Origin of the sequence: Arcobacter sp. (assembly GCF_050300555.1) — a bacterium.
Classification (GTDB): Bacteria; Campylobacterota; Campylobacteria; order Campylobacterales; family Arcobacteraceae; genus Arcobacter.
In genome coordinates this window covers 1-115,343 of sequence record NZ_JBNKXY010000009.1, presented here as the reverse complement: position 1 = coordinate 115,343, position 115,343 = coordinate 1, and the positions used below count along the sequence as shown (strand labels likewise).

Annotated in this window: 119 protein-coding genes, 11 tRNA genes and 1 pseudogene (1 of these 131 running past the window's edge); 55 read left to right on the top strand and 76 right to left on the bottom strand. The window is 28.4% G+C overall.

The window, feature by feature from the left end:
* The 4 genes from ACQY5W_RS08550 to ACQY5W_RS08535 all read right to left on the bottom strand — a co-directional run.
* A protein-coding gene (locus ACQY5W_RS08550) for a hypothetical protein (protein WP_428024538.1) crosses the window boundary here: on the bottom strand, nucleotides 1-769 show its 5' portion. The gene continues 86 nt to the left of window position 1, outside the view; 769 of the gene's 855 nt are visible here — the first part of the coding sequence; the start codon lies at nucleotides 767-769; its stop codon lies beyond the left edge, outside the window.
* Nucleotides 762-1,493, bottom strand: coding sequence for a tRNA (5-methylaminomethyl-2-thiouridine)(34)-methyltransferase MnmD (locus tag ACQY5W_RS08545; RefSeq protein ID WP_428024537.1), 732 nt, complete (start codon nucleotides 1,491-1,493; stop codon nucleotides 762-764). The genes ACQY5W_RS08550 and ACQY5W_RS08545 overlap by 8 nt, the downstream gene beginning before the upstream one ends.
* A 43-nt stretch (nucleotides 1,494-1,536) precedes the next feature.
* Entirely contained in the window at nucleotides 1,537-2,052 is a 516-nt protein-coding gene (luxS, locus tag ACQY5W_RS08540) for an S-ribosylhomocysteine lyase (protein WP_428024536.1), read from the bottom strand.
* Nucleotides 2,053-2,124: 72 nt separating this feature from the next.
* Entirely contained in the window at nucleotides 2,125-2,475 is a 351-nt protein-coding gene (locus tag ACQY5W_RS08535) for a hypothetical protein (RefSeq protein ID WP_428024535.1), read from the bottom strand.
* Nucleotides 2,476-2,629: 154 nt separating this feature from the next.
* Between ACQY5W_RS08535 and ACQY5W_RS08530 the strand changes: the two genes are divergently transcribed.
* From ACQY5W_RS08530 to ACQY5W_RS08505, 6 genes are all read left to right on the top strand, one after another.
* The gene (locus tag ACQY5W_RS08530) at nucleotides 2,630-3,736 is read left to right on the top strand and encodes an MlaE family ABC transporter permease (RefSeq protein WP_428024534.1); all 1,107 of its coding nucleotides are present in this window, start codon (nucleotides 2,630-2,632) and stop codon (nucleotides 3,734-3,736) included.
* Nucleotides 3,736-4,470 (top strand): ABC transporter ATP-binding protein, encoded by a 735-nt coding sequence (locus ACQY5W_RS08525; protein WP_428024533.1) that lies wholly within the window; start codon nucleotides 3,736-3,738, stop codon nucleotides 4,468-4,470. The genes ACQY5W_RS08530 and ACQY5W_RS08525 overlap by 1 nt, the downstream gene beginning before the upstream one ends.
* Complete coding sequence (locus ACQY5W_RS08520) at nucleotides 4,471-5,409, top strand: MlaD family protein (RefSeq protein WP_428024532.1); 939 nt, start codon at nucleotides 4,471-4,473, stop codon at nucleotides 5,407-5,409.
* Nucleotides 5,396-5,992, top strand: a complete 597-nt coding sequence (locus ACQY5W_RS08515) for an ABC-type transport auxiliary lipoprotein family protein (protein WP_428024531.1) — start codon at nucleotides 5,396-5,398, stop codon at nucleotides 5,990-5,992. Before ACQY5W_RS08520 ends, ACQY5W_RS08515 begins: the two co-directional genes overlap by 14 nt.
* Before the next feature lie 32 nt (nucleotides 5,993-6,024).
* Nucleotides 6,025-6,714, top strand: coding sequence for a DNA/RNA nuclease SfsA (sfsA, locus tag ACQY5W_RS08510; RefSeq protein WP_428024530.1), 690 nt, complete (start codon nucleotides 6,025-6,027; stop codon nucleotides 6,712-6,714).
* A gap of 281 nt (nucleotides 6,715-6,995) precedes the next feature.
* Nucleotides 6,996-7,757 carry a hypothetical protein gene (locus tag ACQY5W_RS08505; RefSeq protein WP_428024529.1) on the top strand — a complete coding sequence of 254 codons (762 nt, stop codon included), beginning with the start codon at nucleotides 6,996-6,998 and terminating at the stop codon, nucleotides 7,755-7,757.
* Between the two features lie 129 nt (nucleotides 7,758-7,886).
* Here ACQY5W_RS08505 and ACQY5W_RS08500 read toward each other — a convergent pair whose 3' ends face one another.
* The 19 genes from ACQY5W_RS08500 to rpsT form a co-directional block, all read right to left on the bottom strand.
* Complete coding sequence (locus tag ACQY5W_RS08500; protein ID WP_428024528.1) at nucleotides 7,887-8,843, bottom strand: thiamine pyrophosphate-dependent enzyme; 957 nt, start codon at nucleotides 8,841-8,843, stop codon at nucleotides 7,887-7,889.
* Nucleotides 8,844-8,852: 9 nt separating this feature from the next.
* On the bottom strand, nucleotides 8,853-10,082 hold the full coding sequence (locus tag ACQY5W_RS08495; protein WP_428024527.1) for a 2-oxoacid:ferredoxin oxidoreductase subunit alpha: 1,230 nt from the start codon (nucleotides 10,080-10,082) through the stop codon (nucleotides 8,853-8,855).
* Nucleotides 10,082-10,495, bottom strand: coding sequence for a 4Fe-4S binding protein (locus ACQY5W_RS08490; RefSeq protein ID WP_428024526.1), 414 nt, complete (start codon nucleotides 10,493-10,495; stop codon nucleotides 10,082-10,084). The genes ACQY5W_RS08495 and ACQY5W_RS08490 overlap by 1 nt, the downstream gene beginning before the upstream one ends.
* 10 nt (nucleotides 10,496-10,505) lie before the next feature.
* Nucleotides 10,506-11,069 (bottom strand): pyruvate flavodoxin oxidoreductase subunit gamma, encoded by a 564-nt coding sequence (locus ACQY5W_RS08485; protein WP_428024525.1) that lies wholly within the window; start codon nucleotides 11,067-11,069, stop codon nucleotides 10,506-10,508.
* 534 nt (nucleotides 11,070-11,603) lie between these two features.
* Nucleotides 11,604-12,254: an HAD family hydrolase gene (locus ACQY5W_RS08480; RefSeq protein ID WP_428024524.1), complete on the bottom strand. Its 651-nt coding sequence runs from the start codon at nucleotides 12,252-12,254 to the stop codon at nucleotides 11,604-11,606.
* Between the two features lie 12 nt (nucleotides 12,255-12,266).
* On the bottom strand, nucleotides 12,267-13,781 hold the full coding sequence (locus ACQY5W_RS08475; RefSeq protein ID WP_428024523.1) for a peptide-binding protein: 1,515 nt from the start codon (nucleotides 13,779-13,781) through the stop codon (nucleotides 12,267-12,269).
* A gap of 101 nt (nucleotides 13,782-13,882) precedes the next feature.
* On the bottom strand, nucleotides 13,883-14,272 hold the full coding sequence (gene rpsI, locus ACQY5W_RS08470) for a 30S ribosomal protein S9 (RefSeq protein ID WP_428024522.1): 390 nt from the start codon (nucleotides 14,270-14,272) through the stop codon (nucleotides 13,883-13,885).
* Between the two features lie 5 nt (nucleotides 14,273-14,277).
* Nucleotides 14,278-14,697 carry a 50S ribosomal protein L13 gene (rplM, locus tag ACQY5W_RS08465; protein WP_428024521.1) on the bottom strand — a complete coding sequence of 140 codons (420 nt, stop codon included), beginning with the start codon at nucleotides 14,695-14,697 and terminating at the stop codon, nucleotides 14,278-14,280.
* Nucleotides 14,698-14,773: 76 nt separating this feature from the next.
* Nucleotides 14,774-16,150 (bottom strand): sensor histidine kinase, encoded by a 1,377-nt coding sequence (locus ACQY5W_RS08460; RefSeq protein ID WP_428024520.1) that lies wholly within the window; start codon nucleotides 16,148-16,150, stop codon nucleotides 14,774-14,776.
* A complete protein-coding gene (locus ACQY5W_RS08455; RefSeq protein WP_428024519.1) occupies nucleotides 16,144-16,818 on the bottom strand; it encodes a response regulator transcription factor in 675 nt (224 codons plus the stop codon). Before ACQY5W_RS08455 ends, ACQY5W_RS08460 begins: the two co-directional genes overlap by 7 nt.
* Entirely contained in the window at nucleotides 16,811-17,206 is a 396-nt protein-coding gene (locus ACQY5W_RS08450) for a phosphate-starvation-inducible PsiE family protein (protein WP_428024518.1), read from the bottom strand. Before ACQY5W_RS08450 ends, ACQY5W_RS08455 begins: the two co-directional genes overlap by 8 nt.
* A 23-nt stretch (nucleotides 17,207-17,229) precedes the next feature.
* Complete coding sequence (locus tag ACQY5W_RS08445; protein WP_428024517.1) at nucleotides 17,230-17,898, bottom strand: phosphate signaling complex PhoU family protein; 669 nt, start codon at nucleotides 17,896-17,898, stop codon at nucleotides 17,230-17,232.
* Nucleotides 17,898-18,650, bottom strand: a complete 753-nt coding sequence (gene pstB / locus ACQY5W_RS08440) for a phosphate ABC transporter ATP-binding protein PstB (RefSeq protein ID WP_428024552.1) — start codon at nucleotides 18,648-18,650, stop codon at nucleotides 17,898-17,900. Before pstB ends, ACQY5W_RS08445 begins: the two co-directional genes overlap by 1 nt.
* A gap of 38 nt (nucleotides 18,651-18,688) precedes the next feature.
* Nucleotides 18,689-19,879: a phosphate ABC transporter permease PstA gene (gene pstA / locus ACQY5W_RS08435; protein WP_428024516.1), complete on the bottom strand. Its 1,191-nt coding sequence runs from the start codon at nucleotides 19,877-19,879 to the stop codon at nucleotides 18,689-18,691.
* On the bottom strand, nucleotides 19,876-20,805 hold the full coding sequence (gene pstC, locus ACQY5W_RS08430; RefSeq protein ID WP_428024515.1) for a phosphate ABC transporter permease subunit PstC: 930 nt from the start codon (nucleotides 20,803-20,805) through the stop codon (nucleotides 19,876-19,878). The genes pstA and pstC overlap by 4 nt, the downstream gene beginning before the upstream one ends.
* A 64-nt stretch (nucleotides 20,806-20,869) precedes the next feature.
* Nucleotides 20,870-22,600, bottom strand: coding sequence for a GGDEF domain-containing protein (locus tag ACQY5W_RS08425; RefSeq protein WP_428024514.1), 1,731 nt, complete (start codon nucleotides 22,598-22,600; stop codon nucleotides 20,870-20,872).
* A gap of 101 nt (nucleotides 22,601-22,701) precedes the next feature.
* A complete protein-coding gene (locus tag ACQY5W_RS08420) occupies nucleotides 22,702-23,757 on the bottom strand; it encodes a substrate-binding domain-containing protein (RefSeq protein ID WP_428024513.1) in 1,056 nt (351 codons plus the stop codon).
* A 98-nt stretch (nucleotides 23,758-23,855) separates the two neighbouring features.
* Nucleotides 23,856-24,923: a peptide chain release factor 1 gene (gene prfA / locus ACQY5W_RS08415; protein ID WP_428024512.1), complete on the bottom strand. Its 1,068-nt coding sequence runs from the start codon at nucleotides 24,921-24,923 to the stop codon at nucleotides 23,856-23,858.
* Between the two features lie 68 nt (nucleotides 24,924-24,991).
* A complete protein-coding gene (gene rpsT / locus ACQY5W_RS08410; RefSeq protein WP_428024511.1) occupies nucleotides 24,992-25,252 on the bottom strand; it encodes a 30S ribosomal protein S20 in 261 nt (86 codons plus the stop codon).
* A 91-nt stretch (nucleotides 25,253-25,343) separates the two neighbouring features.
* Between rpsT and glmM the strand changes: the two genes are divergently transcribed.
* From glmM to ACQY5W_RS08370, 8 genes are all read left to right on the top strand, one after another.
* Nucleotides 25,344-26,678 carry a phosphoglucosamine mutase gene (gene glmM / locus ACQY5W_RS08405; RefSeq protein WP_428024510.1) on the top strand — a complete coding sequence of 445 codons (1,335 nt, stop codon included), beginning with the start codon at nucleotides 25,344-25,346 and terminating at the stop codon, nucleotides 26,676-26,678.
* Nucleotides 26,675-27,136, top strand: a complete 462-nt coding sequence (lspA, locus tag ACQY5W_RS08400; RefSeq protein WP_428024509.1) for a signal peptidase II — start codon at nucleotides 26,675-26,677, stop codon at nucleotides 27,134-27,136. The genes glmM and lspA overlap by 4 nt, the downstream gene beginning before the upstream one ends.
* A 78-nt stretch (nucleotides 27,137-27,214) precedes the next feature.
* On the top strand, nucleotides 27,215-28,483 hold the full coding sequence (leuC, locus tag ACQY5W_RS08395) for a 3-isopropylmalate dehydratase large subunit (RefSeq protein ID WP_428024508.1): 1,269 nt from the start codon (nucleotides 27,215-27,217) through the stop codon (nucleotides 28,481-28,483).
* The gene (gene mobA / locus ACQY5W_RS08390) at nucleotides 28,484-29,059 is read left to right on the top strand and encodes a molybdenum cofactor guanylyltransferase MobA (RefSeq protein ID WP_428024507.1); all 576 of its coding nucleotides are present in this window, start codon (nucleotides 28,484-28,486) and stop codon (nucleotides 29,057-29,059) included. It abuts the gene before it with no gap.
* A gap of 97 nt (nucleotides 29,060-29,156) precedes the next feature.
* Nucleotides 29,157-30,614, top strand: a complete 1,458-nt coding sequence (locus tag ACQY5W_RS08385) for an NAD(P)/FAD-dependent oxidoreductase (protein WP_428024506.1) — start codon at nucleotides 29,157-29,159, stop codon at nucleotides 30,612-30,614.
* A gap of 41 nt (nucleotides 30,615-30,655) precedes the next feature.
* Nucleotides 30,656-30,880 (top strand): hypothetical protein, encoded by a 225-nt coding sequence (locus ACQY5W_RS08380; RefSeq protein ID WP_428024505.1) that lies wholly within the window; start codon nucleotides 30,656-30,658, stop codon nucleotides 30,878-30,880.
* A 113-nt stretch (nucleotides 30,881-30,993) separates the two neighbouring features.
* Nucleotides 30,994-32,451 (top strand): NAD(P)/FAD-dependent oxidoreductase, encoded by a 1,458-nt coding sequence (locus ACQY5W_RS08375; protein WP_428024504.1) that lies wholly within the window; start codon nucleotides 30,994-30,996, stop codon nucleotides 32,449-32,451.
* 18 nt (nucleotides 32,452-32,469) lie between these two features.
* Nucleotides 32,470-33,654 carry a rhodanese-like domain-containing protein gene (locus tag ACQY5W_RS08370; RefSeq protein ID WP_428024503.1) on the top strand — a complete coding sequence of 395 codons (1,185 nt, stop codon included), beginning with the start codon at nucleotides 32,470-32,472 and terminating at the stop codon, nucleotides 33,652-33,654.
* Between the two features lie 61 nt (nucleotides 33,655-33,715).
* Here ACQY5W_RS08370 and rplT read toward each other — a convergent pair whose 3' ends face one another.
* The 4 genes from rplT to thrS form a co-directional block, all read right to left on the bottom strand.
* Nucleotides 33,716-34,075, bottom strand: a complete 360-nt coding sequence (rplT, locus tag ACQY5W_RS08365) for a 50S ribosomal protein L20 (protein ID WP_428024502.1) — start codon at nucleotides 34,073-34,075, stop codon at nucleotides 33,716-33,718.
* 102 nt (nucleotides 34,076-34,177) lie between these two features.
* Nucleotides 34,178-34,375, bottom strand: a complete 198-nt coding sequence (gene rpmI, locus ACQY5W_RS08360; RefSeq protein ID WP_428024501.1) for a 50S ribosomal protein L35 — start codon at nucleotides 34,373-34,375, stop codon at nucleotides 34,178-34,180.
* Nucleotides 34,376-34,518: 143 nt separating this feature from the next.
* Complete coding sequence (gene infC / locus ACQY5W_RS08355) at nucleotides 34,519-35,013, bottom strand: translation initiation factor IF-3 (protein WP_428024551.1); 495 nt, start codon at nucleotides 35,011-35,013, stop codon at nucleotides 34,519-34,521.
* A gap of 29 nt (nucleotides 35,014-35,042) precedes the next feature.
* A complete protein-coding gene (gene thrS / locus ACQY5W_RS08350; protein WP_428024550.1) occupies nucleotides 35,043-36,830 on the bottom strand; it encodes a threonine--tRNA ligase in 1,788 nt (595 codons plus the stop codon).
* A gap of 129 nt (nucleotides 36,831-36,959) precedes the next feature.
* Between thrS and ACQY5W_RS08345 the strand changes: the two genes are divergently transcribed.
* Complete coding sequence (locus ACQY5W_RS08345) at nucleotides 36,960-37,475, top strand: hypothetical protein (RefSeq protein WP_428024500.1); 516 nt, start codon at nucleotides 36,960-36,962, stop codon at nucleotides 37,473-37,475.
* 23 nt (nucleotides 37,476-37,498) lie between these two features.
* Here the strand turns inward: ACQY5W_RS08345 and ACQY5W_RS08340 are convergent, their stop codons facing one another.
* Both ACQY5W_RS08340 and ACQY5W_RS08335 read right to left on the bottom strand, forming a co-directional pair.
* Complete coding sequence (locus ACQY5W_RS08340; protein WP_428024499.1) at nucleotides 37,499-39,013, bottom strand: DUF3373 family protein; 1,515 nt, start codon at nucleotides 39,011-39,013, stop codon at nucleotides 37,499-37,501.
* Between the two features lie 162 nt (nucleotides 39,014-39,175).
* Nucleotides 39,176-39,499 carry a cytochrome C gene (locus ACQY5W_RS08335; protein WP_428024498.1) on the bottom strand — a complete coding sequence of 108 codons (324 nt, stop codon included), beginning with the start codon at nucleotides 39,497-39,499 and terminating at the stop codon, nucleotides 39,176-39,178.
* Between the two features lie 123 nt (nucleotides 39,500-39,622).
* On the opposite strand from ACQY5W_RS08335, the gene ACQY5W_RS08330 reads away from it, so the two are divergent.
* The 22 genes from ACQY5W_RS08330 to ACQY5W_RS08225 all read left to right on the top strand — a co-directional run bounded on the left by ACQY5W_RS08330 (nucleotide 39,623) and on the right by ACQY5W_RS08225 (nucleotide 54,886).
* The gene (locus tag ACQY5W_RS08330) at nucleotides 39,623-40,951 is read left to right on the top strand and encodes an NFACT RNA binding domain-containing protein (protein WP_428024497.1); all 1,329 of its coding nucleotides are present in this window, start codon (nucleotides 39,623-39,625) and stop codon (nucleotides 40,949-40,951) included.
* Between the two features lie 9 nt (nucleotides 40,952-40,960).
* Nucleotides 40,961-41,545, top strand: a complete 585-nt coding sequence (gene traT / locus ACQY5W_RS08325) for a complement resistance protein TraT (RefSeq protein ID WP_428024496.1) — start codon at nucleotides 40,961-40,963, stop codon at nucleotides 41,543-41,545.
* A 62-nt stretch (nucleotides 41,546-41,607) separates the two neighbouring features.
* Nucleotides 41,608-42,366, top strand: coding sequence for a phosphatidate cytidylyltransferase (locus ACQY5W_RS08320; protein ID WP_428024495.1), 759 nt, complete (start codon nucleotides 41,608-41,610; stop codon nucleotides 42,364-42,366).
* The gene (gene dxr / locus ACQY5W_RS08315; protein ID WP_428024494.1) at nucleotides 42,363-43,430 is read left to right on the top strand and encodes a 1-deoxy-D-xylulose-5-phosphate reductoisomerase; all 1,068 of its coding nucleotides are present in this window, start codon (nucleotides 42,363-42,365) and stop codon (nucleotides 43,428-43,430) included. The genes ACQY5W_RS08320 and dxr overlap by 4 nt, the downstream gene beginning before the upstream one ends.
* Nucleotides 43,420-43,698, top strand: coding sequence for a hypothetical protein (locus tag ACQY5W_RS08310; protein ID WP_428024493.1), 279 nt, complete (start codon nucleotides 43,420-43,422; stop codon nucleotides 43,696-43,698). The genes dxr and ACQY5W_RS08310 overlap by 11 nt, the downstream gene beginning before the upstream one ends.
* Complete coding sequence (locus ACQY5W_RS08305; RefSeq protein WP_428024492.1) at nucleotides 43,695-44,126, top strand: DUF1566 domain-containing protein; 432 nt, start codon at nucleotides 43,695-43,697, stop codon at nucleotides 44,124-44,126. Before ACQY5W_RS08310 ends, ACQY5W_RS08305 begins: the two co-directional genes overlap by 4 nt.
* Nucleotides 44,127-44,128: 2 nt before the next feature.
* Complete coding sequence (locus ACQY5W_RS08300; protein ID WP_428024491.1) at nucleotides 44,129-44,683, top strand: RBBP9/YdeN family alpha/beta hydrolase; 555 nt, start codon at nucleotides 44,129-44,131, stop codon at nucleotides 44,681-44,683.
* On the top strand, nucleotides 44,680-45,669 hold the full coding sequence (tsaD, locus tag ACQY5W_RS08295; protein ID WP_428024490.1) for a tRNA (adenosine(37)-N6)-threonylcarbamoyltransferase complex transferase subunit TsaD: 990 nt from the start codon (nucleotides 44,680-44,682) through the stop codon (nucleotides 45,667-45,669). The genes ACQY5W_RS08300 and tsaD overlap by 4 nt, the downstream gene beginning before the upstream one ends.
* Nucleotides 45,670-45,996, top strand: coding sequence for a translation initiation factor SUI1 (locus ACQY5W_RS08290; RefSeq protein ID WP_428024489.1), 327 nt, complete (start codon nucleotides 45,670-45,672; stop codon nucleotides 45,994-45,996).
* Nucleotides 45,997-46,006: 10 nt separating this feature from the next.
* The gene (locus ACQY5W_RS08285; RefSeq protein WP_428024488.1) at nucleotides 46,007-47,392 is read left to right on the top strand and encodes an NAD(P)H-hydrate dehydratase; all 1,386 of its coding nucleotides are present in this window, start codon (nucleotides 46,007-46,009) and stop codon (nucleotides 47,390-47,392) included.
* On the top strand, nucleotides 47,389-47,700 hold the full coding sequence (cutA, locus tag ACQY5W_RS08280; RefSeq protein WP_428024487.1) for a divalent-cation tolerance protein CutA: 312 nt from the start codon (nucleotides 47,389-47,391) through the stop codon (nucleotides 47,698-47,700). Before ACQY5W_RS08285 ends, cutA begins: the two co-directional genes overlap by 4 nt.
* Nucleotides 47,697-48,476 (top strand): thiazole synthase, encoded by a 780-nt coding sequence (locus ACQY5W_RS08275; protein ID WP_428024486.1) that lies wholly within the window; start codon nucleotides 47,697-47,699, stop codon nucleotides 48,474-48,476. Before cutA ends, ACQY5W_RS08275 begins: the two co-directional genes overlap by 4 nt.
* Nucleotides 48,477-48,596: 120 nt before the next feature.
* Nucleotides 48,597-48,674: transfer RNA gene (locus ACQY5W_RS08270), tRNA-Pro, on the top strand.
* Between the two features lie 10 nt (nucleotides 48,675-48,684).
* Nucleotides 48,685-48,761 (top strand) — tRNA-His (locus ACQY5W_RS08265).
* A 15-nt stretch (nucleotides 48,762-48,776) separates the two neighbouring features.
* Nucleotides 48,777-48,853 (top strand) — tRNA-Arg (locus ACQY5W_RS08260).
* 30 nt (nucleotides 48,854-48,883) lie between these two features.
* A tRNA-Leu gene (locus tag ACQY5W_RS08255) sits at nucleotides 48,884-48,968 on the top strand.
* A gap of 102 nt (nucleotides 48,969-49,070) precedes the next feature.
* Nucleotides 49,071-49,147: transfer RNA gene (locus ACQY5W_RS08250), tRNA-Met, on the top strand.
* 368 nt (nucleotides 49,148-49,515) lie between these two features.
* The gene (gene proV / locus ACQY5W_RS08245; RefSeq protein ID WP_428024485.1) at nucleotides 49,516-50,640 is read left to right on the top strand and encodes a glycine betaine/L-proline ABC transporter ATP-binding protein ProV; all 1,125 of its coding nucleotides are present in this window, start codon (nucleotides 49,516-49,518) and stop codon (nucleotides 50,638-50,640) included.
* Nucleotides 50,633-51,658, top strand: a complete 1,026-nt coding sequence (gene proW / locus ACQY5W_RS08240; RefSeq protein WP_428024484.1) for a glycine betaine/L-proline ABC transporter permease ProW — start codon at nucleotides 50,633-50,635, stop codon at nucleotides 51,656-51,658. The genes proV and proW overlap by 8 nt, the downstream gene beginning before the upstream one ends.
* Nucleotides 51,655-52,623: a glycine betaine/L-proline ABC transporter substrate-binding protein ProX gene (gene proX / locus ACQY5W_RS08235; RefSeq protein WP_428024483.1), complete on the top strand. Its 969-nt coding sequence runs from the start codon at nucleotides 51,655-51,657 to the stop codon at nucleotides 52,621-52,623. Before proW ends, proX begins: the two co-directional genes overlap by 4 nt.
* Before the next feature lie 126 nt (nucleotides 52,624-52,749).
* A tRNA-Ser gene (locus ACQY5W_RS08230) sits at nucleotides 52,750-52,837 on the top strand.
* A 156-nt stretch (nucleotides 52,838-52,993) separates the two neighbouring features.
* Nucleotides 52,994-54,886 (top strand): flagellin, encoded by a 1,893-nt coding sequence (locus ACQY5W_RS08225; RefSeq protein WP_428024482.1) that lies wholly within the window; start codon nucleotides 52,994-52,996, stop codon nucleotides 54,884-54,886.
* Between the two features lie 91 nt (nucleotides 54,887-54,977).
* On the opposite strand, the gene ACQY5W_RS08220 is transcribed toward ACQY5W_RS08225, so the two are convergent.
* From ACQY5W_RS08220 to ACQY5W_RS08145, 16 genes are all read right to left on the bottom strand, one after another.
* Nucleotides 54,978-55,337 carry a hypothetical protein gene (locus ACQY5W_RS08220; RefSeq protein ID WP_428024481.1) on the bottom strand — a complete coding sequence of 120 codons (360 nt, stop codon included), beginning with the start codon at nucleotides 55,335-55,337 and terminating at the stop codon, nucleotides 54,978-54,980.
* Nucleotides 55,338-55,394: 57 nt separating this feature from the next.
* On the bottom strand, nucleotides 55,395-56,117 hold the full coding sequence (locus ACQY5W_RS08215) for an MBL fold metallo-hydrolase (protein ID WP_428024480.1): 723 nt from the start codon (nucleotides 56,115-56,117) through the stop codon (nucleotides 55,395-55,397).
* 18 nt (nucleotides 56,118-56,135) lie between these two features.
* Nucleotides 56,136-56,810, bottom strand: a complete 675-nt coding sequence (locus ACQY5W_RS08210; RefSeq protein WP_428024479.1) for an endonuclease/exonuclease/phosphatase family protein — start codon at nucleotides 56,808-56,810, stop codon at nucleotides 56,136-56,138.
* Complete coding sequence (locus ACQY5W_RS08205; RefSeq protein ID WP_428024478.1) at nucleotides 56,794-57,324, bottom strand: hypothetical protein; 531 nt, start codon at nucleotides 57,322-57,324, stop codon at nucleotides 56,794-56,796. Before ACQY5W_RS08205 ends, ACQY5W_RS08210 begins: the two co-directional genes overlap by 17 nt.
* Nucleotides 57,321-57,959, bottom strand: coding sequence for an acetyltransferase (locus ACQY5W_RS08200; RefSeq protein ID WP_428024477.1), 639 nt, complete (start codon nucleotides 57,957-57,959; stop codon nucleotides 57,321-57,323). Before ACQY5W_RS08200 ends, ACQY5W_RS08205 begins: the two co-directional genes overlap by 4 nt.
* Entirely contained in the window at nucleotides 57,959-59,104 is a 1,146-nt protein-coding gene (locus tag ACQY5W_RS08195) for an alpha-D-ribose 1-methylphosphonate 5-triphosphate diphosphatase (protein ID WP_428024476.1), read from the bottom strand. The genes ACQY5W_RS08200 and ACQY5W_RS08195 overlap by 1 nt, the downstream gene beginning before the upstream one ends.
* Nucleotides 59,088-59,792, bottom strand: coding sequence for a phosphonate C-P lyase system protein PhnL (gene phnL / locus ACQY5W_RS08190; RefSeq protein ID WP_428024475.1), 705 nt, complete (start codon nucleotides 59,790-59,792; stop codon nucleotides 59,088-59,090). The genes ACQY5W_RS08195 and phnL overlap by 17 nt, the downstream gene beginning before the upstream one ends.
* Nucleotides 59,793-59,800: 8 nt before the next feature.
* Entirely contained in the window at nucleotides 59,801-60,637 is an 837-nt protein-coding gene (locus ACQY5W_RS08185) for an ATP-binding cassette domain-containing protein (RefSeq protein ID WP_428024474.1), read from the bottom strand.
* The gene (locus ACQY5W_RS08180) at nucleotides 60,637-61,464 is read right to left on the bottom strand and encodes an alpha-D-ribose 1-methylphosphonate 5-phosphate C-P-lyase PhnJ (RefSeq protein WP_428024473.1); all 828 of its coding nucleotides are present in this window, start codon (nucleotides 61,462-61,464) and stop codon (nucleotides 60,637-60,639) included. Before ACQY5W_RS08180 ends, ACQY5W_RS08185 begins: the two co-directional genes overlap by 1 nt.
* Nucleotides 61,461-62,510, bottom strand: a complete 1,050-nt coding sequence (locus ACQY5W_RS08175; protein ID WP_428024472.1) for a carbon-phosphorus lyase complex subunit PhnI — start codon at nucleotides 62,508-62,510, stop codon at nucleotides 61,461-61,463. The genes ACQY5W_RS08180 and ACQY5W_RS08175 overlap by 4 nt, the downstream gene beginning before the upstream one ends.
* Nucleotides 62,510-63,046, bottom strand: coding sequence for a phosphonate C-P lyase system protein PhnH (locus ACQY5W_RS08170; protein ID WP_428024471.1), 537 nt, complete (start codon nucleotides 63,044-63,046; stop codon nucleotides 62,510-62,512). Before ACQY5W_RS08170 ends, ACQY5W_RS08175 begins: the two co-directional genes overlap by 1 nt.
* A 3-nt stretch (nucleotides 63,047-63,049) precedes the next feature.
* On the bottom strand, nucleotides 63,050-63,475 hold the full coding sequence (locus ACQY5W_RS08165) for a phosphonate C-P lyase system protein PhnG (RefSeq protein WP_428024470.1): 426 nt from the start codon (nucleotides 63,473-63,475) through the stop codon (nucleotides 63,050-63,052).
* A gap of 2 nt (nucleotides 63,476-63,477) precedes the next feature.
* Nucleotides 63,478-64,335, bottom strand: a complete 858-nt coding sequence (gene phnE, locus ACQY5W_RS08160) for a phosphonate ABC transporter, permease protein PhnE (RefSeq protein ID WP_428024469.1) — start codon at nucleotides 64,333-64,335, stop codon at nucleotides 63,478-63,480.
* A gap of 100 nt (nucleotides 64,336-64,435) precedes the next feature.
* Nucleotides 64,436-65,311, bottom strand: a complete 876-nt coding sequence (gene phnD, locus ACQY5W_RS08155; protein ID WP_428024468.1) for a phosphonate ABC transporter substrate-binding protein — start codon at nucleotides 65,309-65,311, stop codon at nucleotides 64,436-64,438.
* 155 nt (nucleotides 65,312-65,466) lie between these two features.
* Complete coding sequence (gene phnC, locus ACQY5W_RS08150; RefSeq protein ID WP_428024467.1) at nucleotides 65,467-66,225, bottom strand: phosphonate ABC transporter ATP-binding protein; 759 nt, start codon at nucleotides 66,223-66,225, stop codon at nucleotides 65,467-65,469.
* A complete protein-coding gene (locus tag ACQY5W_RS08145; RefSeq protein ID WP_428024466.1) occupies nucleotides 66,218-66,943 on the bottom strand; it encodes a GntR family transcriptional regulator in 726 nt (241 codons plus the stop codon). Before ACQY5W_RS08145 ends, phnC begins: the two co-directional genes overlap by 8 nt.
* A gap of 183 nt (nucleotides 66,944-67,126) precedes the next feature.
* Between ACQY5W_RS08145 and galU the strand changes: the two genes are divergently transcribed.
* Genes galU through ACQY5W_RS08130 form a run of 3 tightly spaced genes read left to right on the top strand, consistent with a single transcriptional unit; the run spans nucleotide 67,127 to nucleotide 71,931 of the window.
* Nucleotides 67,127-67,972, top strand: a complete 846-nt coding sequence (gene galU, locus ACQY5W_RS08140) for a UTP--glucose-1-phosphate uridylyltransferase GalU (RefSeq protein ID WP_428024465.1) — start codon at nucleotides 67,127-67,129, stop codon at nucleotides 67,970-67,972.
* Nucleotides 67,962-69,158: a glucose-6-phosphate isomerase gene (locus ACQY5W_RS08135; protein ID WP_428024464.1), complete on the top strand. Its 1,197-nt coding sequence runs from the start codon at nucleotides 67,962-67,964 to the stop codon at nucleotides 69,156-69,158. The genes galU and ACQY5W_RS08135 overlap by 11 nt, the downstream gene beginning before the upstream one ends.
* Before the next feature lies 1 nt (nucleotide 69,159).
* The gene (locus ACQY5W_RS08130) at nucleotides 69,160-71,931 is read left to right on the top strand and encodes a DEAD/DEAH box helicase (RefSeq protein ID WP_428024463.1); all 2,772 of its coding nucleotides are present in this window, start codon (nucleotides 69,160-69,162) and stop codon (nucleotides 71,929-71,931) included.
* Between the two features lie 5 nt (nucleotides 71,932-71,936).
* Here the strand turns inward: ACQY5W_RS08130 and ACQY5W_RS08125 are convergent, their stop codons facing one another.
* The 7 genes from ACQY5W_RS08125 to ACQY5W_RS08095 all read right to left on the bottom strand — a co-directional run bounded on the left by ACQY5W_RS08125 (nucleotide 71,937) and on the right by ACQY5W_RS08095 (nucleotide 78,742).
* Entirely contained in the window at nucleotides 71,937-73,052 is a 1,116-nt protein-coding gene (locus ACQY5W_RS08125; RefSeq protein ID WP_428024462.1) for a cytochrome-c peroxidase, read from the bottom strand.
* Complete coding sequence (locus ACQY5W_RS08120) at nucleotides 73,027-73,953, bottom strand: sterol desaturase family protein (protein ID WP_428024461.1); 927 nt, start codon at nucleotides 73,951-73,953, stop codon at nucleotides 73,027-73,029. The genes ACQY5W_RS08125 and ACQY5W_RS08120 overlap by 26 nt, the downstream gene beginning before the upstream one ends.
* Before the next feature lies 1 nt (nucleotide 73,954).
* Nucleotides 73,955-74,842, bottom strand: a complete 888-nt coding sequence (locus tag ACQY5W_RS08115; protein ID WP_428024460.1) for an imelysin family protein — start codon at nucleotides 74,840-74,842, stop codon at nucleotides 73,955-73,957.
* Nucleotides 74,842-76,029, bottom strand: a complete 1,188-nt coding sequence (locus tag ACQY5W_RS08110) for a di-heme oxidoredictase family protein (RefSeq protein WP_428024459.1) — start codon at nucleotides 76,027-76,029, stop codon at nucleotides 74,842-74,844. Before ACQY5W_RS08110 ends, ACQY5W_RS08115 begins: the two co-directional genes overlap by 1 nt.
* Before the next feature lie 79 nt (nucleotides 76,030-76,108).
* The gene (locus ACQY5W_RS08105) at nucleotides 76,109-77,458 is read right to left on the bottom strand and encodes an imelysin family protein (protein ID WP_428024458.1); all 1,350 of its coding nucleotides are present in this window, start codon (nucleotides 77,456-77,458) and stop codon (nucleotides 76,109-76,111) included.
* 12 nt (nucleotides 77,459-77,470) lie between these two features.
* Nucleotides 77,471-78,556: an Opr family porin gene (locus ACQY5W_RS08100; RefSeq protein ID WP_428024457.1), complete on the bottom strand. Its 1,086-nt coding sequence runs from the start codon at nucleotides 78,554-78,556 to the stop codon at nucleotides 77,471-77,473.
* A 21-nt stretch (nucleotides 78,557-78,577) separates the two neighbouring features.
* Nucleotides 78,578-78,742 carry a hypothetical protein gene (locus ACQY5W_RS08095; protein WP_428024456.1) on the bottom strand — a complete coding sequence of 55 codons (165 nt, stop codon included), beginning with the start codon at nucleotides 78,740-78,742 and terminating at the stop codon, nucleotides 78,578-78,580.
* Nucleotides 78,743-78,914: 172 nt separating this feature from the next.
* Here ACQY5W_RS08095 and ACQY5W_RS08090 point away from each other — a divergent pair, with 172 nt between their 5' ends.
* From ACQY5W_RS08090 to ACQY5W_RS08065, 6 genes are all read left to right on the top strand, one after another.
* Nucleotides 78,915-80,246: a cryptochrome/photolyase family protein gene (locus tag ACQY5W_RS08090; RefSeq protein WP_428024455.1), complete on the top strand. Its 1,332-nt coding sequence runs from the start codon at nucleotides 78,915-78,917 to the stop codon at nucleotides 80,244-80,246.
* Nucleotides 80,233-81,651, top strand: coding sequence for a phytoene desaturase family protein (locus tag ACQY5W_RS08085; protein ID WP_428024454.1), 1,419 nt, complete (start codon nucleotides 80,233-80,235; stop codon nucleotides 81,649-81,651). The genes ACQY5W_RS08090 and ACQY5W_RS08085 overlap by 14 nt, the downstream gene beginning before the upstream one ends.
* Entirely contained in the window at nucleotides 81,638-82,627 is a 990-nt protein-coding gene (locus ACQY5W_RS08080; protein ID WP_428024453.1) for a sensor histidine kinase, read from the top strand. Before ACQY5W_RS08085 ends, ACQY5W_RS08080 begins: the two co-directional genes overlap by 14 nt.
* Nucleotides 82,624-83,334 (top strand): LytR/AlgR family response regulator transcription factor, encoded by a 711-nt coding sequence (locus tag ACQY5W_RS08075; protein ID WP_428024452.1) that lies wholly within the window; start codon nucleotides 82,624-82,626, stop codon nucleotides 83,332-83,334. The genes ACQY5W_RS08080 and ACQY5W_RS08075 overlap by 4 nt, the downstream gene beginning before the upstream one ends.
* Nucleotides 83,335-83,400: 66 nt before the next feature.
* Complete coding sequence (locus ACQY5W_RS08070; RefSeq protein WP_428024451.1) at nucleotides 83,401-83,856, top strand: SRPBCC family protein; 456 nt, start codon at nucleotides 83,401-83,403, stop codon at nucleotides 83,854-83,856.
* 219 nt (nucleotides 83,857-84,075) lie between these two features.
* Nucleotides 84,076-86,604 carry a methyl-accepting chemotaxis protein gene (locus ACQY5W_RS08065; RefSeq protein ID WP_428024450.1) on the top strand — a complete coding sequence of 843 codons (2,529 nt, stop codon included), beginning with the start codon at nucleotides 84,076-84,078 and terminating at the stop codon, nucleotides 86,602-86,604.
* 24 nt (nucleotides 86,605-86,628) lie between these two features.
* Here the strand turns inward: ACQY5W_RS08065 and ACQY5W_RS08060 are convergent, their stop codons facing one another.
* The 3 genes from ACQY5W_RS08060 to ACQY5W_RS08050 are packed head-to-tail and all read right to left on the bottom strand — an operon-like array spanning nucleotide 86,629 to nucleotide 90,715.
* A complete protein-coding gene (locus tag ACQY5W_RS08060) occupies nucleotides 86,629-86,985 on the bottom strand; it encodes a sirohydrochlorin chelatase (RefSeq protein WP_428024449.1) in 357 nt (118 codons plus the stop codon).
* 31 nt (nucleotides 86,986-87,016) lie between these two features.
* Nucleotides 87,017-88,123, bottom strand: coding sequence for a response regulator (locus tag ACQY5W_RS08055; RefSeq protein ID WP_428024448.1), 1,107 nt, complete (start codon nucleotides 88,121-88,123; stop codon nucleotides 87,017-87,019).
* Complete coding sequence (locus ACQY5W_RS08050) at nucleotides 88,124-90,715, bottom strand: PAS domain-containing protein (protein ID WP_428024447.1); 2,592 nt, start codon at nucleotides 90,713-90,715, stop codon at nucleotides 88,124-88,126.
* Between the two features lie 103 nt (nucleotides 90,716-90,818).
* Between ACQY5W_RS08050 and ACQY5W_RS08045 the strand changes: the two genes are divergently transcribed.
* Nucleotides 90,819-90,895, top strand: a tRNA-Arg gene (locus ACQY5W_RS08045).
* Nucleotides 90,896-91,263: 368 nt separating this feature from the next.
* Nucleotides 91,264-92,400 (top strand): Fic family protein, encoded by a 1,137-nt coding sequence (locus ACQY5W_RS08040; protein ID WP_428024446.1) that lies wholly within the window; start codon nucleotides 91,264-91,266, stop codon nucleotides 92,398-92,400.
* 116 nt (nucleotides 92,401-92,516) lie between these two features.
* On the opposite strand, the gene ACQY5W_RS08035 is transcribed toward ACQY5W_RS08040, so the two are convergent.
* Together ACQY5W_RS08035 and ACQY5W_RS08030 are read right to left on the bottom strand one after the other, a co-directional pair.
* The gene (locus ACQY5W_RS08035; RefSeq protein WP_428024445.1) at nucleotides 92,517-93,137 is read right to left on the bottom strand and encodes an NYN domain-containing protein; all 621 of its coding nucleotides are present in this window, start codon (nucleotides 93,135-93,137) and stop codon (nucleotides 92,517-92,519) included.
* A 157-nt stretch (nucleotides 93,138-93,294) separates the two neighbouring features.
* Complete coding sequence (locus tag ACQY5W_RS08030; protein WP_428024444.1) at nucleotides 93,295-94,011, bottom strand: hypothetical protein; 717 nt, start codon at nucleotides 94,009-94,011, stop codon at nucleotides 93,295-93,297.
* 592 nt (nucleotides 94,012-94,603) lie between these two features.
* On the opposite strand from ACQY5W_RS08030, the gene ACQY5W_RS08025 reads away from it, so the two are divergent.
* Complete coding sequence (locus tag ACQY5W_RS08025; protein ID WP_428024443.1) at nucleotides 94,604-94,972, top strand: hypothetical protein; 369 nt, start codon at nucleotides 94,604-94,606, stop codon at nucleotides 94,970-94,972.
* A gap of 171 nt (nucleotides 94,973-95,143) precedes the next feature.
* Here the strand turns inward: ACQY5W_RS08025 and ACQY5W_RS08020 are convergent, their stop codons facing one another.
* From ACQY5W_RS08020 to mraY, 13 genes are all read right to left on the bottom strand, one after another.
* Nucleotides 95,144-96,202 carry a tyrosine-type recombinase/integrase gene (locus ACQY5W_RS08020; protein ID WP_428024442.1) on the bottom strand — a complete coding sequence of 353 codons (1,059 nt, stop codon included), beginning with the start codon at nucleotides 96,200-96,202 and terminating at the stop codon, nucleotides 95,144-95,146.
* A 1-nt stretch (nucleotide 96,203) separates the two neighbouring features.
* The gene (locus ACQY5W_RS08015) at nucleotides 96,204-98,021 is read right to left on the bottom strand and encodes a DUF3987 domain-containing protein (protein WP_428024441.1); all 1,818 of its coding nucleotides are present in this window, start codon (nucleotides 98,019-98,021) and stop codon (nucleotides 96,204-96,206) included.
* Between the two features lie 75 nt (nucleotides 98,022-98,096).
* Entirely contained in the window at nucleotides 98,097-98,342 is a 246-nt protein-coding gene (locus ACQY5W_RS08010) for a hypothetical protein (protein WP_428024440.1), read from the bottom strand.
* A 132-nt stretch (nucleotides 98,343-98,474) separates the two neighbouring features.
* Nucleotides 98,475-98,669: a hypothetical protein gene (locus ACQY5W_RS08005; RefSeq protein WP_428024439.1), complete on the bottom strand. Its 195-nt coding sequence runs from the start codon at nucleotides 98,667-98,669 to the stop codon at nucleotides 98,475-98,477.
* Nucleotides 98,669-98,869, bottom strand: a complete 201-nt coding sequence (locus ACQY5W_RS08000) for a helix-turn-helix domain-containing protein (RefSeq protein WP_428024438.1) — start codon at nucleotides 98,867-98,869, stop codon at nucleotides 98,669-98,671. The genes ACQY5W_RS08005 and ACQY5W_RS08000 overlap by 1 nt, the downstream gene beginning before the upstream one ends.
* A gap of 195 nt (nucleotides 98,870-99,064) precedes the next feature.
* The gene (locus ACQY5W_RS07995) at nucleotides 99,065-99,805 is read right to left on the bottom strand and encodes a hypothetical protein (RefSeq protein ID WP_428024437.1); all 741 of its coding nucleotides are present in this window, start codon (nucleotides 99,803-99,805) and stop codon (nucleotides 99,065-99,067) included.
* A gap of 33 nt (nucleotides 99,806-99,838) precedes the next feature.
* Nucleotides 99,839-100,933, bottom strand: coding sequence for a tyrosine-type recombinase/integrase (locus tag ACQY5W_RS07990; RefSeq protein WP_428024436.1), 1,095 nt, complete (start codon nucleotides 100,931-100,933; stop codon nucleotides 99,839-99,841).
* 170 nt (nucleotides 100,934-101,103) lie between these two features.
* Nucleotides 101,104-101,179, bottom strand: a tRNA-Phe gene (locus ACQY5W_RS07985).
* Between the two features lie 5 nt (nucleotides 101,180-101,184).
* Nucleotides 101,185-101,269, bottom strand: a tRNA-Tyr gene (locus ACQY5W_RS07980).
* A 70-nt stretch (nucleotides 101,270-101,339) separates the two neighbouring features.
* Nucleotides 101,340-101,416 (bottom strand) — tRNA-Thr (locus tag ACQY5W_RS07975).
* A gap of 21 nt (nucleotides 101,417-101,437) precedes the next feature.
* A tRNA-Phe gene (locus ACQY5W_RS07970) sits at nucleotides 101,438-101,513 on the bottom strand.
* A gap of 41 nt (nucleotides 101,514-101,554) precedes the next feature.
* Nucleotides 101,555-102,709 (bottom strand): UDP-N-acetylmuramoyl-L-alanine--D-glutamate ligase, encoded by a 1,155-nt coding sequence (murD, locus tag ACQY5W_RS07965; RefSeq protein ID WP_428024435.1) that lies wholly within the window; start codon nucleotides 102,707-102,709, stop codon nucleotides 101,555-101,557.
* Between the two features lie 6 nt (nucleotides 102,710-102,715).
* Nucleotides 102,716-103,777, bottom strand: coding sequence for a phospho-N-acetylmuramoyl-pentapeptide-transferase (mraY, locus tag ACQY5W_RS07960; protein ID WP_428024434.1), 1,062 nt, complete (start codon nucleotides 103,775-103,777; stop codon nucleotides 102,716-102,718).
* A gap of 67 nt (nucleotides 103,778-103,844) precedes the next feature.
* On the opposite strand from mraY, the gene gpmI reads away from it, so the two are divergent.
* From gpmI to ACQY5W_RS07945, 3 genes are read left to right on the top strand one after another with little or no spacing between them, the layout of a single operon-like run.
* The gene (gpmI, locus tag ACQY5W_RS07955) at nucleotides 103,845-105,320 is read left to right on the top strand and encodes a 2,3-bisphosphoglycerate-independent phosphoglycerate mutase (RefSeq protein ID WP_428024433.1); all 1,476 of its coding nucleotides are present in this window, start codon (nucleotides 103,845-103,847) and stop codon (nucleotides 105,318-105,320) included.
* A gap of 10 nt (nucleotides 105,321-105,330) precedes the next feature.
* Nucleotides 105,331-106,029: an ATP-binding cassette domain-containing protein gene (locus ACQY5W_RS07950; protein ID WP_428024432.1), complete on the top strand. Its 699-nt coding sequence runs from the start codon at nucleotides 105,331-105,333 to the stop codon at nucleotides 106,027-106,029.
* The gene (locus ACQY5W_RS07945) at nucleotides 106,029-108,119 is read left to right on the top strand and encodes a transglycosylase domain-containing protein (RefSeq protein WP_428024431.1); all 2,091 of its coding nucleotides are present in this window, start codon (nucleotides 106,029-106,031) and stop codon (nucleotides 108,117-108,119) included. The genes ACQY5W_RS07950 and ACQY5W_RS07945 overlap by 1 nt, the downstream gene beginning before the upstream one ends.
* Nucleotides 108,120-108,182: 63 nt before the next feature.
* Here ACQY5W_RS07945 and glnA read toward each other — a convergent pair whose 3' ends face one another.
* From glnA to ACQY5W_RS07925, 4 genes are all read right to left on the bottom strand, one after another.
* A complete protein-coding gene (gene glnA, locus ACQY5W_RS07940; RefSeq protein WP_428024430.1) occupies nucleotides 108,183-109,610 on the bottom strand; it encodes a type I glutamate--ammonia ligase in 1,428 nt (475 codons plus the stop codon).
* A gap of 123 nt (nucleotides 109,611-109,733) precedes the next feature.
* Nucleotides 109,734-110,516 carry a histidinol-phosphatase HisJ gene (gene hisJ / locus ACQY5W_RS07935; protein ID WP_428024429.1) on the bottom strand — a complete coding sequence of 261 codons (783 nt, stop codon included), beginning with the start codon at nucleotides 110,514-110,516 and terminating at the stop codon, nucleotides 109,734-109,736.
* Nucleotides 110,513-110,965, bottom strand: a complete 453-nt coding sequence (locus ACQY5W_RS07930) for a molybdopterin synthase catalytic subunit (protein WP_428024428.1) — start codon at nucleotides 110,963-110,965, stop codon at nucleotides 110,513-110,515. The genes hisJ and ACQY5W_RS07930 overlap by 4 nt, the downstream gene beginning before the upstream one ends.
* A 27-nt stretch (nucleotides 110,966-110,992) precedes the next feature.
* Nucleotides 110,993-111,214 (bottom strand): MoaD/ThiS family protein, encoded by a 222-nt coding sequence (locus tag ACQY5W_RS07925; RefSeq protein ID WP_428024427.1) that lies wholly within the window; start codon nucleotides 111,212-111,214, stop codon nucleotides 110,993-110,995.
* Nucleotides 111,215-111,283: 69 nt separating this feature from the next.
* Between ACQY5W_RS07925 and ACQY5W_RS07920 the strand changes: the two genes are divergently transcribed.
* Together ACQY5W_RS07920 and ACQY5W_RS07915 are read left to right on the top strand one after the other, a co-directional pair.
* Complete coding sequence (locus tag ACQY5W_RS07920) at nucleotides 111,284-111,940, top strand: MqnA/MqnD/SBP family protein (protein WP_428024426.1); 657 nt, start codon at nucleotides 111,284-111,286, stop codon at nucleotides 111,938-111,940.
* A gap of 9 nt (nucleotides 111,941-111,949) precedes the next feature.
* Nucleotides 111,950-112,717, top strand: a complete 768-nt coding sequence (locus tag ACQY5W_RS07915; protein ID WP_428024425.1) for an undecaprenyl-diphosphate phosphatase — start codon at nucleotides 111,950-111,952, stop codon at nucleotides 112,715-112,717.
* Here the strand turns inward: ACQY5W_RS07915 and ACQY5W_RS07910 are convergent.
* Entirely contained in the window at nucleotides 112,697-113,731 is a 1,035-nt protein-coding gene (locus ACQY5W_RS07910) for a UDP-N-acetylglucosamine--N-acetylmuramyl-(pentapeptide) pyrophosphoryl-undecaprenol N-acetylglucosamine transferase (RefSeq protein ID WP_428024424.1), read from the bottom strand. The genes ACQY5W_RS07915 and ACQY5W_RS07910 overlap by 21 nt on opposite strands.
* A complete protein-coding gene (locus ACQY5W_RS07905; RefSeq protein WP_428024423.1) occupies nucleotides 113,731-114,948 on the bottom strand; it encodes an FtsW/RodA/SpoVE family cell cycle protein in 1,218 nt (405 codons plus the stop codon). Before ACQY5W_RS07905 ends, ACQY5W_RS07910 begins: the two co-directional genes overlap by 1 nt.
* Before the next feature lie 28 nt (nucleotides 114,949-114,976).
* Between ACQY5W_RS07905 and ACQY5W_RS07900 the strand changes: the two are divergent.
* Nucleotides 114,977-115,343, top strand: a pseudogene (locus ACQY5W_RS07900) (peptidoglycan D,D-transpeptidase FtsI family protein); the annotation flags it as partial.

The following is a 115,343-nucleotide window of genomic DNA, read 5'->3' as shown; positions in this document are numbered from 1 at the left end:
GGGTGTCTCTAAATCCTAGTCTAGGTAATTCAACTTGAACAGCATTTATGTTTTCTTCATTAAAAGAGCCATATTTTTTTGTATTGTATGCTCCTTTAAAATATTTATCATCTAAGGCATAAGGAATATTTTTACTTGGAATAGTTTTATACCCTTTTTTTGACATTATTCCAGAAAAACTGCTTTCACCTTTTAGTTGTTCAATAAAAGTTTTTTTAGAAGTTAAAGATAGGTTTTTTATACTTGATGATTTTTGGAATTTTGCTATTTCATTATCTGAAAGTTTTAAAATATCATTACTTAATAAATATCCAAATTCAATATAACTATTTGGATGAGAGTGACCATGTAGGTCAATAAATAAACCTTTTCCAAATTTTTGATTTATTTCTTTTATAAAATTCTCAATAGTAAAATGATAAGTATTATAAATATTTATTGCTGTTTCATTTTCTTGTGTAGCTTCTTTTATTTCTCTATTTACATCTAGTTTTTTTCTGCTTAATTCTAAAATTATTATATAGGGATATTTGCCTGTTTGATTAAAAAATTCCAAGGCAATATCTTGTACCAAAAGGTCTGTATATTTATCTCTACCTTTTTTCCCATATGTTCTATTTGGAATATGCTCAGGTTTTAAATCTCCCCCATGGGGTGCAGAGATAATAATTGGTATGTTACCTTGTAAATATTTAATATAGTTGAAGTTTTTATACTCAAAGTTTGCATTTAAAATAAATGGAATAAAAAGAAATAATAATCTAATCATAAAATGCTTTAGCTTCTTTATTTCTACTTTTTTTTAATTCCATATCTATATATTTTGCTTCTATATCTTTTTTACTTTTTAGTGCAATTGTCTGTTTTCTATTTCCACTTGGATTTATTTCATATATGAAAAAGCCTGCTTCATACATGGATAATCTAACATTTGTAGAGATAGAATAGGTTGTCATAACTGCATCACTTTTACAAAGTTTAAAAATATCTTGAAAATATTCTACACTCCATAACTCTTTATTTACTTCACTAGAAAAGGCATCTTGAAATATAATATCTATATGCTCTAAGGTTTTAATATATTCTCTAGCATCACCTATAAAAACATTGATTTTGATTTTTTCATCTTCATAGGAAAAATTTTTTGCAATAGAGTCAATGATATGTTTTATTTTTTCAAACTCTTTTGGGAAATCAAATTTATCTAAACTCTTTATTAACTCTTCATCTAATTCAGGAGAATAAATCTCTAAGCAGATATCTAAATTATTTTCTAAAATATAATAAATAGTAGAAAAAGTGTTATACCCAATGCCAAAACAAATATCCAAAATCTTTAGATTTTTTGAATCTTTTTTTAATGAAAGTGCTGGAATAACATGTTTGTTTAAAGACTCTTTTATAGCGCCTGTTTTTAAGTCGTGAAAGTGTTGATTGTATTTAGTGGAAAATAGAGTATTTGAGCCATCTATTGTTTGGATTGGTTTATTCATGTGGATTTTAAGAGATATAAAAATATCTCTTAATTTTACTTTCTTAGTTTCCTAAAGATGCTAGTTTATCATCAGATAAATAAAGCTCTTCATTTGACATTACTCCAATTTTGTGAGATAAGATATCTCTTGCTATATCTTTTGCTTCTTCTAGTGAGTGCATATTACAAGTTCCGCATTGGTAAATATTTAATTCTGGGATATCTTCTTGTTTTGCAACATTTAAAACGTCTTTCATAGCAGCTTCCCAAGCATCAGCAACTGTTTCTTCTTTTGGATTTCCAAGTAAACTCATATAAAAACCAGTTCTACAACCCATTGGAGAAACATCAATAATTTCAACAGTAGGAGAGTTTAAATGTTCTCTAATGAAACCAGCAAAAAGGTGCTCTAATGTATGAATACCTTTTTCTCCCATCATTGCTTTATTTGGTGCATAAAATCTTAAATCAAATACAGTAATAATATCACCTGATGGTGACTTCATTGTTTTTGCAACTCTAACAGCAGGTGCTGGCATAATTGTATGGTCAACTTTAAAACTATCTAATAATGGCATATAAAATCCTTCAAATTTGTTATAAAAGGGATTTTAACTTAAAGTTAATAAATTGATGATTATATATAATAATTAGTAAAGATTTTCTCTAACCATTTTTTTAAAAGCTTTCATATGAACTTTTAGCATATTTGGTATGATATCTTCTTTACAAGCATGAACTATATTTGCAAACTCTGGTTTAGAATAAATTGTTGCTCTATCTCGAGCAAGAAGTATTAGTCTATTCATATCATCATCTAATATGATATCTTCTCTATCTGTTATGCCATCATATACATAAAAAAACATTTTTCGCTCTTCGCTTGACATTTGGCAAGAGTCATCGAGCATCTTAAGTGCTAACTTTCCTGCATACTCTATTTCAATAGGTGTAAACTCATATGTATATGCCCAATCATAAGCTTTTTTAAGTATGTCCATTTCTTTTCCTTTTTCTATACAATGCAAGATTTGTACCTTAAAAAGCTTCATATCTTGGATAAAAATTTTCAATGTAACCATAAAATTTCTTTTTTATATTAAAATTTAAATATAATATATGTAGTTAGTATTAATAAAGGAATAATTAGTTGTTATGGAAGATTATAATTTTAAATTAAATAAATTTGATAATAATACTTTTGAACTTTTATTAATAAATAGTTGGAAAAAAGAGACCCTTTTAAAAGATATAAAAGCTTTAGAAAAAACTAATTTATCTAAGAATTCACAATTAATTGTTGATTTTGAAGCTTTAAAAGAGTGTGACTCTTGCTCAATTATATATTTAATCTCTTTTTTTAAAACTTTTCAAAATGTAACCATAAAAAATCTAAACACATATGAAAAAATTTATAAATTTTATGAGAAACATTACCAAGATAATAATTTCAAACTTGAAGAAAAAAGTCATTTTGTTGAGGATATTGGAAAAAAAACCTATGAATTATATTTATCAAGTATAAATTTTATAGAGTTTGTTGGTAAAGTGGTTTATTTTTTTATCTATTCATTAATGAATCCCCGAAAAATGAGATTAAAAGCTATGTTCAAGTATATTGATACATCTGCTGTAAATGCTTTATTTATAGTAGGTATTACCTCTTTTTTAATTGGGGTAGTAATTGCTTATCAAGGTTCAGTCCAACTTGAAAAATTTGGTGCAAATATTTTTATAGTTGAAATGGTTTCTATTACAATGTTTAGAGAGATTTCTCCTTTGGTTACAGCTATTGTAATAGCAGGAAGAAGTGCAAGTTCTTATACAGCTGAAATAGGTGCTATGAAAATAACAGAAGAAATTGATGCTATGCGTACTATGAATTTTGAACCAACGCTATTTTTAACACTTCCTCGTATTTTTGCTCTTGTTATATCCTTGCCTTTATTGGTCTTTTTTTCTGATGTTATTGGTATATTTGGAGGAATGGTTATTTCGTATATTGATTTAAATATCTCTTTTTGGGAGTTTATAAATAGGCTTGGGCAAGAGATTCCTTTAAAACATTTTGTAATAGGGATATCAAAATCAGTATTTTTTGGAATAGCCATAGCTTTAATAGGTTGTTATAGAGGTTTTCAAGTACAAAATAACACCACAAGTATAGGTAAATATACTACTATAAGTGTGGTAAATGCTATTTTTGTTGTAATAGCATTAAATGCTATATTTTCAGTAATCTTTACGGAGATTGGAATATAATGGAAATAATAAGAGTAGATAATTTATCAACAAGATTTGGAGATAATATAGTCCATGATAATATCTCTTTTTCAATAAAAGAAAAAGAGATATTTGGAATAATTGGTGGAAGTGGTGCTGGTAAATCTGTACTTGTAAAACAAATAGTTATGTTAAATAAGATTCAAAAAGGAAGTATTAAAATTTTTGGTAAAGAGGTATCCACTTTATCTTTGCAAGATAGCCAAAATATTAAACAACAGTTTGCTTATCTTTTTCAGTTTGGGGCATTGTATTCATTTTTGAATGTTATAGAAAATATAAGTGTGATGTTAAATGAATATACAGATTTACCAAAAGATTTGATTGAAAAAATAGCATATACAAATTTAGAAATAGTAGGTCTTCCAAAAAGTAGTGCTTTATTATATCCTTCAGAGTTAAGTGGAGGTATGAAAAAAAGAGTTGCATTGGCAAGAGCTATTGCTATGCAACCTAAGATATTATTTTTGGATGAACCAACAAGTGGATTGGATCCTGCAAGTACTGAAAAGATAAATGAATTGATAATTTATTTAAGGGATATATTAAATATGACAATTGTAATAATAACCCATGATTTAGGAACAATAAAAACAGTTTTAGATAGATTTATAATACTTAAAAAAGAAATCATTTTTGATGGAAATATCGAAGATGCTCTTAAATCAGATAATGAATTTACAAAAGAATTATTAAGACGAAAGGAAGACTAAATGGATACCAAAATTAACTTTTTTAAAATAGGACTTTTTATATTGGTTTTCAGTGCACTTATTTTAGGTGTTATTTTTTGGTTGGGTAAATATGGATTTGAAGATAAAAAATTTGATAAATATACAATTTATTTTAAAGAATCAATTTCGGGATTAAATATTGGTTCAACGGTTAAATATAGAGGATATGAAGTAGGAAATGTAGAAGAGATAAAAATCAATCAAAATAATTCAGAAGAGATAGAACTTGATATTTTAATTAAAAAAGGAACACCAATAAAAGATGATATTTACGCTGTATTGGGAAATCTTGGAATTACAGGATTAAAGTATATTGAGTTAAAGGGTGGAAGTCATGCTTCAGAGCTTTTAAAACCTAATGATGCAGGAAAAATGGTTATTCCTTCACATACCTCTATGTTGGCTTCTTTGGAAGATTCAACAGCTGATATTACAAGTGAATTGGTTTTGGTTTTAGGGCAAATAAAAAAAGTGCTTAGTGAAGAAAATATAAAAAACTTTTCTCAAACTATGGTTAATACAAAAAAAAGTATGGAAAATATTGCAGAAGTTTCTGCAAATTTAAAAAAGAATCAAAAACTTATTGATGAATTATTTATAAATATGAACAATTTTGCGAAAACAGGTAGTGCATCTTTTGATTCTATGAATTCATCTGCAATATCTGTAAAAACGTCTGCTGCAAAATTTCAAGAATTATCTCAAAAGCTTTTAGAAAATATTGAAAATGGTTCTTTTAATATAAAAGATTTATCTCAAGAGAGTTTTGATAAGTTAAATGTAGTTTTGGATAGTTTAGAAAATAGTTTAGAAAAAAGTCAAGAATTAATTGATAATTTAAATCAAAGTCCAAGTGATATTTTATTTAAGCAAAAAAATATCAAATATGGACCAGGAGAATTAAATGATAAAAACTAATATAAAGTTACTTCTTTTTTTGTTTGTGGCAATAGTATTTAGTGGATGTGCTTTTAAGCAGACAATCGTCGAAGTAAATCATTATGCTATTGAGTATAAAACAGATAAAAGTTCTTATCAAAATAGCTTAAAATCTATATATGTAGAAGTTCCAACTGTAAATAAAAGTTTTAATACAAATGCAATACTATATAGTCAAAAACCTTATTTATTTGAGCAATATGCAAAAAATAGATGGATAAATTTGCCAAGTAATATGATACATAACTATTTAGTTCAATCATTAGAAAATAGTAATATTTTTAAAGCTGTATTACAAAAAAGCTCAAGTATAGAGTTTGACTATACTTTAAAATCAAATATCACTAATCTTTACCATAGTTTTGAAGGAAAAGACTCTTTTGCTATTTTAAAAGTAAAGTTTGATTTGATATCAAAAAAAGAACTTCTAAAAACATATAGTTATGATAAAAAGATTTTATGTGAGACAAACTCTCCATATGGCTTTGTTATTGCAGTAAACAAAGCTTTTGAAGAGATATCTAAAAATCTGACTTTGGAACTTAGTAAAGAAATCAAATAAAATTTTTTAATAGAAAATTTTGAAGGAAGAGTATGAAATTTGATAAACTTTATACTGCTAGGTTAGTAAAAAGATATAAAAGATTTTTGGCTGATGTAGTTTTAGAAAATGGTGAAGAGGTAACTGCACATGTACCAAATAGTGGTGCAATGACTTCTTGTATAGAACCAAATTGTGAAGTTTGGGTTAGTTTCCATGATAATCCCAAAAGAAAATTAAAATATACATTAGAGCTTACTAAAATGGATGATGTTCTTATTTGTACAAATACAGGTGTTGCAAATAAGATTGCCATAGAAGCAATAGAAAATGGAACAATAAAAGAGCTTCAAGGCTATAGTTCCCTAAAACCAGAACAAAAATATGGAGTAAATTCTAGGATAGATATTTTATTAGAAAGTGAAGATGAAAAATGTTATGTAGAAATAAAAAGTGTAAGCCTAAAATCTGGTAACCATTTGGCATTTCCTGATGCTGTTACTACAAGAGGAAAAAAACATCTAGACGAACTTGTATCAATGGTAAAACAAGGACATAGAGCCGTTATGTTGTATATAATTCAACGTACTGATAAATTGCCATTTAAAATAGCAGATGAAATAGATAAAAAATATAATGATGCTTTGATTGAAGCAAGAAAAAAAGGTGTAGAAGTTTTAGTTTATCAATCAGAGATTTCAAAAGAAGAAATAAAAATCAAAAATAAAGTAGCTTTTAATTAGGCAAAAAAAAAGAGGCTTCGCGGACCTCTTTTTTCCTTTTAGGAGAACAAATGAAGACGTTCGTATTCGTCTTGTAAGAAAATTATAACAAGTGATAATAAATGAATAAACAATCAAAGGTTAATGGAAAGATAACTGGTGTTAAAGTTTTAAAATTTTATATCCTTGAATAATTTTATTTTATAAAAGCCCAAAATTAGCTTCATAAATGATAAATGTTGTATTATTAATTTGATTATTTTAGTGTAAAATAGAAAAGATTTTTTATATAGGATAATTAAATGAATTATAGAAAAAGTGAATATTTAGAACTTCCACATGGGAATACTATAATTTGGAGGTATATGAATCATAGTAAACTACAACGAATGATAAATGATTCTTCAATATATTTTGCAAATGCAAATATATTAACTGATAAATATGAAGTTTCAATACCAGCATCTACTTATAAGAATCAAAAAAAGTTATTAGAAAAATCAGGTTTTAAGGGGAGAGAACTAGAAGAAGAATTATTTCGATTTTATTGGGAGACTAATCCAATGAAAAATTTAGTTTTAATTAATTGTTGGTCAGTTAATCCTTTTGAATCTTATGCGTTGTGGAAAATATATTTAGGTGGAGAAAAAAATGGTATAGCGATAAAAAGTACAGTTTCTAAATTAAGAAAAGCTATAGAAAAAGGGAAGGATAATTATCCAGAAGATTTTTTTATTTCAAAAGTTAAATATAAAAAGCATTTAAATAGTGATGAATTAAGTAGATTCACTGTTATTTCTACAAAAAAACCTTTTTATGATTTTGAAAAAGAATTAAGAATATTTATTTTAAATTATCCTCGTTCTGAAGGAGGTACTAATCCTCCATATGATTTATCTAAAGGAAGAAATGTTAGAGTAGATTTAGATATATTAGTTCATGAAATTTATATTTCTCCTTTTTCAGATACTAAATATAAAGAAGAAATTAGAAAACTTTTTAGTAATAAAAATTTTATTAATGAAAGATTTATTATTAAAGAATCAGAGATTAGAGATATATAACTTATAGAAAAGTATTGATTTTAGTTTGAATTGAGGAAAAGAAATATTTTCAAGCAAGGGAGCCTACATGAAGTAGGTGAGTGCTTGAAAATGTTGTTTTGACGAATAGTCAGGCTAAAAGCGATGCTTTTATACTCTTGCTTCTTCTCTTCTTTGTAGATATTCCCATTTCGCATCTACTCTTTTTTGCCACTCTTCTATGATATGCTCATTTTCAGGTTTAAATAGGTGTTTAAATCTTGGTTGGAATCCTAAATAATCTCTAACAGGCACAATATTTTTTGGTCTGTATGTGATATTTAACTCTGTTCCATCAATGATTTCATATAATGGGAAAACCAATGAATCAACTGCTAAATCAGATGCTTCAATTGTTTGATGTGGTTGAAATTTCCATTCTGTTGTACATGCAGACATAGCATTGATAAATACTGGCCCTTTTGTTGCAAATCCTGTTTGGATTTTTTTAACCATATCTTTCCATTTATTTGGTGCAACTTGTGCAACATATGGAGAACCATGTGCAGCCATGATAGCTAACATATCTTTTTTATTTCTTTTTTCACCATATGAATCACTTCCAGCTGGTGCAGTTGTTGTACTTGAACCAATAGGAGTTGAAGATGATCTTTGACCTCCTGTATTTGCATAAACTTCATTGTCTAAACAAACATACATAAAGTCATGTCCTCTTTCAAAACATCCAGAAATCCATTGGAAACCTATATCATAAGTAGCACCATCTCCACCAAAAGTTACAAATTTTGGTTCAGGAGTAGATGGGTCAATTCTTCCTTTTTTTCTAAGAACTTTGTTCATGGTTTCTGCACCTGCGATTGCAGTTGAAGCATTTTCAAATCCAATATGAATCCAAGAACAATCCCATGAAGTATGTGGATAAATAGCTGTACAAACTTCTAAACATCCAGTAGCAGCGGATACAACTAAGTTGTCATTTGTTGCATTTAATACTTCTCTTACAATAATAGAGTGTGCACAACCTGGACATAAAACGTGAGAACCCTCAAATCTTTCAGCCGCAGTTGAAAACGTTTTTAAGTTTTTGATTTCTTTTTGATTACTCATATTTTTTCCTTAGTGTTCATAGAAACTTAACTCTGGTCCTCTAACACCATGAAGTGTTTGGATTTTTCCAGAAAGTTTTCCATTTTTTGCATCTTCATTTAAAGAAGTGAAGATATCTTTTAATTCATTTACAATAATATCTCTTCCACCTAAACCATATACTAAGTTTCTTAATACAGGTCTTGCAGGAGTGTTAAATAATGCTCCCGCAACTTCATTATATAACGCACCAACAGTTCCACCAGGGGCACTTCTATCCATACAAGCAATTGCTTTTACATTTTGTAATTTTGAAGCTAATTGAGTAAGAGGGAATGGTCTAAATAATCTTGGTGCAATAACACCAGCTTTTATACCAGTTTCTTCTCTTATTGCATCTACTGCAATCATTGCTGTTTCATATGTAGTTCCTAAACATACAATAACTACATCAGCATCTTCTACTTTATATGATTCTACAATATTATATTTTCTACCACTTACTTTTTCAAATTCTTCAAAAATCTCTTCAACAACTGGTAATGAACCCATTAATGCCGCATGTTGTTTAGCTTTATGTTCAAAATGCCAATCATGTTCAGTTTGCACACCGTGTGTTACTGGTTTTGAAAAATCAAGCATTGCATTAACTTGTACATAATCACCTACGAAATCATAAGCAACTTTATCAGACAATGGTCTTACTGTTTGTGCTGTATGTGAAGTTAAAAATCCATCTTGATTTGAGATAACTGGAAGTCTAACATCTTTGTGTTCACCTATTCTAAATGCACATAAAGTTAAATCATATGCTTCTTGAGCATTAAATGAATCTAATTGAATCCATCCTGAATCTCTTGTTAAATACATATCAGAGTGGTCACCATTTACATTTAGTGGAGCTGCAAGTGCTCTATTTACTAAACATAAAACAGCAGGAATTCTCATACCTGAACATTGGTATAAAACTTCAACCATAAGTGCACAACCTTGAGATGAAGTTGCAGTTGCAACTCTACCACCAGCAGCACCAGCACCAACACATCCTGACATAGCAGCATGCTCTGATTCAACCATAATAATTTCACCATCTACATAACCATTTGAATGCATTGCTGCATAGTTTTCAACAGTATTAGTTGATGGAGTAATAGGATAAGCAGCAACTACATCAACTCCTGCTTGTCTTAGTGCATGAGCATTACATGTATTACCATCCCAAACTTCTACTTTGTTTAGTTCCATTTGTTTGCTATTCATTATTTCTCACCTTTTTGTTTTTTCTCAGGCCACTTAGTAAGTGCAATTTCATTTTTTTCTGTTTCATTGAACATTATTAATGATTTAGGATTAGTAGGACACACTTCAACACAGATTCCACAACCTTTGCAGTGGTCATAATCAACACCTTTCATCTCTTTATCTCTTGAAATGATAGCTGTATCTGGGCAATACAGCCAACAGTTTTGACAGTCAATACATAGTTCAGTATTCCACACAGGTTTGATTACTCTCCAATCTCCAACATAAGCATTTTTAGAGTTTGTTTCTGCATATATTCTATCTTCTGGTTGAACTTCAGCAATCATACCTTCAATTGTCTGGTTAAATGCAAATAGTGCCGCCCCAGGTACTAATTCATCCCAACCCATTTCTTTAATTGATTTACTCATAATTTGCTCCTTAATGTACTTCGTTATATGCTCTCTCAATAGCAATCATATTTGCATCGATTACTTTTTGAGGAAGTTTTTTTAGTACAGATTTCATTGCATTTTGGAAATAATCTAATTCAAACATACCACTTATTTTCATAAATGCCCCTAACATTGGCGTATTTGGTATAGGTCTTCCAATAGTTTCTTGAGAGATTTGTAAACAGTCTAATATATATGTTCTATCTTCTCTTCCATGTAAAGCTGGAACAGCTTCTATTAACTCTTCTTTATTTAGATGAGTTGTAATTATGTATTTTGTATCTTCTGTTTCATTAGCTGTGAAGTCATCTGTAAAAACTAATGCTGGGTCTAATATAAATACAAAATTTGGTCTCATAAATTTTTCATGGTTTATGATTTGTTGATCATCAATTCTATTATAAGCAGTCATTGATGCACCTCTTTTTGCAGAACCATAAAATGCAAAAGCTTGCACTTCTTTCCCCGTTTCTGCAACAACTGAACCTAGACCTTTTGCCCCAGTAACCGCCCCTTGTCCTGCTCGGCTGTGCCATCTAATTTCTAGCATTTTTAGCTCCTAATTATAAACTTTACTTATATTTTATGAATGAACTTTTTGTAACATCATAAAAACTTCAAGTATTCTAGCTGTATAAATCTTTGGTGAATTTTAATTCAAAATATATAGTTTATTATTATAAGGTTGAGTAAAGAAAAACTACTTTTTGGCATACTTTTTGTATGTTTTTAAATGGAGCAAATGACCATTAAGTAAAATATAAGCTTCTGTTTATTTTTCTAAGAAATTTTTTTTTACATAAATATATCGATTTTATTTCTAAAAAGCCCTATATTATGTACATATTATGTATAAAAAAGAAAAAAATATAAAAAAATTGCAAATTTTTACTTTTAAACTTAATATTTACTTAAAATTGTGTTTTTTTCTGAAAATAATACTTACAGGGTATAAAAAAATGTGTATTTTGATTTAAATTGGAAAAAATATTTATTTTTTTGGATAAATTTCTCTACTTTTTTAAAATGAGTAGAAATGAATTAAAAAATATTTTAATGAATTTTTTTAATTCATTACTAAGTTTTAAAGCTTGAATTCTTTGATTAAATTAACAGCATCTAAAGAGTTATTTGTGACAAAATTAGTTAATTCTTTTAGGTCTTTTTCTTTTCCATATCCACATAAAACTCCAACAGAGTTTATTCCTGCACTATTAGCAGCTAAAATATCTAAATGGGTATCACCTATCATCCAAATATTTGAGGTTTTATTTATATTCATTTGTTCTAAAGTTTTAAGAATTGGTTCTGGATGAGGTTTAGGATTTTCCACATGTTCTCTTCCTGTAACAACTTCAAAATACTTTAAAATGCCAAAGTGTTCAAGTAAAGGGATAGTATATGCTCCTGTTTTAGTTGTAACAACAGATAAACGTGCAAACTTACTAGCTGTTTCTAGTGCTTCGATAGCATCTCGTAAAAGTAAAGTTTTTTCTGTTGAAATAAGTTTATATCTTTGTTTATAGGCAGATACAAAATCCCAAACAACTTCTTCTTCAACTCCTAATTCTAAGTACATAATATCTAAAGGGTATCCAATAAGAGATTTTATATCTTCCTCATTTCCTTTAAAATCATAATTCATTTGCTTAAATGAGTGATGGAAAGTAGATACTATTGCATCTGTTGAGTCTATTAATGTACCATCTAAATCAAATAATATAATGTTTTCCAATATTTTCCTTTTTTATTCTTCTTTTATCCAATCTTTTTGATTGTGAGTTATACCTATAAAAGTAGGCTCTATATTTTTTATTTTTTTACTTACTACTGAAATGGAGTTTGGTATATATAAAAAAAGATATGGCGTATCATTTGAAATTATATTAAATATTTTTTTATATATCTTGCTTAACTCTTTTTTATCTACAGTAGTTGAACCTTTTACAATAAGTTCATCAACTTCTTTGTTTGAATATCCAACAAGATTAAACCTACCTTTTTTCATTGAATCACTATGCCACAATGGATAAGCGTCTGGCATAAGTGCAAGACCCCAACCTAAAACAACTGCTTCAAAGTTTCTAGGATGAACTACTGTATTTAAAAATGCTTGCCACTCCATAACTCTAATTTTCATTTTAACACCGATTTTTGCCAATTGATATTGGATAATTTGAGCAGCATTGATTCTAGTATCATTTCCTGTATTAGTAATAACTTCAAAACTAAAAGGATGATTTTCATCATAACCTGCAAGTTTCAATAATCGTTTTGCTTCTTTTATATTTTGTTTAATTGGTTTTACATTTTCATCATATGCAAATGTTCTTGGTAAAAAAGGGCCATTACATACTTCTCCATGTCCAAAAAATAGGATATCAATTATCTCTTTTCTATTTATACCTAAAGATAAAGCTTTTCTCACCTTTATATCTTTAAACTTTTTGTTGTTTAGATTAAATCCTAAATAATCATATGCAAAAGCTGGTTTTTCAATTATTTGGTAATTTTTTTTGAATTCTTCATCTATTTGTCTATCAACTTGAAGGGGAGTTAAGCTACCAAGGTCAAGTTTGTTTTGTTTTAAATATAAAAATGAAGTATTAGGATCTGGTAAAAATTTGAAATTTAATTCGTCAATTTTAGGTCTTCCTTCAAAATAGTTATCAAAAGCATATAGTTTTATGTCACTTCCAACTTTAAAGCTATCAATTTTATATGAACCAGTTCCTATTGGATGTTTATTAAAAGTACTTGTCATAAGGTCTTTGTCATCTTTTAAAATATGTTTTGGAATTATTCCAAACATCCAAATTTCTAAAGCTTTAAAATAGGGTTTTTTATAAATTACTTCAACAGTATAATCATCAATTTTAGATACACTTTTTACTTCTTTAAAATTTGATTTTATTGTTGTGAAAACTTTTGGGTCATTTATTTTTTCATAGGTAAAAATAACATCATCAGCTGTAAATTTTCTCCCATCATGCCATAGGACATTTTTTTTCAAGTTTATTAGCAGATGAGTAGGGTTTATAAATTTGTAAGAAGAAGCAAGGTCAATAGCTATTTTTCCATTTTTATCATATTTAAATAATCCATTAAATAACCATCCAGTAATATCACTACTTGCACTATCATTAGCTAAAATAGGATTTAATCTAATAGGTGAACTACTTATGGATAGGTTCAATGTACTTGCATATGTAGTATTTAATAAAATATAAAAAGTGATTAATATTTTGAGGAAATTTTTCATGGGAGTATTGTAATATCTTTTTGTAAAAAAGTGCATAAAAAAAGGAGCGACAATTGTCGCTCCTTTTTGTGATACTTTGAAATAAAGTTGTAAAATACCAATTATCTTTTTGAAAATTGAGTAGATTTTCTTGCTTTTTTCTTTCCGTATTTTTTTCTCTCAACAGATCTTGCATCTCTAGTTAATAAACCATATGGTTTTAAGATAGCTCTAAATTGCTCATCAAAAGCAACTAATGCTCTAGAAATACCATGTTTTGCAGCGTCAGCTTGTGCAGAGTAACCTCCACCTAAAGTTTTTACTACAACATTTACTGAAGTTTCTTGTTTAGATACTTCTAAAGGTCTCATAACTCTTTTTTTGATAGCTTCGTGTCCACCTAACCATGCGTCTAAAGTTTGACCGTTAATAATAAGTTGTCCGTTACCAGCTTCTAACCATACTTTTGCGATAGAAGTTTTTCTTCTTCCAGTTGCGTATACTTTTGCCATTAGTCTTATCCTTTAATTTGCGCAGTGTGTGGGTGTTCGCTACCTGCGTATACTTTTAATTTTTTTAACATTGTTTTACCAAGTTTAGTTTTTGGTAACATACCTCTAGTAGCTAATTTATATAACTTCTCAGGATTTTGTTCAAACATTTCTGACATTTTGTGAGTTTTTGTACTACCAAAGTATCCAGAGTGTGTGTAGTAATTTTTAGTTTCTAGTTTTGTTCCAGAAAATTTTGCTTTTGTTGCATTTATAATAATTACGTTATCTCCACAATCTACATGAGGAGTATAATTAGTCTTATTTTTACCTCTTAAGATTGTAGCAACTTCAGTAATGATTCTACCAAATACTTTATCAGTTGCATCTATAATAACCCAATCTCTATCAATTTCATTGGCTTTAGCCATTTGAGTAAATTTCATCTACATTCTCCGATTTAATTAATGAGGTGGAATAATAGTGTACAAATACTTACATATAGCTTAAATTAAGTATTTTTTAATATTTAATTGTAAATTCAGAACCTTTACCGTAAATAGAGCTTATTTGAAGTTTAAAATCATGCAATGTTAGAATAGAATTAACTATAAATAAACCTAATCCTAAAGAGTTATTCCATCCATTTTGTGAAACCCTATAAAATTTTCTTGTTATTTTTAAAAGATCAGTTTCACTAATTCCAATACCTAAATCTATTATTTTTAGGTGTTCTTTTGTAATTTCAATTGTAACTTTATCTTCTGAATATTTTAGTGCATTTTCTACTAAGTTTGATATTGCCATATTCATTAGTGTTTCATCTGCTTCAATTTTGTGTTCGATACCAGTAATTTCAATAACTCTTGCAGGATATTTATCTTTTAAATCTGTAATTATATTTTTGCATAAGTTGTTTAAATCAATAGATTTCTTTTCAATCTTCTCTTTGCCTTCTTCAAGTTTTAGAGCTAATCTTAATTTATCTATTATTTGAGTCATTTTATTTGCATTTGAATCGATTTTAGCTAAAAATTTTTCTCTCATCTGAACTGGTAAGTCTTTATCGTTTTGCAATGTTTGTGCATATCCTGTGATAATTGCTATAGGATTTTTAAACTCATGGGAGATAGCACTAATTATTTCATCTTTTTGTTTATTTGCAAGTTTTAATTTTGCTGTATGTTTAGCTTTTGTTTTCTCTTTTTTTTGTAGCTTTATGGCTACTTTATTAAGTAGTTTATTTATAGTAAAAAACTCTTGGGTATAAAAAGAAGACATATTTGTTAGGTCTTTTTTCTTAGTCAAGTTAATTAAGAAGTTTAAAATATTGTCAGTTTCATGTCTAATTTTATCTGAAATATAGTATGAAACTACAAAAGCTAAAAGTAAAAAAATAGAAAATATACCTATAAGTTGTAAGGTCAATTTTATAAAATACTTTTTTATGGTTGTTATTTCACTTGACATTCTAAGATAATAATCTTCACCATCAATATTTACCTCTTTTGCAATATATAAGAGATCTTTATCAAGAGTATGAGAGTGTCTAGCAATTTCTCCATATGCTTTATATTTTGCAGCAATTACCTCTTCTCTGTTTAAGTGATTTTCCATAAGATTTTTATCTTCATCACTTTCAGCAATAACAACTCCATCTTTATTTATTATTGTAACTCTTAGATTTGTTGCTTTTTTTATCTCTAGTACTTTTGCATCGATATCTTTTAAATTTGGTAAAGAAATAGCAAGGGTATCGATATTTGATAAAATATTTTTTTCTATTTGTTCAAAGTATATGGATTTAGACCAGAAATATACAACAATAGAAATAAGTAAAAGAATTGATAAGAAGATAAATATAAAACTTCTAAGGAAAAGCTGATGTATTTTTAGCAAAACATATAACCTTCACCACGAACTGATTTAATGTATTTTTTATTACCTTTTGGGTCAATTTTACTTTTTAATCTTTTTACTGCAACATTTACTGTTTTTAGTTTTTTCTCTAAAGAGTCTTCCCATACAGCTTCTAAAAGATACTCTCTACTTAAAAGAATATCTTTATTTTTAAAAAACTCTAAAAATAAATCATGTTCTAATGTTGTAAGGTCGATTTTTTTATCATCTATATAGAAAGTTTTGTTAGAACTTTTATATGTTATGTCTTTTATCTTTTCAATTTCTACATTTTTTTTAGTTCTTTTAATTACAGCTTTAATTCTTGCAATTAATTCTTTTAAATTAAATGGCTTAGTAATATAATCATCTGCGTGCTTATCAAATCCTTCTAAAATATCTTCGTCTTTATCTTTTGCACTTACATATATTACGGGTATTGAGTAACCTTTTGCTTTGATATCATTGATAAAAGTGGTACCTTCAATTCCTGGTAGGTTTCTATCCATTAGGATTAAATCTATCTCTTCTTCATCTAAAACTTCATAAACTTTATCTGAAGCATTTAAAAAACCAATAGTTTCAAATCCCTCTTTTTGTAAGGTGTATTCAAGAAGTTCAAGTATATCAACTTCATCTTCGATTATTAGTAGTGTAATATCATTCACTTCGATTCTCACTTTTATTGTTTATTTTATTTATTCCTGGTGAATATTTTATTGACATTATCCTAAAAATAAAAAATACAAATATAACAATTAGTAAAAATAATATATCAAAATAGTCTATATTTTTGTGTGAAGCTCGAATAATTACATCTCTAATTAGAAATATAATAAAAATATCAATTACAAAACGAAGTCTTAATTTCTCTTTTTTTATAAAATCAGAAATCATTTTTATAACTTCCATGATAACTATAAATTCTAGCATGTAAATAATTGCTTTGTAAAACTCTAGTCCAGAAGTTATAATAGCAATAAATAAAATCATTGCTATTGTAACTTCATAATTGTATTCAAAGTATCTTTTTATTTTAAATATGGCTCTTCTCATAAAAGTAATTATATCATAAAGAGCTATTTTCGCTCTAGTTCTCCACCTTTTTCTGCAAAAAGTAATAGGTGAGCAATAGCCACTGATCTATCAGAGATATTTTCTAGTTTTCTTAGAGAAGTTAATATGTCAAAATACTCTTTTGATAAATCTAAATTTTTAGAGATTAGTTTTAAAATATTTTTTTCAATCATTGCATATAAATCATCAGTTTTACTCTCTTCTACAACAACTCTTTGATATTTTTCTTCTATATGTTTAGAGTTTTCTTCTTTGATAATCAACATAGAAGTTTGAAGCGAAAGAATAGTTGATTTTAATAATGGTATAGCAAATTCCAAAATAGTTTTTGTATTTAAATCATCACTAAATGCAGCTCTAAAAACTTTTATAAAAACTTTTGTATTTTCACCAGCTCTTGATAATTCATTTGTAATTTTTAAGTATGAAACTAATTCTCTTAAATCTTTTGCTTCTGGTTGATATAAAGCAAGTGCTGTAACAATTGCATTATCAATATCATTTGATTTTGCAGTAAGTTTTTTAAGTGATAAATCAGCACCTTTAAGTGATTTGATTTCATCGTCTTTTAAAGCTTTTAATGCAGTATTCAATGACTCAATAACGATATCCCCTATCTCTAATAAATCATGTTGAATTTGTGCTCTTTTTGTATCGTAAACTTTTAACATTATCCAAACCTTCCTGTAATATAATCTTCTGTTTTTTTGTTGCTAGGATTAACAAATATAACATCTGTTTTATCATATTCAATTAATTTTCCTAAATGGAAAAATGCAGTGTAATCTGCAACACGTGCGGCTTGTTGCATATTGTGTGTTACTGTTATAATTGTATAGTCATTTTTAAGTTCTAGCATAAGTGCTTCAATTTTTTCTGTACTTATTGGGTCTAAAGCTGATGTTGGTTCATCCATTAAAATAACTTCTGGTTTTACAGCGATTGTTCTAGCTATACATAATCTTTGTTGTTGCCCTCCAGAAAGTGAAGTTCCAGGGTCAGTTAATTTATCTTTTACTTCGTCCCAAAGACCTGCTTTGATTAGTGAAGTTTGAACTAACTCATCACAATCTTTACCTTTTTTTACTATTCCATGTTTTAGTGGTGCATATGCAACATTATCATAGATAGTTTTTGGAAATGGATTTGGTTGTTGAAATACCATACCAATTTTTTTACGAACACTTACTTCATCTACATCTTTGTCATATATGTTTTTATTATCTATAACTATTTCTCCATCAATTTTTACGATGTTAATTAAATCATTCATTCTATTTATACATCTTAAAAAAGTAGATTTACCACAACCTGATGGACCAATAAGTGCAGTAATTTTATTTTCAAATAAATCAAGACTTATATTATGTAAAGCATGATTATCTCCATACCAAAGATTAAGTTCATCAACTTTTACTTTTATATTATTTTCTATAGTATTATTACTCATAATTTTCCTTATTACCATTTAACTTCAAATTTTTTTCTTAAATATATTGCAACTGCATTTAGTGAGATTAGTACAGTTAAAAGTACCATAATACCAGCAGCAGTTTTTTCTATATACATTCTCTCTGGCATACCAGCCCAAGTAAAAAGTTGTGCTGGCATAACAGTTGCAGCATGTAATATAGAATCAGGTGAATCAGGTATAAATGCAATCATACCTATAATAATTAATGGTGCTGTTTCACCCATTGCTTGTGCAAGACCAATAATTGAACCTGTTAGAACACCTGGAAAAGCAAGTGGTAGAACATGGTCTTTTGTTACTTGAATTTTGTTTAATCCTAAACCATATGCTGCTTGTCTTATTGAATCAGGGACAGCTCTTAATGCTGCTCTTGAACTTACTATAATAATTGGTAAAGTCATTAAAGCCAAAGTTAAACCACCAACAACTGGTGAAGAACGTGGAAGACCAAAAAGGTTGATAAAAATTGATAAACCTAAAAGACCAAATAAAATAGATGGAATTGCAGCTAAGTTATTGATATTTACTTCCACAAATCTTGTAAATTTGTTATCATCAGCAAACTCTTCAAGATAAATTGCAGTCATTGCACCAATAGGGAAAGCAACAAGCATTGTTACAATAAGTGTTAATACTGAACCAACTACAGCTGAATTAAGACCTGCATATTCTGGAATTTTTGAATCTCCATTTTCAAAGAAAATAGTGTTGAATTTTTGTTCTATTTTATTTTTTTCTTTTAGTTCATCTACTAAATGTCTATCTTTTCTTTTTAGTTTATAATAGTGACCTTTTAAATATTGGTCAACTTGATCATCTGCTAAAACCCATTCTAATTTTGTGGTGTTCATTAGTTCAGGATTTGCTCTAACTCTATTAGGAATATCTCTTAACCAAGCTCTTGAAACAATTTTTCTGTACTCATCTGGAATAGCTTTTCTAGAATCATTCATAACTTGTTCATTATAAGTTACTTCCATTTGAATATAAGTAATCTTAAATGCAGGGATTCCTTTTGTTGTTATATCAAATAAAAAGAATGCTAAAAATGCTATAGAGAAGATTAAAGATGTAAGTGTAAATCTTTTAAATCTTTTAGCACTAGCATGTCTTTTTACTAAACTTGGATCATAAAAAGGATTGTTTTTCTTTTTTTCTTTTCTTTTTTTTATAATCATAATGTGTTCACTTTATATTTTTCTTTAAATTTTCTAATTAGACTCAATGAAATCATGTTTAAAATTAACGTAATAACAAAAAGAACTAAACCAAGTGCAAAAGCAGATAGTGTTTCAGGCGAGTTAAATTCAAAATCACCTACTAAAGAGTTAACAATAGTTACTGTTACAGTCGTCATGTCTTCTAAAGGATTCCAAGATAGATTTGGTCTTAAACCTGCTGCCATAACAACAATCATTGTTTCACCTAAAGCTTTAGAAAGACCCAATAAAGATGCAGAAATAATACCAGGAAGTGCTGATGGTAAAACAATATTTTTTATTGTTTCACCATGGGTCATTCCAAGTCCAAATGCAGCTTTTCTTTGAGAATCTGGAACAGCTTTAATAACATCATCGCTTAAAGATGAAATTACAGGAATAATCATGATACCCATAACAACTCCAGAAGCAAGTGCAGAGTTAAAAGTAGCTTCTAAACCAAATATTTCAGCTGCTTCTACAATTAAAGGGGCTACTGTAATAGCGGCAAAGAAACCATAAACAACTGTAGGAATTCCAGCAAGAATTTCTAGTAGAGGTTTTAAATAATCTCTTGTTTTAGGAGTTGCATATTCACTCATGTATATTGCACTTCCTAAACCAACAGGAATAGCTACAGCAAGGGCGATTATAGTAATAACAAAGGTACCTGCAAAAATTGGTAGTGCTCCAAATTTACTTCCTACAATTCCTGGCGACCATTCAATACCAGTTAGAAAATACCAAAAGCTTCTTAACTTAAAAAATTCAATTGATTCGAAAAGTATTGAAAAAAGAATTCCAAAAGTAGTAAGAATAGAGATAGTTGCTGCAATTATAAGAGAAAATTTGATTAATTTCTCGATTAATTCAGTTTTTTTATTTCTTGATTCAAATGTACTCAAAAGTTAACCTTTTATAAATTTGTAATCATTATAGAAAAGTTAAATTACAAAATGATTACAATAGTTAGAATGAGGCACAAATAGGTCTTTCTAGGTTCTTTGAATATTTTTTCATAATATTCAATGTATAGTCAAAATTTGATTTTTTTGAGTTAGATGATATTTCAATAATAGCACAAGAACAAGACAATAATTTAAAAGTTCTTTCTTCTCCAAATCTATCTTTTCCACAAAAAAATCCATTTTGTTTATCAACTGTGTTATAAAGATTTTTTGCAGATTCCCTAAATTCATCTAAAGTCTCTTTAGTTAAGGCATAAACATCCTCAATTGTAGAATTTTTTATACCAATAAAAAAATCATCTCCTCCAATATGAGCAATAAATGTATCATTAGGATATTTTTTTTGAAGAAGTTCAGCGAATAAAAGTATGGCTCTATCTCCTTGTCTAAATCCATAAAAGTCGTTAAATGGTTTAAAATTGTCAAAATCAAAATATAAGATATGAGATATAAATTTTTCCCTATTTTTTAAACTTTTATAAATAAATAGTTCAATTTGTTTGTTGCCTGGTAGTTTTGTAAGAGGGTTTTGATTTTCAGCAATTTCCAAATTTCTTTTATGAGATAATTGTAATAATGATCTTAAATCAATAAAACCAGAATATTTATTTGCTTTTGTTATAAAAATACCTGAAGAGTTTGGGTCATGATTAAAGATTTCTAAGGTTTTATCTATTCCCCAAGAAGCTTCTATTGACATTGCATGTTTAAGGTATTGATTGATTTGTGAACTATAAGATTTATTTTGTGCAAGTGATAGACCATATTGTGAGTAAGATATTTTTTTTATGTCAACTTCATAGATTACACCAACTAAATTTTCATAATCATCAATTACAGGGGCAAAGTGATTATTACTATGTTCTTTAAAATATAAAAATAAAGAGTGAAGAGATGAATTTATATTAAAAGGAACAATATATTGTATATATTCATCAGCTATAGGTAGTATTTCGTTAGTTCTTTTTTCTTGAATAATATATTTTAATATCTCTTTGTAAATAGGTTTTATTTCATCTACATTTACTGTAGGTTTTTGTACAAAATATCCTTGAATAAAATCAGCACCTATATTTTTACAAGTATAAAACTCTTTTAGTGTTTCAACACCTTCTGCTACAACTTTCATACCCATTGTATGAGCCATATTTATAATAGATGAACAAAATAACTTTTTCTTGGAATCAGTATTTATATTACTTATAAAAAATCTATCTATTTTTATAATATTTGCTTGTGAAAAATATAGAAGTTTTAGTCCAGATACACCAATACCAAAATCATCAATAGCAATACAAAAATCACTACTTTTATATGTTTTTATCATTTCAATCAAAGCATCTTGTTCTTTTAAGGTACCTTTTTCACTTAATTCATAGCAAATTATATTTTTATTTAGGCTATATTTGCTTAATATTTTTTTTGTATTACCTTTGGAATAGTTTTTTGTATGGATTATTCTATTATCTAGATTATAAAATAGTTGGAGATTTTCTATATTTATTTCTGAAAACTTTTTGATAGCTTTATCTCTAAGTAATAAATCAGCTTGATATAGATAATCATCTTTAAAAGCTAAATCAAATATACTTTGAATATCATCAATTTTTGATATTTTTTCGGCATTTCTTAATAGTGCCTCAACAGCAAATATCTTACCTGAGTGTGAATGAATAATAGGTTGAAAAGCATAGTCAAGTTTTTCAACAATTGAAAGCCATTTTGATTTCATATTTAAATCCTATTTATAGCTCTTTATCTCTTCGTTCGCATAAAACAGATAAAGAGCTATAAATAGAATTCAAAAAGAGGAAAAGTTTCCTCTTTTAGTTTTTAGTGTTTTTTACTTAAGTCTTCTAAAGTTAATTTAGTTCTTTTTGCAACACTTGCTCTAATAGCAGTTCTATCAGCATTTGGAAGTGGGATTAAACCGATTTCAGATAAAATTCCTTTATCTCCAATCATTTTTTCACTCATAAATAAATCAACATATTTGCTCATAGCTGGAACTTGTTTAGCATGAGAGTTTTTGATGTAGAAGAATAAAGATCTTGCTACTGGGTAAGTATGAGCAGAAATTGTTTCTGGAGTTGGAGCAACACCATTGATTGTAGCACCTTGGATAACATCACCATTTTCTTCTAAGAAAGAGTAACCAAATACACCAAATGCAGTTCTGTTTTTATCTAATTTTTGAACAATTAGGTTGTCATTTTCACCAGCTTCAACATAAACACCATCAGTTCTTAACTCAGAATATTTTTTATATTTTTTGTTTTTAACTTTATCTGCATGATATAAGTCAGTATATACTGCCATCTTTTTAAAAGTATGTTGTAATACTAACTCTTCAAAAGCATCTCTTGTACCAGAAGATTTTGGTGGTCCGTAAACAATAATTTCTCTATTTGGTAAACTAGCATCAATATCTGACCATTTTTTATATGGGTTAGCAATTAAAGATTTACCATCTTTAGAAGGAACTTCTTTAGCAACAGCTAATGCTAATTGCTCTCTTGTAACATTAAATTTTGGGTTAGCTTTTGATTGAGCAAAAGCAATACCATCATAACCGATAACAGCTTCAGTTATATCAGTAACACCATTTTTAGCACAAAGTTCAAATTCTTTTGTTTTCATTCTTCTTGAAGCATTTGTAATATCTGGAGTATTCATATCATCTCCAGCACAGAATAATTTTGCACCACCACCTGAACCAGTTGATTCAACAACAGGAGTTGGGAATTTCGTTGTAGCTCCTAATTCTTCAGCAACTGAAGATGAAAAAGGATAAACAGTAGAAGAACCAACGATTTTGATTTGGTCTCTAGCACTTAGTGTAACAGTTAAAGCAGCAGATGCTAATAAAGCGATTGCAGTTTTTTTCATGTTTTTTTCTCCGATAGATTTTTTTGACGGAGAAATTGTATTTTTATTTGATTACATTTTGGTTACTAAAGAATATTTAAAAAAGTGAAACTAATGGATTATAATCCATTAGCCTCAATAAGTCTTGCTTGATGGTCTGCAATTAATGGGTCAATGATTTCATCAAAAAGTCCATCATTCATAATAGCATCAAGTCTATATAATGTAAGGTTAATTCTATGGTCACTTATTCGACCTTGTGGATAATTATATGTTCTAATTCTTCCACTTCTATCTCCAGTTCCAACTTGTTCTTTTCTGTTGGCACCTTCTGATTCCATTTTTTCTTGCATTTGAATTTCATAAAGTCTTGCTTTAAGAACTTTCATTGCTTTATCTTTATTTTTATGTTGAGATTTTTGGTCTTGGTTAGTTACAACTAATCCAGAAGGAATATGTGTAATTCTAACAGCTGAGTCAGTTGTATTTACAGACTGTCCTCCATTTCCACTTGCTCTCATAACATCAATTTTTAAATCATTTGGATCAATCTCAATTTCAACATCATCAACTTCAGGCATAACTGCAACAGTAATTGCCGATGTGTGAACTCTACCTTGAGATTCGGTTGCTGGAACCCTTTGAACTCTATGTGTTCCACCTTCATATTTTAGTCTTGAATAAACTTGTTCACCTTTGAATAAAGCTACGATTTCTTTATATCCACCTGCTTCATTCTCACTTTGGTTCATTATCTCAACTTTCCACCCTTTTAGTTCCGCATATCTTAAGTATGCTCTAAATAGGTTTCCTACAAATATTCCTGCTTCATCACCACCAGCACCTGCTCTTAGTTCTATAAAAATATTTTTATCATCATTAGGGTCTTTAGGAATCATAAGAACTTTTATCTCTTCTTCAATAGCAGGTTTTCTAACCTCTAGTTCTTTAAGTTCATCTTTTGCCAAGTCACCTAATTCTGGATCATCAAGAAGCATTTTATTTTCTTGAATGTCATTTAATACACTTATATACTCTTTAGCTTTGTTTACGATTGGTTCAATTGTTGACTGCTCTTTTGAAAGATTAGTCATCCTTTTAATATCTGAAGTAATATCAGGAGAAGTTAATAATGTATTAATCTCCTCATATCTATCAATAAATGGTTGTAATTTATCTTGTAACATATTTTGTAGTATTTATAAGCAAATAAAAAAATTGACTACCATAAATTTTGTATGATAGTAAATTTTTATTATAATGCGTTAACTTTTACTTGTAATCTACTAACTTTTCTAGCTGCAGTTCCTTTTTTAAGGATACCTTTTGCAATACAGTGGTGCATGTATTTGTTTGCAGTTTTCATTGCTTCAGTTGCTTTTTCTTTATCATTAGCTTCAACTGCTGATAATACGTCTTTAGTTACGTTTTTAATTCTTGTTTTGTAAAATCTGTTTCTTTCAGTTTTTACTAATGTTTGTTTAGCTCTTTTAGCCGAAGATTTATGGTTTGCCATTTTTAACCTCTTTATAATTTTTTTAAGGCTAGAATACTAGCCAAATAACTTTAAAGTAAGTTTAAATTAAGTTTAATTTTAGGATTTTTTAATGAAACTATTTGGTACAGATGGTGTAAGAGGTCAAGCTGGTTCATTTTTGGACGCTATGACGGTAATGAAACTTGCTATGGCTGCTGGAATTTATTTCAGAAAACATTCATATACAAATAAAATTTTAGTGGGTAAAGATACTAGAAGAAGTGGATATATGATAGAAAATGCTCTTGTTTCTGGACTTACTGCTGTTGGATATGATGTAATTCAAATAGGTCCAATGCCAACTCCAGCAATTGCATTTTTAACAGAATCAATGAGATGTGATGCTGGAATTATGATAAGTGCTTCTCATAATCCTTTTGAAGATAATGGAATAAAATTCTTTGACCAACATGGAAATAAATTAGGTAGTGATTGTGAAAAAGCGATTGAAGAGTTGTTTTTTGATGATGAAGCCAGAGCAAATGCACAAAAAATAGGTAAAAAAATAGGTTCTTCAAAAAGAATTGATGATGTAATTGGAAGATATATTGTATCAATTAAAAGTTCTTTTCCAAAAGATTTAACTTTAAGTGGACTTAGAATTGTACTTGATTGTGCGAATGGGGCTGCTTATAAAGTTGCACCAACAATCTTAGAAGAATTAGGTGCTGAAGTATTTACAATAAATGCAACACCAAATGGATTTAATATCAATGAAAATAGTGGAGCTATGCATCCTGAAAACGTTGCTAAGATAGTTAAAAAAGTAAGAGCAGATATTGGATTGGCACTTGATGGTGATGCAGATAGACTTGTAGTAATAGATGAAAATGGTGATACGGTTGATGGAGACAAACTTTTAGGAGCTTTATGTGTTTATCTAAATGATAAAGGTGTTTTAAAAGGTGAAGCATGTGTTGCAACAGTAATGAGTAACAAAGCATTAGAAGATTATCTAGACTCTTTTGATTTAAAATTAAATCGAACAGATGTTGGAGATAAACATGTATTAGAAAATATGAAATGCAACAATATAAATTTTGGTGGTGAGCAAAGTGGTCATGTTATTTTTTCTGATGTTTCAAAAACAGGAGATGGACTTGCAACGGCATTACAAGTATTAGCATATGTAATTGAAAGTGGGAAAAAAGCAAGTCAAGCATTAAATAAATTTGAACTCTATCCACAGATTTTAAAAAATCTAAAAGTGAGTGAAAAAATTCCTTTAGATAAAATAGAGGGTTTAAATGAACTTCAAGAAGAGATTAAATCAAAGGGAATGAGAGATTTAATAAGATACTCTGGAACAGAAAATAAATTAAGAGTATTAATTGAAGGTAGAGATAAAAAGTTAGTTAATGAGTATATGGATAAATTAATAGAATTTTTAACAAAAGCATTATGAAGAAAAAATTAACTATATCCATAGTACTTTTTTTTATATTAGTATGTATTGACCAATATATAAAATATGGGTTTGTATTTTTAGATTTTGGTTTTGAAAGTGATTGTATATCATTGGTTTTAGCATACAATTATGGTGTTGCATTTTCTATGTTTGAATTTTTAAAAGAGAATTTAAAATTTATACAATTGGGTTTGATACTTGCAATTTGTTTATATATATACTTTAATAAAGAAGTTTTTGAAAAATATTATATACCAATTTCAATACTTCTTGCTGGTGGATTATCTAATATTTTAGATAGATTTACTTATGGTGCAGTTGTTGATTATGTTTATTGGCATTGTGGTTTTGATTTTGCAATATTTAATTTTGCAGATGTGATTATTGATTTTGCTGTTGTTTTAATACTTTATATACAATATAAACAATACAAAGAAGATAAAAAAAGAGTATAAAAGCTTTTTTGAAAGCTAAACAGATTTTGGCTATAATCCCACAAATTAAAAAGAAAAGTTTAAATAAAGAGAGAAAATATGGGTCAAACTATAACAGAAAAAATTTTTAGTGAACATGTTGGAAAAGAAGTTTATGCAGGAGAGATTGTAAGAAGTCCAATTGATATGGTTATTGGAAATGATATTACAACTCCTATTTCAATTAGAGCATTTGAAGAGGGTGGTTTTGAAAAACTAGCAAATCCAGAAGGTTTTGCAATTGTACTTGACCACTTTATTCCTGCTAAAGATATTGCATCTGCAAATCAAGCAAAAATCTCTAGAGATTTTGCAATGAAACATAACCTTAAATACTTTTTTGATGAAAAAGATATGGGGATTGAGCATGCACTTTTACCTGAAAAAGGTTTAGTTTTACCAGGAGATGTTATTATCGGTGCTGATTCACATACATGTACACATGGTGCATTAGGTGCATTTAGTACTGGTATGGGAAGTACAGATATCTCTTTTGGAATGATTACTGGTGGAAACTGGTTTAAAGTACCTGAATCAATCAAAGTAGTATTTAAAGGAAAACCAGGACCATTTGTAACTGGAAAAGATTTAATTTTAGAGATTATTAGAATACTTGGTGTTGATGGAGCTTTATATAAAGCTTTAGAATTCACAGGTGATACAATTAAATATTTAAGTATGGATGATAGATTCTCTTTATGTAATATGGCTATTGAAGCTGGAGCTAAAAATGGTATTGTTGCATATGATGAAGTTACAAAAGAGTTTTTAGATTCAAGGGATAGTCTAAGAGCTGAACCTAAAATTCATTATTCAGATGAGGATGCTAAATATTCTCAAGTAATTGAAATAGATGTTGAAGCATTAAATCCAGTAATTGCATATCCATTTTTACCATCAAATGGACATAGCGTAAATCAAGCTGTGGAAGATAATATTAGAGTTGACCAAGTATTTATTGGAAGCTGTACAAATGGAAGATTATCTGATTTTAAAGTGGCAGCTGAATTACTTGCAGGTAAAAAAGTTGCTAAGCATGTAAGATTAATATTGACTCCAGGAACTCAAAAAATCCTAAGAGAAGCTACAAAACTAGGTTATATTGATACTTTAGTTGATGCAGGTGGAGTTGTTTCAAATCCTACATGTGGAGCATGTTTAGGTGGATATATGGGAATTTTAGGTGATGATGAGGTTTGTATTTCTACTACAAATAGAAACTTTGTTGGAAGAATGGGTTCAAGAAGCTCAAAAATTTATTTAGCTAATAGTGCTGTTGCAGCTGCTAGTGCAATTAGTGGATATATCACAGACCCTAGAAGTCTATAAATGACTAAGCCACAATTTGATATACCTTGTGTAATCCTTTGTGGTGGTAAAAGCTCAAGAATGGGAGAAGACAAAGCTCTTCTTCCCTTTTCTAACTATAATACACTTACCCAATACCAATATGAAAGATTAAAACCATATTTCAAAGAGATATATTTATCATCAAAAACTAACAAATTTGATTTTGAAGCAAATATAATATATGACAAAATAGATAATGTTAGTTCCCCTTTAGTTGCTTTAAAAAGTATATTTGAAGAGCTAAACTTAGAAAAAGCTTTTATTATAACAGTAGATACACCATTTGTAAAAATTGAGACAATTGAGCAGTTAATAATAAATTCAAATATAAGTAATATTACTATTCCTATAACAGAATATGAGCATAATTTGTGTGGTATATATAATAAGAATTGCTTATCTTTTATAAATAAAATGATAGATGAAAATAATCATAAAATAGGCTACTTAATCAAAAATATGAGTTTTAACAAAATTAGATTTTATGATGAAAATGAATTTTTAAATTTAAATAAAATTGAAGATTATAAAAAAGCAATTTCTACTATAAGATAAACTAATATTTATTATAAAACAATTTAAGTTAAAATTAAGTTTAATATTATTTCAACTTTGTTATTCTTCAGTTAAAGAAAATAAAAAAGGTAATCTTATGAATGAAGAATTAAAAAATTCTCTTGAAATTTTAGATAGAGAATTAAAGAAACAAGGACTTTCAAGAAGAGATGCACTTAGACTTGCAGGTTTAAGTTCTGCAGCATTTTTAATGAATCCAAGTGAAGTAGAGGCTGCAACTGTAGCAAATGCAAGTGAAGCAAAAGGAAAAATTGTAATTGTTGGTGGTGGATTATCTGGAATTTCTACAGCAGCAAGATTAACAAACTCTTTATCAAATCCTGATATTACTATAATTGAACCTAATCCAATTTCAGTATCATATCAACCAGGTCAAACATTAGTTGCATCTGGTATTTGGAAGAAAGAAGATATTGTTTACAATACAAAAGATTTTTTACCAAAAGGTGTAAAACTAATCAATGACAAAGTAGTTGATTTTGATCCAGATAATAATAAAGTTATAACAAAAGGTGGAGAGACAATTTCTTATGACTTTTTAGTTATTGCAGCAGGACTTGCTCTTAATTATGGAGCGATTAAAGGATTAGAAGGAGTTGGATATTCATCTGAAGAAAATCTTGAAGTATCAAAGAAAATTGGTCAAAATGGAACTCACTCAATATATTATGCAAATGGAGCTGTAAATACTTGGAAAGGAATGCAAGAGTTAATTTCTGAAGCAAAAAGTGGTAAAAAATTAAAAGCATTATTTACACATCCAAATACATCAATTAAGTGTGGTGGAGCACCTAAAAAAATAATGTATCTTACAAATGCTAGGTTAATAGAGGCAGGAGTAAGAGATAATGTTGATATGTGGTTTTATCCAAATGGTGGAACAATGTTTGGTGTTAAAGAGTATCACGATGCAATTGTTAAACAATTTGAAGCAAGAAATATGAAATGGGAATATAAAAACAATTTAGTTGAAATTGATGTAAATACAAAAAAAGCTACATTTGAAAAGTCTTGGGAAGAAAAAGGTGCTTGGGATGCTGATTTAGAAGAGTATACAATTGTTAAAAAAAGCGAAAAAATTGAAAGAGATTATGATTTTATTCATATTACTCCACCAATGAAAGCTCCAGATGAGATTGGTAATTCTGCTGTAGGTTCGCAAAAAGGTTGGGTACCTGTTAATAAAGAAACTTTACAACATGTAAAATATCCTAATATCTTCTCTTTGGGTGATATTGCAGCTGTTCCTATGGGGAAAACGGGTGGTAGTGCTAGAAAACAATATAAAGTTTTAGTTGATAATTTAATCGCATTAATGGAAGGTAAAGAACTAACTTCTAAATATGCAGGATATACTGTTTGTCCATTAATTACTGATATTGGAAAAGTAATGCTTGCAGAATTTAACTGGACTAAAAAACCAACTCCATCTTTTCCTTTAGACCCTACTCAAGAAAGATATATCTGGTGGTTACTAAAAGTTTATTTACTTAAACCTATGACTATGTATGGGATGCTTGCAGGAAAAGCATAATTTTAAATCTAAGCCTAAGGCTTAGATTTTTAAGGAAAAAAATGAAAAAAGAATTAACAATTTTTTTATTTATATTTATAGTTTTTTCGCTATTCTCACATTTTAATGAATTTGTAACCAATCCAATTGAACATATCTCAAATTTGCCAAAAAGCAGTGTTTATGGACTTGGATATTTACATCCTTTTGTTATTACCTTTATCATTTATATACTACTATGGATACCAAGAATTACAATAATGTTTTTAAAAAATAAATCACAATAATTTATATATTTACTTATTAATATACTCCTAAAATTTGAAAATTTGTTTCTTGATTATTATATATAATTGTTATATACTTAAGAAGAGAGATAGACTTTTAAAAGGAGACTCTTATGTATGACAATCAATTAACTGTATTAGAAGATGAATTAAAAAGAAGTGGACTTTCAAGAAGGGAAGCTTTAAAACTTTTAGGTGTCGGGGGAGCACTTTTTTTAACAAATGATGAATTAAATGCAACAACTAAATTAGAAGCTAGCGATGTAAAGGCTAAAATTGTAATTGTAGGAGGAGGTTTGGCAGGAATTTCTACAGCTGCAAGATTGACTGGTAGATTATCAAATCCTGATATTACAATAATAGAACCAAATCCAAAATCTGTAACTTATCAACCTGGAAATACTTTTATTGGTGCAGGTATTTACACAAAAGAAGATGTTTTATATGAAACAAAAGATTTCCTACCAAAGGGTGTAAACTTTATTGCTCAAAAAGCTGTTGAGTTTGATCCTACAAACAATAATTTAACCCTTTCAAATGGCGAAAAAATCTCTTATGATTATTTAATTGTAACAGCTGGTGTTGTTTTAGATTTTGCAAAGATAAAAGGCTTGGAAGAGATAGGGGATATATATACTGCAAAAGATAGCGAGAAATTAAATAGCATATTTAGAAATAGTGGTGCTAGCTCAATTTATAATGTTGATGGTGCTGTTATTACATGGGAAAATATGCAAAAAACAATTGAAGAAGCAAAAAATGGTAAAAAACAAACTGCAATATTTTCCCATCCAAATACTGCAATAAAATGTGGTGGAGCTCCAAAGAAAATAATGTATTTAATGAATTCAAGATTAAATGAAGTGTCAAAACAAGCAAGAGAAAATGTTGACATGACATTTTATGCAAATAGTTCAAAGATGTTTTCAGTAAAAGAGTATGAAGAAGCAATTATAAAACAATATAAAGCTAGAAATATGAATTATAATCTTAATCATAATCTAATAGAGGTAAATTTAAAAGAAAAAACTGCTATTTTTGATAATTTTTGGGAAGAAAAAGGTGCATATGACCCAGATATAGAAGAATATACAATGATAAAAAAACATAAGTTTGTTGAAGTTGCTTATGATTTTTTACATATTGCACCACCTATGAAAGCTGCACCTGAAATAGGTGATTCTGAAATAGGTTCTGCTAAAGGTTGGGTACCTGTCAATAAAGAGACATTACAGCATGTAAAGTATCCTAATATCTTCTCTTTAGGTGATATTGCAGCTGTACCTCTTGGAAAAACTGGTGGAAGTGTTAGAAAACAATATAAAGTTGTAGTTGATAATTTAATATCACTTATGGAAGGCAAAGAATTAGAGGCAAAATATGGTGGTTATACTGTTTGCCCAATTATTACTGATATTGGGAAAGTTATGTTAGCAGAGTTTGATTATACGATGAAGCCAACACCATCTTTTCCTTTAGATCCAACACAAGAGAGATATATATGGTGGCTTTTAAAATATTATATTTTAAAACCAATGACACAGTACGGAATGTTATCTGGAAAAGCATAATTATTAAAAGGATGTAAAATGAATAAAAAATTATTAATTTCAATTTTTGTAGTTAGTTCTTTATTTTTAGGAACAAGTTTATTCTCTGAAGATAATTTAACAAAACCAACACAAAAAGTGCAAGAACTAATAGAAAAAAATAAATTGGAAATCGTTGACTATAAATATGTGAAAAAAGCAATTGCAAAGGGTACAAAAGATAGTGCAAGTGCAGTTTTAGTTGATGCTAGACCAGATGGAAAATATAAAAAAGGTACTATTCCTTCAAGTATAAATATTCCTGATACAGATTATGATAAATATAAAATACAACTAAATGATACTGCAAAAAATAAAGAGATAATAGTATTTTGTGGCGGATGGGCATGTGGGAAAAGTCCAAAAGTTGCAGGAATGCTAAAAAAAGATGGTTTTACAAATGTTAAATTGTACCAAGCAGGTGAACCTGAGTGGATAAAAAAATCATATAAAGAAGTAGATTTAATAGTTGCAAAAGCGATACAAGAGAATAATTCAGGATTACTTGTTGATGCTAGACCATACAAAATGTATTTAAAAGAGACTATCCCTGGAGCAATTTCAATTCCAGATACAAATATTGATAAACTCCTTGGACGATTTCCTTTTAATAAAAAAGAGAAAATTGTAGTATTTTGTGGTGGCTTTAAATGTGCGAAATCACACAAAGTTGCTAATAAACTTGTAGCTAAAGGTTATAAAAATGTTTCTGTTTTTGCAGGTGGTATGCCTGTATGGATAGAAGCAGGATTAGGTACAACTAAATCAATTGCAAAAAAAGAAGAGACAAAGATAAGTAAAAAAGAGTTTAGTGCAAATGGTGTCAAAATAGGCTCTGATGAAGGTTCTGTTGATGGTGAGTGGTTTTATAAACTATATAAAGATGGTAAAGTACCAGCAAATATTCAAATTGTAGATGTAACAGCACCAGAAGAGTTTGCAAAAGGTCATTTAGTAGGAGCTATTAATATTGAAGCTGAAAAATTAAGTGCAAAAGATTTATATGAAAAATTACCAAAAGATAAATCAATAGTATTTAATTGTACAGCTGGTGGAAGATCACTTGATGCTTGGAATAGATTAAAACAAGCAAAATACGATGTTTCTGAAGTTTTTTATTTTGATGCAAATATTGATTGCAAAGGTAGTGATTGTAAAGTAAAAGTAAATGAACCTATAGAGTAAAATTACATAAAAAAAGGGTTTGAAATTAATCAAACCCCTTTTTTATTTTGCAAATTTAAAATTATTTTGCTAATGCTGCTTTAGCTGCTGTAACAAGTGAAGTAAATGCTGCTGCATCGTTCATTGCCATATCTGCTAATATTTTTCTATCTAATTCAATTCCAGCTAATTTAATACCGTTCATGAATCTTGAATAGTTGATATCATTTAATCTACAAGCTGCATTAATTCTGATAATCCATAGCTTTCTAATATCTCTTTTTTTCTGTCTTCTATCTCTGTATGCGTATACTAAAGATCTTTCTAATTGCTCTTTTGCTTTTCTAAAATGTTTTCTTCTACCACCAAAAAATCCTCTAGCGGCTTTTAAAACTTTTTTATGTCTTCTTCTTCTTACTATACCAGTTTTAACTCTAGGCATTTTATTCCTTTCTTAACCATATATTTTTCTTTAAATATTGGTGTCGGCTATTGCCGAACTTGTCCACATATTGTGGAGGGACATGTAATTAAATTTCTTTAATTACGCTTTACACAACATTCTTTTAACTCTTGTAGCATCAGTGCTATCAATAGTTTGAGGTCCTCTTAATGCCACTTTTCTTTTTCTTGACATTTTTGTTAAGATGTGACTTCTAAATGCTGAACCACATTTGATTGAACCATTCTTTTTCACTTTAAATCTCTTTAAAGCTCCACTTACTGATTTCATTTTAGGCATGGATTTCTCCTTTCTTAAATTTGCATTCTTCTTCGATATTAGAAAAAGTTTGTGATTATATTTAAAAAAAGCTTTGAATAAGTTTAAGTTAATTTGAAGTTTTTAGTAGAAAGAGGAGTTTTCCCTTTCTACTGAAGTGAAATTTAGTCTTTTTTAGGAAGAACCATCATATTTACGAATCTTCCTTCAAGTTTTGGTTCAGCATCTCTATCCCCATACTCTTCTAGCATAGGCCATACTTTTTCAAGAACTTCGATTCCAGCTTCTGGATGAGCCATTTCTCTTCCTTTTAAGAAAACTCTACATTTTACATGGTAGCCTTTTTCTAGAAATTCAATGGCATGTTTAACTTTATAGTTAATATCATTTTCAGCAATTTTAACAGAAAATTTAACTTCTTTTAAAACAATCACTTTTTGATTTTTTTTAGCTTCTTTTTTCTTTTTTTCTTGTTGATATTTGAATTTACTATAATCCATGATTTTTGCAACTGGTGGTTTACCATCTGGTGCAATTAAAACTAAATCAAGACCTTCATCATCAGCCATTTTTAGTGCATCTGCCGTTGAGATGATACCATAATTAGTACCATCATCACCCATACATCTAACTTCTCTAGCTGTGATGTCTTCATTCATTATTACATCGTCTTTTTTGTTGTTACGACTCAAATTTCACTTCCTTTATTAATTTCATTTAACATTTTGATAAATTCATCTTTACTCATATTCGACTGTTCTCTTTTTCTTCTATCTCTTAGTGCCACAGTTTTATTTGCTACTTCTTCATCTCCAATTACTACAATCATTGGAACTCTTTGTTTTTCTGCCATTCTAATTCTTTTATTTAAACTTTCATTCATATTGAAAATTTTAGAATCCATACTATTTTGTAGAAGCTCTTTTTGTAACTCTTTTGCATAGTCATTATGAGTATCTGCAATTGGTACAAAAATAACTTGTGTTGGAGCAATAGCAAATGGAAATTCTCCTCCACAATGTTCTGTTAATATACCAATAAATCGTTCAAAAGAACCTAAAATAGCTCTGTGAATCATAACTGGCTGTTCTTTTTCACCTTTTTCATTGATGAACTCTGCATTAAATCTTGATGGTAAATTCATATCTACTTGAACAGTTCCACATTGCCATTTTCTTCCAATAGCATCTAGGATTTTAATATCAATTTTTGGACCATAAAATGCTCCTCCACCTTCATCAATACCATAAGAGATATTGTTTTCATCAAGTGCATCCATGATACCTTTAGTTGTTTTTTCCCAAAATATATCATCACCAATTGCTTTTTCTGGTTTTGTAGAAACTTCAATTTCATATTTAAAGTCAAATAATTTAAGTAAAGCATCAACGAACTCTAAAACTTCAAAGATTACTTGTTTTATTTGATCTTGTGTACAAAATATATGTGAATCATCTTGAGTAAACTCTCTTACTCTAAATAATCCATGCATTGCACCACTCATTTCATGTCTATGTACAACACCATACTCAAAAAGTTTTTTAGGTAAGTCTTTGTATGAAACTAAATTGTTTTTAAAAATTTGAATATGTCCAACACAGTTCATTGGTTTGATTCCATACTCTTGTTCATCAATTGTAGTAAAATACATATTCTCTTTGTAATTAGCATAGTGACCAGATATTTTCCACATTTCAGCTTTTAAAATTTCAGGTCCTCTAACTGGTTCATAACCTCTTACTCTATGTGCTTTGTATAAGATATGTTCTAATTTTGATCTAAGTCTTGCCCCATTTGGTAGCCACATTGGAAGTCCTGCTCCAACGTCATCACTAAATGTAAATAGTTCAAGTTCGTTCCCGAGTTTTCTATGATCTCTTTTTTTAGCTTCTTCAAGCATTCTTACATAATCATTTAATTCTTGTTTATCAAAAAATGCAATACCATAAATTCTAGTAATCATCTCATTTTTTTCATCACCACCAAGATAAGCACCTGCTACACGTGTTAGTTTAAAACTTCTTATCATTCTAGTATTTGGTAAATGTGGTCCTCTACATAAATCTTCAAAATCACCTTGTTTGTACATTGTTAATGTGTCATCAGTAATTCTTGACAGAACAGCTTGTTTAAGTTCATCACTTTTGAACTTCTCTAAAATCTCTTCTCTTGTAGCTTCATATCTTTCAATAGGTAATTTAGCATTTGCTAAATCTTTCATTTTCTTTTCTATTGCAGGTAAATCTTCATCTGAAATTTTTGATTCTACTTTAAAATCATAATAAAAACCTTCATTTACAACAGGTCCTACAAAAAATTTAGCATCTGGATATAACTCTTTGATTGCTTGTGCCATAAGATGCGCACATGAGTGTCTTAAAATCTCTAAAGATTCCTTAGAGTTATCGGCTTTTATCACCTCTCCTTGAATATTTAAAGCTTCCGAAGTTTGAAGGTCATAAATCTGACCATCCATTAATACACCAATTGGTTCCAATAATTTCCTTTTCTTGAGTTTTTTATAAAAATTTGTACATTTTAACTTAATTACACTTAAAAAACTTTAGAGTTGTACTTATTTAGAAATGTTTAGATAAAATTAGTTATGATTATTAACTTATCTAAAATAAAGACTGAAGCCTTATTACTTTTATGTAGAGATATAATTACATCATATGAAAATAGTGAGAATGAAAATTTTTTTATTAATGAAGATATAAAAAATTATATCAATGATGTTTCTAAAAATATATTAAAAGAGTTAAATAAAGTAACTAAAGATAATGATTTTTATCTTAAAAATAGAACTACATCTTACCGAATATCTGGTATTTTAAAAGCTTATAATTTTATTAGTTTTGAACTTTCAAAAGAGTTTACCGATGGAGCAGAATTTAATCCAGCGATGTTGTATATTTCACTTTTGGCAACTTGGTTTAAAGAACTTTCAAAAGAGTCCAAGTCCAAAGAATATATATATTTTTTAATTTATCCTTACTCAAATGTTTATGATAAATTACTTTTAAATTTAAAAGATGAAAAATTTAAAATATTGAATATAAAAATGATAGAAATAGCAGAAAGAGTGATTTTAAAGTATGATAAATATCTATTAAAATAAAAAGAGGTTTCCCTCTTTTTATTTTAAAATCTATATCTTATATTTGCTGTAATATTTTCAGCTTCAGTTACATATGGACTTACCAATCCTAAATCAGGGTTTCCATCATATCCAAAGAAACTGTTGCTTCCAGCATAATCATAATCAATTTTTGTATATCTTAATGACCAGCTAAGGGCGTTATTTATTTTAGAGTTTCTATAAATTTCCCATGCAGTACCTCTTGCAGCTATTTTTGAACCAACCATAGTATCTTCACCATATGTCATAGGTCTCCAATATTTACTACCTTTGTTCCACTCAATTCCAATTCTTGAGTCTTCTTTATCTAAAGGACATGGAGCATTGATTCCTAACCAAATAGAATTTCCAGTTTTAGATTCAGTAGAGCCTAACATTCCTAAAGAGTTTGGATGAGTTTTAGACATTGCAAAAGATACAAAAGCGTTTGTATTATCAAGATAATCTGAGATTTCATTTCCTATACCATCTACTTTAAACATAATTGTTGCAAGTTCTAAATCACCAGAATCTTTAAATGTATTATTTGAATTATTTCCATCAAATAAATCAGATTGTGTAAATCCAATCATATTCCAAGCTTTTGCATAGTTTGTGTGGATAGAGTATTGTCCATTATCGTATGGAACAAAAATGAATCCTGCCATATCTATATTTGGATTTTTTGTATCATCATTCGCATAATCAAGTCCATCAGCACTAAATCTTGCTTTTGCATTTGTTAAACCTCTTCCTGCACAAAATTTCCACCACATACCTTCAACACCAGTGATTTTATCTAAATCAAATCTAGCTGAAAGCCCATCAAATTCTACATTTACAGTATGAGAAAGTGCAGATTTTCTTTCTTGGTCTGCTCTAACATTTATACCTAAACCATCAGTTGATGGTCTTCTACCAACTGATATTGTCCAAGGAAGTTTTTCATTTCCCATAAAAGAGTCATTTTTATATAACCAATAGGCTTCTTTTACTTTTATAGTATTGTCATTTGCATTTTCATTTGTAACCCAATCAAAATTTGCATATCCTGGATTTGTATTTGCTTGTGAGTGGTTAGCAGAATCTCCATAAGCTTTGTTATATGATAGAGTACCTTTGAATATGGTATTATCATTTGGTGAATAACCCATACCAAGCCAGAGTCTATTTGTCATTAGGGCATCATTTTTTGCTTTAGTTCCATTTGATAATTTATAACTTATATTATCCATTTGTGTTCTAAAATCAATATCCCATTTGATATTGTCATTTGCATCATGGGTTTTTACTTCATTTATTTTTTTATAGTTTGTAGCAACTTTCTTTTCGATTTTTTCAATTCGTTTTTCTGTTACTTCTGAAAGTTTTAGTTCAGATGGTTTTTCATTTGCTTGATTTACTTTTTGTTCTAGTAACGCAATTTGTGCTTTTAAAGCTTCAATTTGTGCTTGCAAGTCATCATGATTTAGTTTAGCACCAAAACTTGATGTACATAAAGCTGCAACTAAAGATAAAGCTATACTACTCTTTTTCATTAACTCCTCCTTATAATTATTGTCTTTACAATTACTTTAAGTTTACTCTTATAAGGGTTAATTGATACTTAATATAATATTATTTTTTCTTATGTGTAAAAGTAGTTAAACTAATATTTTATGGGAGTAGTAAAGAGAATATTTATTCTCTTTACTTAAAAATTAACAAGATGGAACATTTCCTGAATCACTTGCGTACTCATGAGAGAAATCATAAAGATGCTCAATCCATGAATCTTTTATATCATCAAGATTTGCATTTGGGCAAATTTTCCCAATCTCTTCTTTAAATTTTCCAGCTTCATTGATTTTTGACCACTCATCTTGAGTATGTTTTGCAGCAAATTTTGCACCATTGAATCCACAAGGACTTTTTAACTTTTTAATAAAAAGTTTTTGCCCTTTTACAGGGTTTGCAGATACGCTTGTAGAAGCAACTCCAAGCACTAAAGCAGAAGCTAAAGCAATTTTTAGTAATTTATTCATTATATGTCTCCTTAGATTTGCTATAATTATAGCTTACAATATTAAAAAGTTTATTAAAATTGAGTGAATAAATTAGTCTAAATCTAAAAAATAGATATAAAAAAAACTTATAATTGGAAGAAAATGAAGTATTACGCTTTGAAAAATATCATAAACTATCTAAATGAAAATTGCAATACAATAAGAAATGTAAAAAGAGTAGAGAATAATACTATTTTTATGGAGTTTAACGATAGAAATACTATCTACTTTGATATGTCAAAAAGCAATAGTTTAATCTACAAAAAAGATGAAAAAACTTCTACAAAAAAAGATTTTATAGCACCCTTTGATACTATATTACAAAAAAGATTTAATAATTCAAAAATTAAAAATATTACAATGCACAATGATGATAAAATTATAAGATTTTATGTTAATTCCAAATCATCATACAAAGAATTAACTACAATTTTACAGCTTGAATTTACGGGGAAACATACAAATATTATTATTTTAGATGAAAATGAAATAATTTTAGAAGCTTTACGGCATATCGACGAGTTTAGTTCCTCAAGAGTTGTAAAAGTTGGTGAAAAATTAGAAGAGATTCCAAAGCAAACTTTTATTCCAAAGATGGAAGAAATAGAAGACACTGAAGAGTTTTTATATAATAATTACTCGCAAAAAGAACAAAGTCTATTGGTAAGTTTAAAAAAACAAAAAGTTTCTTTGATTGAAAAAAATTGTAATAAGTTATCAAAAATACTTAAAAGCTTACCTAAAAAAGAAGAGTTAGAAGAGGAATCTTTACTTCTTTACGAAAAAGCAAATTTGATATTAGCTAACTTACATAAGATAAAACCTTATCAAAAGATTGTTCATTTGGATGATTATAATGGAAATATTGTAGAAATTGATTTGAGTGAATGTAGTAATCCTTCAACCTTTGCAAATGAACTTTTTAAAAAAGCAAAAAAATTTAAACAAAAAAGTCTGTATATTTCCATAGAAAAAGAGAATTTAGAGAAAAAAATCGAGTTTTTAAATAGAATGATTACAAATGTAAATTTATGTAAATCTATTGATGAAGTTGAATTTTTACTTCCCAAAAAACAAAAAAATCAAACAAAAACAAAAAAACAAGAGCCTTATGAGAGTTTTTTCTTTGAAGGATATAGGATACTTTTAGGAACAGATGAAAGATCAAATATTTATCTTCTTCAAAATTCAAAAGCTAGTGATTTTTGGTTTCATATGCAAAGTACAAACTCAGCCCATGTGATTGTACAAAATACTAAAAAGACATTGCCTATTGATGTGATATATAAAGCAGCTGAACTATGTGTAAAATTTTCAACGGATTTTGGTGGAAAATATTTAGTTGATTTTACCCAAAGAAGAAATGTAAAAGTTCAAAATGGTGCGAATGTTTTATACAATCCATATGATACGATTGATGTGCACATTTAAGGGCTAATTATGAGAATATTCTTTCTGTTTTTAATTATTATCTTTTTTTCTTCATGTAGTTCAAAAAATATTTTAAAAATAGAAACAACAAATCAAATAGAAATAAATAAAAGTAGTGATAAAACTATTTCTATAATGTATAGTAACAATACAGATAAAAAAGTCGAACTTTATGAAAAACTAAAAAAAGAATTAACAGACCATGGATATAAAGTGGTTCCAAATGATTATGATAGAAAATATACAATAGATATAAGTACAATATTTGCCAATGAAATAGGGAAAAAAAGTACAGCACAAGAAATTTTAAGTAATACAAATTTGAATATTACAATAGGTCAAGTCTTTGGAAATGTTGGGGTTAGTGGTACCATTGGTTCAAAGATAGGCTCAATTTTAGGAGATAGCTTAGATACAAAATCTTATCAAATAATTTTGGACGTAACAATTAGTGAACATCAAAATAATATGATAATAAATGAAAATATAACGCAAGTTATTGCAGAAAGAACAATTGATGAAGAGTCTATTGAAAATATAATCAATATGTTAGAAAATAAGATAGTTGAAAAATTAGTCAATTTATTCCCTTAAAGCTTCATTTACAAAATAGAAAGAAAACTTAAGATAAAATAACAAAAAATCAAAGGCTTTCAATGTATGAGTTAATCTCCTCAAGTTCAACAAGAATAAAAACAGCACTTGTTCTATTTGCAGTGTTTATTGTAGTAAGTTATATAGATACGCTGTTTGTAACTTGGCTTTTTCTTGGTGCATTTATGATTGTTGGTATAGATGAAGCTATGAATCTATTTAAAATAAAAGATGCAAGTGTTTTTCAATATGCGGCTATTACTTGGATTGTTGCTTATTTTTATCCAAATCCTGAAATATTAGTTTTAGTAGCTCTTGTAATTTTTGCTTCTAATTTAGCTTATAAAAGAGAAATTGACAAAAAAATATTTTTACCACTTTTATATCCATTAGTTTCTTTTTTAGCTCTTTTAACTTTATATAATGAGTATGGAATCGAAGTACTTTGGTGGATGTTGTTTGTTGTTGCATCGGCTGATGTAGGAGCCTATTATGTGGGGCGGGCATTTGGTAAGACTAAATTTTGTGTAACTAGCCCAAATAAAACTTTAGAAGGTGTTGCTGGAGGAATTGTTTTGGCTGCACTTTTAGGACCAATCTTTGCAGTTGATGGAATAACTTATTTAGGTACACTTGTTATTTCTGTAGTTGTTGCTGTGTCATCTATTTTTGGGGATTTGTTTGAAAGTTACTTAAAAAGAGAAGCTGACGTAAAAGATAGTGGAAATATCTTACCTGGTCATGGGGGAGTACTTGATAGAACAGATGGATTCTTATTCGCTTCAATAGTAATGTTAGTTTTATTAAGAGCAATAATTTGATAATCTTAGGAAGTACAGGTTCTATTGGAGTCAATACTCTAAATATTGCCAGAAAATTTAATCTAAATATTGATGTATTAGTTGCAGGACGAAGCATAGATTTGTTAAATGAACAAATTAAAGAGTTCAATCCCAAAAAAGTAGTAATTGCTTCAAAGGATGATATTCCAAAAGTAAATCATAAAAATGTCTCTTTTGGTGAAGAAGCAATTTTAAAAGCTATTGAAGAATCAGAAGCACAAACAGTAGTAAACTCATTAGTTGGTTTTTTGGGACTTAAACCAACTCTTAAGGCAATAGAGTGTGGTAAAAAAGTAGCCTTAGCCAATAAAGAATCCCTTGTTGTTGCTGGTGCTTTTATTGATCAAAAAAATCTTATGCCAATAGATAGTGAACACTTTGGACTTTGGTATTTACTTCAAGATAAAAAAATAGACTCTATGACAGTAACTGCAAGTGGTGGTTCATTTAGGGACTATCCTTTGGAGAAGTTAAAAAATGTATCTATAAAAGAGGCTTTAAATCATCCAAATTGGTCAATGGGAAATAAAATCACAATAGATAGTGCAACCATGACAAATAAGCTTTTTGAACTTTTAGAGGCTAAATGGTTATTTAATACAACAAAACTAGATGCAATAATAGAGACAAAATCACTTATTCATGCACTTATTAATTTTGCTGATGGAAGTACAACTGCACATATTGCAAATGCAAATATGCAACTTCCTATTTCGTATGCTGTTTTAGGTAGAGTTGATGAAAATATACTTAAACATATAGATTTAGTAGAAGTTGGAAGTTTAGAATTTAAAAAAATAGAAGAACAAAGATATCCAATCTGGGGTATAAAAGATGAAGTTTTAAAAAATCCAAATTTAGGTGTTGTTATAAATGCAGCCAATGAAGTTGCAGTTGCAAAGTTTTTGAATGAAAAAATAGGATTTTTAGATATTTCAAAGATGACCCTAGATGCAGTAAATCATTTTCATAACGTAAATCCAAGTTCCCTTGAAGAGATTTTTGCTTGGGATAAAGAAGTTAGGTCTTATTGTGACTCTTGATTTATTAATTCCATTTGGGATATTACTTATTTTAGTAATATACTTAATTTATACTAGAACAATGTTTGAAAAACAGACAATTAAAGAGTATGAAGAGAAATTTGAAAACTGGAAAGTTCATGCTAAACCTGAAGAGAAAAAAGAGTCAAAAAAAGAGTTAGTTGGACTTGTGTTTAAAAAAGATGGTAAAATAGATATAGAACTTTTTGATGAGTTTAGTAATGACAGAATTCAAAAAGGAAAATTCAACTCAAAGATAAGAGAATGAGATATTTTATATTAATTATATCGCTTTTTGCGATTTTAAATGCCGGCTCTTTTAAAAGAGATAGTCAACTAAATATCGTAACAGATACAAATACTCCTCTTGTTTGGATGGATAGTGAAGCAAATGTTACGCTTTATTTTACCCATCAAGAAGCAGAAAAATATTGTGAAGATTTACTTCATGGGACATATAGTGATTGGCGTTTGCCCGAGATTGAAGAGTTAGAAACAATAGTAGATAAAAATAACTTTCCAAAAAATATTGATAGAGCTTTTAAATATAGTTTAAATGAAGGTTACTGGGCTAGTACTGCTCACTGGAGAACATTTTGGTTTTATGCTGATTATATGCACTTTGTAAGTGGTACACCATATTTTGATAGCAGACATAAGAAAAAATTAGTTAGATGTGTAAGAACAGGAAAATAAAAGTGAATAAAAGAGTTTTAATATTACATGGTTTAGGAGGAAGTGATTTCCCCCATTGGCAAGCACAATTAGCAAGTGATTTGATAAAAGAGAATTATATTGTCTCTTTTCCAGCTTTTCCAAATAGGGATAATCCAGATTTAAATGAGTGGAAAGAATTTTTAAAAGAAGAGATAAAACACTTCAAACCAGAAATTGTAGTTTGTCACTCTTTGGCAAATGTACTTTGGTTTCATACTTGCGATGAACTTGATATTAAGCTTGATAAACTGATGTTAGTGGCACCTGTAAGTAGAAATAGAGTCGTAAAAGAAGCAAAAAGTTTTTACCCATATCCTATTGCAAAAGATTTAAAATCACGGGAAATAATTATGGCTGCATCAACAAATGACCCATACATGGAAATAGAAGAAGCAATAGACCTTCAATCAAAACTTAATATTGGTATGAAAATCATGGAAAATGCAGGACATATAAATGCAGCTTCTGGATTTGGGAAACTTGATTGTGCCTTGGATTGGATAAAAAGAGAAGAAGAGTGTAAGGAAAATCGTTGATCTTAAGTATAGAATCTAGTTGTGATGATAGCTCTATTGCTATTACTGAAATAGCTACGAATAGACTTATTTATCACAAAAAAATATCTCAAGAACTACAGCATAGTGTTTATGGTGGAGTTGTACCTGAACTTGCTGCAAGATTACATGTGGAAGCCTTACCTAAAATACTTGAAGAGTGTAAAGAGTATTTTTCTAGTTTAAAAGCAGTTGCAGTTACAAATGCTCCTGGACTTTCAGTTACACTTATGGAAGGTGTAACTATGGCTAAGGCTTTAGCTTTATCTTTAGATATTCCCCTAATTGCTGTAAATCATTTAAAAGGTCATATTTATTCTCTGTTTATTGAAAAAGATTCTAGCCTTCCTTTAACGGTTTTACTTGTTTCCGGTGGGCATACTCAAATTATAGAGGTGAACTCTTTAACTGATATGAAAATCTTAGCAAGTACTATGGATGATAGTTTTGGTGAGAGTTTTGATAAGGTTGCTAAGATGTTAAATCTTGGTTATCCAGGTGGTCCCGTTATTCAAGAGTTAGCTTTTAAAGGAGATAATCAAAAGTTTGATTTTCCAGTACCACTTAGACAAAGTCCAAAAATAGAGTTTTCGTATTCAGGGCTAAAAAATGCAGTTAGAGTTGAGATAGAAAAACAAGGAACTTTAAGTGATGAAATAAAAGCAGATATTTGTGCCTCTTTTCAAAAAACAGCAGTTGAGCATATTATGCAAAAGTTAAAAAAGCTTTTTAAGATAAAAGCCCCTAAAAACTTTGCAATAGTAGGAGGGGCTAGTGCTAATGTTTGTTTAAGAGGTGAAGTTGAAAAGCTTTGTGAAAAATATGGTACTGCTTTAAGTTTAAGTGAACTTAAATATTGTAGCGACAATGCAGCTATGATAGGAAGAGTAGCAGTAGAACAGTATAAAGTGAATGATTTTATATCTATAGATGAACTTGATGTTCAAACAAGAGTAAAGGTATTTTAAATGATATTCGAAATGGGTGCAAAACTTGATGGTGATAGTTTTGATACAAAAAAAGAAGATAAGAAAAAGAAACCATCAAATAAAATAGAACCAAAAAATTCACACCAATTGGTTTTTACCTATGAAAAAAGAAAAGGTAAGCCAGTTACTTTAGTGGGTAGATTTTATGTAACTGAAGATGAAAAAAAAGAGGTTTTAAAACTTCTAAAGAAAAAGCTTGCCTGTGGTGGAGCTATCAAAGAAGAGTGGATAGAATTACAAGGTGATGTTAAACAAAAAATAATAGAAATCTTATCAAAAGATGGATGGAAATTTAAAAACAAATAAAGAGTATGCCATGAAAAAAGTATTTGACGAAGTTGGAACTTTAGATAGAAGATGTTACGAAGAGTTTGCACTAAGTGAAGATATCCTTATGGAACATGCAGCTTCTTCCATGGCACAGTTTTGTGAAGAAAAATTTGAAGAAAATAGTACGATACTTATTGTTTGTGGTGTAGGCAATAATGGAGCAGATGGAATAGCATTGGCTCGACTTTTATATAAAAAGTTTGATATAAAGCTTTATATCCCTTTTGGAGTAAAATCCCAAATGGCAGAACTTCAATTAAAAAGAGTAAAACTTTTAGGAATAGAAGAGATAAACTTTGTATGTAGTTGTGATGTAGTTGTTGATTGTTTGTTTGGAAGTGGATTAAATAAAGATTTAGATGAGACTTCAATAGAAATTTTGAAAAAAATGAATTATTTGGAAGCTTATAAAATAGCTTGTGATATTCCAAGTGGAATAAACAGTTTAGGACAGATAAAAAGTATAGCCTTTAAAGCTGACATAACTATTACAATGGGAGCTTATAAAAAAGCTTTACTTAGTGATATAGTAAAAAACTATGTTGGTGATATTGTGGTTACTAATTTGGGGGTTCAAAGAGAGATTTATGAACTTAGTAGTAATACCTTTCTTTTAGAAAAATCTGATATGAAACTTCCCTATAGAAAAGATAAAACTTCCCATAAAGGAACTTTTGGCCATGTTGCTGTAATCATGGGAGAAAAATGTGGTGCAGGAAGAATAGCTTGTGATGCTGCTTTTAAATTTGGAGCAGGATTAGTAACTGCTGTTTGTCATAAAGAATTAAATTTACCATATCATATTATGCAAAGTCATTTTATTCCTGATAATTGTACTGCGATTGCTATTGGAATGGGATTAGGTAATTATGAAAATGAAGAGATTAGAAATATTTTAGCACTTAATATCCCAAAAGTGATAGATGCTGATTTGTTTTATGAAGAGATAATACTCGAAGCTTTGCATAAGGAAGTGGTATTGACTCCTCACCCTAAAGAGTTTTGTTCACTTTTAAAACTTTGCAATATCGCTGATATTAGCGTAAATACTTTACAAAATGATAGATTTAAGTATATAGAGATGTTTACAAGTAAATACCCAACTGTCACTTTACTTTTAAAAGGTGCCAATACAATTATTGTAAAAGCTGAAAGAAGATATATAAACAATCATGGTACCCCAAATTTAAGTAAAGGTGGAAGCGGGGATGTTTTATCTGGACTTATTGCTTCACTTTTAGCGCAAGGTTATAATTGTCTTGATGCAACTATAACTGCTTCATTAGCCCATAGTTTTGCTGCAAATAACTTTAGTAAAAATTCTTATTCATTAGCTCCCCAAGATATAATTGATGAGGTAACAAAATTATGAAACTTTGTATCGTACAAACTACATGTAAGGATATGGAAGAGGCTAAAAATATTGCAAAAACTTTACTTAATAAAAAACTTGCTGCATGTATCCAAATAAGTGATATTGAGTCTTTATATACATGGAATAATGAGCTGTGTGAAGATAAAGAAAAGTTACTTTCAATCAAAACTAAAAAGAAAAACTTTAAAAAAATCCAAAGGGAAATAAAAGAAAATCATAGCTATGATTTGCCCGAAATTATATCTATTGATATTGAAAATGTTAGTAAAGAATATAAAAATTTTATAGGAGAAAATACGAAATGAACGATATTTTAAAAATTGGTAATTATGAATTTAACAGTAGATTAATAGTAGGAAGTGGCAAATATAAAGATTTTCAAACTACAAAAGATGCAACACTTGCAAGTGGAAGTGAACTTATTACTGTGGCTATTAGAAGAGTAAATATTACAAATCCAAATGAAGAGAATTTATTAGATTATTTTAAAGATACAAATGTAAAACTTCTACCAAATAGTGCAGGGTGTTTTACAGCAGATGAGGCAATTACAACTTTTAGACTTATGAGAGAAGCTACTGGAATAGATTTGATTAAACTTGAAGTTATAGGTGATGCTCAAAAAACTCTATATCCAGATGTTATAGAGACAATTAAAGCTTGTGAAATTTTGAAAAAAGAGGGTTTTACAATTATGGCTTATACAAATGATGACCCAATTATTGCAAAAAGATTAGAAGAAGCTGGAGCTGATGCAATTATGCCTCTTGCTGCTCCTATTGGAAGTGGTTTAGGGATTCAAAACAGATACAACATAGCTTTTATAAAAGATGCAGTAAAAGTTCCTGTAATCGTTGATGCAGGCGTTGGTTGTGCAAGTGATGCAGCGATTGCTATGGAACTTGGAGCTGAAGCAGTATTGACAAATACAGCTATTGCAGGAGCAAATAATCCAATAGCAATGGCAGAGGCTATGAAGTATGCAGTTATTGCAGGAAGAATGGGATATAAAGCTGGAAGAATCCCTAAAAAACCTTATGCAACAGCTAGTTCTCCAATAGATGGATTGATTCAGTTTTAATACTTAAAACTAAAATTTAGCTAAAATTGGAAAATTTATTAATATTTTCCAATTTTACTCTTGACAAATATCAAAAAACTTAATATAATTCCGTCCACTTTTCGAAAGATTAGTATGTTTCGGGGCGTAGCGCAGTCTGGTTAGCGCACCTGGTTTGGGACCAGGGGGCCGGAGGTTCGAATCCTCTCGCCCCGACCATTTTTAGATGGTAGGTATAGCTCAGTTGGTTAGAGCATCGGGTTGTGGTTCCGAGGGTCGTGGGTTCGAGCCCCATTACTTACCCCATTTTTATTTTTGAGTGCTTCCTTAGCTCAGCTGGATAGAGCAACGCCCTTCTAAGGCGTAGGCCATACGTTCGAATCGTATAGGGAGTACCACTTTTTTGTCTTATTAAGACGCTTTTGTGCGCGGATGTGGTGAAATTGGTATACACGCCAGACTTAGGATCTGGTGCCGCAAGGTGTGAAGGTTCAAGTCCTTTCATCCGCACCATCTACTTTTTATATAAATTCATTATTTATAAGCTTTTATTTTCTTTAAATATCCCTTGGGACTTTAACTTTAATTTACTTGTTTTATATGATATTTACAAATCGCGGAATAGAGCAGCACGGTAGCTCGTCGGGCTCATAACCCGAAGGTCATAGGTTCAAATCCTGTTTCCGCAACCAATAATACAAAATTTAACCCAAGATAAAAAAAATTCAACAACTACAATTAATAATTTTACTAAATAATATAACTCTTAAAAGACTTTAAACTAGATAAAAACTTCAAAGATATAATCAAATTTATACAAATTTTAGAATTTGCTGTGTCTCCCATACTACAATATCTAGCAGATAATTTTATAGCATAATATCTCTCTTGTCTAATTTTGCCTTAACTTACTTTTTGTTAGTTTGTATGGTTGGCGGTGAAAATCCATCAAATATAAACTTAATAAAAGGAGTTAGTTATTAGTTTAGAAAAAAAGAAAAAACTCACGGTAAAAAATATATACAAGGTTTTTGGAGAGAAACCAAAAAAAGCCCTTGAGATGCTCAAAAATGGTTTTTCAAAAGAAGAGATATTTGAAAAAACAAATATGACTATTGGTGTTCAAAATGCAAATTTTGAAATCAATGAAGGTGAAATATTTGTAATCATGGGACTATCTGGTTCTGGAAAATCTACACTTGTACGAATACTTAATAGACTTATAGAGCCAACTTCTGGACAAATATTCATTGATGAAACTGATATAACAAATCTAAATGACAAAGAGTTGATTGATATTAGACGAAATAAAATATCAATGGTATTTCAATCTTTTGCACTAATGCCACATATGAACATTATTGATAATACATCATTTGGGCTAGAGTTAAGTGGAATTAGTAAAGAAGATAGGTACAAAAAAGCACAAGCTGCCTTGGATCAAGTTGGTTTATCCCATCATACTTTATCATATCCTGATGAACTAAGTGGAGGTATGCAACAAAGAGTTGGATTAGCAAGAGCCTTAGCCAATGATCCAGATATTATGTTGATGGATGAGGCTTTTTCTGCCCTTGACCCACTTATTAGAACTGAAATGCAAGATGAACTTTTGACTTTACAAAGTGAACATCAAAGAACTATTGTATTTATATCACATGACTTGGATGAGGCTATTAGAATCGGCGATAGAATTGCAATCATGCAAAATGGTGAAATTTCACAAATAGGAACACCAGAAGAAATTATTAATAATCCTGCAAATGATTATGTGAAATCATTTTTTAAAGGAGTTGATGTAACTTCTGTACTTAAAGCTTCTCATATAGCAAAAAAACACTACCCAACAATCATAAAAAAAGATGGTTTTGGAATTAATTCCGCAATCAAATATATTAATGATTATGATGAAGATTTTGCATATTATCTTACAAAAGACAATAAATACTTAGGAATATTGAGTATTGAGTCTTTGAAAGAACAGAAAAAAATAGATGGAAATCTTGATGATTCTTTATTTAAACAAGAAGTTGTCCATGAAGATGATTCCATAAGTGATATTATAAATATAATAGCTGAATCATCATTTCCAATTGCAGTTACAGCTGAAAATGGAAAATATAAGGGCTCAATTTCTAAAAGAACTCTGTTAAAAACAATCGATGAAGGAGCAATAAATGGCTAGTGATCCATGGGGAAATGCCTCAACAGCTCAAGAAGATAAAGTATCAAGTGTAGATTGGTCAAATGATATTCCACCTGTAGAAGATAACTCTTCTTTTGATATATTTAATCCCTTTGACCATAGTATTATTCCTTTTGATACTTGGGTAAACGATGGTATAAACTGGACAGTTGAAAATTTTAGGGAGTTTTTTCTATCTGCAAAAGCTCCTGTTGATATGATATTAAGGTTTATTGAATCATTTTTACTCTCCCTTTCTCCTTATATAGTAATTGCATTTTTTGTTTTGCTTGCACTTCAAGTATCAACTAAGAAAATGGCAATTGGAACGTTTCTTTCTCTTACTTTTATTGGATTAATTGGTGCTTGGGATGAGAGTATGACAACTTTATCTTTAGTTATTACATCAGTATTATTTTCTGTTTTAATTGGATTGCCACTTGGAATTTGGAGTGCAAAAAGTGATAGAGTAGAAAAAGTTTTAAGACCAATTTTAGATGGGATGCAAACAACACCAGCTTTTGTATATTTGATACCTATTGTAATGTTATTTGGAATAGGAAATGTTCCAGGAGTAATAGTTACTATTATTTTTGCTTTACCTCCACTTATTAGACTTACAAATTTAGGGATTAGACAAGTACCTGCTGATTTGATAGAGGCATCTAGATCATTTGGAGCAAGTTCATCTCAAATGCTTTTTAAAGTTCAATTGCCAGTTGCTATGCCAACTATAATGGCAGGAATAAATCAAACACTTATGCTTTCATTATCTATGGTAGTAATTGCATCAATGATTGCAGTTGGTGGATTAGGTCAGATGGTTTTAAGAGGTATTGGAAGATTAGATATTGGTCTTGCAGCTGTTGGAGGAATTGGAATAGTTATCTTAGCAGTTATTCTAGATAGGATAACCCAAGAGATGGGGAAAAAAAATAAAAAGATAAAAAACAAATGGTATGAACAAGGACCTGTTGGGTTTGTTTATAATTTACTAAAAAAGGAGAAACAAATATGAATAAAATATTAGTTAGTCTAATTACACTATTTTTGGCATCTAATTTATTTGGTGGAAAAGTTACTTTTCTAAAAACAAATGTTGCAGAAGAGGGCTTTCAGATGTATGTTGCTATGGAAGCAGTTAAAAAATTGGGTTATGATGTTGAAGTAACAAATGATGTTAGTTATGAAGTTGCTTTTCAAACAATAGCACAAAATGGAAAAAGTAAAGATGCTTATATTATGGCATCGGCTTGGGTTCCTCTTCATAATGCAAAAATTGAAGGTGCTGGAGGAAGTAAAAAAATAGCAGTTTTAGGTTCGTATATAGAAAACTGTGCACAAGGTTATCTAGTAGATAAAAAAACGGCAGAAAAATATAATATCAAATATATAAATGATTTAAAAGATCCTAAAATAGCCAAATTATTTGATTCAAATGGTGATGGAAAAGCTGATTTAGCAGGTTGTGATGCAGGTTGGGGATGTGAAAAAGTAATTGAGTATCAATTAGATGCTTTTAAACTTAGAGATACAATAACACACAATCAAGGTCAATATGCAGCTATTATTACAGATACAATTGCAAGATATAAAAGTGGGAAACCAATTTTGTATTATACATGGACTCCATATTGGGTTAGTGGAAAATTAGTTCCAGGAAAGGATACTGTATTTTTACAAGTAACACATTCTGCTCATCCTGTAACAAAATCAACAAAACTTTCAAATGGTGCAGATTATGGCTTTAATGTAAACTCTCAAAAGTTTGCAGTAAATGCTTCTTTAGTGAAAAACTATAAAGATATTGTAAAGTTACTTGATATTATTAAATTAAATGTTAATGATGTAAGTGGAGAAAATATGCTTATGTCAAAAGGTCAAAATAAAGAGGCTGATATTAAAAGACATGCTCAAATGTGGGTAAAAAATAATATGAATAAATTAAATAAATGGATTAATGAAGCAAAAAAAGCTAAATAAATTTTATGTAAATAAATTATCCCTATAAACATAACAATAGGGATAATTTAAATTCTTTTTACTTATATATTGATTTTAAAACATTATTAATAGTTTTAAAAGTATACTTACGGCCTATTTACTTATAGACAGGTGTCTGAGAGGTTGAAGGTACTTCGTTGGAAGCGAAGTGTAGCTAAAACTACCGTGGGTTCGAATCCCATCCTGTCTGCCACTATATATCTTTTATACAACTACAATTTTTACATGATTTAAATAAATGTCAATAATAAAAAATATAAAAAAAAGTTATTAAGTTGTTATATTTGTAAGCTAATATTAAGAAAAGTTGAAATAGAATTCAATTAATTTTTTTATATAGGAAAACAAATTGCGAGTCAATACAAATGTTTCAGCACTGGTAGTTCAAGAAAATTCTAATTTGAACAATATTAGAATTACAAACTCTTTAGAGAAGTTAAGTACAGGTTTAAAAATAAACAAAGCAAGTGATGATGCATCGGGGCTATCTATTGCTGAAAAACTTAGAACTCAAGTGACAAGTTTAAATCAAGGTATTGATAATGGAAACTCAGCAATTAGTCTGCTTCAAATAGCAGATAAATCTATGGCAGAACAATCTAAGATATTAGACATAGTAAAATCAAAGCTTGTACAAGCTAATACAGATACTACTTCAGATGATGGAAGAGAAGCTATAAGAAAAGATATTCAAAAATTACTTCAACAGTTAGACAATATAGCACAACAAACAAATTATAACGGTACAAAGCTTTTGGAACCTAGCTTAAAAACAATAAACTCTACTACTTCAAGTGTAAGTTCCTCATCAAGTTCTAGTTCTAAAACCAATACCCTAAGCACTCAAACACTAACAGCAGGTGATAGCTATAATGGCTTAGTAAATGAAGCAACAAGTTATGATATTACTTTTACATCTGCAAATTACTTTGCCTCTATAGTATCATTATCAGGTACGGGTGGAAAATTGATAACTAATACTACGAATAATTATGGGCTTTCTACTACTGATGTTGCAACTCAAAATTTTCTTAGTAGCTTAGGAGGTGATGTTTTTGATTGGGGGGGTGGGGTTTATACAATTTCTAATGGATATGATATAGATTTTGGAAATAATTCATTTGTAATTGCTGAAATTGCTGGTGGTACCGCTACATCTTCATACTCTTATAGTGGTGGAGTATTAACTTCTTTGAGTAATAGTGCTCTTTCAACTGTGGATATTACAATCTCAGGGACATATACAACAGCGTCAAGTACATCAAGTAGTACATCAACTACATCAAGTAGTGTAACAACAGTATCTTCAGGATTAAGTTTTCAAATAGGAGAATCTTCAGGTGATTTGATTAATAATTTTAGTATTCAATCAAATACTTTAGGTCTTGGTGGAGGAAGTGAAGCTATAGACCAAACAACTGGTTCTTCTACAAGAAATAACCTAATGTCAGTTGGTGAATCTATGATATTCTCAATTGGTGGAGATGGAAACAGTGCTACAATAGATGCAACTGATGGAAGTGCAACAAATGTAAACCTAAGTGGTGATGTAAATACAATAAATCTAACAGGAACTTCAGGAACTATTTCAAATCTAGATGAAACTACATATGACTTGTTAAATGCACTCTCTATGGATATAGATGGAGTAAATAATAGTGAAACATTAAATGGTGTTACAGTTACCTTGTCTTCTGGTACAACTATAACAAAAAGTGGTGGTGGATTTACAATAAGTCAAGGAAGTATCTCCTTTAGTGATGACTACTCTATAGCCTCTATGAATATAAAAGAAACTACAGCAAGTGGAACAATATCAGTTCAAAATGCAAATAATCTTTTAGTTACAAACCTATCTGATAGTGCAACTGTAAGTGTAACATCAAATGCAAGTGGTACTTTAGTTGGTGGACAAACTTTAGCTGCACTGAAAAATCTACAAGCAGGACAATTTACACAACAAATGGCACATAGATTTCAAGGTGTAGTAGATAGTGCAATAAGTAGATTAAATACATATAGAAGTGATATAGGTTCAACTCAAAATCAAGTAGAAAGTGCTGTTAGAAATCTAATGACACAAAGTACAAATGTAGCAGCAGCAGAATCAATCATAAGAGATGTAGATTATGCAGAAGAGTCATCAAATTTTAACAAACTAAATGTGATATCCCAAGCAGGTTCTTATGCAATGTCACAGGCATTTGCTACTTCTCAAAATGTATTGAGGTTATTTTCTTAGGAAAAAAGTTATATTTAATTATTTAACTTTAATTAGATAAATATATAAAGCACTAAGAGAAGCCTATTTTATATTGGCTACTTTGCTATATTTATCTAATAAATCTTTTTTCTATCTCTTCTGGAGTAAGTTCTATATTCTCTTCATTTAAGAAACCATAAAAATAAGTATCTTCTTTATCTGATACTTCAATAACCAAAATATTTTCTTCTGCATGATTTTTAATAAATTGTTCTATGGCTTCAAGTGCTGAATTCTTCCAATATTTTTCAATTTCTTCATTATTTCCAGCATCAAAAAATAAACAATCTTCACATAAAGAAAATAGATAATTTCCTGCTCCTTCATATATTTCAAAAGAGTTATTGTCATTATCAAGTTTTTCATTTGTAAATGGACAGTGTAAACTAAACTTTTTATTTTCTTTTGATTTAAGTACAACTTTATTCATTATCTATCCTACATAATTAATTTTTTGAATTATACAATTTGATTCATTGAAATAAAATCAAACATTGTAAAAATCATATTTCAATTTAATGTTATTTGATTTTAAGTAACTCAACGTATGATGAGAAGCATGAATTAGATGTGATTTTTTAGCATTTATTTTATCTAGAAGTTTTATAGCTTCTTCATAGTTTAAATGGTTACCATTATTAAAATTTGGGGCAAGTCCTGCATCTATAAAACACTCATCAATCTTTTTTGATAATAAAAAGTCCATAGATTCATCTGATATACCAGCACAGTCGGTTAAGTAAGCTATGGTTTTATTTTTATCTTCTATTAGATATCCTGTAGTATTTTTTGAGTGTTGCAATGGTATAGGGGTAAAGGTGAGTTCATATATTTTTATAGGATTAAAAGCACTATTTTGAATGTAATTTATAGCTTTTGTATGTTTAAAAAGATCGGCAAAACCTTTTTCATCTTTAGGATGATAACAATCAATTTTATCAGCACTATATCTAAGCCTTAAAAGTCCTAATGTATGGTCGGGATGAAAATGAGTAAGTAATATTGCTTTGATTTTTTTATTATCAAAGATAGATGAAATATTTTCAATACCTGCATCAATTAAAATAATTTCACCATTTTCACAAGTTATATAAGCACTTGTGGCTAGATTGATTTTATTATTTTTTCTATACTCTTCACAAATAAGACATTTACAATTATGTATAGGAATTCCACCACTATCTGCAGTACCTAAAAAATCTAGTTTCATATTACCTCTTTTGTAATTTTACCAAATAAAACTATTTTCTAAACAATAATGATCACTCAAATTTTTAATACTTATTTTTGATTTTACATCCACATCAAAACTACTTTTATAGAAAATATAATCTAATATCAAGTCATCTTCATAGGTTGCTAGTTCATTTACTGTATTATATCCACATCTTTTTATTTTTTTTATCTCTTTTGAGTTACTATTTGAATTCATATCTCCACAGATTATCGTAATATCACTTTTGTATTTTTCAAGTTTGTATCTTATAATATCTATTTGATTCATCCTACCTTGATAGCTTAGATTTGTTAAGTGAGTATTTACAATGGTTACTTTTTTATCATTAAATTCTAGTTGAACAAATTGGGCACCTCTTTCATCTTCTTCATTTTTATTAAAATAGATATCTTCCAAATGAGATAGTTTATACTTTGATAAAATTGTTAGGTTTGAACTTGATTTTTGTCCATCTCTTTTTTTTGTGCGTAGGGGCAATGTAATTTTATGAAATCCTAATATTTTATTAATAGTATCACTACTTGAAAATGATAGATCTTCATAGTCTTCTTGAAAACAAATAAAATCAAGATTTTTTAGATTATCTCCAATCTTATGAATTCTTTTAGGAAAATTGCCACAATTTTTCCATAAATTATAAGTTGCTATATTAAATGATTGATTCATTTTTTATTCTTTCTAATAAAATAATAAAGTTTGAAATTGATATATCAAGAGAAGTTGAGTTATCAAATTGTATGATATTTGTAGCATCAATTTTTTTATAACTTCTAGCGAGTCTTTTTTGTATATTTTGCTCACTCTCCCTTGCTCTATTTTTTAATCTTTTATATAAAATATCTTTTGGAAGAGTTATTTCTATGGTAATTACATTTTCAAAATTATCTTCAAAGTCTTTAATTACAGACCTTGATATAGAGATAATATTTAACCCAGATTTAATTTGGTTTTTTGCAATGGCATATTTATTGTTATGGGCTTCCCATGTGGAGATAAAAAAGCTATCATTTTTTAATTTTTCAAAGGCAATATCATCTATATAATAGTTATGCTCATTTTCATCTGGTTTTCTTGTAATATATCTTTTTATAAAATTTGCTTCTATTTTATTTTCAATATTTCTTAAAAGAGTATCTTTACCTACACCACTAGAACCAACTATTAAAACTATTTGTTTCATTTTTTGTACTTTTCAATAAATAACTCAATACTTTTAAAATCTTCAATTGAGTTTTTGATTTTTTTATGTTTCCAATCCCACCAAGCAATATTTTGTAAATCTTCAATTGTCTTTTTATCAAATCTATATCTTATGATTTTAGCTGGATTTCCAACAGCTATGGCAAAGGGTGGGATATCTTTTGTTACAACTGAACTACTTCCTATAACTGCACCATTTCCAATAGTTACATTGCCCATAATAACTACATTGTGTCCTATCCATACATCATTTCCAATTTCAACTCTACTTTCGCGTCTCCAGTCAAAAAAGCTTTCATCATCTAATCCAAAACCAAATAACTCTTTTCTATATAACATATGATGTTGACTTGCCCAAGACATAGGATGTTGGCTAGGATTTAATCTAACATAAGAAGCTATATTTACAAACTTTTTAATTGTAGAGTAAATAATTTGACAGTTTTCACTTGTATAAGAATAATCATCAATAATACTATCTTGCAGATTGTTATTTGCACCTATTTCTACATATTTACCTAGGGTACAATTTTTAATCATACTTGAAGAGTCAATATTTGGCTCTTTTTTTAATATACTTTTATCTTTTGTATTAAATGATTTTATCTGGTACATTATATTTTGAAACCTCTAATTCCATTGTAAACAACTTCACCGTTTTTAAATGTAAGTACAACTTTTGGGAAATGAGATTCATCTATTACAACAATATCTGCTAATTTTCCTTCTAAGATTTCACCCCTATCATTTAAGTTTGCTAGCTTTGCAGGAGTTGAACTAATCATTGCAAAACCTTTTTCAAGTTCTAAATTAACATCTTCTTTAAGTCTATAAGGACTAAGTAACAATGAAGCTGGATGATAATCACTACATAAGTAATCGCACACTCCTTGTTTAATCAATTCACGAGCTGCAATATTTCCACTTTGGCTACCACCTCGAACAACATTTGGCGCACCCATTCCTGTACTTATTCCTAACTCTTTTGCTTTTTGTGCAACTTCAACACTCAAAGGAAATTCAGAAAAAGTAACTCCTAAAGCTTTCAAAGTATTTAATTTATCTTCACAATCATCATCATGACTAAGAACTGGAATATTATGTTCAAGTCCAAATTTTACTAAATCTTCAACGATACCAACTTTATCTTTAGATAACTTTTTCTCAATATACTCATCAACATCTTCTGCATCAATTGTATATGCACTTAAGTGATACTTTTTCCATGATTCTAAAGTTTTAAATTGTCCTTGTCCTGGACTGTGATCCATGATAGATAACATATCTACTTTATTTTTGGTAATAAGTTTTTTGATAGTTTCAAGTGAGCTTTCACTTGTAATTTCAAATCTTGCATGAACTAAATTATCAACTCCTAAGTGAGCTTTATTTGCCTCATAAATCTCTTCTATTAGTTCCCTTGATTGTTCAGTTCCTCTTCCTTTGCTTAATTCTTCATCATTAAAACCAACAGCGTGATACATTGTAGTAACTCCTGCCATAGAGAGTTTTTTGTCTAATTCTATTACTGCCATTTTAGTTGGAAATTTAGCTCCTGGTCGTGGCTCTAGCTCTTTTTCAATGGCATCTCCATGTAAATCTACAAAGCCAGGTACAACTCTTCGCTCACCCAAATCAATTGCCACATCAACACTTTTATAAGGGCAAACGGCTGTTATTTTATCCCCTTGGATTACAACATCAGCCCCTTGAAATTTACCATCAATGAGTACCTTTGTACTTCTAATGATTGTTTGCATATCTTTTTTCCTTCATATCATAAATCTTATCACTGATTCTTTTCATACAATCCATATCATGGAAAATACCAATCATGGTTACCCCATCTTTTTTTATTTCTAATAACTTGTCGATTACTTTATTAGTGTTTGTTTTATCTAATGAGGCTGTTGGCTCATCAAGTAAAAGTACTGATTTTGGAGCTATAATTCCCTTTGCAATATTTACTCGCTGTTGTTCCCCACCACTAAAAGTTAAAGGAGAGATATCAAAAAGTTCTTCTTTGATATTTAAAAAGCTTAACATCTCTTTTGCTTTTTCTTTTGCTTTTTCTTCATCTTCACCTTTATCAATTAAAGGTTGTGCCACAATATCAACTGCACTAATTCTTGGTAATACTTGTAAAAATTGAGATACATATCCTAAATGCTCTTTTCTTAAATGAAGTATTTCACTCTCACTAGCAGTTGCAATATCAAGTATCTTTCCATCTTCACAATTAAACAATATCTCACCACTTGTTGTAGTATATGTTCTATATAAGGCTTTTAAAACAGAAGATTTTCCTAAACCACTTGGCCCATATAAAGATAAAAATTCCCCTTTATTTAATTCAAAGCTTATATCATGGTAACCATTTATTTTAAGTCCACCTCTTGTATGTACAGTAAACTCTTTATGTAGATTTCTTACTTTTATTTTTTCCATTTTAAACCTTACAATATACTAGATACAAGAAGTTGAGTATATGGATGTTGTGGGTCTTCTAAGATTTGATCAGTTAGACCTTTTTCTACTATTTGTCCATTTTTCATTACAACTGTTATATCTGTTAAGTGTTTTATAACACCCAAATCATGGGATACAATTACCATAGAAAAACCAATCTCTTTTTGCAGAACTTTTATTAAATCCAAAATCTTAGCCTGAACTGATAAATCAAGACCTGTAGTTGGCTCATCTAAAAGTAAAAGTTTAGGATTACTTGATAGGGCTTTTGATATTTGTATTCTTTGTTGCTGACCACCTGAAAATCTATCTGGATAATCATCTATTCTACTAACTGGTATCTCTGTTTTATCTAAGAAATATTGGGCTATATTTCTTATCTCATCATATCTTTTATTTCCACCCATGATTACTTTTTCTGCAATATTTCCACCAGCACTAAATCTATAATTTAGCCCTAATCTTGGGTTTTGATATATCATAGACATCAAAGTATTTCTTAAATAATTCATATCATTTAAGCTAGCTTTATTTATATCTTTTTTATTTCCATTTTTGTCTTTGAAATCTTCTATAAAAATCTCTCCAAGAGAGGCTTTTTGATCTTGATAAATTAGTTGTAAAAGTGTTGACTTTCCACTACCACTTTCACCTACTATTCCTAAAACCTCACCTTTTTTTAACTCCAAATTTACATTGTTTACTCCAACTACTGCATTACAGTGGGGGCAAATAGATGAGTTAGTATTGGCTCCTGTATCTTCTAAACACTTAGGACAAGATACTCCAAATATTTTTGATAAATCTTTTATTTGTAGTACCATTATTTACCCTTTTTCTCTAGTGTTTTATCACAATAAGAAGTATCACTACAATAGTAGTTTACCTTTCCCTCTTTATCATAAACTTGGTCCAAAAATACTCCACTATTTCCACATCTTTTACACTCTTTATCTTCAAATTTCTCAACTTGAAACTCTCTATCTTCAAATTTTAAAGGCTGTACATCACTATATGGAGGTATAGCATAGATTTTTTTCTCCCGTCCTGCACCAAAAAGTTGTAGAGCTTTTGAGTTACCAAGTTTTGTTGTGTCATATTTTGGAATAGGACTTGGATCCATGGCATATCTATTTTCTACAATTACTGGATATCTATTTGAAATACGACTATCTCCAAATAAAGAAGTATCTTCATAAAGTAAAACCCAAAGTTTTGAATAATCGGCATTTGCGTGCATAATTCTTGCTTTATAAGTATCTGGCTCAACTGTTTCTAAAATATCGGGCATAGGCACTTGAAATACCAAAATTTGACCTTCACTTAAAGGCTCTTCTGGAATTCTATGTCTAGTTTGTATCAGCGTTGCTTTTAAGGTATCAGTTGTAGTTTTATCTTGGGTAACAGAAGTAATAAAATTTCTAATATTAACTGCATTTACACTTCCATCACAACCTTGGTCGATAACTTTTAAGGTATCATCTTCTTTTATAAGTGATAGGGTAAGTTGTATTCCACCTGTTCCCCAACCTCTTGCTATGGGCATTTCTCTAGAAGCAAATGAGACAATATATCCAGGAATGGCTACAGCTTTTAAAGTTGCACGTCTTATCTCTTTTTTTGCATCTTCATCTAAAAAAGCATATCTCATTTATTATCCTTTGCAAAATTTGCTGCATTTGAAAAGACTTGTAAATCTGATTGAAATGTAACATAGTGTGGTAGTTTGAAGTGATTTGTAAATCCCATAGAGTCAACTCCATCAATATGATGAATAATCATCTCAATATCACTTGCAAACTCTTTTTCTCCAACACTAAATTTGGCACTATACATACTTAAATCTAATATGCTCATACTGATTGCCTTTGTTTCATTAAAACCAAAACAAAAACCAAAACCAGTGGTGAGTTTTACTTCACCATCTTCTTGTTTTTCAAAAGTTCCAGCACTTTCACAAGCTGTTACATCTAAAGTGGCTACCTTTACCTCTTTTTTTGTAAAAGGGTGTGTAAACTTAACTTGGCAAGTTCCTGTTCTAATATCTCCAATAGTTGGGTGAACATCCCCATAACCTCGAATAGAAGTATAAGCAAAACCTAACATAGAGCCAGCTTCACCTCTGCACATAGTTTGCATAACAGCACTTCTTGGATATGGAGGTTCTGGGAAAACTCTTGTAATATCAGATATCTCTTCATCAGCTTTTAGTTTTTTTACTAAATTTTTTTCTCTTAGTGGGCTTAGGGCACTTTTTATTATGTTATCTTCACTACTAAAATGTTCCCATTTTTTGCTTTGGTGAATATTGTTTAAAATTAGTTTTACTTCATAGTCATTTGAAGCTCCTAAAATCTGTCCACCTTGTATATCTTTAAAAGCTGATGATATTCTTCTTTGTATGTGCATTTCATTTGTATCAATAGTTTTTGCTATTCCTATTCTTTGGCAAGAACTTCTATGAGCTCTTAGGAAAAATGCAGCATTTAGTAAATCACCAGCACTTTTTTTTATAGCAATTGAAGCTAGTTTTTTACTATAAAGTGAGCCTTCACTCATAACTTTATCAACTGCAAATCTTAAACCAGTAGTAATATTTTCGGTTTGAATTTTATTTGAATTTTGAAGTGTCTCTTCATAAAAATTTAAAGAGTTTTCAATGGCTTCTTCTCCACCTTTTATGGCAACATAACCCATTATGCAATCTCCAGTTTTGTTGTTCTACATAAAGACTTGATTTGTCCATTGTTTTTATTTAAAAATACTATTTCATTTCCCAATGGATAAGAGATATTGTTGTTATTAAACTCTTCAATAAACTCTTTATTTACAGGATAGTTTTCATCTCTTTGGTTATTTATTCCAGGACCTCTTAAGGTAATGTTTTCACCATCAAAAGAGTCACAAAGGCAAATAATAGTACAAGAGTAGTCAGGGTTTAAGTGGGTACCTTTTTTAATCACACGTAAAACATCTTTTAAACTGTCACAAAAAAGATAGTCTGTTTCTTCAACTGTACTCTCTTTTGAGTTTGTAATTGCATCAATAATTGAAAAGTCTTCTTTTGTCAAATTTAAATAAGTAACCTCTGAATATAAAAGTACACTTGCTATTGCTAAAGTGTAAGAGTCAAAAAGTTTATTTATATTTTTTACTGTTCCTGGCATGGAAAAAGTATCTAGCAAACATCTAAAGTTTTCTCTGTTGTTTTGTTCTATATCAGTTGTATTCATCTCTTAGCCTTCCATTAAATCGAAGCTAACTCTTGTAGAGTTAACTTTTTTATTTAATATATTTTTTTGTTCTTGTATATAATTATTTGTCTCTAAACAAAGAGTTATAATCTCATTTTTGAAATCTTTTTCTTCAAATACCGCATCAAGTGATGCTATATAAAGGGATAATTGTTCATTTTCATCTTGAACCATTGACCAACCTTTATTTTTATTTACCTCTACAATTGTACTTGTAACTAAAACTTCTCCTGCATAAAATTCCCCACCACTTATAGGGTCTTTTACTGGTACCAATAAAGTTTGACTTGAAGGTTGACTAAGAACAGTTATTCCAAAGCTTTCATCAACTTTTTTATAAAGTTTTTCTAACTTTTCAAGTGGTGCTTGTTGTAATATATAATTTAAATCTTCTCTTTGAATTTCCATTTTTAAATAAACCTTTTTCTAATAAGTGCACTTAAATTATCTAAAGCCCAAACTGTAACAATAATAAAAATCAAGATTGTACAAACATGACCATTTTCAAAACCTCTTAATTTATCAAAAAGATAAAATCCAATACCACCAGCACCTACAAAACCTAAAATTGATGCACTTCTTACATCACTTTCAAATCTATATAAAACCATTGAGATAAAGTGGGGCATAGTTTGAGGAATAACTGCATATACTAAGATTTTTATAAAACCAGCCCCACTACTTGCTAAGGCTTCAACAGGACCTGGATCTATAGCTTCATTTCCTTCACTTAAAAGTTTGCTAAGAACTCCTGCTGTATGAATTCCTAAGGCTAAAATACCTGCCATTGGTCCAAGACCAACTGCACTTACGAAGATTAATGCCCATACAAGTTCATTTACTGACCTACAAATATTAGCTATAAAAGTTCCAAAAGCATAAAGGGATTTTCTCATTGTCTCATGGTAAATCGTTTTTCCAGGAATAAGTATTTGCAAAATATTTCTTGATGTGATATATGACAATGGAATAGCTAGTAAAATAGATAAAACTAAAGCAATAATTGCCATTTGAACAGTTTCTAACATTGCCCAAAAATAAGTATTTAAATCATCTTTATATAAAATTGGAGGAAAATATGAACTTCCTTCTATCTCTGGATTTCCTTTAATATATGAAACCATACTATCCCATCCACTAATAAGTCCAGTAAAACTCATCTCTGTATCAATCCAACTTTGAATAATAATGTATATTAAGATAGAAAGTAAAATGATATTAAAAAGTTTAAAGGGATTAGACTCTTTTTTTAACACCTCTATAGACATGTTTTTCCTTTTTATAAATTTAAAAAAGATTTCTAAAAAAGCTTTTTTAAATTTATTATTTTTAATTAAATAGTTGGCAAAAAGCCAACTATTTTTTTAACTATTGTTTCTTTTTTAAAGATTTTTTTAATTCGATTAATTCTCTTACAGGATTATAAAAACTATCATCTCCTGAAGCATAACCAGCGATTTTCATTTGTCCTAAAATCTTTTTATCTGTTAAAGAAAGGAATGCACCTTTTACTGCCATTTTAAATGAAGTTGGAAGATCTTTTCTTACAGTCATTGGTGAACCTGGAATTAATTCAGAAGTCCAAATAATATTAAAATCATTTTCGTTCCAGTGTTTACCTAAACCTCTGTTGTAATCAAGATTATTAGTAGATGCAGCATCAACTTTTCCAGCTTTTACAGATAGAATTGAAGCTTCATGTCCACCAGAATAAAGAACTTTTGAAAAATAATTTTGTGGATTGATACCTTTTTTAGAGAACATAACAGTAGGTACTAAAGTTCCAGAAGTTGAATTTGAATCAGTGAATGCCCAAGTTTTACCTTTGATATCTTCTAAAGTTTTAAGACCACTACCTTTTTTAGTAATAATAATTCCTTTATACCCAGGAAGTCCAGATTCTGCATCTATTTCTGTTGCTACAGCTTCTGCACCAGCTCTTTTAGCAGCTTCAACATAAGATTTTGGTCCAAAATATGCAATATCAACGTGTTTGTGTTGCATAGCAGTAATAACTCCAGCATAATCTCCAGCAGATTGTAATTTTACTTTTACACCTAATGTTTTTTCTAAGTAGTTTGCAAGTGCACCAAATGTATCTTTAATACTTGTTGTTCCAGCTACAGGAATAACTCCAAATGTAACTTCTTTTGGCCAATTTTGTGGGTTAGCACTTAAAGTTGAAGAACTTAATGTCAATGCAAGAGTTGCAAGTCCAAGTTTTTTCAAGAAATTTCTTCTCATAGTTTATACCTTTTAAATTTGAGATTAGGTACACTACAAAATCTATTTTGTAGTGTAGTTGTTCAATTATTTTGCAATAATTCACCAAAATAGCTATAGGATTAGCTCTTGCTTCATGATTCGCCAAAATTCTCAAGTAAGAGCTATTTAGTTATCTAATCTAGTTCATGTTCTTCTAAAGTCTCACCTTCATAGATTTTTTCTAGTATTTTTTCATTTAGTTCATTTGATTTACCATCAAAAATTACTTTACCTTTATTGATACCAATAATTCTTGTACAATATTTTTCTGCAATTTCAAGATGATGTAGGTTTGCTATGATAGTTACTTTTAATTCTTTGTTGATTTTTTCTAATATTTCCATTACTTTTTTTGCACTTTTTTGGTCAAGTGCAGAAATAGGTTCATCAGCTAATATTATTTTAGGTTCACTTGCTAATGCTCTAGCTATTGCTACCCTTTGCCTTTGACCTCCACTTAATTCATCACATCTTTTTGATGAATGTTTTTCTATATCAACTATTTGGAGGAGTTTTTGTACTTTCTTTAGTTCTTTTTCTTTGTAGTATTTAATAATTGCTCTTGCCATTGGAATATCTTTTAACATTCCACTAATAACATTATCAAGAACACTTAGTCTATCTACTAAATTATAGCCTTGAAAGATTATTCCAATTTGTTCTCTTAATTTTACTAAATCTTTTTTCTTAATTTTATCCATATCATAATTTAATACTTCAAACTCACCATTAAATACTTTTATTCCACCTACAACTGACATAAGAAGAGTTGATTTCCCTGCACCACTTGGACCTATGATTCCAACAAACTCTCCTTTTTCAATTTTTAGGTTTAGTTTGTTTAATATTTTTTCTTTTTTATAACCTAAAGTTAGGTTTTTCATTTTAATCATTATTGTTATCCTTATAATCAACTATAATTTTTGTCATATCACTTCTAAAATAAGAGTAACAGTAGTCTATGGTTTGATTTGATTTTTTGTCTGTTGTTTTTGTAGAGATTTTAATAATTGGTAAATCATTTTGTACATTAAAAATTTGTTTAGATATATAATTAGTTGATGTTATATCAATATCAGAACGATCTCTTAGGGGCTCTAATTTATAACTATCTTTATATAATTTTGAAATAGAGTTTGTATTTGGAATAAGATTTTCTATATTAGGTAAAGGTGCTTTATTCATATAATATTCTGCAAATAAAAAAGGTATATCATCAACAAATCTTAGATTTTTTATATATAAAACTTCTTCAGATAATCTAATATTTAATTTAGTTGCAATTTCTTTATTGGCTTTTATTGTTTTCATCTCTAAAAGTTTGATTGATGGTACTTTGTTTAGTTTTATTATTTCGTTTGTAAAAGTTGTATTTGAAGAGATTGTATAGGTGATTTTTTTAGGATTAACAAAATTTCCACTTCCTCTTCTAGAGTATAAATAGCCTTCATTCTTAAGTTTATTGATACCTTGTCTCACTGTAAGTCTAGATAGTTTGAATTTTTCACATAAAGTATTTTCTGAAGGTATTCTATTATGTTCTTTTAGTTCTGTATTTATTAGGTTTAATAAATAGTTGTAAACTAATTCATAATCAAATACTTTTGTCATTTTCACTATCCTTTCAAAATTTTATATCGAAAGTATAGGTCTGAAAAGTTACAGGGTAATTACAACTTGTATATACAAGTTAGTGTTTAAAATATAAGAGCAAAATAATTTTCCTATTACAAGTATTTTATAAATGCTTTTTTGTTACAATCTTTAAAATTTATAATTAAATGAGATACTTTTATGAAACAAAAACCTATTAAAAAATGTCTTTTCCCAGCAGCTGGATATGGGACAAGATTTTTACCTGCAACTAAAGCAACACCTAAAGAGATGCTTCCAATTTTAACTAAACCACTTATTCAATATGGAGTAGAAGAAGCAATCGCTGCTGGTATGGATACTATGGCAATAGTTACAGGACGAGGTAAAAGAGCTATTGAAGATCATTTTGATATATCATATGAGTTGGAGCATCAAATAAAAGGCACTAATAAAGAACACTACTTAACTGAAATTAGAGATGTTATTACAAAATGTACTTTTTCATATACTAGACAAATAGAGATGAAAGGTCTTGGACATGCAATTTTAACTGGTGGCGAAACATTAATTGGTGATGAGCCTTTTGCTGTAATACTTGCAGATGATTTGTGTGACCATGAAGGGAAGGGAGTTTTAGCCCAAATGGTAGAACTTTATGAAAAGTACAAATGCTCAATAGTTGCCATTGAAGAAGTACCAAAAGATGAAACATATAAATATGGGGTAATAGAAGGAAAAGAGATAGAAGAGGGTATTTTTGTAATAAGTAATATGGTTGAAAAACCAGACCCTAAAGATGCACCATCAAATCTAGCAATTATTGGAAGATATATTTTAACCCCTGATATTTATGAGATTATAAGAAATACAAAACCTGGAAAAGGTGGTGAACTTCAAATCACTGATGCTCTTATGACACAAGCAAAAGAGAATATGGTAATAGGGTATAAATTTAAGGGGAAAAGATTTGACTGTGGAAGTATAGAGGGTTTTGTAGAAGCTACAAATCATTTTTATAATAAAGAAAAAGAAAATGAAATATAACAAAAATTTTTATCAAATAAAATCAAATAAAGAGATATTTGAAAGAATAAAAAAAGAGAAAAGTTATATTGGATATTATAATCTTCCTTATCAAGATGCAAGTGAGATAAAAGAGTTTGCAAAAACTGTAACTCAAAAAGATATTGTAGTTGTGGGAATTGGAGGAAGTTCTTTAGGAACTTTTGCTATTCATAAGTTTTTATTACATAAAGAAAATGATAAAAAACTTCATTTTTTAGAGTCAACTGATCCTTTAGATTTACAAAGAAGAATTAGTAAAATAAATCTAAATGATACCCTTTTTATAATCATAAGTAAATCGGGAACTACAGTTGAAACAGTTAGTATTTTGAAGTATTTACATACACTTATAAATATAAATTCAAAAAATACCATATGTATAACAGAAAATGATAGTAAGTTAAAAACTTTTGCAAAAGCAAGGGGTATGAAAACCTTTGAAATTCCAAAAGATGTAGGTGGTAGATTTTCTGTATTTTCAACTGTTGGACTTGTACCCTTAGCAATTATGGGCTTAGATATAGATGCTTTATTAAAAGGTTGTCAAGAAGTAAGTGATAGCTTTTTTTCTCAAAATGAGTATTATGACTTACTTATGGAAAAAGCTAGATTTTTGGTTGAAAATAAAAATAGATTTAATATTAATGTTGTATTTTCATATTCACTCTTACTTGAAGGTTTTAATAAATGGTATGTTCAACTTTGGGGTGAGAGTTTAGGAAAAATAAATATCAATGGAACTAAACAAGCCTTAACTCCTATAGGATTAGTAGGACCAATTGACCAACACTCTTTTTTACAACTAATAGTTGAGGGTAAAAGAGATAAAACGGTTACCTTTATAAAAATAGAAGAGTTTGAAGATGAGATGACTATTCCTAATTTATCTTTGGAAGGTTTGGAAGAGTTAGATTATTTAAATAATATTAAATTTAAAGATTTAATAAACAAACAAGCTGATGCAACAATTGAGGCAATTGAGGGCTTAGATGATATACCATGTGATGTGATAACCATCCAATCACAAGATGAATTTAATATCGGGAAACTAATGTTTTCATATGAGTTATTAACTTCAATTGTAGGAAAATTTGTACAAATAAATACCTATGACCAACCAGGTGTTGAAATAGGTAAAGTTATCTTAAAAGAAAAATTAAAATAAAGTGAACTCACTTATTACAAATGGGGCTAATAGTAATTTTTATACCCATTTAACAAAACTTTTAAAAGAGTGTAAAAGTTACTACTTCTCTGTAGCTTTTATAAACTTTTCAGGAGTTCAGCTTCTACTTGATAGTTTGGAATTTTGCCAAAAAAATGGAATAAAAGGCAAGATTCTCACCTCCACTTATCTAAACTTTACCCAACCAAAAGCCTTAAAAAAACTACTTGAATATGAAAATATTGAGCTTAAAATTTATGATACAAATCATTTCCAAAAAGGTTTTCATACCAAAGCTTATATCTTTGAGTTTGAAGATGAGTATAAGATACTTCTTGGGTCTTCAAATATAACAGCAAGTGCTTTTAAAAGTAATATTGAGTGGAATATAAAAACTGTTTCAAAAAAAGATGATGTTTTTACAAATGAGATATTAAGTGAGTTTGATACTTTATTTAAACAAAGTTTTGAGGTGGATAGTACATTTATAAGTGAGTATGAAAACTTCTATCAAAAAAATAAAATGGAAGAGTTCTCTTATAAAAATAGCTTTACCCTAAATAGTATGCAAGAAGAGGCTTTAAATAACTTACAACACCTAAGATATAAAAATCAAACAAAAGCTTTAGCCCTTGCAGCAACAGGTACTGGAAAAACCTATCTTGCAGCTTTTGATGTAAAAGCCTATGGGGCTAAAAAAGTTTTGTTTATTGTTCATAGGGAAAATATTTTAATAAAAGCAAAAGATAGTTTTGAAAAAATTATTCCAAATAAAACTATGGGTTTATATACTGGAAATAAAAAAGAGTTGGATAAGCAGTATTTGTTCACTACTATTCAAACTATGAGCTCAAATTTTAAGAACTTCTTAAAAGATGAATTTGATTATATTGTAATTGATGAAGCACACCATATTACAAGTCCTAGCTATAAAAAAGTTTGTAAATATTTTAAACCAAAGTTTTTACTAGGTCTTACAGCAACTCCAAATAGAAGTGATGAGGGAAATGTATATGAAGTTTTTGATGAAAATATTGCTTGTGATATAAGGCTTAATGATGCTTTAGAGTATAGTTTAATATCTCCATTTCACTACTATGGAATATCTGATATTGAATCAATAGATTATGAAAATATTGATATTTTAAATATAGCTCAACTCTCAAAAGCTTTGATGATAAATAAGAGGGTTGATTATATTATTGAAAAGATGGATTTTTATTCATATGATGGTAAAAAAAGAAAAGCTTTAGCTTTTTGTGCCTCAAAAGAGCATGCAAACTTTATGGCGCAAGAGTTTAGTAAAAGAGGAATAAAATCTGTATCATTGACAAGTGGTGACTCCATAGAAAAAAGAGAAGAGTATATAAAAAACTTAGAGGATGATAACCATGACTTAGAAGTGATTTGTAGCGTAGATATTTTTAATGAGGGTATTGATATCCCTTCCATAAATAGTGTACTTTTTTTAAGACCAACAAACTCTTCGATTGTTTTTGTACAACAGTTAGGTAGGGGATTAAGAAAACATAAGAGTAAAGAGTTTGTGACAATTTTAGATTTTATTGGTAATCACAATAGAGCTTATATGGTAGCCTTTGGATTACTTGGTGATAAGATTATAGATAAAGAGAGTCTTAAAATCGCCCTTTCAAATGATTTTGCAAATATTCCCCATGCCTTTATTAGCATGGATGAGATATCTAAAAAAAGAGTATTGGAGCAAATAGAAAAAGAGAATTTTCATTCGATGAGGTATTTAAAACAAAAATACTACGAGTTTAAATCTTTACTTTCAAATAAAATTCCTATGCTTGAAGATTATATTGCTTTTAGTGACCATCTTACACCACTTGATTTTATCTCCGAGTCAAAATCATATGTAGAGTTTTTGGAAAAAGTTGAAGATAAAGATGAAATTAAAACTTTATGCCAAGATGAGAACTTCATAAAAGCCATAAGATTTTGTGAATTTTTATTACCCATAAAAAGGCTTTATGAGTTTGTAATATTAAAATATTTATTGACTCATATTTCTTGTACAGAAAAAGAGATTTTTGATTTACTAAATAAAGAGTTAGATTTTGTTTGTAAAGATACAATAAAACACTCTTTTAGATATCTAAATCAAGAGTTCTTTGATAAGTTACAAATTCAAAGATACCTAAAACTTGTGGATTTAAAAGAAGATAAACTATTTATTACAAAAGAGTTTGAACAGATATTACAAAAAAAAGAAGCAAGAACTTTTATAGAGCATAGTTTAAATTATGGAATCATAACTTACAAACAAACTTTCAAAGAAAGAAATTATGGTTTACCATTTTTGAAACTTTATGAAAAGTATAATATGCTAAATATCGCTTTAGTGTGTAATCTTGATAAAATCCATACTTCCTTTAGGGGGAGTGGTTTTTTAAAGTATAAGAATGATTTCTTTTTATTTATAACTTTACAAAAAGATAAGATGTCTAAGTCTTCAAAGTATAAAAATAACTTCTTAGATAAAAATCTGATTACCTATGTTAGTAAACCAAATATGAGTAGTGATAAAAGTGATGGATTGAAGCTTGTTCAAAATATCAAATATAAAACAAGACTACATTTGTTTGTAAGAAAGATATCCCATGAAGATAAAAAAGTTCAGCCTTTTATTTATCTTGGACTTTGTAATAGCAACTCTTATGAGGGAAATAAACCTATAAATATAACTTTAAAGCTTGAAAAGAAAGTTGGGGATGAGCTTTATGAAGAGTTCACAAAGCTTCCCTAAAATGGTTACTCTTTAATTAAATGTTCATACTTTTTATCAGTAAGTAGTTTTAAAAATGCCACAAGTGCTTCAACTTTTCTATCTGTTAATTTTTTAGCTTTTAACTCTTCTTTAGAAATAGTATCAGCAATTTCAGGTTCAGCCCATTTTTTACCAGTTTCTGGATTTATTACACGTTCTGGGTTATTGTATTTATCATAAAATTCAATAACAGTTTTTAAATCACTAAAGACACCATTGTGCATATATGGAGCAGTAACCGCTACATTTCTAAGTGTTGGAACTTTATATTTTCCTCTTTGTGCAGTACCTGTTACAGCTGGATTTGCTAAAAGTCCATCATCTAGTTTTTTTGCACCATTTTTAGCTCTTAGCTTTTCATTTATTGGTGTTCCAATATTGTGATATTGGTAGTTAGTAAATGTTTCTCCTTCTTTATCTTCACCTTTTAAAACGTGACAAGAGGCACAAGAGTTATTATTATTTGAGAAAAATAGTGATTTACCAAGATCTTCTAAAGCCGTTAAGTCATACTCATCCCTTAAAAATCTATCATATTTAGAATCAAAAGGTGATAGCTCATCACTTCTTTCAAAACTAGCAATTGATTTTGTTAAGGCTTCAAAGGCTTTTTTAGGATTGTTAAATATATCATTTCCATAAATATCTTTAAAACTTTTCACATAATATGGATTTTCTAAAAGCCTATTCATAATTTCTTTTTTACTACTCATACCCATTTCATCTGGATTTAGAGGAGGACCACCTGCTTGATCTTCTAAAGTATTAGCTCTTCCATCCCAAAACTGTCCACCCACATAGGCTTTTTCTTTTTTGTCATAATGGAATAATGGTGAGAACTTTGCATAAGATGCAGTTGGTGCACTTCTATCTCCGATTGATGTTCCATTATCACCTAATGATGCCATTTTAGCAACACCATTATCTCTATCATCTGTAAATCCACTATCAGGATTGTGGCAGGTTGCACAGGCTTGTGTTCTATTTTTTGATAGGTTTTTATCAAAGAATAGAGTCTTTCCTAATATTTGTTCTTGTGTTAAATCACTAGCATAGATATTTACGAAAAGTAAACTAGCTACCATAATTATTTTTGTCATATTGTCTCCTATTAAATAAATTTTTGAAAGGAAAAATCAAAAGAGATAAGATAGTTTTATACTCTTTCATTTGCTCCTTTCTTAGTCCAAACTTTAAAACTTTTACATCTTTTGAAAGGCATAAACTTCCAAAAAGATAATCCCATATTGCTAAGTAACCTCCATAATTTTTATTAAAATGTTTTTTACTATGATGTATTTGGTGTTGTTTTGGTGAAATAAAGATTTTTTCTAGATATTTTCCATATGAAAATGGAATATGACTATGCCTTAAATTTGAGCCAAGTATAGAAAAAATAACTATAAAAATATTTACCCCCAATACCATATAAATATCAATCATGGCACCAAAAAAATATATAAATATTCCTGTCACAAAGCCAATGCTTAAGCTATATCGAAATCCAAAAAGAATATTTTCTACAGGATGAACCCTATAAAATGTAAGTGGATTTAAAACCTTTGCACTGTGATGTACTTTATGAAACTCCCATAAAAAAGGAATCTCATGTAAAAGTCTATGCAAAATATATCTTGTGAAATCACTAAAAATAAAAAGTGATAAAGTATATAAAAATAAAATCTCTTTATATGAAAATATATTTTGTTCAAACATTCCAAAGTACAAGTATAAAAATTTTGTTATGCTATAAGCTATTGTTTTTGCACTAATAATTAATGGTATTAATAAAAAAGCATTTATAAAATAGCTTAAAATAAAGTAACTATAGTCAAGTTTTGCACTTGGATGTAGCCATAGCTTTGATGAAAAAATGGCTTTATTACTTTTTTTAGTATATAAAAAATATAAAAATGCCAAAAATATTGATGAAATAATATAAATCCAAAATACTCTTTTATTTGGATTTATAAAATAATCAAATATCATTAAATCATTCAAATTAATCTCCGTCAGCGTCTAAGATTTTAGCAGTAATACTAAGTTGTTCAATCAATGATAAAAAATATGAAATATGAAGTTTATTTACAGCTTTATATAAATCTTTTGGATTATCTTTTGATGCTTTAATTGCATTATTTAATAGCTTTTGTGCTTCTTCTATCTCTTTTTTAGCACCACTTTTTTTTGCCATAGTTGCAAAATTATAGTAGTTTTTATCTCCTATAATCTCTTCATTTGCTTCTAAAATAGCTTGAATTGAAGATAAAGTATTACTACTTAAAATATACTCTTGCTCTTTTTTAGGAGCCTTGATTCTCCACTCTTTTAATTTATAAGTGCTAGAAATAAGTGCATTCATAATCAGACCATTTTCCCATTGCTCATCTTTTTTATCAAAACTTAAATACTCTTCATAGGCACTTTTGATATCTTCTAAATTTGAAATAATAGTGCTTACAATTACATCTGCTAACTCTTTTTCTCTTTTTGTGATAGTTTTATCATTAAACAGAACATATTCTAGGGCATTTACTGTTTTGAAAGAGTGTTTAAAAAGAGCAATTTGTGGTTCATCTTTAGAGTCTATTACCCTTTTCATTTGCTCATATAAATTCTCTTTTAGATTGTGAAATACATCAATATATCTTGGAGTATCAAGATAACTTTCATCTATATCTCCAGCAAAATAAAATGCTTCAACTTTTTTCCATGAGATAATAAAGTTTTTAAAATTTTCAGCAGTATAATTTTTTTGTAAAATTTTAGCATTTTCAATTGTTTGGTTAACATTTTTTATAGATACATTTTTTAAAATAGAATCTAGAAGTGTATCTTTTGCAAATAGTGTCATAAAACTAAATGCAATTAGTAAGATAATTTTTTTCATTATAATCCTTTTAAAAACTCGATTAGGAGTTTTTTTTCTTTTTTATTTAAAGCTATGTAGTTCTCTTTTGCACGGGTAGCTTCTCCCCTATGCCAAAGAATTGCCTCTTCAAAAGTTTTAGCTCTACCATCATGAAGTAACCTAAAGTCTTTTTTTTCTGCTTTAAATCCCCACAATGGTGCAGTTCTAAATTCACTTCCAAGTGCTGCAAATTCACTTCTTCCATCACTTAAACCCTTTCCCATATCGTGTAATAAAAGGTCTGAAAAGGTATAGATATTTTTTCCATTTTTATCTTTTAGTGTTGGAGTATGACAAGAGGTACAACCGATTTCTGAAAAAGTATTTAATCCATTTTTAAAACTTTTATTTGTACTTGGGTCATAAGTTGGTAGATTTTCCAAATAAAAAGTAATAGCATCTAATCTTTCATCTGTAATATCAAGCTCATCTTTTGATTTTGGTGCTTCATTACACTCTTTTTGAAAAGAGGTACAATTTTCACCTTTGTTTATTGATGTTGATAATCCCATATCATTAAAAGCTGCATTAGCAATTTGTTCTTTTAAGAAAGCTACACTAGCTTTATATGTAAAACGTCCTAACTCTTTTTGTTGGGTAATTTTTGAGTAAACATAGTTTGCTTTTCCACTTATTCCATCACCATTTAAATCATTCTCATCAACATTTTCAAGTATTGCTTTTTTATCTATCTTAGATAATAAGCCCATCCCATAAAGTGTTGGAGCTAGTCTATATGTTATATTTGTAGTTTTGTGAAGCTTGCCATAATTTAAATTGGTTAAAGAGTATTTAGGTTTATATATAAAGTGTTCTTCATTATCAAAATATAATCCAATCTTTTCAAAATCAATATTAACCTTAGCTTCATATGGTACATCATTAATACTACTAATAGCTATTTGCCCACCATAAACAGGATCTGGAATTGAACCATCTTTTTGAAGAATATCTTTATGCAAAAGTGTATTATTTGATTTAATTGAAAGTTTTGGAATTAGAGATTTTGAGGCATTATTTGATTGATTATATAATGTTCCCCTAGCATGATTAGGGTGACAGCCAATACAGGTGTTTGCATTAAACAGTGGACCTAAGCCATCCCTTGCGGTTGTAGCACTTGGTGCTTCAACCCAAGGAATAGTAAAGAAACTTCTGCCTAACATAAATTTATCATATTCTTCATCATTCATCTTTTGGGATGAATATAAATTTATTACAAAGAATAGAATTAAAAAAATAAGACTAGATTTTAGTTTCATCGGCGTCAGTTACATCATCTTTTGTAAGATTAATACCATTTGCACTAGCTACATTAACCATCATATCACCAAGTTTTCTCATCTCATTTTTAAGTTTTACAATAACTTTTGACATAGGACTTGATGCTTTGATTTGATAATCAAAATGCTCTTTTGTTTTTGCTGTTTCATCAATTAAAGCAATTTTTTCTTCAATCGAAGTCATAAGTTTTTCAATTTTTGCTTTTGAAGTGGCATCTACTTTATCAAGTAAGGCAGGACCATATTTTTTTCCATTGTAAGTAGAAGTTAAAATATTTTTAAATCCTTGATAATTTGTTGCGATATCTCTATGTGTGTTATCTGAGAAACAAGAGTGTTCATCCTCTTCCGATGGTGTTAAAACAGCAACTGCAATTCTTTCATTTGCAAGTTCAGATTTCATAAATACACCAAGACCTGAAATGATTTGTTTAAGAGCATCATTTTCAGAGATATTTTTTGAGGCATTGTCACCTGATAATTTACCTAATAATGCAGCACTATATAAACCTTGAGTACCATTAATATTTTTTTGCCAAGCAGAAGTAACTACTTCTAAATCAGATACAATTTTTTCTGATGCTGCTTTTAAATATGCCAATCTTCTTGGTGCATTTACTTCACTTGTAAAATCACTTAGTGGTCTTTGACCTGCTGTAAGTGCTCCATTTGTTACTGAATCTTTTATAAAGTTAGAATAATCTTGATCTTGTCCCCATAATAAAAACTCAACTGCATGGTATCCACTAGCAACATTTGCATCAGCACCATTTTCATTTAAATCTGAAATAGCCTTAGGAGTGATTTTTGTTACATCTACAACTTTTGAATCTTCACCACCTGGATTAAATTTGCCGGTTGTATCAATGATATTCCCTGATGTTTTAGCACCATTTGCATCAATTGTATAGTCAATCATATTTTCATCTAATGGCCAAGCATTGATTTGTCCTTCTAGTGAACCATAAGTATCAGCTACCCAACCTTCTTCTGCATCAATTGGTCCATTTGATAGTCTAAATGCTTCTGTTTGTCCATAAGATTCCCTTGAAACTAACCAAGTTTTTTTTGCATTTTCAAATGTAGTTTCATTTGGATTTGAAGAAAATTCTTCAATTGCTTTTTCTAACTCTTTTGCATCATTTAGTGCAGTACTATAACTATCAAGTGCAATATTAGAGTATGCCTCTAATATAGTTTTTGATTTAACTATCTCTTGTTTTTGAGTAGTATTTGTATTTGTTGTACAACCAGTTAATGCAATTGCCGTTACAACTGATAGTGATATTAGTAGTTTTTTTGAATAGTTCATAAAATTCCTTTATTAAAATGCGTAAGTAACGCTAGCAAAGATTTTGTCATAGTCATTTGAAGTTGCAGTATCATCATAATCAACATAAGTAATATTTGCTGATAACTCATCAGTGAAACTATAATTAGCAATTAAATTTAGTTCATCTGTATTAGAGTTTGTTCCATAATCTGTATCACTGTAAAGTGCACTTAATCCTAAAGAACCAATTGTATATTCAATAGAACCATAAGTAGTTTTAGCATCAGTACCATATACATTTGTCCCATCATCCATAGGATTTATGCTATCACCCCAAGCAGAGATACTTCCAACTCCACCATCTTTATCAGTTGCAACATATCCAAGAGCAAATGAAATACCTGCTAAGTTTAATCTAGCTTCTAGATTATAAATGTCTCCATCTTTAGTAGTAGAAACATCTTCATTTGAAGCTGCATAATGTGCAGTTAATCCAAACATATCTACATCATAACTAGCTTTAAACCCATAAAAGTCAGCTACTTTTGGAGCAGAATAATAATATGGATTTAACTCAACATTTTCAATACCAGTAAATTTTGCATCAACTACATATGCACCATCTTTTGTTGTTTCTGTAAAACTGTTGTTTGTATCTAAATCAATTTCAGCTTGTCTATTAGTATAACCAATTACAAGAGATGTATTAGGAATATAATCTAATACAGCAACTGCTGCATCATTATAATCTCCTAACCACTCCAATCCTATTTCTTGACGACCCACTATAATAGTAGCTTTGTCATATGTATATTTAATATTTGCTTCTGTTAGGGCAGAACTATTTGTCATAGTTGCTTTATAATCACCATCATTTTTTTCAGTTATTTCTGTATTAGCTCTAAATCCAACTTTTGCACTAAATCCATTTACACTATCAGTTTCATATGTAACTCCAACAGAACCAGTTGTAAAACCTGTATCAGTTCTAACTGCTAAATCTTTACTCTCTGTATATACTGTTACATCTCCTGAAGTCTTACCATTTGCAAATGCTTCTTTTACTGTTGCAGAATCTGCCATTGAAACAGAACTTCCTAATAGTAATAAAGATGCTACCATACTTATTTTTTTCATTTGTTTTCTCCTAAATTTTGTTTATGCAAGTACTTCACTTGCAATTTTATGTGCTTTTTGTGAATCAATATTTTTATGTTTCATATTTAAAACTTTTACTATTGAGCATGCCATTTTTGAATTTTTTATAAATCCTGACTCTCTAACCATTTTTCTAATTTCTCGTTTTAAAAGCAAATCAGACATAAATTAATCCTTTATGATAATAATTATCAGAATCCTACAAGAACAAAACTTAAACATTAATAAATATGAGAATCATTATTATAAATGTTTTAGAAATTCAAGATAAACTGACAAAAAAAGAGTACCAACAGATAGCTTTTTTCATTAATATAACAAAATAAAGGAAAAGCTTGTGAAACAGATTCTTTGGTTTAGACGTGATTTAAGAATAATTGATAATAAAATCTTAGAAAAAGCATCTAATGAAGTAATGCCTATATTTATTTTCGATAAAAATATTTTAGAAAAACTAGATATTGAGGATAAAAGAGTTACTTATATTTATGATGCAGTAATAAGTTTAAAAAAATCACTTCAAACTATTGGCTTAGATTTATATATCTTTTTTGATACTCCTAAAAATGTATTTAGTAAGTTAAAAAATGAAGGTTTTGATGAAGTTTTATGTTCATGTGATTTTGACTTTTATTCCATAAAAAGAGATAAAGAAATATCAAAAATAATCCCTTTAAAAAGGTATTTAGACTCATTTTTAATAAATCCAAGAAAAAATCTAAAAAAAGATGGAACACCATATAAAGTATTTACTCCTTTTTATAAATCATTATCATGGCTAAGTGACTCCGATAAAATTGGAGAAGCTACAATAAATCCAAATTTGAAACTATATAAATATGAAAAAGAAACTCCATTTTTGGAAAAGTTAGGGTTTAAAAGAGCTTATTTGCCAGAGTTTTTAAAAAAATCACCACAAGATAGATTAGATGATTTTAAAGAAAAAGTTCAAGAATATGAAAAAAACAGAGATATATTTTATAAAGATGGAACATCTAATTTAGGAATTGATTTACGATTTGGGACACTGTCTCCTAGAATGATTTTTAATGAAATAAAAAAGTCAAATAAAAAAGATAGTGAAGTATTTATCAGACAGCTTTTTTGGAGAGAGTTTTATAATTATATTTTGTACCACTTCCCAAAAAGTGAAAGTGAAAATTGGAATGGCATGGAAATACCTTGGAATGAAGATGAAGAAGATTTTCAAAAGTGGTGCGAAGGCAAAACAGGAGTTCCCATAGTAGATGCTGCAATGATACACTTTAATAAAACTGGAATGATGCACAATAGACTTAGAATGATTGTGTCTTCTTTTTTATGCAAAAATCTACTTATTGATTGGAAAAAAGGTGAGCAATACTTTGCAAAAAAATTGCTTGATTATGATGCAAGTTCAAACATAGGCTCATGGCAATGGGCAGCAAGTACAGGTGCTGATAGTGTGCCATATTTTAGAATCTTTAATCCCTACTTACAATCAGCAAAGTTCGATAAAGAAGCTATTTTTATAAAAAGTGTAATTCCTGAACTAAAAGATGTAGATGCAAAACTTATACATATTGAAGGTGCTTTAAAGAATAAATATATAAGACCTATGGTAGATATAAAATACTCAAGAGATAGGGCAATAAGTATTTTTAAAGAGGCAAAAAATGCAAAAATATGATTTAGCAATAATTGGTTCTGGTATTGGTGGGGCATTAATAGCAGCATTAAACAAAAATAAAAATCATATTTTATTTGAAAAAGATTCCAACATTGGAGGATGTGCAGGTACTTTTAAAAGGTATGGAAATTATTATAATATAGGGGCAACAACATTTGTAGGTTATGAAGAAAATCATATTATAAAAAAAATATTTGATGATATTAATTATGTTCCAAATATAGAAGAATCAAAAATAGCAATTAGAACTATACAAGATAAAAAAGTAGTTGATAGAGTTAGAAACTTTGAGGAGTTTTTAACTCAAATACAAGAATACTATCCAAATAAAAATAATAGAATCTTTTGGGAAAAAATTAAAAAAATAGATGAAAAGTTTTGGCAAATAAAAAATATACATTTTGCAAAATATAGTTTAAAATCTTATTTGAAATCTTTGCTTACTTTTAAAGATTTGATAAAAACTTTTGAAATGGATTTATTTAAAAGTGCTAATTCTTTTATAAAAGATACACTTGGAGAGATAAGTAAAGAGTATCAAAACTTCATCGATGCGCAACTTTTAATTACAGTTCAAAGTAAATCAAGTGATGTTTCTCTTTTATCTATGGCTTTAGGTTTATCTTATCCTTTTCATAAAGTATTTTATGTGAATAATGGTATGGGAACTATTATTGAAGATATTTTAAAAGGGCTAAATGTACATAAAAAAGAGGAAATATTAAAAATAAAAAGGTTAGAAGATGGATTTTTGATAAAATCATCTAAAGATGAATATAAAGCAAAAAACATTGTATTAAATACAACAATTTATGATAGTAAGAAACTTTTTGATGAAAAAATAAAATCTTATTATGAAAAATTTGAATTTAGTGACCAAAGTGCTTTTACACTTTATCTTAAAATTGATAGTAAAAAAGAGTTTTTAGAACACTACCAAATAATTTTAAAAGATGATATTCCAAATTGTATATCTAACTCTTTTTTTATCTCTTTTTCAAAATTAAATGATGAAAAAATGAGCCAAAATGGTTATAGTGTAACTATATCAACCCATACTAAAGTTACTACTTGGAAAGCATTATTAAATGAAGAGTATAAAAAACAAAAAGAGATAACTCAAAACTTTATATTAGAGCATTTTTTAGATTATTTTGATACTATAAAACAAGAACAAATAATAAAAATATTTTCTGCAACAAGTTTAACTTTTCAAAGATTTATTGGAAGAGAAAATTGTGGTGGGAAAGCGATAAATTTAAAAACTATTTTACAAACACCAACTTGTAAAACACCTTTTAAAGGCTTATACAATGTTGGAGATACAATTTTTGCAGGGCAAGGTTGGACTGGTGTTGCACTAGGTGCAAGTATATTAGATAAGGAACTAAATGAAGAGTTTTGAACTACAGATTTCCTATAAAGATTGGCTTTATATAATTATTGTAGGAATACTTTTTGGTTTTTTGATTTCATTGGTTTTTTATTATATAAATGAACATATTAGATATCTTTCAACAATAGTTTTTAGTACCTTTTGTGCTTTTTTTATAGCTTTTTTTTCTTTTTTATTTATATCCATTTCAAACTTTTATATTCTTCCAAATATTCAAAAAAAATATTGGTATTTTATTAGTTTTATTTTCTCTTTTTTAGCAGGTTGGTGTGGTTTTTCATTGATATATTTTTTATTTGATGAAAGTTATCCCATCGTAAAACTTATATCACAATATTGGTTAGCTATTAGTATTACTATTGGACTTTTGACTTTCTTGATTGGTTTGATTTTACATCAGTTTATCTCTATGAAATATAAAAATGAGTTAGTACATAGCGAGGTTTTACAGACTAAACTAGAGGCTTTGGAGAGTGAATTAAACCCTCATTTTTTATTTAATGCCTTAAATTCTATTTCTGAACTTATTTATCAAGACCAAAAAAAAGCAGAAGAATCTGTTTTAAAATTATCAAAGTTTTTAAGAAATGCAATCACAAAAAAGGGTTTGATTGACTTAAAAAGTGAAATAGATATGTTAAAAATCTATTTGCACATAGAAAATATAAGATTTGATGAGAAAATAGTATTTAATCTAAATTGTGATGAAAAGTATTATGATTTACTTTTACCAAAATTTTCCATTCAACTTTTAGTAGAAAATGCCATAAAACATGGTTTTACTGGAGAGCCTTTAATTATTGATGTAAGTGTTGATAGTAATAAAATAGAAGTATCAAACAGTGGAAAAATAACCCAAAAGGTAGTTTTTGGAGTGGGATTAAATAATTTACAAAAAAGATTACAGATACTTAAAATAGGGTATTTAAAAAGTTCTATAGAAGATGATAAAATGAAGTTTACAATACATAGGAGTAATAGATGAAAGTAATGATTGTTGATGATGAAAAACTAGCTCTTAGTAGACTTACAAGACTTTTAAATGAAGAAGGAATAGAGGATATTAAAAGTTTTAGTTCATCTAGTCTTGCTTTAGTTGAAGCTACAAAAACAAAATTTGATGTGGTTTTTTTAGATATATCAATGCCAGAAATTACAGGCTTAGAACTTGCAAATACTATTTTGAGTCTTGAACCAAAGACTTTTATTGTATTTCAAACAGCATATAATGAACATGCAATTGAAGCATTTAAAATAGGTGGAATAGATTATTTAATTAAACCAATAGAGAGTACTGATATAAAAAGAGTTTTGGAAAAAATAAAGAGTTTTAAACAATCAAGTGAAGCAAATGATGAAAAACTTTTAGGAAAAAGAGGAAATAAAATTTATCTAATTAAACTTGATGATATATATTTTATAAAAGCTGATTTAGATGAAGTTCTTGTTCGAATAAAAGATGCAGATGTATATGTAAAAAGAAAAATTGGAGATTTGGAAAAACTTTTAGATAAAAAGAAATTTTTTAGAATACATCGCTCTATCATAGTAAATGTGGACAAAATAAAATCAATGGAGAGTGTTGAACAATCTAAATTAACCATTAGTTTTGAAGATATTGATTCTGTGGTTACAAGCTCTAAAGATGGAGCAAAAGAGTTTAGGGAATATTTAGAAAGAAGAAGCCTTTAAACTTACAAAAAACTACTACTAAAACTTCTATTTTGATGATAAGATTTTCAAAATAGGAGGACTATTATGAAAAAATTTGAAAAAATATCACTTATCTCATGTACTATTGAAGAGTTATTTGAATTTCATTTAGACTCAAATAATATAAAAAAAATTACTCCAAATGATACAAAAGTTGAGTTACTAAGCAAAGATTTTGTGCCAAGGGAGGGTAAGGTTTTAGAGATAAAAACTACAAAGTTTGGTATTCCAACTTTTTGGGCAGTTGAGATTAGTTTGATAAATAAACCAACTATATTAGTTGATACAGCGGTTCATTCACCTTTTAAATTTTGGAGACATTCCCATATCTTTACAAAAAAAGGCAATGTTTGTGAATTAAAAGATGTGATTGAATATGAAATGCCATTTGGTTTTATTGGTAATATTTTTTCTAGTTTTATGGAAAATCAACTAAATAATATGTTTACTTATAGACATAAACAAACAAAAATAATATTGGAAAAAAAAGATAAAGCTTAAAAAAAGTTCCAAATCATCATGCACTTTTAATATGTATTATCCCCATTAGATTAACTTTACAGTATAAAATAATTGTATATAAATCAAAATGCTAAGTTAGGTAACAAAATAAATAAAACAAACAAATTAAAAATAATATTTAACCTTATTTTAATAAACGGAAAGATTAAAATGTTACAATACAGCTTTAAATACGGAATATATTAAAAAGGGAATATAATGTTAAAATCATTATCTATAAAAGCTAGACTTTTACTTATAGTAATAAGTTCAATTATAGTTGTATCGGTAGCTATGCTTATACAGTCAGTAGTCTCACTACAGGAAACATCTTCTGCCATAATTGAAAAGTTTAAAGAAAGTGCATATAGCACAAAAGAAGAAGAGTTAAAAAACTATGTTTCTTTGGCTATGAAAACAATAGAATCCTATCATGCTAGAACTGCACCAGAGAAGATAAAAGAAGAAGTTCAGAAATATCTTAAAGACCAAACAGAATTTATTTTATCTATCATTGAAGGTGAATACAATAAATACAATGGAAAAGTTTCAGAAGAAGAGTTAAAAGAAATCATAAAAACTGCAGTTGAAAACTCTAGATATGGAGAGAGTGGTTACTTTTGGATAAATGATTTTGATGCAAATATTATTATGCACCCAATTAAACCTGCTCTAAACGGTAAAAATATGTCTGATTATAAAGACCAAAATGGTAAAAGGATTTTTTACGAATTTGCAAAAGTGGCAAAAGAATCAGAGTCTGGATTTGTTGATTATGTGTGGCCAAAACCAGGATTTGAAAAACCACAAGCGAAAGTATCATATGTAAAAGTTTTTAAACCATTTAATTGGGTTATTGGAACTGGTGAGTATGTTGATAATGTAACTGAAAAATTAAAAGAAGAAGCTTTAAGAGCAATTGGGGAAATGAAATACGCAAAAGATGGTTATTATTGGATAAATGATTCTAATGCAACAATGATTATGCATCCAATTAGTAAAAGTTTAAATGGTAAAAATTTATCAAAAACAAAAGATGCTAGTGGAAAATTTTTGTTTGCAGAAATGGTAAAAGTAGCCAATGCTAAAAAAGAGGGTGGCTTAGTTGATTATATGTGGGCAAAACCAGGGAAAAAAGATCCTCAATTAAAATTTTCTTATGTACAAAAATTTGAACCTTGGGATTGGATAATTGGGACAGGTGCTTATGTTGATGATATTGAAGATAAAATTATGCTTATGCATGATGAGACAGAATCTAAAATTGAGTCAGTGATTATTAGAAATTGTATAATCATATTTGTAATTATGATTATATTATCATTGCTTATGGGATATTTATCTAATAAATCAATATTTGTACCATTAAGTAAATTTCAAGATGGATTATTAGGTTTCTTTAAATATTTAAATAAAGAACAAGCAGATGTGGAAAATCTTGATGATTCTGCCAATGATGAAATTGGAACAATGGCAAAAATCATTAACCAAAATCTAGGTAAAACAAAGTCATTAATTAAACAAGATGATGAGTTGATTCAAGATGTTACAAGAGTTGTTGAAGAGATTGAAAAAGGTTATTTAAATAAAAGAGTTGAAAAGAAAACAGATAATGAATCCTTACAAAAACTTCAAAGTAAATTAAATGAGATGTTGGATAATCTAGAAACAAATATTGGTAAAGATACAAATGTTATTCTTGATATTTTATCAAAATATGGGCAGTTAGACTTTAGAGATAGCATAAAAGATGCAAATGGAAAAGTTGAAATAGCAATAAATGAATTGGCAAATATTATTAATAATATGCTAAGAGAAAATAAACAAAATGGTTTAACTCTTGATGCAAGTTCTAATGTATTGTTAAAAAATGTTGATACATTAAATAGAAACTCAACATCAACTGCAGCTTCTTTAGAAGAAACAGCTGCTGCACTTGAAGAGATAACATCAGCAATTGTAAGTAATACAAATAACATTTCAGCGATGGCTGCATATTCTGATGAATTGATTCAATCAATTAATGTTGGTAAAAAATTAGCAGAATCAACTGTTGTTGCAATGGATGAAATTAATAGTCAAACTGAAGCAATTGCAGATGCAATTGTTTTAATTGACCAAATAGCTTTCCAAACAAATATTCTAAGTTTAAATGCAGCCGTAGAAGCAGCAACAGCAGGTGAAGCTGGTAAAGGCTTTGCAGTTGTAGCTCAAGAAGTTAGAAATCTAGCTTCAAGATCTGCTGATGCAGCACGTGAAATAAAAGCTCTAGTTGAAAATGCTACTCAAAAAACAAATGCAGGTAAAGAGGGTACGGATAAGATGATTAAAGGTTATGAAACTTTACATCTAAATATTAATAAAACGACTGAAACTATCCAATCTATTGCAGAATCATCTAAAGAACAAAGAGCAGGTATTGAGCAAATAAATGATGCTGTAAATAAATTAGATCAACAAACGCAAGAGAATGTTGCTATTTCTAATACAACTCATTCTATTGCAGTTGAAACAGATGAGTTAGCTAAACTTATTGTATCTACAGCAAATGAAAAAGAGTTTAGAGGTAAAGATTCTTTAACAGCTAAAACAACACAATATGATGCTCCAAAAGAGATAAAAAATGTAGAATCAAAAAAAGTAAATACTCCAATAAAAAAAGAAAAAACTCCTACTTCATCTTCAACTCAAAAGGTTCAAGAAATAAAAAGTAATAATAAATCTGATGATGAGTGGGAAAGTTTTTAATAAGTGAAAGAAGAGATATAAATTTTATATCTCTTCAGATATTATAGACGCTATTTTATCAGATAAACCAAAATGTGGTACTATTTTAAATTCCACATCTTTATATCTATTTTTTAAACTATTTACAATATTTGGTATATCCGTACTTACATGTTTCCCAGAGTTTAAAAAATATGGATAAAAAGTTATACTATTAATATTTTGAGAAACAAGTTTTTCCACTATTTCTTCTATAGATGGTTCTACAAACTCTAAAAAAGCTGGTTCTATTTTTTTATATTTGTGTGAATTTAAATCTATAACTTTTTCAACTAAATCTCTAAATTCTTGATTTGATTTTTCTTTTTTACTTCCATGAGCTATTAAAATTAAAGCTTTCATTATTAACCTTAAAATAAGTTTTTACTTGAATTTAGGAATCAAGTGTTATTCTTTTGAACTCTTTTATTATTTCAACTTCTCTTTGATAGATATATTTTTCCATAACTTTTTTATCTGATAAATTTAATTCAAAAGTTATAACTACTTTTGTAGTATGTTCATCTATCTCTTCAATTTTAAATACAGTAGCTTTGGTATCAATTCTTTCTTTATGGGTTATAGTATTATGGTAAGATGTTGTATAAAAAGTGTTAAATCCCATAGATAAGTTAATATTTTCACCTAGTTTTATTTTTCCATCAAAATATTTTATTTCAAATGAAATAGCTTTTGTGGATAATGAACCAACTTTATAATTATATTTTTCATTTGCATGAAATATTGTTGCTGTGAATTCTTTGTCTGGTGTTACTCTTAAAACTTCTCTATTTTTTGGGGAATGTTCAATTTTTTCAAGGTTAATAAAAGTTAATTCGTCATTTTCTTCATCATACTCTTTTAATTTTACTTTTATTATGGCTTTGTCTGTTTCAAAAGTTGTATATTTTTCTTCTAATATAGCTTTTGTTTGGACTTTTTGAGTATGTATTTTAATGGAATCATTTTCCAATGAGGTAATAAAGCCCTCATGGATTAAAGGTAAGCCTTTATAGTGATTTATGATTGTAATTGGTGCTTTGCTGTCTTTTATTATTTTCAAATCTTTTAATAATTCATTATCAAACTCTTCTCCTGAACATTTTTTTCCTGTAACAACTTTTAATAAGGTAGTTGTTAATTGCTGAAAATTTACAGGCTTTTGTATAAAGTCACACACACCCATTCTAAGAAATTTCATTACATTTTCTGAGTGACCATATGCTGAAAAGACAATAATTCTTGATTTGTGATTTAATTTATTTAAATTTTCTATAAATTCATGACCATCCATCCTTGGCATTTGTATATCAGTTAATATGACATTTGGTTCAAACTCTTTATAAACTTCTAAAGCTTCAATACCATCTTTTGCTACATATACTTTTCCAAAAAGTTTTTCCAAAAAAATCTTCATTTGTTTTTGAATAGTTAAACTATCCTCAACAATAAGAGCACTTAAATTTTTTGCATTTTCTTTTAACTCTACTAAATCTGACATCTACATATCCTTTATAGAGAATTTTATTTCAAAACAAGCACCATCTTCTGTGTTGTATGCTGTCAATTTTCCATTTAAATGTTTTTCAATTATAGTTTTTGACATATACAATCCAAGTCCAGTACCTAATTGGTTTTTTGTAGTAAAATATGGGTCAAAAATCTTATCTAAATTATTTTTTTCTATTCCACCAGCATTGTCACTTATTTGAATAATAATATAATCATTTTTCAAAAATTCATTGATTTTTATAACTCTATTTGTATCTTTTTTTTCTATTAAAACCTCTTTGGCATTTTTTATAATATTTATAAATACCTGTAAAAGCTCTTTTGAGTATGTATATACTTGTGTTCCAGAAGTATATTCTTGAATCACTTTTATTTCATTGTTTTCTAGCATTTTACCCATGACTTTAAATGCTTCATCAAATATTGATTCAATAGTTGCTAAATCTTTTTGTTTATTTGGTTTAAAGAAGTTTTTAAAGTCATCTATAGTTTGTGATAAATATTCTGTTTGAGAGATAATTTCATTTAAATTATCTTTTAATGAATCAGTATCTACCATATCAAGCTCTATATCTGCTAGGATATTATTTGCTCCCATTGCCACTACTGCAATAGGTTGTCTCCATTGATGGGCTATCATACTTATCATTTCACCCATTGCAGCATGTCTTGATTGGGCGATCATAAGTTCTTCTTTATCTTGTAACTCTTGTTTTAAAAAGACCTCTTTAGTTATCTCTTGTTTTATTACTAAATAGTTGATTATTTCATTTTCTTTATTTGAAAAAATTGGAGATATAAATGCTAGTTCCCAATACTCTTTACCATCTTTATTTATATCTTTTAATGTACCACTCCATGTTTTTCCACTAGAGATTGTTTCCCAAAGTTTTTCATACTCTTCAATTTGCATGAAATCTGATTTGAAAGCTCTTGGTTTTTGCTCTAAGGCTTCCTCAAACGTATAACCAGTAGTTTTTGTAAAACAAGGATTAACATACTCTATTATTCCATCTTTATTTGTGATAATAAAAGAAATAGGTGCATGTTCAATAGCTATTCTTAGAATATTTAACTCTTTTTGTATTCTATTTATATTTGTTACATCTTGAATAGTTCCAATGGCATTTACAACTTTATCATCAATAATTTCATATTCTACATTACAATTTATATGTCTTATTTCATTTTCATTTAGCTTTGTAAATCTATATTCAATATTATATGGAGTTTTATTAGTTACATTTTGAGTAAGTTTGCTTTTAACCAATTCTCTATCTTCTTCATATACATAGGTTTTAAATAGTTCTTTCATTCCAAAAGGAGTATCTTTATTTAGTCCAAATATTTTTCTTAGATTTTCAGATATGGTTAATTCCATACTTTGTATATCTAAACTCCAATGGGCAAGATTAGCCATATTTTCAGCTTTTAAAAGGCTTTTTTGTGAATTGTTTAATGAAATCTCTAGCTCTTTTTGTTTGGTAATATCTGTATGAAAACCAAGCATTCTAACAGGGGTTCCTTTTTCATCAAAAAATGTTTTTCCCCTATCTAATATCCAAACCCAATGACCATCTTTATGTTTTAGTCTATGAATATTTTCATAACGTTTAGTTATTCCCTTATGGTTATTTAGAATATCAGTTTCAGCTTTTTCCAAATCATCTGGATTAATAAGTGTTTCCCAAGTTTTAATTGAATTTTCTAGCTCATCAATTTTATATCCAAGCATAGATTTCCATCTTTTTGAAAAATAGACTTCATTTGTAATTAAGTTCCAATCCCATAATCCATCATTTGAGCCATCTATAGCAAGTTTATATCTTACTGATAGTTCTTGTTGTTTTTTTGACATTTGGTTAATTAGTTCTTGACTATTATAAATACTATTTATAAACCAAATTAAAATAAGTAAAACAAATATTGAAATAATAATTAAAACAAGTTTTGTGACAGAAGTTTTTTCTTGTAAAGATTCAAAAAAAGCTTTATAATCTTCTGTAGGAACAGTAATTCTAACTCCACCAATATAATCGCCAATTTCATAATTTTGTTTATAATGACACTCAATACAACTAGCTTTAACTTTTAGTGCACCTACATAATTAAATCTTTTTAGATTTTTAGTAAACTCAAAATACTCATCTGTTTTGTCTTTTTCAAACTTTTTTAGGGCAATTTTTTCAAATTTATCTGCTTTATTTTCAGGATTTATAGGTCTTAAACTAGTTAGTTTATAATAATAGTCTCCATATTCATTTGATATTTCTGAAATTTGTTTAGTCATCCAAGCATGATTTATTTTGATTAATTTTTTATTGTCTTTTGTAAAAATATGATTATTTATTAAATATTTGTTTGGTTTTAATGTATCACTTTGTACATATACTCCTTCATATTGGGCATTCCAATCTCTTGTATGAATGGTATCTTTAAATTGAGCTCTTGCCTCATTTAAAACCATTTTATTGGATATCTCTATTTGAGATTTTGTACTTAAGTCTATAAATTCAAAGGCGATTATATTTGCTAATATAATAAAAAAAATTGTAAGTAATACTGCTTTTGTCTTTTTCATATGTTACCCTTATACTTTCATTATATTATAATAAAATTTATATTTGTTTTATTTAAGTTATTGAACTCATATATTATTTTTGTTATAATTTCGTCCTAAAGATGCTTCCTTAGCTCAGCTGGATAGAGCAACGCCCTTCTAAGGCGTAGGCCATACGTTCGAATCGTATAGGGAGTACCACTTAAAATATAAAATCCTAAAAACTTATAATAATTATTGTTAATAGTTTGTTTCTCATTTTTTTTAATTTATGATACTCTAATAGTTTTGATTATCATAAATTAATATCAAGATGAGTACATTCTTATAAAATCAGAATTTTGATAATCAAAATGATTTCTATCTTATTTATAAATATGTAATATAGTTGTTTCTCATATTTTTAATTTTATGATACTCTAAATGTTTTGATTATAAAAAATGAAGCTCAAAATAACTAGATTCTTAAAAAATTAAATATTTGACAAGCAAATACTTAAATTTATTAATATCAAATAGTTTTAATGTTAATATATGTATATTTATTAATATCAAATTAAAGGTATATTATGCAAAAACTATTAAGTGAACTAAATTTTGATAATGCAGTAAATTATCATTATGATTGTTTTCCTCCTATAACACTAAATTATCAAAAAATTATGCATCAACTTATCAAAGCAACAGATGCTATTGCAAGATTTGACCAAATGTTAAAGAAGATGCATAATAGCGAAATTTTACTTGCCCCATTAAGAAATCAAGAAGCTGTAATTTCTTCAAGAATGGAAGGTACAATTAGTACTATGGATGAAATTCTTAAATATGAAGCAGATTATGAAGAAAATCAAAAAGACTATAATAATACAAGGTCTGATGTAATTGAAACTATTTTATATCAAAGGGCATTAAAAGCAGCACAAAAGGCGTTAGTAGATGGACAACCATTATCTCAATTTCTTATAAAAACTACACATCAGCATTTATTATCATTTGGTAGAGGTGCTCAAAAGACACCAGGTTTATACAAAACAGAACAAAATTATCTAGCAGATAGAACAAAAAGAAATATTTTATTTACTCCTATTAGTCCAGAAAGATTACAGGAAGGTCTAGATAAATTATTTGATTATATTCAGAATAATGATGACCCAATATTAATAAAAACTGCCATTGCACATATTGAATTTGAAGCACTACACCCTTTTAAAGATGGTAATGGAAGAATTGGAAGAATGTTAATTACATTGATGCTATGGTCTAGTGGAGTTATCTCAGCACCACATTTTTATATTAGTGGATATTTTGAAGAAAATAAAGACCAATATATAGATATGATGAGAGATGTTTCAGAAAACAATAATTGGACTGATTGGTGCATTTTCTTTTTGCAAGCAGTAGAACAGCAAGCAATTAGAAATTTAGAAATTGTTGAAAATATAAGTAGTTTATATGACCAAATGAAATTAGAATTTAGTGATGTATTATCATCAAGGTATAGTGTAAATGCTTTAGATTATGTATTTACAAATCCTGTATTTAGAAATAATAAATTTACAAATGATAGTGGTATTCCCAACTCAACAGCAGCAAGATTTACAAGAATGCTATTAGATAAAAATTTATTAATTACTATTGAAGAACCATCAGGTAGAAGAGCTGCACTTTACGCATTTGAACCATTATTACAATTAGTAAGAGTTTAAACTGAAAATCACTTAAACTAATGGTGGCGCGGGGCAGTTTTATTTTTCTTCTAATCCCTTATTAAAGGGTTTTTTATTGAGGTAAAAAATAAAAAGGCAACAAAAAGGCAATCCTTTTACCATGATGTTGGTTTTGTTATAGTACTTCCATTATGATTAATAGTAGTTGGTAATATATTATTTTGTATATGACGTTCTTTTATTTTTATGGTTGTAACAGTGCTTCTTATTTCATGTGATATTTGATACCTGTTTGGTGGAGTTAAAACAACTATCTCTTTATGTGGAAATGTTTGTTTAATCATTTCAATTACTGGTACCATATCTGAATCAGATGTTACAATTAATGCTTTATCAAAGTTATCTAAATGAGCATTTTGCAGTAGATGAATACAAAGATTAACATCACTTTCTTTTTCTTCATGAGTTTCCCATTTTGCATTACAAGAGTTACATTTCATATTTTTCTTTTTAAAATGTCCTAATATAACATCTACATTATAAGCTTTAAGTGCATTTACGTAAGTTCTGTGTTTAATAAGAGAACTAGCTCTCCACGTTGCATGAGCTGAAAAGTAAAAAACATTATCTAAAGTATCTTGAGATGGTTTTATAAATGCTTCCATAAGAGAATGGAGGTTTACCCACTTATAATATTTTTTAGAAGTATCATTTTTAGTTAGATTATCTATTGCATGGTATAAATTAAAACCGTCTATAAATGCTTGTACTCTCAAATGAACTCACTTTGGGCAAAAAAAAAGCCCAGCGCGCAGGCAACTGGGCTACATAGGTTAAACCTATGCGATGATTTATAATAGAATTATAATAAAATTAATTTAATAGTACCTTAAAGTACGTATATATATCTTATAGTATATTAAATATATTGTATTACTTTATATATAAATATACGCAGACACAAAACAATAAAAACCCAATAGTTATATAATGTTTATTGATTATTGTATGTAATTTTATATTTTCATCAAACAATTTATTCCAAGCATTATTTAGGTTATTTTTACTATTTTGTAAATCTTTTACTCTATCATTTAGTATATGTTTTTCTTTATATAAATTAGAAAATTCTTTAGATAAATCTATTTCTTTAATATGGTCAAATTTTCTTTCAAAATTTAGATGTTCTATTTTATCAATAAAAATTTCTTTATTTTCAATAGTAAATCCCATATTTGTATATAAAGTATCTCTTCTTTTATAATTTTCTTCATATTCATCTACTGGGCTTAATTTTGCTGATAAAGAGTATTCTGGTACATGCTCTTTTAACATACTCATTAATTTAAATAACATAAAACTACCTATACCAAAAGAACGGCATTCAGAAACAATCATAATACTATCGTGCAAACTGCATGATTTAGAATAACTATTAGCAGAAACTATCCAAGTATTACTTCTCCAAATCTCTTGTATTCCTTGTTTTTCTTTGTAAAATACAGGATATGTAACTCTTGCTTCTATTTTGATAGATTTATAGTCATCTTTTTCATTCATCATAAAAAAATCATAGTCAATAAAAAAGTAAATGAATGTTTCATCTTTTTGCGTGCAATAAGCTTTTTGATATTGTTTATAAATCTCCACTTATCTCTCTCCATATAGTTGTCTTAATGTCTTAATCTCGTGTATTAAAATAGTTTTTGTAAAAAAAATTATTAATTATGTCTTAATTGTCTTAATTTCGTCTTAATCTCATATACCCTTATAGATACCTATATATAGGGGAAAAGATATTATTTATTTATTATTAAGACATTAAGACACTACACTTCTATATATTTATATATATGCCTTTCTCGTTAAGACATAGTTAAGACAAAATGTCTTAATTGTCTTAATTCCATGTAATTTTTTATTTTTTGTTGTATTTTACTCGAGTTAATATCTTTGTTGTTTCTGCTGCAATATTCTATATACTTATTCTTAGCCATTTGGTAAAATTAATAGTGGTAATAGCAATTGTAGAGAATAGAATAATAGGTTAAAAATATATACAGTATAAAAGATTTATATATTTTGTTTAATTATGTAGTAAATTTTTTTAATAAATAAGAATATTTATTGTAAAAGTTAAAACATCATCTTACTTTTATTTTTGACACTTTGTAAGATGATGTAGTTAACCCCTGATAGGTCATTGAAATTATAACAAAAATGACCTTTAAGGAGTTAACAAATGGCAAAAAAAGTGTCAGAAGAAACTAACAGTAATCAAAATGATGTGCAAAATGATACACCTCAAGCTGATAATAATATCCCTACTTCATCTAACGATGAAAACCTTACTAACGATTCAAGTGATAATGACAATAATTCAAGCGATAGTGATAACAATCACGACACTATTAATGAATTTATTGAGCAAGACAAAGAAAAGCTTACAAAAACAATTGAAGATAGAACAAAGAAAGCAAAATATCAAAAAGCTCAAGCTGAAAAATCAGAAGATGAAAACAGCACCACAGAAGATGAAAAAGGAAGTTTCTTTAGTTCCGTTGCTCTTTTTGCTGGTGCTGTTGCCGTTATAGTTTTCGCCATCAGATGAGCGAGAAATAGGCATGTCGCAAGTTCTGAAACTGAACGAACGGAACAAGGAACGGAAAACGGAGAACAGAATAACGAACAGCATAAGCAACAGAGACATCAGAACATAAAACAGAAGATATCAGAACTTAACAGAGTGAGAACTTGGACTATTTTATATGTATTTTTATGATTATATTAAACCATTCATGATATTAGTCGTTTTGATTAATTCTTCATTATCAATATGAGTATAAATCATTGAGGTATTTATATCACTGTGTCCTAAAGCATTTTTTACTAGGACTACATCTTTATTTTTTCTATACAATTGTGTAGCAAATGTGTGTCTTAAAAGATGAGTGCCTTTTTTGGCTTTTTTAATTTTTGCTATTGTTAAAACTTGCTCAACGGCTCTTGATATATATGCTTGAGTTAGTTTTCCTTTTTTATCACTTTTAAATACTAACTCGTCAGTTTTATTATTCAAATATTGTAGGTTTAAATACTCTTCTAAATATATCTTTTGAATTAAGACTTCTCTATATTTATTGCCTTTTCCAACAACTCCAATTTTATAAAATTCGTTGTATTCTTCAATATCTGAATATTTAACATTTATAACTTCTTGTGACCTTAATCCCGTCAATAAAATTAGCTTTAATATAAAACTATTTCTATAAGTACTATTGGTTTGTTTTTTATATATTTCTAAAGAACTAAAAAACTCTTTTAGTTCACTTTCATTTAAATATGTAGGAATCTTTTTTTCTGCTGTAATACTATTCTTTTCCCAATTTCTTAGGTCAATATAATAGCTATGTATTTTATTCTCTTCATCGTAATTATATTTATCAATAAAATTAAAAAAGATAGTTATTACTGTTCTATAATTTTTCTTTGTTGCATTACTAAAAGATTTTGTACTTTGATTTAAATATTCAATTAAAAATGAATTATCTATCTTTTTAAGAGATTCGATATTTTTTAATTTTATAAAGTCATATAGTTTTTTTAATGTTTGATGATATATATTAAAGCCACTAAAACCATTGTTGCGGATTGATTTAAAGTAGTGTTCTAATTCATCAATTGTATTTGAACATTCTATTTCTGCTAATATATCTTTCATTTTTTGTTTGTCTTTTACTTGTCTTTGTGAAGTTGTATTAACTTTATTAATAGTAAACTTTTTAAGCCAAAAAATAAAAGATTCTGTAGTTTCTTCTTTTATATCTAATAAGTATTTCATATTAATTTTCCTCCGTAATAAATGTAGTTCTATCAATCTTTTCTAGTCTAAATAAACCTTGTTCTATAAGTTCGTCTATTTTTTCTTTATTTAATCCTCTTATGCTATTTGTTGCTTCACTTCTTGATATTCTTTTCTCTTTTGTATTTCTAATCTTTTTTTGTAGTTTGACTGTTACACTATCAATTTTATAGTTGAGCATTTTATTTTTTTGAAATAGTTCCAGGACCTTATGACTTTCATTAGTAAATATTGTCATAATATATATAGCTTCTTTTACATATTCTAAAGAAACTTCTAACATATTATCACTCTTAATAATATCCATCTTTTTATATGCACTATTAAAAATATAACTAACTAAAGCAAATTTGAGTACATAGGTAGTTAATCTATATGTTGCTGTTATCTCTTCATCTGTTTCAGTTTCATAGGCACTTATGCTATATTCATTAAACCACTTTATATAATACTTTTGTGCTTCATCATTCAATTTAAATAAAATTGGCTCTTCTCTATCTATTCCTAAGATGTCAATTACAAATTGTCCTACCTCTGAATATTGATAAGTATTTATATTGAAGTCTTTTATTTGTAGTGGTTTAAAATCATCTCTAGTGTTATAGCTAAATAAATATCTAGCCATAAATCCACTTGCTATATCATTTTTATTGGCAACTTCTAAAAGCCATTGTTCTGTTATTAATCCAACTTCGCAAAGTACTGGTCTTTTTAATATAATACTTCCACCATTTACTAATCTTTTATGTAATAACTCCCCCTCAAATGCAGATGTTTTTAATGCTTTGTAAGATTTATCATTATTTGTTTTTTCAAGTTCTGCTCTCATTTCATCATAATAGATAATACCGCCGTTTTGATTGTCTTGTAATGATTTTATTTTAGCTTCAGGTGTACCATCATTTTGAAATACTAAAAGTTTAGGTTCAGGTCTATCAGGCTCAATTTCATTTCTTCTATCTTCTTTTGTGAGTTCTCTAAAGTTTTTTATATCTATTTTGTATTGTTCAAGTTTTCTCTCATACTCTTCGTATAATTCATTTTGGATATTTCCAAAGATACATTTTTTAGTATTTTGATATAGAGTTGATTTAGCAGCTAGACTTGATGGTGCAATAATAATACTCCAAATTACAGGAAATACTGTGATATTTTTACCATTTGTGATTTTAGCTCTTGCTCCAATCAATCCAGCCATTGAAGATAAAACGGTTGATAATACCATACTTGATGGGTAGTCATTTATTTGCATTAAATCTTTAACTAAATTACTTAAAAAGGGAGATAACTTTGTAAAGTCTATTTGAGAACTGTTACTTTCTTTATGTTCTTTTTTTTCTTGATAAAGGTTTTGAATCTTTGATAATTCTTTTTCTAATACTTTCCCAAAAGCAATGCTATTTAAGTTTTCTTTTACTTTTTGTTGGTGTGCTTTGCTTAGTGCTGTATCAACTTCTCTTTGTCTATGATTTTCTTGTAGTGTTTCAATATATTGGGATAAGTTAGTTATTGGATTTGATGATAAAATATCTATAAGGATATGGTCATATTCATTAGAGTTTAAATCTTTTTTTATAAATTCTTCATCTATTGGTTTATTTTGTTTATAAAGTCTTAACATAGATTCAAAAATCTTTTTGTGACCATCTGCATAAAATGATTCTTTAGTCAATTTTGAATTCATTCTATCAAACTGTTTATAATCAAATAAAAAGCTACATAATACAGTTCTTTCAATATTTATAGTATGAATTGTGTCAATTGTACTTTTATTATCTGATATGTTGTAATTACTCATTCTTAACCTCATTATTTGAATATTTTAGAGGGTCAAAAAAACAAACCCTCTAAAGTATGTTTATACTCTTAGTAATTAAGAGTTTGTTTGTTCTCCACATAATTTAAACCAAGTAATAAAAAGTCCACCTATAAAGACTATCTTTTCTATATTTGATGTTCTTTTGGTTTGTCCTGTAAATTCATTTTTTAGGATATTAATTCCTATACTAATTATTGAACTTTTTATGATGTTATTTACATCTATATTTTTTCCATTTTGCACATTTTTATATGCTGTTAATACAATATTTGATATATTGTTACTAATATTTTTATTCATGTTGAGCCTTTCTCATATGATAAATTTAATTCATCTTGCTAATTGCCGTTAGTAAGATGAACACCTAACATTTTTCATTACTTTCCTTTTATATATAAGTTTTACTTTTTTGTTACACCTCCTAATTTTAGATTATAGTTCAAGTATAAACTCACGTATAAGCCTTTTCTTTGTTGAGTGTCTTATATTTATACTTTGTGCATAATGTTTTGTGATTATTGTATTTGTTTTATCAAAGTCACAAATTACATATTCAACTAAATTCTCAATAGTTTGACCGTTATCAAGTTCAATTCTCAATTTGTTTTTTAATTCAAATAAGTCCATTATTTGACACCTTGATTTAATTCAACTTTCCAATTCTCTATTATTGAAACTATGTCTGATTTTTTATATAGAATTTTTCTCCCTCTTCTATAAAAAGGGAAAACCTCTTTATTAGAACGCCAATTTGCTAAAGTTTGCTTTGAATAGCCAGTTAAACTTATAACTTCTTCTATTGTCATAAATTCTTCATTTTGTGACATTGAATACTCCTTATCGTAATGTATGGTATATAGAAGTATTGCATTATAAATCTTAAATTGTAATTAATTATTACAATAAAGTCATTAAGAGTTTAATATTGTATGTTTAATGTAATACTTAATAACATTTAATATGCTAATTATTAGAGAGAAGGGATAAGTATTTTATATTAATTTGAGGTAATTAGTAGATTATTATAAATAGGTATATATTTTTTCTGTTGCTTCTTGATAAGCTCTATAAACTTGTGTATTATTAGATTTATAAAGTCCTTTAGCAATTAGCTCCACAATATCTTTTTTTGAGTAGGTAATTTCTCTAAAACGTGAAAGTTCTTCTTTATCCTTATATAGTTCATTAACAGTAAATAAATCATAAACAAACATTCTATTTCTATCTGTTAGTCTTTGTAATCTCTTATTCTCAATAGGCAAATCAATAGTATAGTTTGTATTAAAAAACTGTAGGAATTCAAACTCTGACATATAATTTAGATTTCGACCTATTCTTCCAAAATCATTTTCATTAAATCTATTTCCATAAATATTTTTAATATTATACCTTTTAGCTAAATATTCTACATGATCTTGTATTGTGCCTGAAGAATTAAAAAATGCTTCACTTCTAAAAAAGTATAAAATTTGAATATCTTTTGCATCTAGAGTATTATAATATTTAAAAAAGTTTTCAAATATTATATTCCAATCATTTATAGTTACATTAAAAGTAGTATCATTTTTTAACATAGTATCAATAAAACGTAATTTACTTAATAAATCACATAAGTAGGTATAATGTTTTAACCAGCATGGTTTTTGATTCATAAAATCATAGTCTTCTCTTCCATCTGTATCCCAAAAACTTCTATATTCAATTGGAACTATTTTATGTGTTTTTCTATTATTTGAATCAAAAATGTATCTAATATCATCCATTGTACTTCTCTTAAATTGTTTTGTTTATTCTACTCAATTTATAGTTAGTTTTTTATCAATTGTATTTAAATCTTCAATAATCTCTTTATCAGCAAGGTCTATATATCTTTGAGTTGTTTTTATATCTTTATGTGTCATCATTTTTTGTATTTTAAAGGCATTTAATCCATGTCTTGCTAATACAGTTCCAAAATGATGTCTAAGGCTATGAAGAGGTCTATAATTATCAGGTAGTTGTGCTTTTAATTTCATCTTAGTAGCGTGAAACGATAATTTGCTTATAGTTACTGGTATGCCTTGCTTTTCTTCAAAGATAAATACTTTACTCTGTGCTCTTTGCGACTCAATTATATCTTTTGCACTATTTGATAAAAAATATGTTTCATCATGTCCACTTTTTGCATCTATAATTTTTACAGTGCTATTTTCATAAGAGTAGTTTTCCCATTTTATTTTTAATGGCTCGGCTCTCCTCATACCTGTACAAAATATAAATTTAACAATTTTAGACATTAACTCATAAGGATAATTATCAATTACCTCTAAATATCTATTTATCATATCATCTGAATATGTTTCCGTTACCTTTTTTTCTTTTATAGATAGATTTAACTTTATGTTAGGAGCATTTGTAATATATTCATGCTCTATTGCATGATTAATAACTCTTTTTATAACAGAGTATATCTTTTTAAACGTAGTATCACTTAAACCTTTTTCAAGTAATGTATTATATATGGTTTTTATATCAGCTGTAGTTATTTCATTTATATTTTTATAATAGATATGTGAGCAATAATTATCTAATCTTTGTATATCAGTAGTTATTGATTTTAGTCTATTTTGTTTATCATTTTTCCATTTATCAACTATATCTTTAAATGTAATATCTTTTTTTGAATGTGAATTTATACCATGTCTTATTTCGTAAAGAATATCATTTCTAATTTGCGATGCTTTAGCTGCTGTCATCATCTGTGACTTTTTTCCAACAGATTTTTTTAGTTGTTTTCCATTACTTCTATAAACAACATAAAATGATAAATCAGCTTTTCCATTGTATAAGCTTTTTAAGTTCTTATAATAGATTCCATCGTATTTTGTGCTATGTAATAAATCATTATTCATCTCTATTCCTAAAAGGCAACATTATTTGTAATAAAAGGCAACAAAAAGGTAACATCTTATTAGTATTTATAGGTAATGAATTATATCTTATTAAATTGAGCATATCAATAGACATTCGATAAAAAGGAACTTACAGTAATGAAAAGTATTGAATAGTATTTAGTGTCTAGTGGTGGCGCGGGGCAGAATCGAACTGCCGACACAAGGATTTTCAGTCCTTTGCTCTACCGACTGAGCTACCGAGCCACTAGTGGTGGTGAGGGAAGGATTTGAACCTTCGAAGCCGTAGGCGGCGGATTTACAATCCGCAGGATTTGACCACTCTCCAACCTCACCGGTTGAAATATTATTAATCTGGTCTAGCGCTGTTCTTCAATTTGAAGATTTCGCAGACTTATAACTTATATGGAGCTGGTGAAGGGAGTTGAACCCCCGACCTGCTGATTACAAATCAGCTGCTCTAGCCAACTGAGCTACACCAGCATATAAATATGTTTACAAAAATGGTGGCGCGGGGCAGAATCGAACTGCCGACACAAGGATTTTCAGTCCTTTGCTCTACCGACTGAGCTACCGAGCCATCGTTTTTGGACTGAAATTATATTGTCTGTTTAATTAATTCTAGCTTAAAGCGTGTATAAGTTTTTTAAATTCGTCACCTCTATGTTTATATGAGGTAAATTGATCTAGAGAAGCGGCCGCTGGAGAAAGCATTCCAACGCTATTTGGAGTATAGAGTTCATCTATTTTTTCTACTGCATTTTTTAAAAATTTTAGAGAAAAAGATTCTATTCCAAACTCTTTTGAGAGTTGAATAATTTTCTCTTCATTTGAACCAATAGCAAAAATAGTTATATCATAATTTACTAAATCTTTAAAAAGTGGTTTTAAATTTGCACCTTTATCATCTCCACCTAAAATAAGATTTATTTTTTTATCTTTATAAGGTTTTAGTGCATTAATTGTAGCATCAACATTTGTTGCTTTACTATCATCTATCCACAATCTATTTTTTTTATCATAAAATTCTTCAACTTTATGTGCATCTATAACAAAAGAATTAATAAGTTCATAATCAATTTCATTAAAAATGATTTTAGAACTAGCAAGGGCAAGAAGAGAATCTAATAAAAAAGGCTCTTTGAATTTTATTTTCTCTTTATCTATTCCGAACTCTTTACATAAACAATCACTATTTTTATAAGTTATAATTTTTGCATCTGTTTTATAATCTTTAAACTCTTCGGGAATAATTGCTATTTCATCTTTTAACATAAAATCAAGGGGTTTTAATTTTGCTTTTTTATACTCTTCAAAACTTCCATGCCATGTTATATGATCTTCACTTACAGGTAACAAAATATACAAGTTTGGTTTAGCCTTATTGGTATAATGATTAGTAAAGGATGAAGTTTCAAGTATCCATAATTTTGCATCTTTATTTAATTTAGCAAGTGGTGTCCCAATATTACCACCACAAACGCTACCTTTTTTTTCTAAAAGATGCTGGCACATTTGAGTTGTAGTTGTTTTTCCATTTGTTCCAGATATCCAAATTGAAAAAGGCATTACATCAGCAAATAAATCATATTCACTTATAAGATTATTTGCATTTTTTACCATTTGATTTGATGGCATGATGCCAGGGCTTACAACTGTAATATCATTTGAAGATTTATCATATAATTCAAAATCACTATCATCATATAAAATTACATTATCAAAAACTTCTTCTATAGCTTTTGCGGTAATACCTTTACCAAGAACTCTTATCATATTTTCCTATCTAATTTTAAAGCTTAAAAGAGCGAAAAGATTTGCCATAAAAGAGATAATCCAAAATCTAACTATAATTTTATTCTCTTTCCAACCTTTATGTTCAAAGTGATGGTGAATAGGTGCCATAAGGAAAACTCTTTTTTGTCTTAATTTAAATGAACCCACTTGTAGTATCACAGAAACCGTTTCTACAACAAAAATAAGCCCAATAATTAAAAGCAATATTTCACTTTTCCCTACAATAGCCATATAACCCATAAATCCACCCAATGGCAAAGAACCACTATCTCCCATAAAAACCTCAGCAGGATGTGAATTAAACCAAAGGAAAGCAATTAATGATCCAATTATTGCTGAACCTAATATTGCCAATTCTCCAGCCATTTTAATATTTGGTACAAGTAAATATGAAGAAAATATTGCATGCCCAGAGATATATACAATTGTAGATAAAGAAAAAAATGAAATAATAGAAGGCACTGTAGCTAAACCGTCTAATCCATCTGTTAAATTAACTGCATTTGAAGTAGAAACAATAACTAACATCCAAAATAAAATTGCATAAATCCCCATATCAAAAAGTGGTAATTTATAAAATGGTGTAAAAAAATCTGTACTATGGGAATATGAATATAAAATTGCTGAAACTAAAAATGCACAAAGTATCTGAAAAACAAGTTTCATTCTTGCACTTAATCCTGCTGAATTGCTTTGTTTAAAAATCTTTGATAAATCATCTTTCATTCCAATTAGGCAAAACATAAGTAACGTAATAATTCCACCTGTTACATAAAAATTATTTAACTTTGCTGTTAATAAAGATGCAATAATCGTAGAAAAAATAAAAACAACCCCACCCATTGTCGGAGTTCCACATTTTTCTTGGTGTGATTTTGGCGCATGCTCGTATATTGGCTGACTTGCTTTTTTATTTCTTGCCCACTTTATAAACTTTGGCATTAAATACATAGTTAATAAAAAAGAGATTATAAAAGCAATTCCTGCACGTACTGTAATATATTGAAAAATATTGATATCAAGATGTCTGTATAACCAGTAAAACAAATTTAAACCTTCGTTTAGATATAATCTTCGGATTATATTATATTAAAAATTTCAAAAGGTTTAAGTAATGACAAATAAAACAATTCTAATCATAACAGATGGTATTGGTCATAATAATTCATCAAATTTTAATGCTTTAAAAAATGCAAATACTCCAACTTATGATTATCTATTTAAAAATGTACCATATTCACTAATACATACATACGGAGAACATGTAGGACTTCCTGATGGTCAAATGGGTAATAGTGAAGTGGGACACATGAGTATTGGAAGTGGAAGGGTTTTATACCAAGATTTAGTAAAAATAAATTTAGCAATAGAAAATAATACATTAACAGATAATGAAATATTAATCTCAACAATAAAAAAATCAAACAATATTCACCTATTAGGTTTAATTAGTGATGGAGGAGTTCATTCACATATAAATCATATAATTGGATTTGCTAAAGTGGCAAAAGAACTTGGCAAAAAAGTATATATACATATTATTACTGATGGAAGAGATGTAGCTCCTGATTGTGCAAAAAAATATATTTCTCAAATAGAAGATATATGTGACGAGGACATTAGTATTGCAACAATTGCAGGTAGATACTATGCAATGGATAGAGATAATAGATGGGATAGAGTTAAAAAAGCTTATGATGCTATTGCATTTGGTATTCCAAAATCAACAAAAAATATAAATGAATATATTGATGATTCTTATAATAATGATATATTAGACGAATTTATTATCCCAACTTCTTTAAATAACTATAATGGATTTGAAGAGAATGATGCAGTATTATTTTGTAATTTTAGAAGCGATAGAATGAGAGAGATGTCTAATGTCATTGCAAATAAAAACTTTGCAGAGTTTCCAAGGGTTGAAAAAAATTTAAATATTGCAACAATGACTGAATATGATAAAAGCTTTCCTCTTCCTGTACTTTTTCCAAAAGAGACACCCAAAAATACTTTAGCAGAAGTTATCTCAAATAAGGGATTAAAACAACTTCATACAGCTGAAACAGAAAAATATGCCCATGTTACATTTTTCTTTAATGGTGGAATAGAAGAGCCATTTTTAAATGAAACAAGAGTTCTAATCCCCTCACCTAATGTTGCTACTTATGATTTAAAACCTGAAATGAGTGCACCTGAAGTTGGAATTGAAGTAAGACGAGCTATGGATGAAGAGTATGATTTTATTGTTGTAAACTTTGCAAATGGTGATATGGTAGGACATACAGGTATCTATGAAGCTGGAATTAAAGCAGTTGAAGCAGTTGATAATGAACTAGGACTTATTATAGAAAAAGCAAAAGAGTTAAAATATAATGTAGTTTTAACTTCAGATCATGGAAATTGTGAAATGATGAGAAATGAAGATGGTGAAACACTAACTAATCATACAGTTGGGGATGTTTATTGTTTTGTCATTTCTGAAAAAGTAAAAGAAGTAAAAGCAGGAAGTCTAAACAATATAGCACCAACTGTATTAAAGTTGATGAATATTGAAATTCCACAAGAGATGGATGAAGCTTTAGTATAAGCGATAAGTTATGTTAGAATTAAAAATTAATAAACTTTATATTAAACACAATAATAAAGAGTTAGTTAATTTAAGTTTTCAAATAAATAAAACTATGGCTTTAATTGGAGAAAGTGGAAGTGGAAAATCACTTACACTTAAATCCATACTAAATCTTCTTCCAACAAATTTAGAATCAATTATAAATATAGAGTCCAATGAAACTTTTGATAAAAAAGATATTGGTTTTATTCCACAAAATCCATTTACCTCTTTATCACCAATGACCAAAATAGGTAAACAATTTTTTTGTGATGAAGAGAAAAAACACAAGTCATTAGAACTTGTTGGACTAAAAGAGTTTGTTCTAAATAGATTTCCTTCACAATTAAGTGGAGGTCAACTTCAAAGGGTAGTAATAGCTATTGCTATTAGTCAAAATCCAAAACTATTACTATTGGATGAACCTACAACTGCCCTTGATACAAAAAATAAAGAGATTATTTTAAATTTACTTCAGAATTTAGCAAAAGATTTAGACTTAAAAATACTCTATGTGACACATGATATTTACTCTATAAAAGATTTATGTGAAGATATTATTATTTTAAAAAATGGTAAAATTATTGAATCAGGTAAAACAGAAGATGTTTTATCAAATCCAAAAGAGTCATATACAATAGAACTAATAAATTCAAACTTTATAAATAAAAAATTTAGGGAAACATAATGATAAAATATATTTTAGGGATTTTTGCAGCTATTATACTTGGTGTTTTATCTTGGTTGGTATATTTATATCTTAACTTAAGATTCGAAATTGATGAACTAGTTAATTATAAACCACCTTTAACAACACAATTCTATGATAAAAACGGCGAACTTGTTGCAAACATATTTGAAAAAGAAAACAGAGTTTATGTAGATTATGAAGATATTCCACCTAGAGTTATTGAAGCTTTACTTGCAATTGAAGATACTCAATTTTTTGAACATTCAGGAGTTAATCTAGATGCTATAAGTAGAGCACTAATAAAAGATATAAAAGCTGGTAAATTGGTAGAAGGAGCTAGTACACTAACACAACAATTAGTAAAAACTCTTTTATTAACTAGAGAAAAAAAGATTATGAGAAAAATAAAAGAGGCTTTATTATCAATTAGAGTTGAACAAGTATTAACAAAAGAAGAAATTTTAGAGAGATACTTAAATCAAGTATATTTTGGACATGGTTATTTTGGTATTAGAACTGCTGCATTAGGATATTTTAAAAAAGAGCTTTATGAATTATCTCTTAAAGAGATTGCTATATTAGTTGGTCTTCCAAAAGCACCTAGTTTTTATGATCCAACAAGAAATTTAAAATTTTCATTAGCTCGTGCCAATCAAGTTGTTAATCGACTTAAAACTTTAGGATGGATAAATGAGACTGAATTTCAAGCAGCAATTGATTCTACACCTGAAGTTTATAATCAAACACTAACTAAAAACAAAGCTCCCTATGTGGTTGATTATGCTTTCAAAGAGTTAAAAAAGAGTATTCCAAATATTAAAGAAGAGGGATATATTATTAATTTAACCATAGATTTAAAGGCACAAGAAATTGCAAGGGAAGCTTTAAATCTTTCATATAATAATATACTTAAAAGAGACCAATACTTTAAAGATCAAGCATATAAAGGGCTAGAAGTTTTTCCAATTAGTTTAATAGAAGAGCAAGAATCTTTTACTAAAACACTTAATGGTGGATTAATTACTATTGAAAGTAAAACAGGAAAAATCTTAAGTATGGTGGGAGGAATTGATTATAAAGAATCATCTTTTAATAGGGTTATTCAAAGTAAAAGACAACCAGGAAGTGCTGTTAAACCATTTATTTATCAACAAGCGCTAGATTTAGGGTATTCTCCAGCTACAATGATTGCTGATATTTCTAGAACTTATGAGTTTGATGATGAAGAGACAAAAAAAGCAAATGAAAATAAAACTATAACTACTGAAGATATTGCAAAAGCACAAGGTGATACTTCAGTTGATGAAGAAGCATTAGATGAAGAAACAACTAAAAAAAGATGGCAACCTAAGAATTATGAAGAAAATTACAAAGGATTGATCTCTTTTAGAGAAGCCCTAGTACACTCAAGAAATTTAGCAACAATAAATTTAGTAAATGATATAGGTATTGATGTGATTTATAAGGGTTTAAAATCTTATGGTTTAGATGAGATGCCCTTTGATTTATCTATTACATTGGGAAGTTTTGGAATTTCACCGATTGATTTATCACAAGCATATTCAATGTTTTCAAATGGAGGAATTCAAGTTAAACCTTATATAGTAAACTCTATAACAAATAGATATAAACAAACAGTAAATTTTGAACCTGAAGAAAAATTTATAACAACACCTGAACAATCTTATTTAATGACAACTATTTTAAAAGATGTAGTAAAAGAAGGGACAGGAAGAATGGCAGATGTTGAAGGTATTGAAATTGCTGGAAAAACAGGTACTACAAATAATAATATAGATGCTTGGTTTTGTGGATTTACACCTACTCTTCAAACTGTTGTTTGGTTTGGGAATGATGACAATAAGCCTATGAGAAAAAGTGAAACTGGTGGTAGATCTTCAGGTCCTGCTTTTGCATATTTTTATAAAAACTACTTAAAAATTCATCCTGAAATGAAAAGAGAATTCTCTAAACCTGCTGATGTAAAAACAACTACAATAAATGGTAAAAAAGAGTACTATACAGAAACTTCAAAACTTCCAGTTATCAAAACACAACTTTTAGAAAATAATCAAGTTCAATTTTAAATTAAATCAAGCAAAAAAAAAGCTTGGCTAAAAAGCCAAGCTTTTAAAAACTTATTCTAATTATTAGCAAGAATAAGTACTTAAGAATTCAAACGCAGTTGGTCTTGCTTCATCAGGCCATACTTGAGTTTCAAATTTATAATGTTGGTATGTATCTATCATCTCTTGTGTAAATACTGGTTTTAAGAAATCATTATCTCTAATTAATGCTTCTAAAGAACCTCTTAATGTATGAGGCATTTGTGGAATTTTTCTCTCTCTAATTTCATCTAATGGTAATTCGAATAAATCTTCATCCATTGGACCAATTGGTTCAACTTTGTTAGCAATTCCATCTAATCCAGCCATTAACATTGCTGCAAATCCTAAATAAGGACAAGAAGTTGAATCTGGGAATCTCATCTCAATTCTAGTTGCTTTTTCTCCAGCACCATAAGGAACCCTACAAGAAGCTGATCTATTTTGAGAAGAGTAAGTTAAGATTGAAGGAGCTTCAAATCCAGGAATTAATCTTTTGTATGAGTTTGTTGATGGGTTAGTAAATGCAGCAACTGCTCTTGCATGTTTGAAAATTCCACCTACATAATGTCTTGCTGTATCTGAAAGATTTCCATATTCACCCTCTTTATAGAATAAGTTTTTACCATCTTTCCAAATTGATTGGTGTACGTGCATACCATTTCCATTATCACCATAAAGTGGTTTTGGCATAAATGTACAAGTTTTACCATTTAAGTGTGCAACCATTTTACAAACATATTTATATTTTTGTACGTTATCAGCAGCTTCAATTAAATCACCGAAAACAATACCAATCTCACCTTGAGCTTGTGCAACTTCATGATGTCCTAAAACAACTTCTAATCCAACTTGCTCTAATACTTGCATCATTTCAGCTCTTAAATCAACCATTGAATCTGTTGGTTGAACTGGGAAGTATCCACCTTTTGTTCTTGGTCTATGTCCGATGTTTCCACCTTCAATATCTCTAGAATCTGCCCAACCACCTTCTTCTGAATCAACTCTATAATAAGACTCATTAATACTATCAATAATTTTTACATCATCAAAAATAAAGAATTCATTTTCTGGTCCAAAGTAAGCAACATCACCAACACCAGATTCACTTAAGTGAATTAATGCTTTTTTAGCAATAGATCTTGGACATTTTTCATACATTTCACCTTTGTAAATGTCATAAACATCACAAATTACGATAATAGTAGAATCAGCTGTAAAAGGATCTAAGAAAGCAGTTCCTACATCTGGTTTTAATAACATGTCAGATTTATTAATTGGTTGCCATGCATCAACTGAAGAACCATCAAATGGTAAACCATTAGTTAAGTTACCTTCATTAACTGCGCTTAACATATAAGTTAAGTGATGCCACATACCCTTCATATCTGTAAATCTAAAATCTACAAATTTTACTTCATTTTCTTCACAATATTTAAAAAACTCTTCAGTATTGTTAACAAATTTACCCATACATTATCTCCTGATATTTAATTTTAATTATTCTATCAAAATTAACTTTATAAAAAACAAAATAATTGTATAAAAAATAAACATTTATTTGATTATTAATAAATTAAATAAAATCAATACTGATTATAAATTAACCAGTACTCTTTCTCTATTATCAAAAGTAGCTATTTTAGTAAAGCCAAATGATTTTACATAACTTACAACTTCTTCATACATAAAGCCAATTTGATCTACACTATGGGCATCTGAACTAAGTGTAATAGGAATATCTAGTTCATATACTAATTCTAAAATATCTTTTGAAGGATAAATCTCTTTTATAGGTTTTCTAAGTCCTGCAGCATTTATTTCAATAGTCATATTTGATTTTTTTATCTCTTTAATTGCACCATAAGCTATTGATTTTATGTCTTTTTTAGGTAAAAATTTAAATATCTTGATTAAATCTATATGTCCAACTACATCAAAAAGTTTTGATTTTGCCATAGCTTGAATTGTATCAAAATAGTCTTGCCATATTTTGTCAATATCATTGTTTTCATATTTACCAATAAATTCTGGATTATCAAATCCCCAACCATCTAAAAAATGCACAGAACCAATTAGATAATCAACTTTAGCATTTAAAATTTCATCAAGCATTTTTACATTTTGCATAAAATCAACTTCATATGCAAGTAATATTTTTATCTGATTTTTGTACTTTTCTTTTAATCTTTTAACTTCATTTTCATAATAATCTTTTTGTGAGATATCAAGTCTATATTTTGGGTCAAAATCCATGGGAGCATGTTCAGAAAAACCATATTCATCAATTCCTAACTCTATTGCTTTATTAATATACTCATCCATAGTACCAGTTGCATGATTGCAAAGTGTTGTATGGTTGTGTAAATCTACTCTCATGCAAGTATTCCTGAACCTTCGATTTTAGTACTTCTATCTTGGGCATAAACCCTTTTCCCATCTATTATGTCATATTTCCATATTGGAGCACTTTTTTTAAAATCTTCAACAAACTCATCAATTAATTCCAAAGCAACTCTTCTTTTGGGAGAACAAACAGCTGCTATATATGAGCTTTTGTGATTTAAAACATTACCTTTTGAATGAGCCATAAGTACAATTGCATTTTTTTCATTTGCTTTTTTTTGCCAAGAGTTGAACCAATTATTTAAAATAGGTTCATAGATATCAAAAGACAAACCTTCTATTCCATCTTCATCACGAACAACACCAACAAATGTGATTATTGCACCATAATTTGAGTTTTTAAATTTTTTATACCAACTATTTGTAATATTTTCTACAGGTAAATCACCATCAAAAAGTTGTAAATTTTTATCATTATTCATTATTCAATATTCACTTTTCATTTAGATTCATCCACCACAAACAGGAGGTAATAGGGAAACTTTGTCACCATTATTTAAGGCAATATCTTTTGAGCAAACAAGTGTATCATTAACTGCTACGGCACAATTTTCAAGCCACTTAACCATCTCTTCATCATCTTTTAAAATACTACTCAATTCTGATAAGTTTTTTATATCCAAAGTAAGTGGTTTTTTATTAATTGGTCCTAAAAATTCTATTGTTACCACTTTAACTCCTTTTTTACTAATTTTTAAATATTATATCCAAACTATTTTAAGTTTAGGAAAACCCATATAATGATATTTGCAAAAATTGATTACATTAATTTATTACCATTTCATGTCTATTTTAAAAAAAACATAAAACCTTCAAAGATTAAAGCAATAGTTAACTCAAAAAAATCTTATCCAGCAGATATAAATGTAAAATTTAAAAAAAGAAAAGTTGATGCTGCATTTATATCTTCTATTAAATCAAGAGGAGAAAAAGCTTTAGATTTTGGAATTATAGGGAAAAAAGAGATTTTATCTGTTTTATGTATACCTGGTATTTACAAAGAAGATTTTGAATCTTCTACTTCTAATGTATTAGCAAAAATATTAAAATGCGAAGGCAAAGTACTTATTGGTGATAAAGCACTAAAATACTATATTGCTAATGATAAAGATTCTTTTATTGACTTAGGTAAATTATGGACAAAAAAATATAATCTTCCCTTTGTATTTGCAAGATTATGTTATAACAAACATGGTGATTACTTAAATAAAATTACCAAAAACTTCAATAAAAAAGCAGTAAAAATTCCCCAATACATACTAAAAGAGTACTCTTTAAGAACTGGAATTTCTGTAAATGATATAAAATATTATCTTACTAAACTAGACTACAAAATAAATGAAAAAGAAAAAAAAGGCTTAAAACTCTTTTTAAAACTTGCTAAAGATATAAAATAAAGGTTACAAATGCAAATTATAGATTCAATAATATTAGGAATAATTGAAGGTTTTACAGAGTTTTTACCTATCTCATCCACTGGTCATCTAATTGTTGCCAGTGAATTTTTAGGCTTAAAACAAGACAGTATAAATAAAGCATATGAAGTGATAATTCAATTTGCAGCAATTTTAGCTGTGATTTTAAACTATCCAGATAAATTTTCAATCAAAAAAATTGAATTATGGAAAAAGTTGATATTAGCATTTATTCCAATTGGTGCTGTTGGCTTTTTATTTTCACACCAAGTAAAAGCAATGTTCTCCATCGAAATTGTTGCGACTATGTTTATAATTGGTGGAATTATATTTTTAATTGTTGAAAAATTTTATGATGAAAAAAAATCACATATTACAAATGTAGAACAAGTAACTTATAAACAAGCTTTATATATAGGACTTGCTCAAATATTTGCACTAATACCTGGTACATCTAGAGCTGGTTCGACAATAATAGGAGCTATGTTAGTAGGTCTAAATCGACGAGCTAGTGCTGAGTTCTCTTTTCTGTTGGCTTTTCCAGTTATGTGTGCAACCACAGGATATGATATTTTGAAACATTACAAAGATTTTTCAGATACTAACTTTGTAGTTTTGGCTATTGGTTTTGTAGTAGCTTTTATTGTAGCCTTTTTAACAATAAAACTATTTTTAAAGTTTTTAGAAAACTTTACTTTTGTAGCCTTTGGTATTTATAGAATAATATTTGGAATAGTATTACTTTTGATTTTCACTTAATACAAAATCTATAATCTTTTTAGTGGCATCATTTGATATTAATGTCACTAAATTTTTAGACATAAAATGAATATCACTCTTTAATATTTCAGTTAAAATATCCTTATTCAACTCTTTTTCCCTAACTAAAAATGCAAGATTTTTTTCCTTTAGAAATTTTGCATTTCCATATTGATGATCTTGTGCAGCATATGGATATGGAATAAATAGTGTTGGTAATCCTATTGCAACAAGCTCCCATAATGTTGAAGCACCAGAACGACTTATAGCAAAGTCTGCTTCTGACATCTTACTTACAATATCATTTGTAAAGTCAAAAATATCAGCATCAATACCTAGTTTTTCATATTCACTTTTAACTCTATTAAAATCGTTTCCACCTGTTTGATGGATTATTTTAATTCCTAAATTATCTAAATCTTTGGCAATCGAAAGTGCAAAATTATTTATAGCAACAGCTCCTTGTGAGCCTCCTAAAAAAATTATCTTTTTTATATTTTCCCTTAATCTTCGATTTGAAAAAAATTCAGAACTTACAGGATAATCTTTTATCTTAGAATCATCTAAATATGATGAAAAAACTTCACTTGCAAATTTTGAAGTTAGTTTATTTAATTTACCCATATAAGAGTTTTGTTCATGTATATATAGTTTACAAGATGGAATTAATATTGAAGCAAAAGTTGCAGGAGCTGCAGAAAATCCACCTACACTAATTACTATTTTTACATCATTTTTTATAAAAAAAACAGCACATTTTAGAGTTTGTAAAAAAATTTGTCCTAAGGCTTTTACTTTTCCTACCAAACCTTTATTAACAACACCTCTAGTATTTAAAAAATATGCCTTATCTAAATTATTATAATTTTCAAACCATTTTTTATCTTGTCCGTTTAAGGACCCTATAAAAATAGGCTTATTTTTTCTATTTACAGCTAGTTCATCAATAAATGCTTTTGCAACTTTTAGATGCCCGCCTGTACCACCACCAGTGATTACTATTTTTTTACCCATTATTGTCTCTCTTCTTTTGCTAGTTTACTTATCGATAAAATTAAACCAATGGATATTCCAAGGCTAAGCATGGAAGAACCTCCATAACTTAAAAAAGGAACTGCAATACCTTTTATAGGTATCATTCCTGATATACCGTATGAATTAATTAAAAAAGCAATAATAATCATTAATCCTAAACCCAGTGTAAACAGATGATAAATAGGATTTTCAACCCTTTTACTTATTCTAAAAATTCTCCATACTATAACATACATAATAGCACTTACAATAAATAAACCTAAAAGACCAATTTCTTCTGTTATTCCAGCTAATATAAAATCTGTATGAACTTCTGATAAAAATCCTAGTTTAATATTTCCTTGGGCTAAACCTGTACCAAAAAAACCGCCATTGTGAATAGCATTTAATGAATGTGATACTTGATATGGCTCTGGAAGCTCTTCTATTCGCAAGTGTTCATCAGCCCATTTAGGAAGTATTGATAAAATTTTATCTTGATTTAATGCCCACCAAGAGTAGATTCTTTGAACCCTATGTGGAGCAGCCAAAATTAATGAGATAATTCCCATAACAATTAAAAAACCAAGTGCTAAGAATATCTTAAAACTTCTATTCGCAAAAATCAATAAAACAACTAAAATAAGACCAAGTAAAACTACCTGCCCTAAATCTTTTTGTAAAAATGCTACTAAAAAAACAACAAGTAAAAAAGCTACAAAATAAGGTAAAAGTAAAATAACTTCTTCTTTTAATCCCATTTTTTTAGGTTTATCCATAACTCTTCTATGAAAAGACCATGCTAAAAAATATATAAATCCGATTTTGAAAAATTCAACAGGTGATAATGAAAATCCTGGTAATCTAATCCATCTATTTGCACCTCCCGCTGTTGTCACAAAAGAACTTGGTAAAAATGGCATTGCAATCATTAAAATTAAAAAAATTACGAACAAAGACATTCCAACTTTTCCAATAATAAAATCAGGATTAAAAAAAGATATTCCCCACATCAAAAATATTGATAAAAGACCTACTAATAGCTGTCTAGTAAAGAAGTGATATTGTGAGTATTCATAAAATACAACTGTATATACACTTAATGAATATGAAAATATTATACTTACAATTATCAATAAAGAAGCTAATATAAATAACAAATAGTCAGGTTGTGAAAAGTTCTGATTTGATTTAAACATATTTTGGATAAAATTCATATCACATTATAATCTAATATGGATAAAGATGTCTTCAAAAAACATAAACAAAATTACTAGAATTAAAAAAATTTTTATAATACTTATTTTTATTTTCTTAAGCATATTACTTCTTCTATCAAATGTATTTGTAACTATCTCAGATAAAAGAAGACTGCCAAATTTACAAAGTAGCAAAACAGAGTTGGCTATACGAGGAAATATACTAAGTGAAGATAATTTTAAAATATCATCTTCTCTAAAACTTTACAAAGCCACTATTGATACAAGATTTTTAGATATCAAGAAAAAAAATCTTTTTATTAAGCTTTTTTCTATTTATAGTGATATTCCAGAAGCTAAAATAAAAGAGAAAATTGACGATTCATTAAAAAATCCAGGATCAATTGTTTTAT

What these genes read in the sequence shown, in the direction of transcription:
- ACQY5W_RS08545 (WP_428024537.1), bottom strand. Translation starts at nt 1,493, where the DNA reads ATGAATAAACCAATCCAAACAATAGATGGCTCAAATACTCTATTTTCC.
- luxS (WP_428024536.1), bottom strand. Translation starts at nt 2,052, where the DNA reads ATGCCATTATTAGATAGTTTTAAAGTTGACCATACAATTATGCCAGCA.
- ACQY5W_RS08535 (WP_428024535.1), bottom strand. Translation starts at nt 2,475, where the DNA reads ATGGACATACTTAAAAAAGCTTATGATTGGGCATATACATATGAGTTT.
- ACQY5W_RS08530 (WP_428024534.1), top strand. Translation starts at nt 2,630, where the DNA reads ATGGAAGATTATAATTTTAAATTAAATAAATTTGATAATAATACTTTT.
- ACQY5W_RS08525 (WP_428024533.1), top strand. Translation starts at nt 3,736, where the DNA reads ATGGAAATAATAAGAGTAGATAATTTATCAACAAGATTTGGAGATAAT.
- ACQY5W_RS08520 (WP_428024532.1), top strand. Translation starts at nt 4,471, where the DNA reads ATGGATACCAAAATTAACTTTTTTAAAATAGGACTTTTTATATTGGTT.
- ACQY5W_RS08515 (WP_428024531.1), top strand. Translation starts at nt 5,396, where the DNA reads ATGATAAAAACTAATATAAAGTTACTTCTTTTTTTGTTTGTGGCAATA.
- sfsA (WP_428024530.1), top strand. Translation starts at nt 6,025, where the DNA reads ATGAAATTTGATAAACTTTATACTGCTAGGTTAGTAAAAAGATATAAA.
- ACQY5W_RS08505 (WP_428024529.1), top strand. Translation starts at nt 6,996, where the DNA reads ATGAATTATAGAAAAAGTGAATATTTAGAACTTCCACATGGGAATACT.
- ACQY5W_RS08500 (WP_428024528.1), bottom strand. Translation starts at nt 8,843, where the DNA reads ATGAGTAATCAAAAAGAAATCAAAAACTTAAAAACGTTTTCAACTGCG.
- ACQY5W_RS08495 (WP_428024527.1), bottom strand. Translation starts at nt 10,082, where the DNA reads ATGAATAGCAAACAAATGGAACTAAACAAAGTAGAAGTTTGGGATGGT.
- ACQY5W_RS08490 (WP_428024526.1), bottom strand. Translation starts at nt 10,495, where the DNA reads ATGAGTAAATCAATTAAAGAAATGGGTTGGGATGAATTAGTACCTGGG.
- ACQY5W_RS08485 (WP_428024525.1), bottom strand. Translation starts at nt 11,069, where the DNA reads ATGCTAGAAATTAGATGGCACAGCCGAGCAGGACAAGGGGCGGTTACT.
- ACQY5W_RS08475 (WP_428024523.1), bottom strand. Translation starts at nt 13,781, where the DNA reads ATGAAAAATTTCCTCAAAATATTAATCACTTTTTATATTTTATTAAAT.
- rpsI (WP_428024522.1), bottom strand. Translation starts at nt 14,272, where the DNA reads ATGGCAAAAGTATACGCAACTGGAAGAAGAAAAACTTCTATCGCAAAA.
- rplM (WP_428024521.1), bottom strand. Translation starts at nt 14,697, where the DNA reads ATGAAATTTACTCAAATGGCTAAAGCCAATGAAATTGATAGAGATTGG.
- ACQY5W_RS08450 (WP_428024518.1), bottom strand. Translation starts at nt 17,206, where the DNA reads ATGAGAAGAGCCATATTTAAAATAAAAAGATACTTTGAATACAATTAT.
- ACQY5W_RS08445 (WP_428024517.1), bottom strand. Translation starts at nt 17,898, where the DNA reads ATGTTAAAAGTTTACGATACAAAAAGAGCACAAATTCAACATGATTTA.
- pstA (WP_428024516.1), bottom strand. Translation starts at nt 19,879, where the DNA reads ATGATTATAAAAAAAAGAAAAGAAAAAAAGAAAAACAATCCTTTTTAT.
- ACQY5W_RS08425 (WP_428024514.1), bottom strand. Translation starts at nt 22,600, where the DNA reads ATGAAATCAAAATGGCTTTCAATTGTTGAAAAACTTGACTATGCTTTT.
- ACQY5W_RS08420 (WP_428024513.1), bottom strand. Translation starts at nt 23,757, where the DNA reads ATGAAAAAAACTGCAATCGCTTTATTAGCATCTGCTGCTTTAACTGTT.
- prfA (WP_428024512.1), bottom strand. Translation starts at nt 24,923, where the DNA reads ATGTTACAAGATAAATTACAACCATTTATTGATAGATATGAGGAGATT.
- rpsT (WP_428024511.1), bottom strand. Translation starts at nt 25,252, where the DNA reads ATGGCAAACCATAAATCTTCGGCTAAAAGAGCTAAACAAACATTAGTA.
- glmM (WP_428024510.1), top strand. Translation starts at nt 25,344, where the DNA reads ATGAAACTATTTGGTACAGATGGTGTAAGAGGTCAAGCTGGTTCATTT.
- lspA (WP_428024509.1), top strand. Translation starts at nt 26,675, where the DNA reads ATGAAGAAAAAATTAACTATATCCATAGTACTTTTTTTTATATTAGTA.
- leuC (WP_428024508.1), top strand. Translation starts at nt 27,215, where the DNA reads ATGGGTCAAACTATAACAGAAAAAATTTTTAGTGAACATGTTGGAAAA.
- mobA (WP_428024507.1), top strand. Translation starts at nt 28,484, where the DNA reads ATGACTAAGCCACAATTTGATATACCTTGTGTAATCCTTTGTGGTGGT.
- ACQY5W_RS08385 (WP_428024506.1), top strand. Translation starts at nt 29,157, where the DNA reads ATGAATGAAGAATTAAAAAATTCTCTTGAAATTTTAGATAGAGAATTA.
- ACQY5W_RS08380 (WP_428024505.1), top strand. Translation starts at nt 30,656, where the DNA reads ATGAAAAAAGAATTAACAATTTTTTTATTTATATTTATAGTTTTTTCG.
- ACQY5W_RS08375 (WP_428024504.1), top strand. Translation starts at nt 30,994, where the DNA reads ATGTATGACAATCAATTAACTGTATTAGAAGATGAATTAAAAAGAAGT.
- ACQY5W_RS08370 (WP_428024503.1), top strand. Translation starts at nt 32,470, where the DNA reads ATGAATAAAAAATTATTAATTTCAATTTTTGTAGTTAGTTCTTTATTT.
- rplT (WP_428024502.1), bottom strand. Translation starts at nt 34,075, where the DNA reads ATGCCTAGAGTTAAAACTGGTATAGTAAGAAGAAGAAGACATAAAAAA.
- rpmI (WP_428024501.1), bottom strand. Translation starts at nt 34,375, where the DNA reads ATGCCTAAAATGAAATCAGTAAGTGGAGCTTTAAAGAGATTTAAAGTG.
- infC (WP_428024551.1), bottom strand. Translation starts at nt 35,013, where the DNA reads ATGAATGAAGACATCACAGCTAGAGAAGTTAGATGTATGGGTGATGAT.
- thrS (WP_428024550.1), bottom strand. Translation starts at nt 36,830, where the DNA reads ATGGATGGTCAGATTTATGACCTTCAAACTTCGGAAGCTTTAAATATT.
- ACQY5W_RS08345 (WP_428024500.1), top strand. Translation starts at nt 36,960, where the DNA reads ATGATTATTAACTTATCTAAAATAAAGACTGAAGCCTTATTACTTTTA.
- ACQY5W_RS08340 (WP_428024499.1), bottom strand. Translation starts at nt 39,013, where the DNA reads ATGAAAAAGAGTAGTATAGCTTTATCTTTAGTTGCAGCTTTATGTACA.
- ACQY5W_RS08335 (WP_428024498.1), bottom strand. Translation starts at nt 39,499, where the DNA reads ATGAATAAATTACTAAAAATTGCTTTAGCTTCTGCTTTAGTGCTTGGA.
- ACQY5W_RS08330 (WP_428024497.1), top strand. Translation starts at nt 39,623, where the DNA reads ATGAAGTATTACGCTTTGAAAAATATCATAAACTATCTAAATGAAAAT.
- traT (WP_428024496.1), top strand. Translation starts at nt 40,961, where the DNA reads ATGAGAATATTCTTTCTGTTTTTAATTATTATCTTTTTTTCTTCATGT.
- ACQY5W_RS08320 (WP_428024495.1), top strand. Translation starts at nt 41,608, where the DNA reads ATGTATGAGTTAATCTCCTCAAGTTCAACAAGAATAAAAACAGCACTT.
- ACQY5W_RS08305 (WP_428024492.1), top strand. Translation starts at nt 43,695, where the DNA reads ATGAGATATTTTATATTAATTATATCGCTTTTTGCGATTTTAAATGCC.
- ACQY5W_RS08290 (WP_428024489.1), top strand. Translation starts at nt 45,670, where the DNA reads ATGATATTCGAAATGGGTGCAAAACTTGATGGTGATAGTTTTGATACA.
- ACQY5W_RS08285 (WP_428024488.1), top strand. Translation starts at nt 46,007, where the DNA reads ATGAAAAAAGTATTTGACGAAGTTGGAACTTTAGATAGAAGATGTTAC.
- cutA (WP_428024487.1), top strand. Translation starts at nt 47,389, where the DNA reads ATGAAACTTTGTATCGTACAAACTACATGTAAGGATATGGAAGAGGCT.
- ACQY5W_RS08275 (WP_428024486.1), top strand. Translation starts at nt 47,697, where the DNA reads ATGAACGATATTTTAAAAATTGGTAATTATGAATTTAACAGTAGATTA.
- proV (WP_428024485.1), top strand. Translation starts at nt 49,516, where the DNA reads ATGCTCAAAAATGGTTTTTCAAAAGAAGAGATATTTGAAAAAACAAAT.
- proW (WP_428024484.1), top strand. Translation starts at nt 50,633, where the DNA reads ATGGCTAGTGATCCATGGGGAAATGCCTCAACAGCTCAAGAAGATAAA.
- proX (WP_428024483.1), top strand. Translation starts at nt 51,655, where the DNA reads ATGAATAAAATATTAGTTAGTCTAATTACACTATTTTTGGCATCTAAT.
- ACQY5W_RS08220 (WP_428024481.1), bottom strand. Translation starts at nt 55,337, where the DNA reads ATGAATAAAGTTGTACTTAAATCAAAAGAAAATAAAAAGTTTAGTTTA.
- ACQY5W_RS08215 (WP_428024480.1), bottom strand. Translation starts at nt 56,117, where the DNA reads ATGAAACTAGATTTTTTAGGTACTGCAGATAGTGGTGGAATTCCTATA.
- ACQY5W_RS08210 (WP_428024479.1), bottom strand. Translation starts at nt 56,810, where the DNA reads ATGAATCAATCATTTAATATAGCAACTTATAATTTATGGAAAAATTGT.
- ACQY5W_RS08205 (WP_428024478.1), bottom strand. Translation starts at nt 57,324, where the DNA reads ATGAAACAAATAGTTTTAATAGTTGGTTCTAGTGGTGTAGGTAAAGAT.
- ACQY5W_RS08200 (WP_428024477.1), bottom strand. Translation starts at nt 57,959, where the DNA reads ATGTACCAGATAAAATCATTTAATACAAAAGATAAAAGTATATTAAAA.
- ACQY5W_RS08195 (WP_428024476.1), bottom strand. Translation starts at nt 59,104, where the DNA reads ATGCAAACAATCATTAGAAGTACAAAGGTACTCATTGATGGTAAATTT.
- phnL (WP_428024475.1), bottom strand. Translation starts at nt 59,792, where the DNA reads ATGGAAAAAATAAAAGTAAGAAATCTACATAAAGAGTTTACTGTACAT.
- ACQY5W_RS08185 (WP_428024474.1), bottom strand. Translation starts at nt 60,637, where the DNA reads ATGGTACTACAAATAAAAGATTTATCAAAAATATTTGGAGTATCTTGT.
- ACQY5W_RS08180 (WP_428024473.1), bottom strand. Translation starts at nt 61,464, where the DNA reads ATGAGATATGCTTTTTTAGATGAAGATGCAAAAAAAGAGATAAGACGT.
- ACQY5W_RS08175 (WP_428024472.1), bottom strand. Translation starts at nt 62,510, where the DNA reads ATGGGTTATGTTGCCATAAAAGGTGGAGAAGAAGCCATTGAAAACTCT.
- ACQY5W_RS08170 (WP_428024471.1), bottom strand. Translation starts at nt 63,046, where the DNA reads ATGAATACAACTGATATAGAACAAAACAACAGAGAAAACTTTAGATGT.
- ACQY5W_RS08165 (WP_428024470.1), bottom strand. Translation starts at nt 63,475, where the DNA reads ATGGAAATTCAAAGAGAAGATTTAAATTATATATTACAACAAGCACCA.
- phnE (WP_428024469.1), bottom strand. Translation starts at nt 64,335, where the DNA reads ATGTCTATAGAGGTGTTAAAAAAAGAGTCTAATCCCTTTAAACTTTTT.
- phnD (WP_428024468.1), bottom strand. Translation starts at nt 65,311, where the DNA reads ATGAGAAGAAATTTCTTGAAAAAACTTGGACTTGCAACTCTTGCATTG.
- phnC (WP_428024467.1), bottom strand. Translation starts at nt 66,225, where the DNA reads ATGATTAAAATGAAAAACCTAACTTTAGGTTATAAAAAAGAAAAAATA.
- ACQY5W_RS08145 (WP_428024466.1), bottom strand. Translation starts at nt 66,943, where the DNA reads ATGACAAAAGTATTTGATTATGAATTAGTTTACAACTATTTATTAAAC.
- galU (WP_428024465.1), top strand. Translation starts at nt 67,127, where the DNA reads ATGAAACAAAAACCTATTAAAAAATGTCTTTTCCCAGCAGCTGGATAT.
- ACQY5W_RS08135 (WP_428024464.1), top strand. Translation starts at nt 67,962, where the DNA reads ATGAAATATAACAAAAATTTTTATCAAATAAAATCAAATAAAGAGATA.
- ACQY5W_RS08125 (WP_428024462.1), bottom strand. Translation starts at nt 73,052, where the DNA reads ATGACAAAAATAATTATGGTAGCTAGTTTACTTTTCGTAAATATCTAT.
- ACQY5W_RS08115 (WP_428024460.1), bottom strand. Translation starts at nt 74,842, where the DNA reads ATGAAAAAAATTATCTTACTAATTGCATTTAGTTTTATGACACTATTT.
- ACQY5W_RS08110 (WP_428024459.1), bottom strand. Translation starts at nt 76,029, where the DNA reads ATGTTAGGCAGAAGTTTCTTTACTATTCCTTGGGTTGAAGCACCAAGT.
- ACQY5W_RS08105 (WP_428024458.1), bottom strand. Translation starts at nt 77,458, where the DNA reads ATGAACTATTCAAAAAAACTACTAATATCACTATCAGTTGTAACGGCA.
- ACQY5W_RS08100 (WP_428024457.1), bottom strand. Translation starts at nt 78,556, where the DNA reads ATGAAAAAAATAAGTATGGTAGCATCTTTATTACTATTAGGAAGTTCT.
- ACQY5W_RS08095 (WP_428024456.1), bottom strand. Translation starts at nt 78,742, where the DNA reads ATGTCTGATTTGCTTTTAAAACGAGAAATTAGAAAAATGGTTAGAGAG.
- ACQY5W_RS08085 (WP_428024454.1), top strand. Translation starts at nt 80,233, where the DNA reads ATGCAAAAATATGATTTAGCAATAATTGGTTCTGGTATTGGTGGGGCA.
- ACQY5W_RS08080 (WP_428024453.1), top strand. Translation starts at nt 81,638, where the DNA reads ATGAAGAGTTTTGAACTACAGATTTCCTATAAAGATTGGCTTTATATA.
- ACQY5W_RS08075 (WP_428024452.1), top strand. Translation starts at nt 82,624, where the DNA reads ATGAAAGTAATGATTGTTGATGATGAAAAACTAGCTCTTAGTAGACTT.
- ACQY5W_RS08070 (WP_428024451.1), top strand. Translation starts at nt 83,401, where the DNA reads ATGAAAAAATTTGAAAAAATATCACTTATCTCATGTACTATTGAAGAG.
- ACQY5W_RS08065 (WP_428024450.1), top strand. Translation starts at nt 84,076, where the DNA reads ATGTTAAAATCATTATCTATAAAAGCTAGACTTTTACTTATAGTAATA.
- ACQY5W_RS08060 (WP_428024449.1), bottom strand. Translation starts at nt 86,985, where the DNA reads ATGAAAGCTTTAATTTTAATAGCTCATGGAAGTAAAAAAGAAAAATCA.
- ACQY5W_RS08055 (WP_428024448.1), bottom strand. Translation starts at nt 88,123, where the DNA reads ATGTCAGATTTAGTAGAGTTAAAAGAAAATGCAAAAAATTTAAGTGCT.
- ACQY5W_RS08050 (WP_428024447.1), bottom strand. Translation starts at nt 90,715, where the DNA reads ATGAAAAAGACAAAAGCAGTATTACTTACAATTTTTTTTATTATATTA.
- ACQY5W_RS08040 (WP_428024446.1), top strand. Translation starts at nt 91,264, where the DNA reads ATGCAAAAACTATTAAGTGAACTAAATTTTGATAATGCAGTAAATTAT.
- ACQY5W_RS08025 (WP_428024443.1), top strand. Translation starts at nt 94,604, where the DNA reads ATGGCAAAAAAAGTGTCAGAAGAAACTAACAGTAATCAAAATGATGTG.
- ACQY5W_RS08020 (WP_428024442.1), bottom strand. Translation starts at nt 96,202, where the DNA reads ATGAAATACTTATTAGATATAAAAGAAGAAACTACAGAATCTTTTATT.
- ACQY5W_RS08015 (WP_428024441.1), bottom strand. Translation starts at nt 98,021, where the DNA reads ATGAGTAATTACAACATATCAGATAATAAAAGTACAATTGACACAATT.
- ACQY5W_RS08010 (WP_428024440.1), bottom strand. Translation starts at nt 98,342, where the DNA reads ATGAATAAAAATATTAGTAACAATATATCAAATATTGTATTAACAGCA.
- ACQY5W_RS08005 (WP_428024439.1), bottom strand. Translation starts at nt 98,669, where the DNA reads ATGGACTTATTTGAATTAAAAAACAAATTGAGAATTGAACTTGATAAC.
- ACQY5W_RS08000 (WP_428024438.1), bottom strand. Translation starts at nt 98,869, where the DNA reads ATGTCACAAAATGAAGAATTTATGACAATAGAAGAAGTTATAAGTTTA.
- ACQY5W_RS07995 (WP_428024437.1), bottom strand. Translation starts at nt 99,805, where the DNA reads ATGGATGATATTAGATACATTTTTGATTCAAATAATAGAAAAACACAT.
- ACQY5W_RS07990 (WP_428024436.1), bottom strand. Translation starts at nt 100,933, where the DNA reads ATGAATAATGATTTATTACATAGCACAAAATACGATGGAATCTATTAT.
- murD (WP_428024435.1), bottom strand. Translation starts at nt 102,709, where the DNA reads ATGATAAGAGTTCTTGGTAAAGGTATTACCGCAAAAGCTATAGAAGAA.
- gpmI (WP_428024433.1), top strand. Translation starts at nt 103,845, where the DNA reads ATGACAAATAAAACAATTCTAATCATAACAGATGGTATTGGTCATAAT.
- ACQY5W_RS07950 (WP_428024432.1), top strand. Translation starts at nt 105,331, where the DNA reads ATGTTAGAATTAAAAATTAATAAACTTTATATTAAACACAATAATAAA.
- ACQY5W_RS07945 (WP_428024431.1), top strand. Translation starts at nt 106,029, where the DNA reads ATGATAAAATATATTTTAGGGATTTTTGCAGCTATTATACTTGGTGTT.
- glnA (WP_428024430.1), bottom strand. Translation starts at nt 109,610, where the DNA reads ATGGGTAAATTTGTTAACAATACTGAAGAGTTTTTTAAATATTGTGAA.
- hisJ (WP_428024429.1), bottom strand. Translation starts at nt 110,516, where the DNA reads ATGAGAGTAGATTTACACAACCATACAACACTTTGCAATCATGCAACT.
- ACQY5W_RS07930 (WP_428024428.1), bottom strand. Translation starts at nt 110,965, where the DNA reads ATGAATAATGATAAAAATTTACAACTTTTTGATGGTGATTTACCTGTA.
- ACQY5W_RS07920 (WP_428024426.1), top strand. Translation starts at nt 111,284, where the DNA reads ATGATATTTGCAAAAATTGATTACATTAATTTATTACCATTTCATGTC.
- ACQY5W_RS07915 (WP_428024425.1), top strand. Translation starts at nt 111,950, where the DNA reads ATGCAAATTATAGATTCAATAATATTAGGAATAATTGAAGGTTTTACA.
- ACQY5W_RS07910 (WP_428024424.1), bottom strand. Translation starts at nt 113,731, where the DNA reads ATGGGTAAAAAAATAGTAATCACTGGTGGTGGTACAGGCGGGCATCTA.
- ACQY5W_RS07905 (WP_428024423.1), bottom strand. Translation starts at nt 114,948, where the DNA reads ATGAATTTTATCCAAAATATGTTTAAATCAAATCAGAACTTTTCACAA.